This is a genomic window from Rathayibacter sp. PhB151 (assembly GCF_004366415.1).
GTDB classification, from domain to species: Bacteria; Actinomycetota; Actinomycetes; order Actinomycetales; family Microbacteriaceae; genus Rathayibacter; species Rathayibacter festucae.
This window is the reverse complement of sequence record NZ_SOEN01000010.1, coordinates 115001-228493: the sequence shown is the minus strand read 5'-3', so window position 1 is coordinate 228493 and position 113493 is coordinate 115001. Positions and strand designations below refer to the sequence as shown.

The following is a 113493-nucleotide window of genomic DNA, read 5'->3' as shown; positions in this document are numbered from 1 at the left end:
GACCGACGAGAAGGTGTTGTAGAAGCCGATCGCCGCGTCCTCGCCGAAGACGTCGACCGCCAGCCGCACGCCCTGCCGGGGCGCGGGCAGCGGCTCGACCGGCAGCCCGGCCAGCAGCGACAGCATCTGGTGGCTGAGGCAGACGGCGAGCATCGGCCGCTCCGAGGCGAGCCGCTCGGTCATCAGCGCCCGCAGCCGGGCGATCCGCGGCTCGGAGTCGTCGCGCGGGTCACCGGGGCCGGGGCCGAACACCACGAGGTCGTCGCTCAGCACGTCCTCGACGCTCGACCAGCGCTCGACCCGGGCGTCCATGCCGAGGTGGCGCAGCTGGTGCGCGAGCATCGTCGTGAACTGGTCCTCGTTGTCCACGATGAGCGCGGTGTGCCCGGCGAGCCCCTCGATGTGCTCGGGAGCCTGCGGCCGCAGCCAGAACGACGCGAGCCGCTCGTTGCGCGCCTCGAGCGCCTCCTGCACGCCGGGCTGCGCGTTGAGGTCGATCGCCGGCGGGATGTCGCGGTGCGGGAGCAGCCCCAGCGCGGAGAGCACCCCGGACGCCTTCGCGCGGGTCTCGGCGACCTCGCCCTCCGGCGTCGAGTGCCGCACGAGCGTCGCGCCGGCCGGCACGGTGAGCCGGCCGTCCTCGCGGAGGTACGCGGTGCGGATCAGGATCGGCGCGTCGACCGTGTAGCCGTGCTCCTCCGGCTCGAACAGGGCGAGGACACCGGAGTAGTAGCCGCGCGGCTCCTTCTCGTACTCCGCGATCACGGCGCAGGCGTTCTCCATCGGCGAGCCGGTGACGGTCGGCGCGAACATGGTCAGCCGCAGCACCTCGCGGACGTCGAGATCGGTGCGCCCCTCGAGCAGGTACTCCGTGTGGCTGAGCCGCGACATCTGCTTGAGGAACGGCCCGAGGATCCGCCCGCCGTTCGGGCAGACGGCGCTCATCATCTTCATCTCCTCGTCGACCACCATGAAGAGCTCCTCGCTCTCCTTGACGTCGGCGAGGAAGGCGAGCACCTCGGCGCCGGTCGGGCCGGCCGCGGGGTGGCGGAAGGTGCCGCTGATCGGGTTCATCATCGCCACGCCGTCGCGGACCGAGACGTGGCGCTCGGGCGTCGCGCCCACCGCGGTGACGGCCGGCGAGCCGTCGGCACCGGGAGTGTGGATCGCGAAGGTCCAGTAGGCGCCCGATTCGTCGGTCAGCAGCCGGCGGAACCAGGCCAGCACCGCTTCGACCGCGGGAGCGTCCGTGTGCGCGACGAAGGCGCGGTTGATGACGAAGTTCGCACCCTCGCCCCGGCCGATCTCGTCGTCGATCACCCGGCGGACGATCTCCGCGTACTCCTCGTCGGGCACGTCGAAGCCGCGCTCCTCGACCGGGATCTCGCGCTCGGGCAGCAGTCGCAGCACCTCGGCCAGCGGCACGCTCTCGCGCTCGCGCACCACGAGGTTCCGCAGCGGGGCGCCGTCGTCCTTCGCCGCGAAGCCGCGCTCGCGCACCTGGCGGTAGGGCACGAGGGTCAGCACGTCGGCGCCGTCGAGCGGGATGTCGGCGAGGCCGTCGACATCGACGACGTCGCCGGTGAAGACGTCGACGTCCGTCCGGCCCTGCCGGAGGACGACCGCGAACGGCAGCGTTCCGTCGGAGGCGAGGATGCGGGAGAGGAGCGAGGTCATCGTGGTCCTTGGGTCGGGGTGTCCCTCACCCGGGCCCCGACATGCAGAACGACCGCCCGGTCGAGGCGGTCGTGTGCGAGAGGAGTCTGCGCGTCGGCCTGCCTAGGAGGCGGGCCACCAGGGGCGGAGGGTCGACGTGAGCACGGGGGAAGTCTAGGGGAGGCGCCGCTCGGGCGGCCACCCGATCAGGCGGTCGCGGCGTCGGGCGCCGGGTCGATCCGCTCCGTCGACTCGCCGCGGAGCGTGCGCAGCAGGAGGGTCGCCCCGGCCGTCGCCGCGGGGGTCGCGAGCACAGCGCCGCCCGGGATCAGGAAGGCCAGGTAGACCGCGATGCCGAAGCCGAGCGACACCGCGCGGCGCTCGCCGAGGAGCCGGCGGCGATCGCGCAGTGCGAGTCCGCGGGCGTCGCCGGCGAACCCGGTCAACTCGAGGGCGAGCGCCCGGCCGCCGACGAGCGCGCCGGCGACCAGCCCGACCACCTGCCCGACGACCGGGATGATCCCGAGCAGCACCAGCACGACGCCGATCGCCAGCGAGGTGGCGACCAGCACCGAGGAGTCGCGCAGTGTGCGGCCGAGTCCGCGCCAGAACCCCGTCTCGTGCTCGTCGGGCACGCCGCCGAGCTCGTTCTCGACGCCGCGCCAGATCCGCTCGTAGAAGGGGTCGCCGACGAGCAGGGTGACCGCGGCGAAGAGGACGACGCCGAGTGCGACGATCGCCCCGACCGCGGCGATGGAGAGCAGGAGGCGGACGGTGCCGGCCGCGGCCTCGTCCCAGCCGTCCACGAACGGCGTCAGCGCGCGCACCACTTCGTCGATCCGGGTGAGAACGAGCACCAGCACGCCGACGAAGACGAGGCCGACGATCAGGGGCGGGATCGCGCCGAGGAGCATCGCCCGGGGCGAGCGGACCCAGGTGCCGAACCCCCTGCCGAAGAGCCGTGCGCCGAGGGCCAGGTCGCGGAGGATCGCCATGGCTCGATCCTCCCAGAAGCGCCGTTACGCGATCGATGCAGAGCGCCGCGCCGCGGGGGATGTGCGGACGCTCAGGCCGCTGATAGACATCAGCCAGGCGCCACGGGGGCAGCTTCGGCGCCGATCCCGCATCCACATTCTCGAGAAGGAATACATCCATGTCTCTCCGGGGGACCCCTCTCCGCTCGCGCTCGCGTCTCGCGTGCCTCACCCTCGCCGTCGGCCTCGCCGCCGGTCTCCTCGCGCCGGGGGCGGCCGCGAGTGCTCGTGTGGAACCGACGCCGTCGGCGAGTCCTGCGGCGGAGTCGGCAGCGGCTCAGGCCGCCGAGCCGGCGCCGACCACAGCGCCGACGTCCGCGCCGACCGCGACCGCCGTGCCCACCGCGACCGCCGCGCCGACCGCGACCGCCGCGCCGACCGCGACCGCCGCGCCGACCGCGACCGCCGTGCCCACCGCGACCGCCGTGCCGTCTCCGGCACCCGTCGCGAGCGACGACACCGACCCCTCCTGCCCGGACGGCGCGCGGGCGGTCGCGATCGACTTCGACGCGATCACCGTCGACTGGAAGGCCGCACCCGGTTTCGCGACCGTCGCGCTCCCGGAGGCGTCGTTCCCGGACTGCGCCGCGTCGGCGGACATCGTCCTCGTCGCGCAGGGCCCCGACGGCGAGTACTCCGGCGGCATCGGCGTCACGGTCCCCGTCGAGCGGGACGGCAGCGCGCCGCAGACCGCCCTGGTCCCCGCGCCGGCCGGCCCGCGCACCGTCCTGGTGACCACGAAGCTCTACGGCATGCGCGGCGGATCGTTCGTCGATCTCGCCTCCGAGCAGTGGCGCTCCGCAGCGGGAACGGCACTCGACCCGTCGACCGCCGACACCGCCGTGTCGCTCGACGGTGAGATCTCGATCGCCACCGCCCCCGGGACGCTCACGCTGTCGGTCCCGCCCCGGGCGAGCACCGGCCGCTACGACGAGGCGAACATCGGCTACTTCGTGACCCAGGACAACGGCGTCGGTGTCGCACTGGACACCGTCGAGCAGGTCCCCGCCGAGGGCCTGCCGGCCCGCACCATCGAGGTCGCTCTGCCGTACACGGCCGACTGGACCGTCTCGGTCCAGACCTCGGGGGTGAACGAGGGCGTCGAGATCTTCCGCAGCGAGATCCTGCGCGAGACCCTCCGGGTGCTGAGCGCCTTCGACTCCTGCGCTGACGGCCTCGACCGCTCCCAGGCGAACGAGCCGTTCACGGTCGACGCCGTCGGCGGAGTGGGCACCATCGCCGTCACGGTCGGCGCCTTCGCGCTGCCCGACTGCTTCGACGAGGTCACCCTGCGCGTCCTGGTCAAGAAGTTCAACAACGACGACGAGCAGGAGGGTGTCGAGCTCGGTCCGCTGCAGAGCGACGCCACCTTCGACGGCGCGACGGTGCGCGGCTCGTTCGCGCCCGGTCGCTACTTCGTCGTCGTCCTGGTCTCGGCCGCCGTGGACGGCGAGTACGGCTCCCTCTTCCAGGTCTTCGATCCGAGCGTCAACATCGCCGCCGATCAGCGGGAGCCGATCGTCGTGACCGCTGCCGCGGCGTCGACCGCGACCGCGACCGGCGGCCGGCACCTGGCCGCCACCGGTGTCGAGACGGCGGGCGCCGCCTCCGGTGCGGGCGCCCTGCTGGCCCTCGGCCTCGTGTCGCTCGTCGTGACGCGCCGTCGCCGGAGCGCTCAGCAGTCCTAGCCGCTGCAGACGAAGGGCCCGGGAGCGTCTGCTCCCGGGCCCTTCGTGCGTCCCGTCTCGTGCGCTCGCCTCAGGCCAGCGCGAACGGGGCGAGCAGCCCCGTCATCTCCTTCGGGCGCGGTGCCGCGAACTCGTCGCGGCGCGAGGTCGTGACTCCCATCGCGACGAGGCCCTCGACCAGCCGGACCGCGGCGGCGACCCCGTCGATCACCGGGACGCCGAGCTCGCGCGAGAGGTCGTGGCAGAGGTCGGCCATCCCCGCGCAGCCCAGGACGATCACGTCCGAGCCGTCCGTCGCGAGCGCGGCCGCGCACTCCTCGAGGATCACCCGGCGCGCGTCGGAGTGCGGGTCGTCGAGCTCGAGCACCGGGATGTCGCAGGCGTGCACTCCCGCGCAGGCCCGGTCGAAGCCGGCCCGGTGCGCGATGTCCCAGGCCCGCCCGCTGGTGCGCGAGAGCGTGGTGACGACGCTGAACCGCCGGCCGACCAGGGACGCCATGTGCATCGCGGCCTCGGCGATGCCGATCACCGGTCCGCGGGCGATCTCGCGGGCCGCGTCGATCCCCGGGTCGCCGAAGCACGCGACGACGTAGCCGTCACTGCCCTCGGCGTCGCCGCGGACGATCTCGTGCAGCAGCCCCGGGACGGCGAGCGCCTCGTCGTAGTGGCTCTCGATCGAGGCCGGTCCCATCGGCGGCGTGACGGCGACGATCTCGGTGCCGACGGAGGCGACGGACCGCGCGGCGCGGCCGATCGCCTCGGTCATGTGCTCGCTGGTGTTCGGGTTGACGACGGTGATGCGCACGGGCGCTCCTCGGGATGCTGCAGGGGTGGAACGGCCACCACGCCACCGGCCAGTCCTCAGAAGTTGCGGTAGTCACGCGCGACTACCGCAACTTCTGGAGGATGGAGTGGATGGCGAGGCCGGGTGGGGACGGGCGGGGGAGGGCGCGGGTCAGACCGTGCTGCCGTCGCTGACGTTCGCGAGGTCCTCCTCGAGGCGGCCGATCCGCGGGGAGCGGCGCTCCAGGACGGCCATCGCGACGAAGCCGAGGCCGCAGCCGAGGAACCAGCTGTAGTCACCGAGCCAGGTGAAGGACGGGCCACCCGCCTCCTCGATCCAGCGCGGCACGAGCACCGAGAGGACGGAGGGGAGGCCGCCGATCACGGTGGCCCAGACGGCGTTGGGGTTGAAGCCGCGGGAGAACCAGTAGCGGCCCTTCTCGCTCATCGTGTAGAGGTCGTCGACCCAGACGCGCTGACGGCTGACCAGGTAGTAGCCCGCGATCAGGACGCCGAACAGCGGGCCGATCAGGGCGCCGAGGATGCCGAGCGTGTAGTGGATCGCGGTGTCGTTGGAGTACCAGTTCCACGGGGTGAGCAGCACCGAGCCGACGGCGGCGATCATGCCGCCCATCCGCCAGCTGATCTTCTTCGGGTTGACGTTGGAGAAGTCGAACGCGGGCGAGATGAAGTTGGCGACGATGTTGATGCCGATCGTCGCGATGACGAAGGTGAGCCCGCCGAGCAGGACGGCGAACCAGGTGTCGATCCGCTCGACGGTCTCGATCGGGTCGGTGATCAGCTCGCCGAAGACGGGGACCGTCGCGGAGGCGGTGATCACGGTGAGCAGCGAGAAGAAGAGGAAGTTGATCGGCAGGCCGAGGAAATTGCCCTTCTTCACCGCTCGGTAGCTGCGGGCGTAGCGGGAGAAGTCGCCGAAGTTCAGCATCGGACCGGAGAAGTAGGAGACGACCAGTGCGACGGCCGAGATCATCACCGGGATCGAGGCGCCGAGGTCGAGGGGCTCGCCCGAGCCGAGGTTCAGCGAGATGTTCTCCCAGCCGGCCTGCGAGACGAGGTAGATCGCGAGCACGAGCATCACCACGTAGACGGCGGGGCCGGCCCAGTCGATGAAGCGGCGGATCGACTCCATGCCCCGCCAGAACAGCGCGGCCTGCGCGACCCAGAGGATCGAGTAGGAGAGGTAGCCGAGGGCGGAGAGGCCGAGGAAGGAGGCCTCGGGGGTGTTCCAGGAGGCCATCGCCGGGAAGAACTTGAGGAACACGATGTTGAGCGACTGCGCGGCGAGGTAGGTCTGCACGCCGTACCAGGCGATGGCGATCAGCCCGCGGATGATCGCGGGGATGTTCGCCCCGCGGACGCCGAAGATCGCCCGGTTGATCACCGGATAGGGCACGCCGGTCACCTGGCTGGGCTTCGCGACGAGGTTGCAGAAGACCTGCACGATCACGATGCCGACCACGAGGGCCACCAGCACCTGCCAGCCGGCGAGGCCGAGCGCGAAGAGCGAGCCGGCGGTGACGTAGCCGCCGACACTGTGCACGTCGGACATCCAGAACGCGAAGATGTTGTAGCTCGACCAGCGCTGCTTGACGAGCGGGGCGAGGTCCTCGTTGGCGAGGCGGTCGTCGTAGCCGGGCTTGACGAGCGAGGGGCCGGCGAGCCCGGCGCTCTCGGCCGGCGGCGCGGTCGACGGGTCGATGCGGGGTGCAGTGGCGCGGTCGGTCATGGTGGATCCACCTCTCGGGCGGGCGTGCGCGGGTGGGCGCACGGAGCGGATGTGTCAGGGTGGTCGAGGCGGTCGGCCGTGGCGATCGGCCGCCTCCGCGCGAGCGGTGGGCTGTCGGATCGTGTGAAGTGATGACTTCACACGGGAGAACCTAGGGCTCCGCCGGGCCGCGTTCGTTTCGCCCCCGTTACAGCTGTGTGACGATCACCGAGGAGAGGACGGCGTCCCGCATGCCCACCGACGAGACCGCCCGGGATTCCGGGGTCTCCGCGGCTCCGGACGTCGTCGCCGCGCTTCCCGGGGCGGTCGGCGAAGGCGTCGGCGCGCGCCTGCGCGAGCTGCGTCTCGCGTCAGGGATGTCGCTGCGCGCGCTCGCCCGCGAGCTCGGCATCTCGGCCAGCGCCGTCTCGCAGATCGAGCGGGGAGCGATGCAGCCGTCGGTCGGGCGCCTCATCGCGATGGTCGGCGCTCTCGGCGTCCCGCTCTCCGCCGTCTTCGACGAGACCGCCGCCGGCGGCGCGGCGGCCGGTGGGCCGGATGCGCCGAGCGGCGGAGAGGACCCGGGGGCGACGACGGCCGTGGTCCGCGCGGGCGAGGTCGCTCCCGTCCTCCTCGAGGGCGGAGTGCTCTTCCGCCGGCTGGCGCCGCAGCCCGTCGACGCGGTCGACTTCTTCGAGTCGACCTATCCTCCGGGGGCGACCTCGACCGCGCAGCGCCGGTTCCTGCGCCACGACGGGATCGAGATCGGGACCGTCACGCTCGGCGAGCTCACCGTCGAGTTCGAGGACGAGACCGTGGTCCTCGCGGCGGGGGACGCGATCACGTTCCCCTGCGAGCGCGGCCACCGGATGATCAACCGCGGCGCCACGACGGCCGTCGCGACCTGGCTGATCGTCCACCGCTGACGCGGCCCGCGGGGCCGCCATCTCGGTATGGCACAGTGACAGCATTCCTCCACAGGGGGGAGGTGCCGGGTGCCTGTCCACATCCCCGGGGGATCCGGTCGGCGGGCCCGCCGCGATGTCGGTGCCGCCTGGTGTGCTGTGCGCCTCGAACGATTGGTGCGGAACATGGACGGACGACAGAACAGGCGAGACGACGACGGATGCCCCCGCTGGTGCGCGGGGGAGCACGACGAGATCGAGTGCCCCGAGGAGCGGCTGCACCGCTCCCGGGCGCAGTCGCTCCCGCTCGTGCTCTGGTGCGGTGAGGGCGCGGCGGGCGAGCCCGTCGCCGCCGTCGTGCACGTCTCGCTGTGCCGGCCCGGCGGCCGGGGCGAGGAGCGGCTGCGCCTCGAATCCGACGGTCTCGGCGCGGTGGACCTCGATCTCAGCGCGGCGGCGCGGCTGGCGCGCGGCGTCGAGGCGACGCTGCGGCTACTCGGTCCCGGCGGCGCCGGATGAGCGGGGCGGGTTCGGCGGCAGCAGGTCGGAGAGCTCGATGTCGAGGGCCTCGCAGAGGGCGAAGAGCGTCTTCAGCTGCGGGTTCGCGGGCGAGCCCGGCTTCGACTCGCCCTTCTCGAACTTCTGGTAGGTGTAGCCCGCCAGTCCGGCGGCGTGGGCGATGCGCTCCTGGCTCTCGCCCTTGGCCATCCGGGCGCGGTGGAGGTTCGTGCCGAGCTCGCGGGCGTAGGTCATCCAGTCGCGTTCGGGGTCAGGTGTGGACATGCTCGCCAGCTTCGGAGAAGAATCGTCCGCGGTCACCCATACGCGCGTGGGTAATTGTCGATGGTCATACGTGCATGACCCCCGTCGAGGGGGAGGGGCCTCGGAGGGCGCCGGGGGCCCGAGAGGCTTCCGAGGCCAGCGCCTAAGATGGCCGGGTGCCAGTGAACCCCGACCTCACCGAGCGCGTGTTCGCGCCGACGGAGCCCTACCAGGTGGGCCGCGAGAAGGTGCGCGAGTTCGCGCGCGCCGTCTCCGCCGAGTCCCCTCTCCACCTCGACCCCGAGGCCGCGCGCCGTGCCGGCTACCGCGACGTCGTCGCCCCGCCGACCTTCGCCGTGGTGGTGCAGGAGTTCACCCTCGCCCAGCTGCTCGCCGCGCCGGACGCCGGCATCGACTTCAGCCGGGTCGTCCACGGCGACCAGCGCTTCAGCTACTCGCGCCCCATCGTCGCGGGCGACGAGCTGACCGCGACCCTCTCGGTCGCGAGCATCAAGCAGCTCGGCGCGCACTCGATGATCACCACGCAGTCGACCATGGTCGACGCCGACGGCGCCCACGTCGTCACCGCCCTGTCCACCCTCGTCGTCAGGGGAGACGAATGAGCGCCGAGCGCCCCGTCCTGTCCGAGCTCACCGTCGGCGACGTCGTCGGCGAGCGGCGCTTCCACCTCGAGCGCGGCTCGCTCGTGCGCTACGCCGGCGCCTCGGGCGACTTCAATCCGATCCACTACCGCGACGACGTCGCGGCCGAGGTCGGGCTGCCCGGCGTGCTCGCCCACGGCATGCTGACGATGGGCACCGCCGTGCAGGTCGTCGTCGACTGGGTCGGCGATCCCGGCCGTGTCGTCGACTACCAGGTCCGCTTCACGCGGCCCGTCGTCGTCGACCCCAAGGAGGGCGCCGAGCTCGACGTCGTCGCGAAGATCGGCGCGATCGACGCCGAGGCGGGCATCGCACGGGTCGACCTCGCGGTGACCTTCGGCGGCCAGGCCGTGCTCGGCAAGGCCCAGGCGCGCGTCTCCCTGGCCTGATCGCCCGATGACGACTCCCGCCCTCTCCTCTCTCACGACGCTGCGCGTCGGCGGGGCGCCCGAGCGCCTGCTCGAGCCGGCCACCGAGGCCGAGCTGGTCGCCGCCCTCCGCGAGGTGTGGGCCGACGACGAGCCCTGGCTGCTGCTCGGCGGCGGCTCCAACCTCCTCGTCGGCGACGACGGAGTCGAGGGGACCGTGGTGCGCGTGCGCACGACCGGGATCGAGCGGCTCGAGACGGACCGGCCCGGCGCGGTCCACCTCCGCGTGCAGGCGGGCGAATCCTGGGACGGCCTGGTCGCCGCCACCGTCGAGCGCGGCTGGGCGGGACTCGAGGCGCTCAGCGGCATCCCCGGGACGGTCGGCGCGTCACCGGTGCAGAACATCGGCGCCTACGGCCAGGAGCTCTCCGACACCCTCGTCGCGGTCGACTTCCTCGACGAGGGCGCGCAGGAGCCCGTGCGGCTGACGGCGGCCGAGCTCGAGCTGGGCTACCGGACCTCCGCCGTCAAGCAGGGTCGACGCGGCGCCGTCCTCGCCGTCGAGTTCGCTCTCGAGGACGTCGGCGGAGCAGGTCTCGGCGCTCCCGTCGCCTACGGTCAGCTGGCCAGTGCGCTCGGCGTCGAGCTGGGCGACCGCGTGCCACTCGCGGAAGTGCGCGCGAGCGTGCTGCGGCTGCGCGGCGCGAAGGGGATGGTGCTCGATCCGGACGATCCGGACACCGCCAGCGCCGGCTCCTTCTTCACCAACCCGATCGTCACCGTCGCGGCCGCGAGCGGCCTGCCGCCGACCGCGCCGAGATGGCCGGAGACTCCGGCGAGCGACGCCCCGCTGGTGACCGCCCTCGCCGACGTCGAGGCGGGGGCGCCGATCCGGCTGCCCGCCCCGGCCTCGCCCGACGCACGGGTCAAGCTCAGCGCCGCCTGGCTCATCGAGCACGCCGGGATCGCCCGCGGCTTCTCGCTCCCGGGCTCGCGCGCCGCGGTGTCGAGCAAGCACACCCTCGCACTCACGAACCGGGGCGGAGCGACCGCCGAGCAGATCGCCGAGCTCGCCCGCTACGTCCAGGGCCGCGTGCTCGCCGAGTTCGGGATCTTGCTGCACCCCGAGCCCGTGGTGGTCGGCACCACCGTCTGACTCCCCGCGCCACGGACTGCGCGGCGCGCGTCCCCGCCCTCCGGGGAACGGTGGGTCTCGATACGCCCCTGCGGGGCTACTCGACCAGCATCGTGGGCGTCAGGCGTCGCGGCGGATCCAGCGGAAGGTGAGGCGGCTCGCGATCAGGCCCAGGACCAGCCAGACGCCGAGGGCGATCGCGACCCCGGTCAGGTCCCAGTCGCCGTTGACCTCGGCCTGCTCGAAGTCGGCCGGCAGGAAGACCGCCCGCATGCCCTGCGCGATCCACTTGAGCGGGAAGACGCTCGCGATCGTCTGCAGCCAGTCCGGCAGGGTCGTGAAGGAGAGGTACGACCCGGAGACGAACTGCAGCACGAGCAGCGGCGGGACGATGACGGCCGTCGCGCTCTTCCCGGTGCGGGGGAGGGCGGAGACCGCGATGCCCAGGATCGCCGAGGTCGCCACTCCGGCCAGATAGATCCAGGCGAAGGTCGCCCAGCGACCGCCGTCGGTCGGCAGCGGCACCGAGAACACGGTCGCGGCGACCGCGAGCAGCAGCCCCGTCTGCGCGACGCTCGTCACGAGCACCTGGCCGAACTTGCCGAGGAAGTAGCTCAGGACGGGCAGCGGTGCTCCGGCGAGGCGCTTGAGCGTGCCGTCGCCGCGCTCGATGGCGATGTCCACGCCGAGGTTCTGCACCCCGGAGAGCAGGATGCCCGCCGCCGCGAGTCCCGGCACGTAGTACTCGGCCATGCTGATGCCCGGGTCCTGCGGGTTCGCCTGCATCACCGCGCCGTCCCCGAACGCGACCGAGAAGATCGCGAGCAGCAGCACCGGGAAGAGGAAGGTGAAGAACACCTGGTCCGGCGCGCGGAAGTACGAGCGCACCTCGTAGCGGGCGCGGGCGGCGCCGAGCCGGAGGGTGCGGCCGACACCGGTGCGCAGGGCGGGGCGGGGGGCGGCGACGGCGCTCATGCCGGCTCTCCGATCACGTCGAGGGCGGTGTCTCCGGCGCGGTCGTCGCGGATCAGGTCCAGATAGATGTCCTCGAGGCTGGGCCGGAGGACCTCGAGGGCCGTCGGCTCGCCGAGGCGGGCGCTCAGCTCGGCGACGACGCGGGCCGGCTCCGTGGTGCGGAGGCGACGCCGCGCGCCGTCCTCCTGCCACTGGACGATCGGCACGCGGGCCTCGTCGCCGCCGATCTCGTCCATCCGTCCGATCGCGAGGAGCCGGCCGCCCGCGATGACCGCGGCCCGGTCTGCGAGGTGCGCCGCCTCGTCGAGGTAGTGCGTGGTGAGCAGGATGGTCGTGCCCTCGCTCTTGAGCAGCGCGACCAGATCCCAGAACGCGTGCCGCGCCTCCGGGTCGAAGCCCGTCGTCGGCTCGTCGAGGAACACCAGCTCCGGACGGCCCACGATGCCCAGCGCCACGTCGACGCGGCGGCGCTGCCCGCCGGAGAGCTTGCCGATGCGCGAGCGCGCCTTCGCCGTGAGGCCGACCGCCTCGATCGTCTCGTCGACGTCGCGCGGGCTCGGGTAGAGGCTCGCGAAGTGGGCGATCTGCTCGCGGACCGTGGCGTTGCCCGATTCGCCGCTGGACTGCAGCACGATCCCGAGTCGCGACTTCCAGGCGAGGTCGCCGTGCCGCGGATCGACGCCGAGCACTGATGCCTCGCCGCCCGAGCGGTCGCGGTAGCCCTCGAGGATCTCGATCGTCGTCGACTTGCCCGCCCCGTTGGGCCCGAGCAGTGCGAACGTCTCGCCGCGCGCGATCTCGAACGACACCCCGGTGAGGGCGGGCGCACCCCCGTAGTCCTTCCGCAGATCACGGACACGAACGGCGTCGTCAGGCGTCATCCCCCCAGGGTGCCCTGTCCCACCCCCCGACGACAGTCATCCGCCCCACGAGCCCCCACTTGCGCCCACCCCACCCGGCGTGTCACGCCCACAACCGGCCTCTCGCGACCCCGCACCCGCCGGCCCGAACACCGCCCGGGACGGACACCGCCCGGAAGTCGCGGAAGCAGAGCCGAGCGCAACCGGCGATTCGCGTGCCAGCGAATCGTCGTGCGCGGACGCAGGACGCTCTGCGGACGCATCCACCTCACGAGGCCGACCGCGGCCGATCGACGACGAAGGAGGAGATCAGCTCAGTGACACCTCCGACCGCGGCTGATCGACGACGAAGGAGGAGATCAGCTCAACGAAACAGCGCTTGAAGGCGCTTCGCGCCTTCAAGCAGCGCGTCGTCGCCGAGCGCGTAGGAGAGGCGGAGGTAGCCGCTGGGTCCGAAGGCCTCGCCGGGGACGGTGGCGACCTCGGCCTTCTCGAGGATCAGGTCGGCGAGCTCCAGCGAGGTGGTGGGCGTGACGCCGTCCCACTCGCGGTTCAGCAGTCCACGGACGTCCGGGTACACGTAGAACGCGCCACCGGGGGTCGGGCAGTCGACGCCGTCGATGGCGTTGAGCGCGTCGACGATGGTGCCGCGGCGGCGCTCGAACGCGAGGCGCATCTCCTCCGCGGGCTCCTGCGGGCCGGTGAGGGCGGCGATCGCGGCGCGCTGCGAGATGTTCGAGACGTTGCTCGAGAGGTGGGACTGCAGGTTCGAGGCGCCCTTGATCGCGTCGGCGGGGCCGACCATCCAGCCCACGCGCCAGCCCGTCATCGCGTAGGTCTTGGCGACTCCGTTGACGAGGATCGTGCGGTCGCGCAGGGCGGGGACGGCCTCGACGATCGAGGTGGCGCGGGTGAGCGGGCTCGCGTCGTCCTGGCCCTCGGCCGCGTAGACCAGGTTCTGGTAGATCTCGTCGGCGATCACCCAGAGGCCGTGCTCCTCGGCCCACTCGCCGATCTCGCGGGTCTGCTCGGCGGAGTAGACCGCGCCGGTGGGGTTGGAGGGGGAGACGAAGAGGAGGACCTTGGTGCGCTCGGTGCGCGCCGCCTCGAGCTGCTCGACGGTGACGAGGTAGCCCTGGTCCGCGCCGGCGAAGACGTCGACCTGCACACCGCCGGCGAGCTTGATCGCCTCGGGGTAGGTGGTCCAGTACGGCGTCGGGACGAGCACCTCGTCGCCCTCGTCGAGGAGGGTCTGGAACGCCTGGTACACGGCCTGCTTGCCGCCGTTGGTGACGACGACCTGCGACGCCTCGACGGCCCAGCCGGAGTCGCGCGCGGTCTTCTCGGCGATGGCCTCGCGGAGGTCGGGCAGGCCGGCCGCCGGCGTGTACCGGTAGTTCCTCGGGTCGAGCACCGCGGCCGACGCGGCCTCGACGATGTGCTGCGGCGTGGTGAAGTCGGGCTCGCCCGCGGCGTAGGAGATCACCGGCCGCCCCTGGGCCTGGAGGGCCTTCGCCTTCGCGTCGACCTTGAGGGTCGCGGACTCGGCGATGGCGGCGATGCGGGCGGAGATACGCGTGGTGGAGGACACGACGGCCAGCGTATCGCGCGGGCGCGGGGGCCTCCAGGCGACGGGTCGCGCCCGGCTGGACACGTCCAGCGGGTCCACGTACACTCGTCTGCGGTAGTCGAACGCTGCCAGGATTCACAGCGCCCGAGGCGGTTGCTGAGGCTCCCGAAGACGTTCGACTCCTCCTCGGATGCTCGCAACGGCATCCATAGGGCGGTGGCTCAATTGGTAGAGCAGCGGTCTCCAAAACCGCAGGTTGCAGGTTCGAGCCCTGTCCGCCCTGCACATCGATGCCCGTCGCTCGCGGTCCCCGCGATGCAGCGGTCATCGGTCCAGGACCGCCCACGGGCGGTCGGCCACACCGGAGGTTCCGGTGCGGGAAAGGTGCGTGCAGGTGGCCGGGAAAGCAGTCGACGAGCCGAGCGAGGACGTCGTCGCGATCGCCAATCAGCAGCGCGAGGCGCGGCGCAGTCCGTTCGCGCGCATCGCCCTCTTCATCCGGCAGGTCATCGCCGAGCTGAAGAAGGTCGTCACGCCGACGCGCAAGGAGCTCGGCAACTACGTCGTCGTGGTCCTGATCTTCGTCGTGATCATGATGGCGCTGGTGTCGCTGCTGGACTGGGTGTTCGCGCTCGCCGTGACCTACGTGTTCGGCACACCGGCGTCCTGACCCCCGCCACCCGACCCGGGAGCGTCCCGTCCGCACGAGCGGGGGACGCCGACGGCAGCGGCACGCGATTCCCGACGGGACGCGGCCGATCGATCGAGAGAGAGTTACGAGTGTCTGACAGAAACCGCGACGACGTCGACTGGGTCACCGCCGCCGAGCAGTCGTCCGAGGTCGACGAGGTTCAGGAGGGCGACACCCAGATCCAGGCTGAGGACGCCGTCGAGCCCGCCGAGGAGGGCGCCCTGAGCGTCATCGACGAGAACGAGTCCGAGGACGACCTCGCGTCGGACCTCGAGGCCGCGCTCGACGCGATCGGCTCCGTGGACGACCCCGAGGCCGACTCGGCCGTCGACGAGGCAGCGCACATCGACACCGTCGAGGAGGCCGAAGCGGCCCTCGAGGCCGTCGAGGACGAGGCCGAGGTCGCCGCGGAGGACGCGGAGGCCGAGGGCGAGGACCTCGCCGACATCGACCCGTACGAGGCGTTCCGCGCCGAGCTGCGCGGCAAGATGGGCAAGTGGTACGTCATCCACTCCTACGCGGGCTTCGAGAAGCGCGTGAAGTCGAACATCGAGAACCGCAAGGTCTCCCTCGAGGCCGAGGACTACATCTTCGAGGTCCAGGTCCCGATGGAGGACGTGGTCGAGATCAAGAACGGCCAGCGCAAGATGGTCACCCGCGTGCGCATCCCCGGCTACGTGCTGGTGCGCATGGACCTCAACGAGGACTCGTGGTCGGTCGTCCGGCACACCCCGGGCGTCACCGGATTCGTGGGCAACGCCCACAACCCGACGCCGCTGCGCTTCGAGGAGGCCTTCACGATGCTGAAGAGCCTGGTCGAGATCAAGGAGGTCGCGCCGTCCAAGACGGCCGGCGTCAAGGGTCAGAAGCAGACGCAGCGCGTGCTGCCCGCCGAGGTCGACTTCGAGATCGGCGAGACCATCACGATCAAGGAGGGCTCGTTCGCGGGTCTTCCCGGCTCGATCAGCGAGATCAAGCCCGAGAGCGGCAAGCTCACGGTGCTCGTGTCGCTCTTCGAGCGCGAGACCCCGGTCGAGCTGTCGTTCGACCAGGTCACCAAGCTCTGACGACGGACCCCCGTCCGGCCGAGGCCCTTCCCGCACTGTCGGGGAGGGCCTCCGCCGTGTAAGCTCGTACGGGTTTTCGTGTCGGCGCCCGTCCGCGTGCGCGCCGACCGACCCTCCTCCACCGCGATCCGGCCCCGCCGGGTGCGCGGGAGAGCGGCCGGGAGCCCCCGACCACTCGAACCCTGAGAAAAGGAATCCTGAATGGCCCCCAAGAAGAAGGTCACCGGCCTGATCAAGCTCCAGATCAAGGCGGGCGCCGCTAACCCGGCCCCCCCGATCGGTCCGGCGCTCGGTCAGCACGGCGTCAACATCATGGAGTTCTGCAAGGCGTACAACGCGCAGACCGAGTCGCAGCGCGGCAACGTCATCCCCGTCGAGATCACCGTCTACGAGGACCGCTCGTTCACCTTCATCCTGAAGACCCCGCCCGCGGCGGAGCTCATCAAGAAGGCCGCCGGCGTCGCCAAGGGCTCGTCGACCCCGCACACCGTGAAGGTCGCGAAGCTCACCATGGCGCAGGTCCGCGAGATCGCCGAGGCCAAGCAGGCCGACCTGAACGCGAACGACATCGAGGCCGCCTCGAAGATCATCGCGGGCACCGCTCGGTCGATGGGCATCACGGTCGAGTAGTGCGGCGCACTGCTCGACCGTGATGCCCATCAAAGGCGGCAGCCCGGCGATCCAGTGGATCGCCGAACGCGGAAGAGCGTGTGACGTGACGGCGACCCCTCAATGGGGTCGCATGACACTCGTGCAGAGTCGGTTCCGACGCAGCACTACAGAACTCCAACATCCCGTGGGAGAGCCCGCCAGGCTCTAGAACCACATTCTCGTTTCAAGGAGAAACAACATGGCACAGAAGTCGAAGGCCTACCGGGCCGCCGCCGCCAAGCTCGAAGAGGGCAAGTTCTACACCGCCGACGAGGCCGTCGCGCTCGCGCGCGAGACCGGCTCCGCGAAGTTCAACAGCACCGTCGAGGTCGCGCTCAAGCTCGGGGTCGACCCGCGCAAGGCCGACCAGATGGTCCGCGGCACGGTCATCCTGCCGCACGGCACGGGCAAGACCGCCCGCGTCATCGTGTTCGCGACCGGTCCGGCCGCTGAGGCCGCGATCGCCGCGGGCGCCGACGAGGTCGGCGGCGCCGAGCTCATCGAGAAGGTCGCCGGCGGCTACACCTCGTTCGACTCCGCGGTCTCGACCCCGGAGCTCATGGGCCAGGTCGGCCGTCTCGGAAAGGTGCTCGGCCCCCGCGGCCTCATGCCCAACCCGAAGACCGGCACCGTGACCCCGGACGTGGCTCGCGCCGTGACCGAGATCAAGGGCGGAAAGATCGAGTTCCGCGTCGACAAGCACGCCAACGTGCACCTCGTCGTCGGCAAGGCCGCCTTCACGGAGGAGCAGCTCCAGGAGAACTTCAAGACGGCTCTCGACGAGATCGTCCGCCTGAAGCCGTCCTCCTCGAAGGGCCGCTACATCCAGAAGGCCGCCGTCTCGACGACCTTCGGCCCCGGCATCCCGCTGGACGTCAACGTCCTGGCCTGAGCCTCGGCACAGCACTGAGCTGCGCAAGCAGAGACGGGAGGGGATCCGCTTCGGCGGGTCCCCTCCTTCGTCGTTCCGGGGGAGTCGCGCGCGCCGGGCATACTGAACGGCGTGTCCGACTCCCTGCCCCCGATCGCCGACCCCGTGACCGTCCGCCGCGCCTCGGCCGCTGACGCGGAGGAGCTCGCCGCGGTCGCGGCCGCGACGTTCCCGCTCGCCTGCCCGCCGCACGTCACGGAGGAGGCGAAGGCGGACTTCATCCGCACCGTGCTGTCGGTCGAGCGCTTCCGCGGCTACCTCGCTGATCCCGGCCGCGTGCTGTTCCTGGCGGAGGACGACCCCGGGGCGCTCGGCTACACGATGCTCGTGCGGGGCGAGCCGTCCGACCCCGAGGCGGCGGTCGCGGTCGCGGTCCGGCCGACGATCGAGCTGAGCAAGTGCTACGCGCTGCCCGACCGGCACGGCTCGGGCATCGCGGCACGGCTGATGGCCGCGACCCTGGACGAGGCGCGCGCGATCGGCGCCCTCAGCGTCTGGCTCGGCGTGAACCAGGAGAACGAGCGCGCGCGTCGCTTCTACGCGAAGCACGGCTTCGTGCCCGTCGGCGTCCGGCACTTCCTCGTCGGCGGCCGCCTCGAGGAGGACTTCGTCCTCGAGCGCCCCCTGCCCTGACGTCCTGCTCCCCTTCGCGAGATGCCACTTGTGCACGCCCGACACGGCGTGTCGCGTGCACAAGTGGCATCTCGCGGGAGGGGAGGGGGGCGGGTCAGCCCTCGGCGACCGTGAGGACGAGCTTGCCGCGGGTGTGGCCGGTCTCGAGCTGCGCGTGCGCGGCGCCGGCGGCGGAGAGCGGGAAGACGCCGTCGATGAAGACGCGGACGTCGCCGGACTCCAGCAGGCGTGAGACGACGCCGAGGGTGGCGCCGTCGGGGGCGACGCGGAAGGTGGAGGCGCGGACTCCCGCGGCCGCCGCCTCCTCGAAGAACTCCGGCCAGCTGCCGGTCGGCGCGTTGACGATCAGCCCACCGGGGCGCAGCACCGACAGTGATCGGGAGCCCGTGCTGTCGTGCACGTTGCCGACGAGGTCGATCACCACGTCGACGCCGTGCAGCAGCTCGTCGAAGCGCTCCGTGGTGTGGTCGATGACCTGATCGGCGCCGAGCTCGCGCAGCCACTGCAGGTTGCGGGTCGAGCCGGTCGCGATCACCGACGCGCCGAAGTAGGCGGCGAACTGCACCGCGAAGTGCCCGACGCCGCCCGAGCCTGCGTGGATGAGGATCCGCTGGCCCTCGTGCGCCTTCGCCAGCTCGACGACCATGCCCCAGGCGGTCAGCGCAGCGAGCGGCACCCCCGCCGCCTCGACGTGCGAGAGCGTCGACGGCTTGCGGGCCAGCGAGACGCTCGGGACGCTGACGTACTCGGCGTAGGAGCCGGAGTAGCGCGGCACCATCACGAAGCCGTAGACCTCGTCGCCGGGGCGCAGCGGGTGCGCCGGATAGGGGCTCGAGACGACGATGCCGGAGAAGTCGTGGCCGAGCACCGCCGGGTAGGAGGGGATCTGCGCGGCGACTCCCTTTCCCGCGCGCGTCTTCACATCGAGCGGATTCACTCCCGCCGCGATCACCTTGACGGCGAACTCGGCGTTGATCGCGGTCGGCGTGGGCACCGTCGCCAGGTGGAGGACCGAGCAGTCGCCCGGGGCGTCGATGACCGCCGCCGTCATCGTCTCGGGGAGCACCACCTCCTCCGGGATGTCGCCGATCGCGAGGCCGTGGCCGAGCGCGCTGTTGTGCATCATCGCCCTTTCCTGATCCGGCGCCGGTGGTCCTTCGAGCAGGCGGGAGGCGGCTGTCCGCCCCGACCGACCCCGCTTCCGCGCGCCGCGTTCAGTCAAGCCCGGTAATGAGTCCGGGCTGTTTCGGCGGTGTCACCCCTCGGAGAAGAAAGCCTTCCTGTCCCCCGTACGGGAGGGGAGGGCGGCGACCCGGTCCTCGGATGGCACTCCCTGTGCTGTCTGGCACCATGAAGGGGTGCGACGACGAGCGAACGGCCCCCTTCTCGTGGTGGGGGCGCTCCTGGTCCTCGCGGGACTCGCCCTGCTGCTGGCAGCCCGCTTCAGCATCGGCACCAGCCGCTGGGTCTACGTCAGCGAGATGGGCGCGCCGGACCTGCCGACCGCCGGGACGTTCCGCATCGCCCTTCTGCTGGTCGCGGCGGGCGGCGTCGCGATCGCGATCGGGGCGCGAGCGGTGCGGACGCGGCTGCTGCCCGGCTTCCGGCCCGCGCTGGCGATCCTCCTCGCCGCGCTGTGCTTCGCGCTCGCCTCGCAGGTGACCTGCTCGGCGGGCTGCCCACTCCCGGTCGGACCGCGGTTCAGCTGGCAGGACCTGATCCACACCTCGGCCGCGGTGCTCGGCTTCTCCGCGGCCTGCCTGGCGATGCTGCAGCTCGCCACCGCGCGGGAGCGGCCCGGCGTCGCGCGGCTCTCGCTGGTCGCGGGCGTCGCGGTGGCCCTGGTCGCCGGGACCGGCGCGATCTTCTCGCTGCTGCGGCTCTGGCTGGGCGTGGGCGGCACGCTCGAGTTCGTCGCGACGGCCATCGCCGTGCTGTGGCTGGCCGTCGTCGGGCTGGTGCTGGCGGGCGAGGAGTTCAGGGGAGCACGCTCGAGCGAGCGGGGAGTCGCCCGCGAGGACCTCAGCGGCCGAGCCACTCCCGGACGTGACCGCGGATCCGCTCCTGCTGCTGCGACAGACCGGCGTCCCGCGACGGGACCCGCTCGAGGTCTGCGTCCGGAAGAGCCCTAGCCCACTGCTCGGCGACCGCCACCGGGTGCACCGGGTCGCGGTCGGCCGCGATCACGAGCGTGCGCGCGATGACCTCGCCGAGCTCGCCGGAGTCGCGGTAGGCGGCGTTCCGCGGGATCTCGGCCAGGCGGACGGCCCGCTCCTGCGCCTGCGGCGACCGGAACTGCAGGCAGAGCGCCTCCGCCGACGCGGGTGACACCTGGGCCGCGCGCTCGAAGAGGCCGGAGGCGCGGAAGAGCCGCTCGCCGCGCTTGGCGCCATGGTCGTGCAGCAGCTGCGCGATGACGGGGAAGACCGTGAGGTTGTCCGGCAGCGGCTCCGCGGTGAAGGCGGGGCGGACGAACACGGCGCGGTCGATCGGCAGGACCTTCCGGCTGGCGAGCCGCAGGGCGATCGCGGCGCCCATCGAGATGCCGAGGACGGTGAGCGGCTTGTGCGCGGCTCCGGCCCGGATCACGTGCTCGGTGACCTCGTCGGCCAGGGCGTCGAGCGAGAAGTCGGCCGCGTCGCCGATCAGCTCGGAGGCGCCGTGCGCCCGGACGTCCGGGGCGATCACCTCCGTGCCGGCTGGCAGGGCCGCGCGCAGGAGGCCGAGCGGCTGGGAGCGGTCGCCGCCCAGGCCGTGCAGGAGCAGGGCGGTCACCGCCGGCCCGCGCGCGTTCTCTCGTGCAGCTCGGCCATCAGCATGCCGGCGAGGCGGACCAGCACGTGGATCTCGTCCTCGTCGCGGTCGACCCAGCGGAACTCGGGGACGGCGTCGATCGGCACGAAGTCGCGGTGCTGCTCCCAGACGACGAGAGTGCGCTCAGCGCCGAGGACGTACTGCTGCCAGAAGACCTGGCGCAGGTAGTGGCGCGGGATGCTGCGCCACTGCTTCGAGGTCGTCTTAATCTCGCAGAGCTCGAGGCGGCCGTCCTCGCGGAGGCCGATGCCGTCGGGGGTGGCCAGGTGCCGGCGCTCCTGGCTCGCGTGGAAGAGGGTGCTGCTCGGCTCGATGGCGTGCTCGCGGAGCACCCAGGCGGCGATCTCCGGCTCGCGAGCGCGGCCGTGGTCGGTGAAGGCGTTGCCGCTGAAGCTCGACCCGTAGAGCTTGTCGAGCGCGGCGCGATCGATGGCCGCGGGGGAGGACAGGCGCGCGACGTCGGTCGCGGTGATGCCCCGCGAGCGGGCGCGCAGCCAGGCGACGCGGTCGGAGGAGTCGGCGACCACTCGGCGGAGGTGCGGCGGCTTCGCGTCCACGAAGACGGGTTGCGTCTCCCAGGGGAACGAGAGCTGCAGATCGGGCACCGATTCATTCTCTGCCTGTCGGGCCGTCCTGCCCAACCGGCACGCCGTCGGCGGGGGGAGGTGCGATTGCACGTCAGGGCGCCGCGCACTGTCCTGGAGCATCGCTACCATGCCGGATGGCTTCCTTCACCTCGGACGTGATCCTGCTCTGCCTCACCCGCGACGGCGCCTGGGCGGGCGGCGGCACCGGCCCCTCGGAGGCGGCCGGAGCGGCTGCCGTGGCCGATGCGGTGCTCTCCGGAGCGCTGCGCCTCGAGGAGGGGCGGCTCGTCACGGTCGAGGCGTCCCGGGTGCCTGCGGCGCTGGCCGCCGTGCTCGAGCGCACCACGGATCCGGGCGCCGTCGTCGGTGAGCTGGGCGAGGACGCGCTCCGGGCCGGGCTCGAGGAGCTCGAGGCGCGCGGCGATCTGACCGTGCAGCGCTCGCGGTTCCTCGGGATGCTGCCGACCGTGCGGATCACGGTGCTCGACAACGAGCGGCGCAGTGCGCTCCTCGCCGAGCTGACCGCCCTCGTCGAGGGCGAGCCGGCGGGGGAGCGCGGCGTCCTCGCCTTCGCGATCCTGGACGCCGCGCGCATCCTGCCCTTCGTCCGGGCGGTCTCGGAGGAGCGGCGCGTCGAGATCCTCCGCGGGGCGATCGACGCCGGCGGTCTCGCCGAGGGGGCGGCGCGGTCGGTCGAGCAGCTGCGGGTCGCGGTCTACACCTCCGTCTTCGCGGCCGGCCCGCTCCGCTGAGCGGCCCGCCGTCCCCGCCGCCAGCGGCGTGAGCGGACGCGGAGCGGGGCGCGAGGCGCGCGCACACCCCGAGAGGCGTCCGGTCGGGGTCGGCGCCACGAGCGAGAGGACGCGAACAGGGGTCGGCGGATCTCGCGGAGCCCGTCGACCGTCCACTCGACGACGGAGCACGCGGAGCGGTCAGGCGCTGAGGAAGGCGTCGACCTCGGTGGGGGAGAGCAGGTGGCGGCGGACCATCAGGGCGGCGCCGCGGACGCCGCCGCCGGTGTCGCCGGAGGCCTGCACGATGTCGAGGGCGCGGGTCGCCAGGGGGAGGGAGCGGCGGTAGACCACCTCGCGGACGCCGGCGAGGACCTCGTGGCTCGCCTCCGCGATGCTGCCGCCGATGACGATGACGGAGGGGTTGAGCAGGTTGACGCAGGTCGCGAGCACCTCGCCGAGGTCGCGGCCGGCGGCGCGGGTCAGCTCGACGGTGGTCGGCTCGCCGGCGGTGAGCAGGGCGACGACGTCGGAGGTCCGGGCGACCGGGAGGCCGGCGGCGGTGTGCAGGCCTGCGGCGGTGAGGCGGCGGGCGATGGCCGAGCCGCTCGCGATCGCCTCGAGGTCGGCCTCGCCGCGGTCGCCGGGCACCTGCACGTGGCCGAGATCGCCCGCCGCGCCGAGGGCGCCGCGCTGGAGGGCGCCGCCGCTGACGATGCCGGCGCCGATGCCGGTGGAGACCTTCACGTAGAGGAGGTCGTCGACGTCGGCGTAGTGCGCGGCGTGCTCGCCGAGCGCGAGCAGGTTCACGTCGTTGTCGACGAGGACGGGGACGGCGAGGCGGCGGCCGACCGCGGCGGGGATGTCGAAGCGGTCCCAGCCGGGCATGATCGGCGGCTTCACCGGGCGGCCGGTCGCGTGCTCGACCGGCCCGGGGACGCCGACGCCGACGCCCGCGAGCGGACCGGCGCCGGGGGTCTGTGCGAGCAGCGCGTCGGCGACGTCGAGGGCGTGGCCGAGGACGACCTGCGGGCCGTCGGCGATCGCGATCGCCTCGCGCCGCTCGGCCAGGACGCGGCCGTCGAGGTCCGTCAGGGCGACGGTGGCGTGCGCGGCACCGAAGTCGATGACGAGGAGGCTGCGCGCGCGGGCGTCGAAGGCGACGCGGCCGGCCGGGCGCCCGCCGGAGGAGGGGGCGTCGTCGCGGCGGGCGACGAGGCCCGTCGCGATCAGCGTGTCGAGCTGCGCGGAGACGGCGGCACGGGGCAGGCCGGTCTCGGCGACGACGTCGGCCCGGGTGCGCGGCGCCCCGTCGGCGAGCAGGAGCAGCAGCTCGCCCACCGCGCTGATCGAGGAGCGGCGGCGCGGGGACATGGCTGGAGTCAACCACAAGGGGGTCGGCTTCTGCGCGTCGGGAGCACGCTTTCCCGCGCCGCGGACCGGGGTTTTGCTTGGCGGGAAGCAAAAGTCCGCGTAGGGTCGGGGGACCAATGTTCGTCGTCGATCAGGAGCACCCCCCGGTGGCCACACCCTCAGACCTCTCCGTCCAGCTCTACTCGGTCCGCGACGCGCTCGCGGAGGACCTGCCGGCCGCGCTGGACCGGCTCGCCGGACTCGGCTTCACGAAGGTCGAGCTGTTCGACCTGGTGAACCGCGCCGACGCCTACCGCTCCGCCCTCCCGGCCGCCGGCCTCACCGCGCCGAGCGCGCACGCCCGGCTGCTCGAGACCGGGGCGCCGGTCGAGGAGATCCTCGACATCGCCGCCTCGCTCGGGGTGCAGACCGTGATCGACCCGATGGTCGACCCGGAGCGCTGGACCAGCGCCGATGGCGTGAAGGCGATCGCCGACGAGCTCAACGGGCTCGTCGACTCCGCCGCCTCGCGCGGGCTGGCGCTCGGCTACCACAATCACGCCTTCGAGTTCGAGAACCGCGTCGACGGCCGCAGCGCCTTCGAGCACCTCGCCGGCCTGCTCGACCCGCGCATCGTCCTCGAGCTGGACACCTACTGGGCCGCGGTCGGCGGTGACGACCCGGTCGAGGTGCTCGGCCGCCTCGGCGATCGCGTGCGGTTCCTGCACGTGAAGGACGGGCCGATCTCGAAGGAGACGTCCGAGCAGCTGCCCGCGGGCGAGGGGGCGATGGACGTCCCGGCGATCCTCGCCGCCGCCCCGCAGGCCCTGGCCGTCCTCGAGTTCGACGCCTACGCGGGCGACGTCTTCGAGGGCCTCGCCTCCGGCCTCCGCTACGTCTCGGAGCTCGGCGCATGAGCGGCGCGGGGCGCGTCGGCGTCGGCGTCATCGGCGCCGGCAACATCAGCACGCAGTACCTGACCAACCTCACCGTCTTCCCCGACCTCGAGGTCCTCTTCGTCGCCGACATCGACCTCGAGCGCGCGAAGGCGCAGGCCGAGGCGTTCGGCGTGCCGGCCTCCGGCACGGTGGACGAGCTGCTCGCGCACCCCGGCATCGAGATCGTGGTGAACCTCACGATCCCGGCCGCGCACGTCGAGGTCGCGCGCAAGGCCGTCGAGGCGGGCAAGCACGTCTGGACCGAGAAGCCGTTCTCGCTCGACCGCGACAGCGGAGTGGAGCTGCTCGCGCTCGCGAAGGAGAAGGGGCTGCGCGTCGCGACGGCGCCCGACACCTTCCTCGGTGCCGGCCTGCAGACCGCGCAGCGCCTCATCGAGGGCGGAGCCATCGGCACGCCGCTCTCGGCGATCACGCTCTTCCAGGGCCCCGGCCCCGAGGGCTGGCACCCGAACCCCGAGTTCTTCTTCACCACCGGCGGCGGACCGCTGCTGGACATGGGGCCGTACTACATCACGACCCTCGTGCAGAACCTCGGCCCGGTCGAGAGCGTGACCGCGGTCTCCTCGCAGGCCCGGGCGACCCGGACGGTCGGCTCGGGCCCGCGCGAGGGCACCGAGTTCCCCGTGACGATCCCGACGCACATCGGCGGGCTCCTGCGCTTCGAGTCCGGCGCCTCGGCGCAGGGCGTCTGGAGCTTCGAGTCGAGCCTGCCGCGGATGGGCTTCGTCGAGATCAACGGCTCGGAGGGCACCCTCGTGCTCCCCGACCCGAACATGCACGACGGCGAGCTGACGCTGTACCGGCGCGGGGAGTCCGAGCCGGAGGTCGTCCAGGCGACCGGCTCGACCGCCTCGCGCGGGACCGGTGTGCTCGAGCTCGCGCGGGCCATCCGCGCCGACCGTCCCGAGGCGGCCTCGGGCGACCTGGCGTACCACGTGACCGACGTGATGCTGTCGCTGCTCGAGGCCGCCGAGACCGGCGAGAAGGTGCTCGTGGAGAGCACCGTCGCGCCTCGCCCCGCTCTGCCCGAGGACTGGGACCCGAGCGAAGCGACGCTCGTCTGATGGGCGGACCCCTGCGGGTCGGCGTGCTCGGCGGCGGCTTCATGGCCGCCGTGCACAGCCGCGCGGCCCGCAGTGCGGGCGCGGTGCTCGCGGGCATCGCCTCCTCCAGCCCGGCGAAGGGCGAGCGGGCGGCCGGCGAGCTCGGCTTCGAGATCGCCTACGACGACGCTCGCGCGCTGATCGAGGACGACTCGATCGACGTCGTGCACGTCTGCACGCCGAACGGGACGCACGCCGAGCTCGCCCTGGCGGCGATCGCGGCGGGCAAGCACGTGGTCTGCGAGAAGCCGCTCGCGGCGACGACAGCGGAGGCGACCGCGCTCGTCGACGCCGCGTCGGCCGCCGGAGTGGTCGCCACGGTGCCGTTCGCCTACCGGTTCCACCCCATGGTGCGCGAGGCGCGGGCGCGGGTCGCGGCCGGTGAGACCGGGCGGCTCGTGACGGTGCGCGGGAGCTACCTGCAGGACTGGCTGCTCGGCGCCTCCGACGACAACTGGCGCGTCGACCCGGCGGCGGGCGGGCGCTCGCGCGCCTTCGCCGACATCGGCTCGCACCTGGTCGATCTGCTCGAGTTCGTGACCGGCGAGCGGATCGCGGCGCTCGCCTCGCTCACGAGCACGGTGCATGCGGAGCGCGGCGGGCGTGTCGTCGAGACGGAGGACGCGGCCGGGGTGATCGTCCGCCTCGCGGGCGGCGCCGTCGGCACGCTGCTCGTCTCGCAGGTGACCGCCGGGCACCGGAACGAGCTGGTGCTCGAGGTCTCGGGGCTCGAGGAGTCGCTGCGGTTCGAGCAGGAGCTGCCGGAGACGCTGTGGGTCGGGCGGCGCGACAGCGCGACGCTCGTTCCGCGCGACGGGTCGATCCTCCGCCCGGATGCGGCGCGGCTCTCGATCGTGCCGAGCGGGCATCCGATGGGCTACCAGGACGCGTTCACCGCGTTCGCCCGGGACACCTACGCCGCCGTCGCGGGCGCCGAGGTCGAGGGCCTGCCGACCTTCGCCGACGGCCTGCGCGCCGCCCGCATCACCGACGCCGTCCTCGACGCCTCGGCGGCGGGCGCCTGGGTGGACGTGCCGGCCTAGCCGCCTCCGCGAGATGCCACTTGTGCACGCCTTTCACGGCGTGTCGCGTGCACAGGTGGCATCTCGCGGCAGTCCGGCCTACGCGGACTCGGCGTCCTTCGCGGCTCGCTCGGACTTGAGGCGGGCCTGCTCGCGGCGGACCTCGGCGTAGGAGTTCTGCTCGACGCGGAGCCACTCGGGGACCTCGTCGAGGAGGGCCTGGATCTGCTCGGTGGTCAGAGCCTCGTCGATGCCGCCGCGGGCGAGACCCGAGATCGAGACGTTGAGGCGCGAGGCGATGACGGGGCGCGGGTGCGGGCCGGTCTCGCGGAGCTTCGTCAGCCACTCGGGCGGGTTCGCGACGAGGTCGTCGTACTGCTCGCGGGTGATCGCCGACTCCTGGAACTCCTCCGGAGTCGCGGGGAGGAAGATCTGGAGCTTCTTCGCCGCGGTCGCAGCCTTCATCGTCTGTGTCGCCTTGGCCATGCGGCAACCCTACCGGTGGGCGCGCAGCACCTACCCTGGACGGATGAGCGACGAGCCGGACCCCCGCGAGCAGCCGGCACCCCGCGAGGACGCGGTCGGCCTGGACGACGGGGCCGAAGCCGCCGAGACGGACCTCGAGACGCCGGAGATGGTCGACGTCGAGCCGGACGACATCGAGCCCGACGACGTCGAGCCCGAGGGTCCCGCGCTCCGGATCGCCCTGGTGCCCGGCGTCACGCCGAGCAAGTGGACCCGCGTCTGGTCCGAGCGCCGCCCCGACCTGCGGCTCCGCGTGCTCCCGATCGCGGAGAGCGAGCAGGAGGAGGTGCTGCGCGACGGCCGCGCGCAGATCGTCTTCGTCCGCGGGGACGTGCGCAGCGACTCCGTCAGCTCGATCCTCCTCTACGAGGAGCAGCCCGTCGCGATCCTGCCCCGCGACCACCCGTTCGCCGACGCCGAGGAGATGGACGTCGCCGATCTCGCCGACGAGCACCTGCTGCAGGAGCCGGAGGCGGTGCCGGAGTGGGCGGCGCTCGCCGCGGAGATCGCGGACGGCACCCGCCGGGCGCTGCCGCGGATGGCCGGCCTCGACGACGCCGTCGAGCAGGTCGCCGCAGGGGTCGGCGTGCTGATCGTGCCGCAGTCCGTCGCCCGCGTGCACAGCCGGAAGGACGTGCGGGTCGTCCCCGTCTCGGGCGTGGCGCCCACCAGCGTCCGGCTCGCCTGGGCGACCGAGGACAAGACCGACGACGTCGAGGACTTCATCGGCGTGGTCCGCGGCCGCAGCGCGAACACCACGCGCGGCACGGCGGCGACCCCGAAGGTCGAGTCGCGGGCGAAGGCGGCGAAGGCGAAGGCCCGCGAGGCGCGGGAGAAGGCCGAGAAGGCGGGCGGCGGGAAGAAGAAGCCGGCCCGACCCGGCGGTACCGCGCGGCCGGCGGTGCGGCGGACCCGGAAGCCCCGTGGGCGCTGAGCCCGACCGGGTTCCGCGCTGGAGCCTCCGGGCGGGGCGGCTCGACGACGCTCCGGTGATCGCCGAGCTGCGCGCCGTGGTGATGCGGCCCGATCTCGAGCGGCTCGACCGCTACGACGAGCACCGGGTGCGGCACCGGTTCCTGGACGGCTACCGGCCCGAGCACACCCGCGTGATCGAGGTGGACGGCGGGCTCGTCGGCTGCATCGCCTCGCGCCTCGAGGACGACGCGGTCTGGATCGAGCACTTCTACCTCGCGACCGCCGCGCAGGGGCGCGGTATCGGGGCGGCTGTGCTCCGGCGGGTGATGCTCGAGGACGGGCGCGCCGACCGGCCGTTCCGCCTGGACGTGCTGCGGGGGAGCGCCGCCCGGCGGCTCTACGAGCGGCACGGCTTCCGCTGGGAGCGTCCCGAGGGGGAGTGGGACGAGATCCTCGTCGCGCCGCCGCTCGCGGCTGCGGCGGGCTGACCGCGACTCCGGAGCACCTCCGGAGCACCTCCGGCTCGCGGAATCGGCTCCGGCTCGCGGGAATCGGCCGTTCCGGCGAGCCGGACGAGGTTCCGCGTGCCGGAGGTCCACCAGGGGGTGCGCTCCCGGCTCGCGGGGCTAGGGTGCGCAGATGCCCACGAGCGATGAGACCTGGACCCTGGCCGACCACGATGTACCGGTGTACGGCAGCGGAGAGGGCGGGCGCGTCCTGATCCTGATCCACGAGGTGTGGGGGGTCGACGGCCACATCCGCTCGGTCGCCGACCGGTACGCGGCCGAGGGCTTCCGGGTCGTCGCGCCCGAGCTGCTCGCCGACAGCGGGCTGCTCGAGCAGCTCGAGACCGAGCAGCGCGCGGACTACGACCACCCGGTCCGCCGGCTGCCGCGCCAGGTGGAGCTGCGGACGTTCTTCGCCCCGGTGTTCACGCCGCAGCACGCGGTGCGGACGATCGCGATCCTCCGGGCGCTGGTCGAGCGGCTCCTGCGCGAGGAGCAGACGACGAGCGTCTCCGTCACCGGCTTCTGCTACGGCGGCACCTTCAGCTGGGCCCTCGCGCTCGCGGAGCCGCGCGTGGCGGCGGCCGTGCCGTTCTACGGGCACAACACGGCCTCGGCGGAGGAGCTCGGCTCGCTGCGCGTGCCGGTCCTCGCCTTCTATGGCGATCAGGACGCTCCGCTGATGGAGCAGGTCCCCGGGATTCGGGAGGCGACCGAGGGCAAGGACGTCGAGCTCGTCGTCTACCCGGGAGCGGGGCACGCGTTCTTCAACGACGCGAACGAGGGCACGTACCGAGCGGACGCGGCGACCGACGCGTGGCCGCGTGCGCTGGCGTTCCTGCGGGAGCACGCGGGCTGAGGCGGTCGGCGGCACGTCCGCCGAGCTGTGCCCGCACACTTGCTGATCGAGTAGCCCGCGCAGCGGGCGTATCGAGATCCACCGACGTCAGGACGTGAGTCTGCAGATCCGCCCTGTCGGGGACGGCGGGTCTCGATACGCCCCTGCGGGGCTACTCGACCAGCATGGTGTGCTGGCGTCTCTTGCGAGGAGGTCCGCCGGCGGCGGAGCTGTCGGTGACGGCGGGTCTCGATACGCCCCAGCATGTGTGCTCCTCCGCCGTCAGGCGACGTCGCGGACGTGGCCGGCCTTGAGGTGCAGGCGGCGCTGGGCGCGGCGGGCGACGGCGGAGTCGTGGGTGACGATGACGAGGGTGAGGCCGAGGTCCTTCCAGAGGGTCTCGAGCAGGGTCATGATGTCGTCGCGAGTGTCCTCGTCGAGGGCGCCGGTCGGCTCGTCGGCGAGGAGCACCGTCGGGTTCTTGACTAGTGCGCGGGCGATGGCGACGCGCTGCTGCTGACCGCCGGAGAGCTCGGCGGGCAGGTGGTCGAGCCGGTCGGCGAGGCCGACGGAGGCGAGGGCCGCCTTCGCCCGCTCGGCCCGCTCCGCCCGGGAGACGCGCTGGGGAGCGAGGGCCGTCTCCACGTTCTCGAGCGCGGTGAGCGTCGGGATCAGATTGAAGCTCTGGAAGACGATCCCCACCTCCCGCGCCCGGATCGCGGCGAGGCGCGCGTCGCCCGCCGAGGAGATCTCGTGCTCGCCGAGGACGACGGTGCCCGAGGTGGGGCGGTCGAGGGCGCCGAGCATCTGCAGCAGCGTCGACTTGCCGCCGCCGGTCGGGCCCTGGATCGCGACCATCTGCCCGTCGGGGATCGTGAGGGTGACGTCCTTCAGCGCGGTGACCGTCGTCTTCGCTCCGTCGTAGCTCTTGGTGACGTTCGTCAGGGTGTACATGCGGGTGTCCTTCCGGGGACGAGGAGTCGAGGAGTCGAGGGGGTCAGCCGACCGAGCGGAGCGCGGCGGCGGGGCGCAGGCGCGAGGCGCGCCAGCCGCCGAGGGCACCGGCGAGCAGTCCGCCGAGGACGGCGAGGCCGACCGCGAGCAGGATCACCGGCACGGTGACGGGGAGCGAGAGCGCCACCTCGGTGGCCGTGGCGGTCTGCGCGGCGCCGGGGCCGCCTCCGCCGAAGCCGCCGCCGGGACCGCCGGCGCCCATCGCCGAGGTGGTGGTGGAGGTGCCCGAGAGCGTGGGCGCGATCAGATTCACGATCGTGACGCCGACGAGCCCGAGGACGATGCCCGCGGCGCCGCCGATCAGCCCCTGGACGACGGACTCGCCGGCCACCTGGCGGACGATCGCGCCGTTGCTCCAGCCGATCGCCTTGAGCGTGCCGAACTCGCGGGTGCGCCGGGTGACGCCGGAGACGGTGAACAGGATCGCGATCAGGAACGCGGCGGCGAGGACCAGCAGTGAGAGCCAGGTGCCGAGGTTCGCCACGAGGCTGCCCGCGGTGGAGAGCGAGCCGGAGACGCTCGAGGCGAGGTCGGCCTGCGTCGAGACGGTCGCGTCGGGCAGCGCGGTCTGCAGGGCGGTCTGGATCGAGGAGATGTCCTCGGAGGAGGCCGCCTGGACGTAGACCGAGGAGATCAGTCCGGCCTGGCCGGAGAGGGTCTGGGCGACGTCGAGCGGGATGTAGGTGTCGGAGGCGGTGCTCGCGTCGGTCGAGTCGGTCGTGACGATGCCGATGACGCTGAAATCGGTGCCGCCGATGTCGACGGTCGAGCCGACGGACAGCGAGGCCGTGGTCGCGTAGGAGGAGTCCACGACGACGACGTCCTGGCCCGCGTCGTCGGCGGTGAAGGTGCGGCCGTCCGTCAGGCTCACGTCGGCCAGGGGGCCGATCGCGGAGCCGGCCGGGTCGAGGCCGAGCACCGAGAAGGAGTCGACGCCGAAGGAGGAGCCCCCCGCGCCGTCCGGGCCGCCCGCGGGCGCCTCGCCGGCCGCCGGAGCGGTGCCTGCGGTGCCCTGGCCCGTCGCGCCGTCGGTGCCGCCCTGCTGGGCGGAGTCGGGCAGCTGCCCGCTGAAGGTCGTGTTGTTCAGCGCGAGGACGCCGATCGCGGCGGAGACGTCGGTCACGCCCTGCGCGGTGGCGACGGCCGAGGCGTCGAACGTGGTCGTGCCGCGGTCGGGCTCGAGGCGCGACTGGCTGACGGAGGTGGTGCCGTCGTCGGTCGTCCCGTCGGTGGAGCCGAAGTCGAAGCGCTGGCCGGGGGCCTCGCCCTCCGTCGGCGCGGCGGCGGCCTGGGTGACGGTGATGTCGGTGCCGACGCCGTAGACGGACTCGAGGACCGAGGCCTGGGCGCTGCGGACTCCGGCGGAGAACGAGGTGACGAGGATCACGAGGGCGATGGCGAGCGCCATGCCGGCGGCGATGATCATCGTCTGCCGGCGGCGGTTGGTCAGCTCTCGCCGGAGATAGGTGGCGAACATGGCGTCCTTCGGTCGGGGAGGCCGAGCGGTGGGGTCCGCTCGACGTCCCGACAGTAGGAACGCGCGCTATCCGTGCCGTTGCGGCGGGCTATCGGTCTCCGATGAGCCGCGGGGCTCCGTCTCAGTGAGCGGGTCGCCTCCGCGGTGCACCGCGGTCAGCTGGTGCTCATCGTCCCCGCCGACCTCGGCGTCTTCGCGGTCCTGCTCAGCCGCACCGGCCGGCAGGAGCTGCGCGACCGGACGGCGCGCGAGCTGGGACCGGTGCTCGCCGAGGAGGCCGCGCGCGGCGTCCCGCTGCTTCGGGCGCTGGAGCTCCAGGTGCTGCTGCGGCTGCGGCGCGCCGCGGAGGACCTCGACGACGCCTGAGCCGGCGGCAGATCCGGCGACGGAACCGTCCCTCGCCGACAGCGGTGCGCTCTTCCGCGCCACCTGACGAGAGGCCGCGGGGGTCCGGCGCGCGCGCCCGCAGCGCCCCGGCCGACGGGCGAACCCGGACGTCGGGGCGCCGACGCCCGGAACGGCGCGGAATCCCCTGCTCGGGCTCCCAGCGGACGCTCCAGCAGCTCCCTGGCCATGTCCAGTTCGAGTCATCCTCGCTCTCCTGCATCCGTGTAGTCCGGAGGAGGACATCTCCCTAGGTTTCCCCTTGTCCGGACGCGGGGGGCTCCTCCGACGCACGGCTTCCGACCCCAGCCCTCGAAAGGGGAACCGTGCCCGAGAACTCCCTCTCCCGCCGCACTCTCGCCAAGACCGCTGCGTGGAGCGTCCCGGTCGTCGCCGTGGCGATGGCCACGCCCGCCGCCGCCGCGTCGAACGCGACCGTCGACATCGTCGTCTCGCGCGCCTGCCGGACGCTCACCATCGGCGGCGTCGTGCCGCGCTTCACCGTGTCCGCGGCGACCGGCAACATCCCCGCCGGCACGACCTTCACACTGACCAGCCCCCGCCTGGCCGATGTGGGCGTCTCGGCCACGGGTGCGACCGTCGGCGTGCTCGTCAACAACACCATCACCTTCACCATCGCGACGGCGACTCCGTCGGCGATCATCGACATCACCGGCGTCCTCGGCGTCTTCGCGGTGGCCGAGTTCCGGCTCTCCCTCGCCAGCGTCCCCGCCGGCTACACGGAGACCAACACGGGGAACAACGCCGCGGCCACCAACCTCACCGGTCTCTCCGCCTTCCCGCTGACCGGCTTCGTCGGGGTCTGCCTCCCGATCTAGGTCTCGATCACCTGAGCGGGGCGACCTCGGTCGTTCCCGGTGATCGCACCACCACAGGAGCGCCAGGACCGGTTCGGGGTCCTGGCGCTTCTGCGTTCCCGGACGCCCTCCCGCCGTCGTTCCCGTCCTCGGGGCTTCCCCCTGCCTCCCGCGCGGCCCTAGGCTCGCGCCACCCGGTACGAACCGATGGAGGCGCGATCATGACGGCGACCAGCGAGAAGACGGCACCTCCCGAGCTCAAGCGGGTCCTCGGCCCCAAGCTCCTCCTCCTCTTCGTGGTGGGGGACATCCTCGGCACCGGCATCTACGCGCTGACCGGGCAGGTCGCCTCGGAGGTGGGCGGTGCCGCCTGGCTGCCGTTCGTGATCGCCTTCGTCGTCGCGACGCTCACCGCCTGCTCCTACCTCGAGCTGGTGACCAAGTTCCCGCAGGCCGCCGGCGCCGCGCTCTACGCGCACAAGGCGTTCGGGATCCACTTCGTCACCTTCCTGGTCTGCTTCACCGTGATGGCGAGCGGGATCACCTCGGCCTCGGCCGCCTCCGGCGCGTTCGCCAGCAACTTCGCGATCGGCTTCGGCCTCGGCGACGGCGCAGGCACGCGGCTGAGCATCGCGCTGATCTTCATGGTCTGCATCGCGCTGGTGAATCTGCGCGGAGTCGCGGAGAGCGTCGGCCTCAACGTCGTGCTCACCCTGATCGAGCTGTCGGGCCTGCTGCTGGTGATCTTCGTCTGCTTCTTCGCGGTCTTCGGCGGCCAGGCCGACTTCTCCCGGGTCGTCGCGTTCGAGACCCCGGAGGACAAGTCGCTCCTGCTCGCGATCAGCACCGCCACCTCGCTGGCCTTCTTCGCGATGGTCGGCTTCGAGGACTCGGTCAACATGGCCGAGGAGACCAAGGATCCGAGCCGCATCTTCCCGAAGGTGATGCTGACCGGTCTCGGCATCACCGCCGTCGTCTACGTGCTGGTCTCGACGCTCGCCGTCGCGATCGTGCCGATCGGCGAGCTGGCCGGCAAACGACACCCCGCTCGTGACGGTCGTGGAGACCGCCGCGCCGGACTTCCCGATCTCGACGCTGCTGCCCTTCATCTCCCTCTTCGCCGTCGCGAACAGCGCGCTGATCAACATGATGATGGCCAGCCGACTGCTCTACGGGATGAGCAAGCAGGGCGTGCTGCCGCCGTTCCTGAAGAACGTGCTGGCCGGCCGACGGACGCCGTGGGCGGCGATCCTGTTCACCACCGTCCTCGCGCTGCTGCTCACCGCGTACGTGTCGCGCGACCCCTCCGACCCGATCGCGGTCCTGCTCGGCGGCACCACGTCGCTGCTGCTGCTCGCGGTCTTCGCGGTGGTGAACGTCGCGGTGCTCGTGCTGCGGCGCCAGCCGGTCGACCACGAGCACTTCCGGACGCCGACGGTGCTGCCGGTGCTCGGCGCGATCGCCTGCCTCTACCTGGTGCTGCCGATCACCTCCGGCCGCGACATCGCGCAGTACGAGATCGCGGGCGTGCTGCTCGTGATCGGCGTGCTGCTCTGGTTCGCGACCTTCATCGACCGGCGCGTCCGCGGCTACGCCCGCTCGGCCGTCGTCGAGCCGGAGGAGTTCGACGCGGACCCCGCCGACGAGCCCGCGCCGAAGTCGAAGCGCTAGGGCTCGCCCGGGCCGGCGTCCGGCAGTCGCCGGCTCCTGCCCTCGACCTTTCTCGGTCGACGGGTAGAATCACGGGGAACGAAGGGGGCCCTCGATGGTGACGAAGACCGCAGAGCGCGTCGCAGCGGCACCCTCCGGAGTGCGTCGCGAACGGATCGAGACCGCTGTCCACTCGGCGGCGATGGAGGGTCTCGCGGTCACGGAGGAGTGGCGCGAGGACGCGGCCGACTACGTCGCGGGCGAGATCGACGAATCCGAGCTCGTCGAGCGCACGCGCGCTCGGTACGGCCTCGTCTGACCTCGGTACGACTCGTCCGACGTGGATCCGTACATCGATCCCGACACGGGTCTGCTGCGCAACCTCGTCGGGTGTCGAACGAAGGTCGACCTCGATTCCGCCGAGGCCGACCTTTCGTCTTCCCGCCTCGCCGAGCTGCTCGCGAGACCTCCGCAGCCGACGGGAGATCTCAATGAGCTGATGGCGATCCATCGACAGCTGTTCCAGGACGTCTACCCGTGGGCCGGTCGGCTGCGCACGATTGACATGGCGAAGAACATCGCCGGCGCCGCCCACTTCCAGGCGGCGTCCGCTGTCCCGACCGGCGTCGGGTGGGTCGCTCTGCAGCTCCGCGACGCGGACATGCTCCGCGGCCTCGAACGCGGTCCCTTCATCGAGAAGCTCTCCGAGCTCTACGACGCGCTGAACTACGCGCATCCGTTCCGCGAGGGCAACGGACGTACGCAGCGCGTCTTCTGGACGCGTATCGCCCGAGACGCCGGATGGGAGCTCGACTGGAGCAGGACGACAGGCGCCGTCAATGACGACGCGTGCCGCGCCGCGATGGAGCAGTCCGATCTGGCGCCGATGCTGGCCATGTTCGAGAGCATCACCCGGCCGGTCGATCACTCGGAGTCGCCGGGTCGATCCGGCTCGTCGCGGCGTCTGTCGTTCCCCTCCGCGCCGTCCGCAGTCGCGGCCGCACGCGCGCTCGTCGAGGGTGGACCACCCGCGCCGCTGCCGAGACGCCGCGCCAGGGGTCACCGGCCGCCGGACGCGGGTCGCTGACGGGAGCTGTGCCCGGCTGCGCACGGGTCTGCTCTCGACGATCACCCGGCACATCCGGGGAAGCCATCGAGATCCACCCGTGGCAGACGACGGGTCTGCAGACCGCTCCGCCGAGGTCGGTGTGCTCCTCCTGTCGGGCGTCACGGCCCGGTGGGCCTCGAGCGCTCGGGTCCGACGATCAGCTCGACGTCCGCGCCGACGCCCGCGAGGAGGTCCCAGAACTTGGGGCAGGTCTTGTCGACGGAGCGCGGGTGGTCGAGCGCTGCTCCCGCTCCGCCGAGAGCGACGAGGGCCGTGGACATGGCGACGCGGTGGTCGTCGCGGGTGCCGATCTCGGCGGAGCGCGGGGCGCCGGGGTGGATCAGCCAGCCGTCCGGGCGCTCCTCGACCTCGATCCCGAAGGCGGTCAACGCGGCGGTGAGGGCGTCGATCCGATCGCACTCGTGCTGCCGGATGTGCTCCACTCCGACGATCTCGGTCGGGGCGTCGGCGAAGACGGCGAGCGCGGCGGTCGTCAGCGCGACGTCGGAGCAGTCGTTGAGGTCGAGTCGCGCACCGCCGCGCAGGCGGTCGAGATCGCCGGGCCGTGTGACGGTCACGCCGCGACCGCCGTCGTTCCAGACGCTCTCGCAGCCGAACCGCTCGAGGATCTCGAGGAAGCGCGTGTCGGGCTGCCGGCTCGCGCGCTCGACGTTCGGCAGGTGGATCGACCCGCCGAGGATCGCGGGGAGCGCGGCGAAGTAGGAGGCGGTCGACGCGTCCGCCTCGATCTCCAGGTCGGTCGCAGAGGTGGGTCCCGCGTGCACGGTGATCGAGCGGCGGTCGGCGCTCCGCTCGACGGTCGCGCCGAAGCGGCGGAGCGAGTCGACGGTCATGTCGACGTAGGCGCCCTGGACGACGGCGCCCCGCGCGCGAACGGTGACGTCGCGGTCGAGCAGCGGCGCCGAGAGGAGCAGCCCGCTGAGGTACTGGCTGGAGACGCCGCCGTCGACCTCGATCGACGCGGGCGCGCGGCCGCCACCCCGGACGCGCAGTGGGTAGCGGTCGGGCTCGCCGAGGGTGGTGAGCGCGCCGGGGAACGACTCGAGCGCGGCGAACAGGCCGGCCATCGGGCGCCGCGTCATCTGCTCGCTCGCGGTCAGCGTCCACTCGCCCGGCCCGCCGAAGGCGAGGAAGCAGGGCAGGAAGCGGGCGATCGTGCCCGCCGATCCGACGTGCAGCTCTGCCCGATCGACAGGGCGGAGGGCACCGAGCCCGGTGACCGAGATCGTGTCGTCCTCGTCGACCACCGTGGCGCCCAGTGCACGAGCGACGGTCGCGCCGTGCCAGGTGTCGTCGCTGCGGAGGGGGGCCGCAGCACCGACGTGCCCTGCGCAGCGAGGGCGAGGACGATCGCCCGGTTCGTCAGGCTCTTGCTCCCGGGGAGCGTGACGGAGCCCGAGACGGCGGTGTCCAGCGGCCGCACGATCGCGCGCGAGGAATCCTGCATCGTTCTGCTCCGTCCGTCCGGGCGCGCGAGTGCGCGCCCGCTGCACGATAGCGGCGGGCGATCTGCCCGCTGTCCGTGGTGGCGCGCGGTGCGGCGGTCACCGCCGCGCTTCTTCGGCCGCGCACAGCCGGGCCATCGTCCGGGCATAGCGCGCTCATAGGAAACTCCTGATACTGGGGAGACATGAGCACCCCGGCCCCCTCGAAGCACCTCGCCTCCGCGCAGCGCACCCGCCTCAAGCGAGCGGACGGCACGCCGATCCGCGTCCTCGTCGTCGACGACGAGAGCACCCTCACCGATCTGCTGCAGATGGCGCTGCGCTACGAGGGCTGGGAGGTGCGCACCGCCGCCGAGGGCCGCTCCGCGATCACGATCACCCGCGAGTTCCGCCCCGACGTCATCGTGCTCGACGTGATGCTGCCGGACATCGACGGGCTGCAGGTGCTCCAGCGGATCCGCGCGGACGGCAGCGAGACCCCCGTCCTCTTCCTCACCGCCAAGGACGCGCTCGATGACCGGATCGCCGGGCTCACCGCCGGCGGCGACGACTACGTCACCAAGCCGTTCTCCCTCGAGGAGCTCGTCGCCCGGATGCGCGGGCTCATCCGCCGCTCCACCCTGCTCGCCAACGACGCCGACGACCCCGAGGTCGTGGTGGGCGACCTCGTCCTCAACGAGGACAGCCACGAGGTGCGCCGGGCCGGCACCGACATCGAGCTGACCGCGACCGAGTTCGAGCTGCTGCGCTTCCTGATGCGGAACCCCCGCCGCGTGCTGAGCAAGGCGCAGATCCTCGACCGCGTCTGGTCCTACGACTTCGGCGGCAAGTCGAGTGTCGTCGAGATCTACATCTCCTACCTCCGCAAGAAGATCGACGCGGGGCGCTCGCCCATGATCCACACGGTCCGCGGCGCCGGCTACCTGCTGAAGCCCGCCGAGCAGTGACGACCGGGGGCGGGCGGCTGCGGCCCACACTCGGCGACTTCGCGACCCGGTCGGCCCTGCGCCGCTCGAACGCGTCCCGACGCGCGCCCTGGACGCTGCGGCGCCGGATGGTCGTCGCCGTCGTCGCGCTGGTCGCGGTGATCGCGGGGATCGTCGGGACGGTCAGCGTGCTGTCGCTGCGCGGCATCCTCTACGACAACGCGGAGACGCAGCTCTCGGAGTCGCTGGACCGGCTGGCCGGCTTCGACGGGCCGGGCCAGTTCGCCGGCTCCAGCGCGATCGAGCGCGCGACCACCTGCCCGAGCGGCGACTTCGCGGGGCGGCCCAATCAGGACACCCAGACGATCACGGCGGTGCTCGGGGCGTCCGGCGCCTACACCGGCGCGTACATCGACAGCTCCGGGGCCTGCCAGGAGTTCGCCGACCCGGCCGACTCCGTGCTTGCCGCCGCGGTCGCCGACGCCGGTGACGCGACCACCCTCGATCTCGGCGACGCCCTCGGCCAGTACCGCGCCGAGGCGCGCGTGATCGACGGCTCGGTCGTGATCGTCGGAGTGCCCCTCGGCGAGGCCGAGGACACGCTCCGGACCCTGACCACCGTGGTGGTCGTCGTCGTCCTGCTCGCGATGCTGCTGGTCGCCCTGATCGCGACCGCGATCATCCGGGTGGCGCTGCGGCCGCTCGAGCGGGTGGAGGCGACGGCGACCCGCGTCGCCGAGCTGCCGCTCGAGCGCGGCGAGGTCGAGCTGATCGAGCGGGTGCCGGAGGAGGACGCCGACGTCCGCACCGAGGTGGGCCGGGTGGGTGCCGCCTTCAACCGCATGCTCGACCACGTCGGCGGTGCTCTGGAGTCGCGCCAGGCCAGCGAGAACAAGGTCCGGCAGTTCGTGGCCGACGCCTCGCACGAGCTGCGCACGCCGCTCGCGGCGATCCGCGGCTACGCCGAGCTGCCCCGCCGCGGCGACGTCGAGCTGTCGGAGTCGGCGAGCTACTCGCTCGACCGGATCGAGTCGGCCGCCACCCGGATGACCTCGCTGGTCGAGGACCTCCTCCTGCTCGCGCGCCTCGACGAGGGCCGCGATCTCGAGAAGGAGCCGGTCGACCTGACGATGGTGCTGATCGAGGCCGTGTCCGACGCCCACGTCGCCGGACCGGACCACGAGTGGGACCTCGACCTGCCGGAGGAGCCGATCGAGATCCGCGGCGACGGCTTCCGGCTGCACCAGGTGGTCGCGAACCTGCTGCGGAACGCCACCGTGCACACGCCGCCGGGCACGCGCGTCGTCGCGGCGCTCGCCGAGGACCGCGACGAGCGCGGCCGGCCGATCGCGGTGGTGACGGTCACCGACTCCGGTCCGGGGATCGACGAGGCGCTGGTGCCGGTGCTGTTCGAGCGCTTCGCCCGCGGCGACTCCTCGCGGGCGCGGACCACCGGGTCGACCGGGCTGGGCCTGGCGATCGTGGCGGCCGTCGTCGATGCGCACGGCGGGCGGGTGCTGGTCGAGTCGGAGCCCGGGCGTACGAGCTTCCGGGTGGAGCTGCCGGCGGGCTGACGCGGCGGGTTCGATCTGCAGGCGATGCCGTCCGGAACGCGCTCTCCTCCGCGGGGGAGTGCCGCGCGGTGGCCGGATCGCCTGCAGATCGAACCGCCGTCGTCAGACCTCGACGCCCAGGCGGCGGCGCGCCTCGTCGAGCGTGCGCACCACCTGCACCGTCTCGTCCAGCGGGTGCACCGGCGACTCGGTGCGCCCCTCCGCCACGTACTGCGCGAGGTGCACGGCCTCCCAGGCGAGCCCCTCGCCGCCCTGCAAACCGGTCTCGTCGCGCCACGAGGCGCTCTCGGAGCCGCGGGTCAGGGTGACGCCGCTCGGCGTCCAGAACGACGGGTGCACGTCGATCCGCCCTTCGCTCCCCGCGACGCTCGCCGCGTGCAGAGTGTCGGCGAGCACGGTCGACGTCGCGACCGACTGGATCCCGTGGGCGTGCCGCCCGACGATGGTGGCCATCGCGTCCACTCCGGTCGAGGTCAGCGCGCCGGCGACGACGGTGCTCTGCGGCGCCCCGGCCACCATCGAGACGAAGGACGAGGCGTAGACGCCCACGTCGAGGAGTCCGCCGCCCGCGAGCGCCGGGTCGAAGATGCGGCTGGCCGGGTCGAACGCGAACGCCGCGCCGAAGTCGGCGGAGACCAGCGCCGGGGCGCCGACCGCGCCGTCCGCGAGGAGCTGTCGCACCACGTCCATCTGCGGCAGGTAGCGCATCCACATCGCCTCCATCGCGAAGACGCCGGCGTCGCGGGCCGCGTGCACGATCATCTCGGCCTCGCCCGCCGTGGTGGCGAACGGCTTCTCGATGAGGACGTGCTTGCCCGCCGCGATCGCGCGCAGGGCCTGGCGCGCGTGCTCCGAGTTCGGCGAGGCGATGTAGACGACGTCGACCTCGGGGTCGTTCACGACCGCGTCGGAGCCGACCGAGGCCCGCTCGACGCCGAAGCGCCGGGCGAACTCGTCGGCGCGCTCCTGCGAGCGCGAGCCGACCGCGACCACGCGCTGCCGGGTGTGCTTCTGCAGTGCCGCGACGAAGGTGCCGGCGATCGAGCCGGGGGCGAGGACTCCCCAGCGCAGCACCGGGGAGTCGAGGAGCGAGGGGAGCCGGGGCTCGGGAAGCGTCAGTGCCATCCCGCCACGCTATTCCCTCCTCCTGGGCGGCGCCGAGCCCCCACCGCGCAGGCCCGGAGCTGCTGAGTCGCCCGAGAAGGCTCGTTCTCGGCGTGGAGAACGAGCCCTCCCGGGCGACTCAGCGGGCTTCAGCGGAGTGCAGCGGGCCTCAGTCGACCGCGGTCATCGCTGCTCCGAAGCCGCGCAGCCGGGCGACCGTCAGGGTGCCGATCGGCTGCGGGGCGCCCTCCGGCGAGAGGACGAACGCGTTCCGTGCGACGTAGAGAGCGCCGTTCCGCAGCTCGATCGCCGCGGGCGAGACGACCGCGAGCCCGGTGATCGGCGTCGAGGTGCGCGGCAGGATCAGCGCCGCGCGTCCCGTGCCCTCCGGGCCGCCGAACAGCTCGGTCACCACGACGGTGCCGGTGACGCGGTCGACCGCGAGGCCGGTCGCGCTCAGCAGGCCGGTGGCCACCGTGCGGATCTCCCCGGTCGCCGGATTCACCCTCACCACGGAGCCGCGAGCGCCGAGGCTGGCGTCCTCCGGCCCGCCGGGCAGCGTCGACACGTAGAGCCAGCCGCCGGGGCCGACCTCGACATCGGTCGGCACGGGCTCGAACGAGTAGCGGTAGCCGGCCGTGCAGGCCGGGAAGCCGAAGGCCGCCGCCTGCTCCGCCGTGATCGTGATCGGCGCCGTGGGCGGCAGCACCGCCAGGGTCGAGACGACGCCGCTCGGCGTCACCTTCAGGATCGCGTTGCCGGCGGCGTCGGCGACGTAGACACCGGCGCTAGTCGCTGCCGACGCGTAGGGGTGCACGTCGATCCGGCCGGTGTAGGAGGCGGGGCCGGCGACGTCCGGGTCCACCTGGGCGGCGCACTCGGCGGGCAGGCCGAGGAAGCCGTAGCTGTTGCCCGCGTCGGGGTTCGCGCTCGCCTCGTACGCGCCGAGGTCGGCGAGGGTCGTCGGCGCTCCGCCGCCGGTCGGCACGGACCGCAGCAGCGCCTCGCCCTCCTCCTGGACGCCCTCGCTGTAGTAGACGGTGGAGCCGCGGACCGAGACGGCCCCGATCTCGGTTCCGGGCGCGCTGACCAGGGTCGAGGTCGCGCCGGAGGGAGCGACCTTCGTCAGCATCCCGGCGGAGTTCTGCGCGACGTAGGCGGTGCCGCCCGCGTCGACGGCGAAGCTGAGCGGCGAGACGAGTCCGGTCGCTCGATCGGTGACGGAGACGAAGGACAGCGGGGAGGGGGAGGCCTGGGCGACGGGGGCCGAGACGAGAGTCGTGACCGCGACGGCGGCGGCCGCGGTGAGGAGGAGGCGTTTGTTCACGAGGTGCTCCTTTGCACTCGGGGTGCGGGCAGAGCAGTGCTGCGGGTCGAACGATCCGCGGCTCCGACCGCGGCGACGGGAATCGCCGATGGGCACACCGTAGGACCGCGGTGGCCAGGAGTCCATGGGGCGGACCCCGTCACGCGGCAGACCCGCGTGGCGGCGCGGGTGTTCTGCGCAGGATCCTCCGCGCCCCTAGGGTGTGAGAGCCCGCGCCGCCGCGGGCGGAGGAGGCGTCATGCCGGAGTGGTACACCCTCGGCGTCGTCGCCCTGGTCATCGTCGTGGTCGTCGTCGCGATCGTCCGCTTCCGCTTCAACCCGGTGCTCGCGCTCGCCGTGGGCGCGGCGGCCATCGGGCTGCTCACCGGGCTCGGTCCCGTCGACACCGTCTCGACGATGACCCGCGGCTTCGGCGAGGTGATGATGGAGGCGGGCCTCCTCATCGGCTGGGGCGTCCTGATCGGCGCGATGCTCAACGAGATGGGCGCCGTCGTCCGCCTCGTCGAGGGGCTGCTGCGGGTCTTCGGCAAGCGCGGCATCCCGTACGCGCTCGGGCTGTCCTTCGCCACCTATCTGCAGACGATCTTCGTCGACGCCCTGATCGTCATCGCGGCGCCGCTCGCCCGGAGGATCGCGCCGCGGCTCGGCCCCGCCGGCACGGGGATCGTCGCCGTCACCTTCGCCGTCGGCCTCGAGATGGGCATCGTGATGATGGTGCCGGGCTTCGCGGCCGTGGCGCTCGCCGGGCTGCTCGGCGTGCCGCTCGGCGTGATGCTGCTGGGCGGCTTCGTGGTGGTCGCGCCGACCGTCGTGGTCACGATCCTGCTCATGTCGCTCGCCTTCCGCCTGGGCTTCTGGGATCCGGCGCGCGACGAGCAGCTCGTCGTGCGCGACGAGACCGCCGGGCTCGCGACGGTGCCGGCGGGGGAGCGGGCCGGGAGCGAGGCGGTCGGCGGATCCGGCTCGGAGGGATCCGGGCGGTCCTCGAGGGGCGGGTCCGCTCCGTCCGCCGACGCCGGCGACACCGCCGACGCACGCGACGCCGACGCCCCGCGTGAGCGCCCGCTGTTGCTGCTGCTGTTCGCCCCGATGCTCCTCGCGCTGCTGCTCATCGCCGCGCAGGCCGTGCTCTCGGTCGCGGGCGCGGAGGTGCCGGTGCTGCAGTTCCTCGGCGACCCGGTGATCGCGCTGCTGCTCGCCGTGATCGCGACCGGCCTCGTCGGCCGCTCCGTCGTCGGGACTCCGCGGATGGAGAAGGCGGTCGCCAAGGGCTTCCAGGACGGCGGGCAGATCTTCCTGCTCACCGGCGTCGGCGGCGCGCTCGCGGCGGTGATCGCGGAGGGCGACCTCGGCGAGCTGCTCAAGGGCTACTTCTCGGCGAACGCCGCCGCGCCGCTGCTGCTGGTCTGGCTGATGGCGGCCGTGCTGCACATCGCCGTCGGCTCGGTCACCCTCTCGGCGATCACCGCCGCGGGCGTCGTGGCCCCGGTCGCCGCGACCCTCGGACTCGATCCGCTGCTGATCGCGCTCGCCGCCGGCTCCGGCGCGCTGTTCTGCATCCACGTCACCTCGAACACCTTCTGGCTGCTGCAGAGCTTCCTCGGCCAGTCGGTCCGCGGCGCCCTCAAGTCGGTGACGGTCGGCGTCTCCCTCGCCTCCGTCCTCGCCCTCGGCATGGTCCTCCTCCTCTCGCTCTTCCTCTGATCCCCGCCCGGGCTGATCCCCGCCGCGAGATGCCACTTGTGCACGCCTTTCACGGCGTGTCGCGTGCACAAGTGGCATCTCGCGGCGGGGGCCGGGCGTGACACGTGCCGGAAACACGGGTGGCCTAGGTTCCTGAGAGGGTTCACACGTTGCTCCGAGGTCGATGACGCAGGAGCGAGCGCGGAGCCTCGTCCGCGCCGACCTCCGACACGAAAGATCTCCGCTTGAGAACACGCACCGCCCTGACCTCCGGCTGCGCGGCCCTCGCGCTCGCCGCCGGCGGTCTGCTGATCGCGCCCGCCGCGACAGCGACCACCACCGCGACACCGACCGCCGCCGCACCCTCCGCCTTCGAGCGGGTGGACCTCGTCCGCCCCGCCTCCGCGCCGATCACCGAGCCCGCGAGCTACCCCTACCGGGAAGCCCTCACCGAGGTCGCGGTCGACCCGACCGACGCCTCGCTGACCCGCGGCGTCACGCCGTACGACCAGATCGCGCCGGCCCTGAACGACCTGGCCGCCCGCTCCGACCGCGTCTCGACCCAGGTGGTCGGGAAGTCGGGCCTCGGCCGCGACATCTACCTGGTCACCGTCACCGCTCCCGAGACCGCCGCCGAGACCGCGCGGCAGGCCGAGTGGCGCGACCGCCTGAAGAACGAGCCGGAGGCGGCCGCCGCCGACGCCGAGCTGATGGCCGAGTACAAGGTGCCGACCTGGTTCAACGGCAACATCCACGGCAACGAGTGGGAGGGATCCGACGCGATCCTGAACTACATCGAGAAGGTCGCCACCGCCGAGGACGCCGAGACCGAGGCGCTCCTCGAGGGCAACCGTCTCTACTTCACCGTCACCAACAACCCCGACGGCCGGGCCCTCGGCCAGCGCGCCGTCGCGGCCGGCTACGACCCCAACCGCGACATGATCACCGGCGCGACCAACGAGGCAGCCGTCATCCGCGACCTCTCCAGCGTCCTGCAGCCGACCTACTTCATCGACATCCACGGCTACACCGGCATCCTCCAGGTCGAGCCCTGCGGCCCGCCGCACGGCGAGAACTACGAGTACGACCTGTTCCTGCCGCACGCCTACGCGACCGCGCTCGAGATCGAGCGCCGCGTCGTCGAGGCGGACGTGCCCGGCAACACCTACAAGGCCGCCGACGGCAGCGTCACGACCGAGAACACCGGCCAGATCCTGATCCCCTACCGCGACATCCGCGCGGGCTGGGACGACTGGCCTCCGATCTTCGCGCCGCAGTACGTCGCCTTCCAGGGCGCGATCACCAACACGGTCGAGCTGCCGCTGGGCCGCACGGCCAACGAGACGCCCGAGGAGATCGCCGAGGGCCAGGCCAACGCGGACATCGACATCGAGGTCGCCGGGATCGTCATGGACGCCTCGGTCGACTACATCGAGGCCAATCGCGACGCGCTGCTGAGCAACCAGGTGCAGATCTTCGAGCGCGGCGTCACCGGCGCCCCCGCCGTCGAGATCCCCGCCGACGTCGCCCCGTCGGACCTGCCCGCCGGCACGCCGACCGAGTGGACCGAGATCTGGGACGAGACCGACGTTTACACGACCGAGTACCCCCGCGCCTACGTCATCCCCGCCGGTGACGCACAGCGCTCCTCGTCCGACGCCGAGACCCTCGTCGCGCAGCTGCTCGCGCACGGCGTCGAGGTCGATCGCACGACCACGGCGATGACCGCGGGCGGCACGACCTACGCCGCCGGCTCCTACGTCGTGGACATGCACCAGCCCGTCCGCGGCCTCGCGAACGTGCTGCTCGCCGACGGCACCGACATCTCCGACCGCGTGCCCGAGATGTACGACGTCTCGGCCTGGAGCCTCTCGCTGCTCTGGGGCGCCGACGTGATCCCGGTCGGCTCCACGCTCGACCCGATGCCCGCCGTCGAGCTCGAGCCCGTCACCGCCGTCGCCCCGAGCGGCAGCGTCCCCGCCGACGCCGGCTACCTCGCCTTCGAGCCGCGCGGCGTGCTCGAGTACCAGGCGGTGAACGCGCTCCTGGGCGCCGGAGTCGCACTCGAGCAGTTCGCCGACGGCACGATCGCCCTCCGCGCCGACGCCGACGGCCTCGCCGCCGCGAAGGCCGCCGCCGCCGAGTTCGGCGTCGACTTCACGGCCACCACGGCCGAGCGGATCGAGGACGAGGACGGCACCGCGCTGTCGGCCGTCCGCGTCGCCTACTCCGGCTCGCACGAGGACCGCGACGCGCTGGCCAAGCTCGGCTTCGCCGACGCGGTCGCCGTCACGGCGGACACGCTCGCCTCGGGCGAGACCGTCCTGACCGACGCCGACGTGCTGCTCCTCGGCCGCGCGCTGTCCTTCACCCCGGAGCAGGCCGCGGGCCGCACCGCCGTCGAGGAGTTCCTCGCGGCGGGCGGCGACGTGGTCGGCCGCGGCGGAGCGGGAGCGGCCTTCGCGACCGACTTCGGTCTCGCCGCACTGACCGCGCGGACCGGCACCAGCGGCTCGAACGGCATCGTCTCGGTCGAGACCCCGACCGACGGGATCCTCGGCGACTACCCGCAGGACACCGCCTTCGTCTCGCCGGCGCTCTGGTTCGAGGGCTTCGACGCGTCCGTGACGGTGGAGCAGAGCTACGCCGCCGAGGACACCTTCGTGGCCGGGCACTGGGTCGCGTCCGAGGGGCAGTCCCGGAGCGACGCGGCCGGGCAGGCCTCGGCCGTCTCGTTCGCGACGGCGTCGGGCACCGAGGGCTTCCTCTTCGGCACCTCGCCGGTCTTCCGCAACCACCCGGTCGGCGCGTTCAGCGACGTCGCCCGGGCGCTGCTCGCCGTGGCGCCCGAGGGTGCGGCCGTCGAGCTGCCGGGGACCCCGGAGCCGACGGCGACGCCGACCGCGACTCCGGAGCCGACTGCTACTCCTGAGCCGACCGCGACTCCTGAGCCGACTGCGACCCCGGAGCCGACCGCGACTCCTGAGCCGACCGCGACTCCTGAGCCGACTGCGACCCCGGAGCCGACGGTGACCCCGGAGCCCTCCGCGACTCCTGAGCCGACCGCGACCGCCACGCCGACGGCCGCGCCCACCGCGGCTCCGGAGCCGACCGCCACGGCGACCGCGGCTCCCGTCGCGAAGCCGGGCACCGGCGGCCTCGCGTCGACCGGCGTCGAGACCGGCCCCTGGCTGCTGCTCTCGGGAGGTGCGCTCGTGCTCGGTCTCGGCGCCCTGCTGATCGCCCGCGGCCGCCGCGAGGTCGAGGAGGCGTAGCCTCCGCTGCGGGAGGGCCGGCGAGCACGATCCGCCGGCCCTCCCGCCTCGCCCTCCCCGCATCACATGCACCACCGCACCGACGCACCACCGCACCCGCACCACCGAGGAGTCCCGATGCAGCCCCGTACCGCCCGCACCCTCGGGATCGTCCTCGCCGTCCTCGGTCTCGTCGCCGTGATCGTCGCGATCGTCCTCCTGGTCCGCCCGGCCGACGGCGCCGGAGCCCCGACCTCCACCCCGGTCGCCCCCTCCGCTTCGGCCGCCGCCTCTGCGTCGACCGGACCCACCGAGACCGCGGCCACCGGGCCCGCGACGCAGGCGACCACCCCCGCCACCGGCGCCTCCGCGGCCGCCTCCCCGACCGAGGGCGTCGTCGCCTCGGCCGCTCCCGGCGCCGCCACCGCCGCGGCCGCCGTCCTCTCCTTCACCGCCTCGCCCGCGACGATCGACTGCGCCGGCGACCGCACCGCCTCCGTCCCCGTCGCGCTCTCCTGGCAGACCGAGGGCGGCGTCTCCGCCCGCCTCGCCGTCGGCACCACCGACGCGCAGTCCGGCACCCCCGTTGACCTCAGCGCGACCGGCTACTCCGCCCTCTCCGTCCCCTGCCGTGACGCCGAGACCCTGATCACCCTCGCCGTCGAGTCCCCCGACGGAACCCTCACGCAACGCACCCTCGTCCTCCCCACAGACTGACCCCCGACCTCCTCCCCGCCGCGAGATGCCACTTGTGCACGCGACACGCCGAGGAAAGCGTGCACAAGTGGCATCTCGCGGAGACGGCCGGACGCGCCCGCACGGCAGAATGGAGACGATGACCTCCACCCCGCCTCCGCTCGGCCTGCTCCTCGACGTCGACGGCCCGATCGCCAGCCCGATCAGCCGCACGATCGCCATCGACTCGATCGCCGACGACCTCGTCGCGCTCGCGAACGCCGGCATCCCGCTCGTCTTCAACACCGGCCGCTCCGACGCGTTCCTGCGCGAGCGCGTGCTGCCGCCGCTCCTCGAGCGCGGCGTCTCGGCCGACGCGCGGATCGTCTGCGTCTGCGAGAAGGGCGCCGTCTGGTTCACCGTCGACTACCGCGGCACCTCCGAGCCGATCGTCGACGAGTCGCTCGCGATCCCGGAGGCGGTCGCCCGCGACCTCGAGCGGATGATCCGCGAGGACTACGACGACCTGGTCTTCTTCGACGAGACCAAGCGCGCGATGGTCTCGGCCGAGCAGCTCGTCGACCTCTCCAGCGAGGACTACCTCGAGCGCCAGCTCGTCTTCGACGCCGACGCCCTGCAGATCATGACCGCGGCCGGCCTCGGCGTCGAGCGCCGCGGCATCCGCTACCCGAACGACACCGGCGCCGTCGAGTACCGCATCGACCCGACCGTGATCTCCACCGACATCGAGTCCAACCGCCTCGGCAAGGACCTCGGCGCCCAGCGCGCCGTCGAGCTGCTCGGCGCCACCGGCCCGATCCCGCAGCGCTGGCGCACGGTCGGCGACTCCCGCAGCGACTACGCCATGGCCGACTGGCTCGCCGAGCACGCCTACGACGTCGCCCACGTGGACGTCCGCCCCGCGGAGGGCGTCCCGGACAAGCCGTACCCGATCCTCGTGGTCGACGGCGCGATCAACGACGAGGCCGGCGCCGCCGTGCTGCGCCGCTGGACCGAGCTCGTCGCCGACGAGACGACGCCCGAGGTCGGCGACGGCATCTCCCTCCACGTCTCGGACTGATCCGCCAGCCCTCGTCCGCAGGCCCGCGGCCCGTTAGCGTTCGAGGCATGAGAATCGCAGTCACCGGTGGATCCGGGAAACTCGGCCGCAGCGTCGTCACCCGTCTCCGCGAGTCCGGCCACGACGTCTTCGTCCTCGATCGCGCGGGAACGCGCGGCGAGGGCGTCATCAGCATCGACATCACCGACTACGGGCAGGTCGTCGACGCCCTGCAGGCCGTGGGCGACCGCTACGAGGGGATCGACGCGGTCGTGCACCTCGCGGCCGTCCCGGCGCCGGGCATCGTCCCGGACATCGCGACCTTCCAGAACAACATGTCGTCGACCTTCAACGTCTTCCACGCGGCGATCCGCGCGGGCATCCGCAGCATCGTCTACGCGTCCAGCGAGACCGTGCTCGGCCTGCCGTTCGACGTGCCGCCGCCCTACATCCCCGTCGACGAGAAGTACCCGGCCCGCCCGGAGTCGGTCTACTCGCTCACCAAGCACCTCGAGGAGCAGCTCGCGATCGAGCTCTGCCGCTGGCACGAGGACCTGACCATCATCGGCCTGCGCTTCTCCAACGTGATGAACGAGGAGGACTACGCCGAGTTCCCGTCCTTCGACGCCGACGCGACGCTGCGCAAGTGGAACCTCTGGGGCTACATCGACGGCCGCGACGGCGCCCAGGCGGTCGAGAAGGCCCTCGCGCACCGCGAGCCCGGCTTCGACCGCTTCATCATCGCCGCGGCCGACACCGTGATGACCCGCCCGAACGACGAGCTGGTCGCCGAGGTCTTCCCCGGCGTCGAGGTGCGCGGCGAGCTCGGCGTGAACGACACGCTGCTCTCGATCGACCACGCCCGCGAGGTCCTCGGCTACGCCCCCGAGCACTCCTGGCGCGACTCGCAGTAGCCACCACCCGCCTCCGCGCCGTTCCGGCTCGCGAAACATCCTCCGGCTCGCAGGAATCCACGGATCCCGCGAGCCGGAGCCGTTTCCGCGAGCCGAAGCTGCGCCCGGCCGAGCTCGGGCTCGCGGAAGGGTGTCCGGCTCGCTGGAGTCCGCGGTTTCTGCGTGCCGGAGGTGATCCCGCGTGCCGGAGGTGCGGTGTGGGGAGCTTGGGCTCGTGGATCGGTGTCCGGCTCGCTGGAGTCCGCGGTTTCTGCGTGCCGGAGGTGATCCCGCGTGCCGGAGGTGTGGTGTGGGGAGCTTCGGCTCGTGGATCGGTGTCCGGCTCGCTGGAACCCGCGGTTTCCGCGTGCCGAGGGTGCTTCCGCGTGCCGGAGGTGCGGTGCGGGGTGCTTTGGCTCGTGGAAGGGTGTCCGGCTCGCTGGAGTCCGCGGTTTCCGCGTGCCGAGGGCGGTCCCGCGTGCCGGAGGTCTCCCACAGGAGCTCCGGCACGTGGAGACGCCTCCGGCTCGCGGGGATCCGAGGATCCCGCGAGCCGGAGGCGTGAGGTCGAGCCGGAGGTGCCGGCTCAGCAGCCGAGGGTCAGCTGGGGATGTAGTTGAACTCGTCCGGGTTCGGGCCGGTGCGCTCGTCGCGGTTGAGCGCGGAGATCGCCGTCATCGACTCGTCGTCCAGCTCGAAGTCGAAGAGGGCGAAGTTCTCCTCCACGCGCTTGCGGGTGACCGACTTCGGGAAGACGATGTCGCCGCGCTGGATGTGCCAGCGCAGGACGACCTGCGCGGGGGAGCGGTCGACGCTGTGCGCGATGCGCACGATCGCCTCGTCGTCCAGGACCTTGCCCTGCGCGATCGGCGACCAGGCCTCGGTCGCGATGCCGTGCTCGACGCCGTAGGCGCGGAGCTCCTCCTGCGTGAGGAAGGGGTGCACCTCGATCTGGTTCACGGCCGGGACGATCGTCGCCTCGGCGCGGAGCCGGTTGAGGTGGTTGGTCTGGAAGTTGGAGACGCCGATCGCCTTCGCCTTGCCGCTGCGGTAGATCTCCTCCATCGCCTTCCAGGTCTCCAGGTAGTCGCCGACCTTCGGCAGCGGCCAGTGGATGAGGAAGAGGTCGACGTAGTCGAACTTCAGCTCGGCGAGGGTGTCGTCGATCGCCTGCAGAGCGTCCTCGCGGGCGTGGAAGCCGTTGTTGAGCTTCGAGGTGACGAAGACCTCGGAGCGGTCGAGGCCGGAGGCGCGCACGGCCTCGCCGACGCCGGCCTCGTTGCCGTACATCTCGGCGGTGTCGATGTGGCGGTAGCCGACCTCGAGGGCGGCGAGCGTGGCGTCCTTGGTCTCGGCGGGGTCGATCTGGAAGACACCGAAGCCCAGCTGCGGGATCTCGACTCCGTTGTTGAGGGTGATCGTGGGGACAGTGTTCGCGTCCGTGCTCATACTCGAGCGTCCTTTCGTCCGGGGATCGGCCGCATCGGAGAGCTTGCGGCCGGAGTACAGTCCACGCCCCGGGGCCTCCCAGGTGCAAGGCCTTGCGCCGCCGGCGAACATCGGCGGTCGTCCGGCGCCATCGGACGCTCGGGGAACGACGAAGGCCCCCGGCACGGATGCCGGGGGCCTTCGGGGGTCGCGTGACTACGCGCGGGACTTGCGGCCGGTGATCGCGCCGTAGATCAGCAGGACGATGATGGCGCCGACGACAGCGAGGATGATGCTGACGAGGTTGAAGCCCATCGGGTCGTCGCGCCCGAAGAGCGCGCCGCCGATGAATCCTCCGAGGAGGGCGCCGACGATGCCGAGGATGATGGTGATGATCCATCCGCCGCCCTGCTTGCCGGGCAGGATGAGCTTTGCGAGTGCGCCGGCGATGAGGCCGAGAACGATCCAACCGATGATGCCCATGATGTGTCTCCTTCGTAGTGTGCTCGACCGGCCGTTCCGGTGCGAGCGTCAACGCCTGTCGTGAAGGCGTCCTTGCAGATGATGTCGATCAGCGGAGTGAGCGCTGCACCTTCGCGCGTGCCTTGTCGGCGACCGCGGTGAAGTGCTTCGCCTCGCGCTTCGAGGTCTTCTTGAGCTTCTTGCGCGTCTTCTTCGTGGCCGGGTCGTTCCACACACCGAGTGCGAGATGGCGGAGCTCTTCGTAGCGTCCGCGGCCGGCGCGGGCGCCGAAGACGTACGCGGCGAGGGCGACGAGCGCCAGCAGGACGAGGCGGGGATTCATGCGGTGACCCTTCCATCGGAGAGAGCACAGGGTCGTGCTCGGCCCCCATTCCACTCTCCTGCGGATGCCGTGACAATTCAGGCCCGGACCGTTGACAACGGCCTCGCGGATCTGCTTGCGCCCGCGCGTTGTAGCAGAGGTGGCTGCGCTCGCGGGAGCGTCAGTGCACCGGAGCGTCCGCGAACCGGTCGTGCAGGTAGGGCCCGTAGCCGCCGTCCACGCGGTTGCGGCGGCGTCCCGAGGTGGTCACCTCGCCGCGGTCGGTCGCTCCCACCCGGGCGCCGGCGGCGTGCAGCCGCTCGACCAGCAGGACGTCCTCGTGCAACAGCTCACCGCCGAACCCGCCCGCCGCCAGGTAGGCGCTCGCGCGCACGCCGAGGTTCGCGCCGTGGATGCTGCCGATCGACTCCTCCCGCTCGCGGGTGCGCTGCCAGCGGCCGTACATCTCCGGCGAGAGATCGGACGGGTCGGGCCGGACCGTGCCCACCAGCGCGTCGTGATGGCGGGCGTGCTCGACGTGCTCGAGCAGCCACTCCTCCGGAACGACCGTGTCGGCGTCGGTGTTCGCGAGCCAGACCCGGTCGTCCGGGACGGAGCCGGGGACGGAGCCGAGGGCGTGCGCGATCCCGGCCGCCCGCGCCGCGCCGACTCCGCAGCGCTCGAGCTCGAGGACCTCGGCGCCCGCGGCCCGCGCACGCTCCACGGTCGCGTCCGTGCAGCCGTCGGCCACGACGATCAGCCGGACCGCGACGTCAGGGGCGGTCGTGGTGAGGTGCGCGGCGCTCCGGAGGATCGACGCGACGGTGGCGCCGATCCGCTCCTCCTCGTCGTGGGCCGGCACGACCACCAGCAGCTCCTCGATCCGGGTCACAGCAGCCCCGTCCGCCGGGCGACCGAGCGGCCGTCGCGCGAGTGGACCTCGAGCAGGAGGTCCTCCTCCTCGTGCCGGGCGATCCGGTGCAGGCCGAGACCGGCGACGGCGCTCTGGACAGCGTCGCCGTCGAGCTCGAGGCCGTCGATCGGGTGCCGCCAGTGCACGGTGACGAGCTCGCCGGAGGCGGAGAGCCGGTCGCGCACCCCGTGCAGCGTGCGCTCGAGCGTCTCGCGCCCCAGGTAGTAGCCGACCTCGGAGAGCACGATCAGGTCGAACGGACCCTCCGGAACCCCGCGGGTGATGTCGTGGTGCTCGACCCGCACGTGCGCGAGCGGCGCGAGCCGGCGGGCGGCCCGCTCCACGGCGGCCGCGGAGACGTCGATCGCCAGCAGGCGCTCGGCCCGCGCGGCGAGGGCCTCGGCCAGCACGCCGATCGAGGAGCCGATCTCGAGGACGAAGTCGTAGCGGCGCTCGGGCAGGCTCGCGAGGGTGAGGGCGCGCTTGCGCTCCTCGTACCAGCGGCTCGTGTACCCCCAGGGGTCCTCGTGACGCTCGTACAGCTCGTCGAAGTAGCTCATCCCCGTGTCCTCGTCGCCGGGGCCGCGCCCGTCCGTCCCCCCGAGCCTAGGCAGGATCGGCGCTTCTCTCCGCCACTTGTCGGTCGGATCGCCGTGCGCCGGCTCCGGTCGGGCCATCAGCACACCCGGATCAGGCGGTCGTCGCCGGCGAAGGCCCGGACGAAGCGCGGGTGGAGGACCGGGGCGATCCCGCCCGGTCCCGGCGCGGTCTGGCTCGGATAGCGCTCGCGGGCGCGGGCCTTCCGCTCCCGCAGGTCCTCGTCGGCCTCGACGCGGACGAGCGCCGGCCACGGCACTTCGGCATCCGCCGGCGCGGCCCAGTGCCAGAGCCAGATCGGCGCTGCGAGCAGCGGGTGGCCGAGGGTCTCGGCCGCCTCGGCGCAGACCTCGCCGACGACGCGGTGGTCGCGGTGGCCGTCGCCGGTCCAGGTGGAGAGCAGGAGGACCCGGCCGGGCGCGGCGGCGGCGCGGGCGAGCACCTCCGCGAGGATCCGGTCGCGGTGCTCGGGAGTGCCGGAGTCGGGGACGTCGAGGAAGGCGAGGCCGATCCCGGGGCCGAGCTCGTCGAGCGCGGCGCGGGCCTCGGCGCGGCGCTCGGCGACGAGGGCGGCGGCCGCCCCGGGGGAGGAGGCGCCGTGCGCCGCGCCGCCGTCCGTCACGATCGCGACGTCCACGGGGACGCCGAGGCGGCGGGCCAGGGCGATCGTGCCGCCGCAGCCGAGCGTCTCGTCGTCGGCGTGCGCGACCACGACGAGCACGCGGTCGACGGCGAGGAGTGCGTCCTCCGGAAGGACCGGCAGCCGGTCGAGCCGCCCGTCCTCGCGCCAGCGCTCGACCGGGGTGCCCTCGAGGTGACCGTCGAACTCGATGACGCGGCTCACCACTCCTCCGTCTCGCCGCTGGCGAGGACCGCGCGGCCCAGGGCCGCGTCGTCGCGCTCGGCGTGGTGCTGGCGGACGTAGAGGGCGAGGTCGGCGACCCGCTTCGCGTGCTCCGCGTCGAGGGCCAGCGGAGCCGGTCCGAGCGCGCGGCCGGCGCGCAGCAGGATCTCCTCCACGGCGCTCGCGACCGTGCCGCGGACCCGCTTGGCCAGCAGTGCGCCGCGGGCGCCCTCGGCCTCGCCCGCGTCGATCAGCGCCGAGGCCTCGTCGAGCGCCCGGCGTCCGGCGGACAGAGCGGTGTCCACCGCGCCGAGGTGCGCGAGCAGGTGCGGGTCCTCGCGGCGGGCGGCCGCCCGGGCCAGCGTCGCGGCGACGCCCCGGGCCCCGCCGAGCCAGCAGGCGGCCACGCCGATCCCGCCCCAGCCGAAGCCGGGTCGCGAGAGGTACCAGCCGGGAGCGCCGACCTCCTGGGCCCGCGCACCGGCGAAGCGCACCGGCCCGCTCGGGATCTCGGTCAGGCCGCGGGGGTGCCAGGCGTTCTCCTCCGGGGTCGCGGTGCCGTCGCCGAGGCGCACCGCGAAGAGCCGGCGCTCGCCGGCGCCGTCGCCGACGTGCGCCGTGATCAGCGCCGCGTCCAGGCGGCCCGCCAGCGAGCACCAGGGCTTCACGCCGTCCAGTCGCCAGGCGTCGCCCTCGGGAGTCGCGACGAGCGGCTCGTCGCCGCCCTCCGCCGCGAAGACGCCCCAGACCGCGTCGTCCTGGACACCGACGTCCGCGGCGGACAGGCCCGCCTCGCCGAGGATCGCGAGCGCGTCGAGGTGCGGCTCGATCGCGCGGGCGACGCCGAGATCGTGCCGGGCCAGGCGCTCGAGCAGGCCGTGCAGCTCGGCGGTGCGGCCGGTGCCGGGCCGCGGCGGGTCGGCGGAGAGGGTGCGGGCGAGGGTCAGAGCGCCGTCGACGTCGCCGGGAAGGGAGGGAGGAGCGAGCGGTTCCATCCCCCTGGACGCTACGCGGTCGGCGCCGCGCCCGCCCCGGATTGTCCAGCGGAGGGCTCGGTGGTAGCGCCGCGCATGTCCAGGGCGGTGATGCGGCGCAGGAGCACGGCGAAGAGCTCGACGTCGCCCGCCTCCCAGCGGCGCAGCTCCTCGTGCATCAGCGCCTGGCGGGAGCTGCGGATCGCCCGCATCCGCTCGGCGGTCTCCGGCGGCACCGAGAGGATCGTCGCGCGGCCGTCGTCGGGATCGGGGGAGCGCTGCAGCAGACCGAGGCGGTCCAGCGCCGAGATCTGCCGGCTGATCGAGGACTTGTCCGTCTCGAGCAGCTCGGCGAGGGCGCCCGAGTGCATCGGGCCGCGCCGCTCCAGGGTGGCGAGCGTCCGGTACCCGGCGGTGCTGAGGTCGGGATGCAGGCGCTCGGCGGCGGAGCGCATCGCGTCGCGCACCCGGTTGAAGAGGGTGCTCAGCTCGCCCTCGACGGCGGCGATCGCGGCGTCGGTCGTGCTTTCGGTCGCGCCCTCGGTCGCGCGGTCGCCTTCGGCGTGCCCGCCGGGCTCGGGGTCGGGAGGGGAGGACGGGCCGGTCATCCCTCCAGCATCCCGTGTCGATCCGACTTGCGCACGGCCCCGTCCACGTCGTACGCTTCCCGAAGCCAAAGACCGCCGGTTTCCGGTGTGCGCACGAGCAGGGCCCAGGCCCCGCGGATCGCCACCGGACGAAGGATTCGCGAAGCGAATGGCCCGCGCAGGTGTGCAAGAGATGTGTTCCGCGTTCATCGCGTTCCCCAGGCTCCCGCGCTCCTGCGCCGGAGCCTTTTTCTTTGCGTGCCTTCGGGCTACCGGCACGAGAATTCACAGGAGTAGCCATGGCGAACAAGGAAGCCTCGGTCGCCGAACTCACGGAGAAGTTCCAGAGTTCGACCGCCGTTCTGCTGACCGAGTACCGCGGTCTCACTGTTGCTCAGCTCAAGACGCTGCGCAAGGACATCAGTGAGCACGCGACCTATGCCGTGGTGAAGAACACGCTGACCAAGATCGCGGCGAACAACGCCGGGATCTCGTCCTTCGACGCCGAGCTCGCTGGCCCTTCGGCCATCGCGTTCGTGCACGGCGACCCCGTCGCCGTCGCGAAGTCGCTGCGTGCCTTCGCCAAGGCAAACCCTCTCCTCGTGGTCAAGGGCGGTTACTTCGACGGTAACCCGCTGACCGCGGAAGAGGTGGGAAAGCTCGCCGACCTCGAGTCCCGTGAAGTGCTGCTCGGCAAGCTCGCCGGCGCCTTCAAGGCCTCGCTCTTCGGTGCCGCTTACCTGTTCCAGGCGCCGCTGTCCAAGGCCGTTCGCACGGTCGAGGCACTGCGCGAGAAGCAGGAGTCCGCGAGCTGACGCTTCCCTCCGGGAGGCAGTGCGCACGCGGTTCGTAGACAAGAAACAACAAGGAGAAAAATCATGGCAAAGCTCACGCAGGACGAGCTCATCGAGGCCTTCAAGGAGCTCACGCTCATCGAGCTCTCTGAGTTCGTGAAGAAGTTCGAAGAGGTCTTCGAGGTCACCGCCGCCGCGCCCGTCGCCGCCGCTGGTGTCGCCGGCCCGGCCGCCCCGGCCGAAGAGGTCGAGGAGCAGACCGAGTTCGACGTCGTGCTCGAGGCCGCCGGCGAGAAGAAGATCCAGGTCATCAAGGAGGTCCGCGCGCTCACGAGCCTCGGCCTCGGCGAGGCGAAGGCTGTCGTCGACGGCGCCCCCAAGGCTGTCCTCGAGGCCGTCAACAAGGAGACCGCCGAGAAGGCCAAGGCCCAGCTCGAGGCCGCCGGCGCGACCGTCACCGTCAAGTAATCCCCTCGCACCCGTCAGGGTGCACGGGTCCTCCCTCGGGCGGGCCCACCGGCGCAGGGCGTCGTCTCCTCGGAGGCGGCGCCCTTCGTCGTTCCCGCTCGTCGTCCTTCTGTCCTCCCCGCGCTGTCGTCGCGGCCCCGGCGTCCCCGACCGGGGGTGATCGGCCTCCCCGGTGCCGCGCGACGCAGCCTCTAGAATCGGCGGGTGACTGCTATCGATCCGCTCGCAGGCCTGCCGGCCCGCGACGTGCCGCCCAGCGAGGTCTCGCTGAGCGAGCTGCTGAGCGACTTCGTCTCGGTGACGCACCGGATCACCCGCCTCGCGGCGCAGGCCACCGACAACCAGGAGTCGCAGGCGGTCTGGCGCACGCTGTCGGTGCTGCTGTCGATGGGGCCGATGCGCCTGGGCGAGCTGGCGACCCAGAGCCGCGTCTCGCAGCCCACGATGACCAAGATCGTGAAGAACCTCGTCGAGGCCGGCTGGCTCGACCGCATCGCCGACCCGGCCGACGCGCGGGCCTGGCAGATCCGCCTCGCCCCCGACGGCGCCGCCGCGCTCACCGCGTGGCGCACCCAGCTGGGCGACGCCCTCACGCCGATCTTCGCCGACCTCCGCCCCGAGGACCGCCGCGTCCTCGAGCGCGCCGTCGAGATCATGCACGAGCGCCTCGTCGTCGCCCCCCGCGACTGACCCCGGCGCGCCCTCGCGCGCACATGCTGGTCGAGTAGCCCCGCAGGGGCGTATCGAGACCCGCGGTCGTCAGCAGTGTGTGCCGGCGGTGGGCGATCTCGATACGCCCGCTGCGCGGGCTACTCGATCAGCAGGGAGGGCCGCGCCGCTCCGGGCCGGGTCGGCCGGGGGTGCAGGATGAGCGGGTGCAGATGCGACTCGAACTCGTCCCCGTGCCCGTCTCCGACGTCGATCGGGCGCTGGCGTTCTATGCGGACGTCGTCGGCTTCCACGTCGACCACGACGTCCGGCCCTCGCCGTCGATGCGGGTCGTCCAGCTGACACCGCCCGGCTCCTCCTGCTCGATCGTGATCGGCTCCGGGATGGGGCCCGGACCCGAGGCCGGCGTCGTCCGCGGGCTGCACCTCGTCGTCGACGACATCGATGCCGCCCGTGCCGAGCTGGTCGGGCGCGGTCTCGAGCTGTCGGACGTGCAGGACATGGGCGGCGTGAAGTACGCCCACTTCGCCGATCCCGACGGCAACACCTGGTCCCTCCAGGAGATCGGCTCCCGCACTCCGCCCGCCTGAGCGACGGCGCTCGCCTCCATGCTGGTCGAGTAGCCCCGGAGGGGCGTATCGAGACCCGCGGTCGTCAGTACGGCGGGTCTGCAGACTCCTGTTCTGATGCTGGGGGATCTCGATACGCCCGCTGCGCGGGCTACTCGATCAGCATGAAGCCGCAGGGCGCGGCCGCCTCGGCTCAGTCCTCGGGCCAGCGGACGCGGGCGCCCGAGTCCGGGTGCTTGCGGAGCCAGGCCGCGACGAAGGGGCAGCGGGGGACGACCGTGCCGCCCGCCTCGGTCACCGCGAGGACCGCGGCGCGGGCGAGCACGCTGCCGAGGCCGTGGCCCTCCCAGGCGTCGTCGACGACGGTGTGGGTCAGCACGACCTCGTCGCCGTGGCGGACGTAGGCCGCGAAGCCGGCCGTCTCGCCGCCGATGGAGATCTCGAAGCGGGAGCGCTCGGGCGCATCGCGGACGACGGGGGAGGGGGACTCGGAGTCGCTCATGCTCCGATTCTCGCGCCCCGCGGCGCCGACGTGCTGGTGCGGATGACGAGCGAGGCGGGGATGGTCGTGTGCCGGGCGGGCGGCGGCGCCTCGCCCCGGGCGATCGCGGCCAGCGCCTCCAGCACGAGGGCGACGGCGAGCTCGCCCTGCTGCCGCGGGTCCTGCCGGATCGAGCTCAGGCCGAACAGCTCGGCCAGCGGGTGGTCGTCGATCCCGATGATCGAGACGTCCTCCGGCACCGAGAGCCCGAGCTCGCGCGCGGCGAGGATGATCCCGATCCCGATCTCGTCGGAGGCGGCGAAGATCGCGGTCGGCCGGGTCCGCGGATCGCCCAGCACCTGACGTCCGGCCCGGTGCCCGCCGGGGATGTCGAACCGGGTCGGCACGAAGTGGCCGGCCTCGCGCTCGAGTCCCGCCGCAGCGAGGGCCTGCGAGAAGCCCTCGTGGCGCTTGGTGTGCACGTGGAAGTCCATCTCCTCCTCCGCCAGTCCGCCGATGTGGACGATGCGCTCGTGGCCGAGGGAGAGCAGGTGCTCCGTGGCGAGCCGGGCCGCGGCGACGTCGTCGATGCTGAAGGTCGGGATGCCGGGGAGCGAGCCGCCGATCCCGACGATCGGCTTGCCCAGGGCGAGCAGCGCCTCCGTCTCGTCCGGCGAGATCTCGAGGGTCACGGCGACGATCGCGTCGACGCGCTTGCGGACGAGGTAGTACTCGAAGACGCTGCGGCGCGCGTCGTGGTGCTTGTCGATGTTGTAGAGGAGCAGGTCGTAGCCGGCGGCGAGCAGGGCCCGCTCGATGCCCTCGATGATCCCGCCGAAGAACCACTGGTTGATCACCGGGATGATCACCGCGACGTTGTTGCTGCGCCCGGTGACGAGGCTCGAGGCGTTGGCCGAGACGACGTAGCCGAGGCTCGACGCGGCGTGCTCGACCCGCTGCTTCGTCCCGGCGGAGACGTAGCCGCGGCCGCTGAGGGCGCGCGAGACGGTAGCCTTCGACACTCCCGCGAGCTCGGCGACCTCTTCGATGCCTGGCACGGCGTTCCTCCCGGACCGTCCGGCGTCGGTGCTGGAAACGGTTCCAGAAAGTTATACCCCGCGCGCGGGGTGGCCGGAGCATCGAGATCGATCTCCAGCCGACCACCGGCCCGGATTCTCGCGGTTCGTCGCCGGATCGTTATCTCAGAGAGCGCTCTATCACCGTCGTTGTGCTTTCATCGATCTTGTGGAAAGGTTTCCCTCCGTGGAGGCCCGAGCCACACGAACCCGGTGTTCCGCTCGGAGAGTCTCCGCACGGAACCACCAACAGCATCCGAGTCGTCGCAGCACCTGCTTCGAGTCGCCTCAGCCCGCCGGCCCGCCGGACGGCACCGGCCCTCGGCTGAACCACCACTCAATGAGGAGGAACCATGCGGTCATCCCTGCACCGCCGTATCACCCTTCCCGTCGCCGTTCTCGCAGCGGCCGGGATCGCCCTCGCCGGCTGCTCGAGCAGCAGCGACCCGAACGACCCGAACGCGGGCGGCGGCAGCTCCGCCGGCACCGTGGGCACCGCCGACGGCGTCGTCAACATCTACGGCACCATCAACGGCGACGAGGCCACCCTTCTCGAGCAGTCCTGGGCGGACTGGGAGAAGGAGTCGGGCATCGACATCAAGTACACCGGCGACAAGGAGTTCGAGAAGCAGATCGGCATCAAGGTCCAGGGTGGCGACACCCCCGACCTCGCGATCTTCCCGCAGCCGGGTCTGCTCGCCGACACCGTCGCCTCCGGCAAGGTCCAGGAGCTGCCCGAGGGCGCCCTGACCAACGTCCAGAACAACTGGTCCGAGGACTGGCAGAAGTACGGCCAGGTCGACGGCACCCAGTACGGCGCGCCGCTGATGGCCTCCGTCAAGGGCTACATCTGGTACTCGCCGAAGAAGTTCGCCGAGTGGGGCGTCTCCGTTCCCACCACCTGGGACGAGATGGAGGCGCTGGGCAAGACCATCGCCGAGAAGACCGGCGGACCGTCCTGGTGCGCGGGCTTCAACTCCGGTGAGGCGTCCGGCTGGCCGGGCACCGACTGGATCGAGGACGCGGTCCTCCGCGAGGCCGGCCCCGACGTGTACGACTCCTGGGTCGCGGGCGACACCCCGTTCACTGACCCCGAGATCAAGGCGGCCTTCGACAAGGTCGGCTCGATCCTCCTCGACCCGACGCTGGTCAACGCCGGCTACGGCGACGTCTCCTCGATCAACTCGACCGCCTTCGGCGACGTCGCGCAGAACGTCGCCAACGGCACCTGCGCGCTGACCCACCAGGCCTCGTTCTTCGAGGGCTTCCTGATCTCGGCCGGCGCCAACGTGGCCGAGGACGGCGACGTCTGGGCCTTCCTCACCCCGCCGGCCGAGGCGGGCGACGCCCAGGCCGTCACCGGTGGTGGCGAGATGGTCGCCGCGTTCTCGAACGACGAGGACACCGCGAAGGTCCAGGAGTACCTGGCCAGCGCCGACTGGGCCAACAGCCGCGTCAAGCTCGGTGGCGTCATCTCGGCGAACACCGGCCTCGACGCCGCCAACGCCGGCAGCGACATCCTGAAGGACTCCATCGGAATCCTCCAGGACCCGGAGACCACCTTCCGCTTCGACGGCTCGGACCTCATGCCGAAGTCCGTCGGCGCCGACAGCTTCTGGAAGGGCATGGTCGACTGGATCGACGGCTCGAGCACCGATCAGGTCCTCGAGGAGATCCAGGCCGGCTACACCTCCTAGCAGTGGCGGAGAGGGCCGTCGCTCCGCGGAGCGGCGGCCCTCGACCGATGCCCGTCCGGCCGGATCGCACCCGCGGTCCGGCCGGACCGGGCCTCACCAGAGTTCAGAGTCGCACTCGAAAGGGCGTCCATGTCCGGCTTCTTCCAGTGGCTGGCGAGCATCCCCCCGCTCGCGCAGATCCCCATCATCCTTCTGGCGTTCGCGGCGGTCGTCGCGATCATCCTCTTCTTCGTCGAGATCGCCCCGCGGCGCGGCACCGGCTACACGATCCTCCGCCTCGCCGTCACGGTCCTCCTCCCGGTGGTCCTCCTCCTCGCGTTCGGCCTCTACAACTCGGTGATGTGGGTCGCGGTCGTCGCGGCGGTCATCGGCGGCATCCTCTTCCTGCTCGACTTCCGGTCCCGCAAAGGCGCGGGCTACGGACTGCAGCTGATCGCGTTCATGGCTCCGGCCGCCTTCTTCATCCTGATCGGCCTGATCTACCCGACGATCACGACCGCGCTGAACGCCTTCATGAAGAACGACGGCTCCGGATTCGCCGGTCTCGACAACTTCATCTGGGTCTTCACCAGCCCGGACGGTGTGACCGCCTTCCTCAACACCGTGGTCTGGGTGCTCCTCGCCCCCATCACCGCCACCGCGATCGGCCTGGCCTACGCGGTGTTCATCGACAAGAGCCGCGGCGAGAAGTTCTTCAAGCTGCTGGTCTTCATGCCGATGGCGATCTCGTTCGTCGGCGCGTCGATCATCTTCAAGTTCTTCTACGACACCCGCCAGGGCGAGCAGATCGGTGTCCTCAACGGCATCCTCACCGCGTTCGGCGGCTCGCCCGTCGACTGGCTGGGCCTCGAGCCGTGGAACACCCTGTTCCTCGTCGTCGTGCTGATCTGGACCCAGGCCGGCTTCGCGATGACGGTCCTCTCGGCCGCCATCAAGGGCGTCCCGTCCGAGCAGCTGGAAGCGGCGTCGCTGGACGGCACCAACGCGTGGCAGTCGTTCTGGAACGTCGTCGTCCCGGGCATCCGCTCCTCGATCGTGGTCGTGCTGACCACGATCTCGATCGCGTCGCTGAAGGTCTTCGACATCGTCTCGGCGATGACCGGCGGCCGCTCCGACACCACCGTCCTCGCCTTCGAGATGGTGCGCCAGTTCCAGCTCGGCGCCCGCAGCGGCTACAGCGCGGCCCTCGCGGTCATCCTGTTCCTGCTCGTGCTCCCGATCGTCGTCTACAACGCCCGCCAGCTCGCCAAGCAGAGGGAGATCCGATGAGCGTCACGCCCACTCCGATCCAGGTTCCGGTCGACCGCAGCACCGAGCGCGCGCTCGCCCGCGGCGAGTCGAAGATCGAGGCGGCCAGCGGCAAGGTCCGCAAGGCGACGACCTCGCGCGGAGCGACCCTCGCGGCCGCGATCATCGCCGCGATCTGGACCATCCCGACCCTCGGGCTGTTCATCTCGTCGTTCCGCCCCGCGAACGACATCAAGACGACCGGCTGGTGGACGATCTTCGCCAACCCCGGCTTCACCCTCGACAACTACGCGAACGCGCTCAACTCCGGCGACAGCCTGACGCTGGGCAAGGCGTTCGTGAACTCGCTGGTCATCACGCTGCCCGCGGCGCTGATCCCGATCACGATCGCCAGCCTCGCGGCCTACGCCTTCGCGTGGATCGACTTCAAGGGCCGCAACACGCTCTTCGTGCTCGTGTTCTCGCTCCAGATCGTGCCGATCCAGATGGCCCTCGTGCCGCTGCTGCAGCTGTTCTCGGACGGCCTGCGCATCGGCAACCTCTACATCCTCCCCGGGCTCGGGGTGAACGGGTTGGACGGCTCGTACGCGAAGGTGTGGATCGCGCACACGATCTTCGCGCTCCCGCTGGCGATCTTCATGCTGCACAACTTCATCTCGGAGATCCCCGGCGAGGTCATCGAGGCGGCGCGCGTGGACGGAGCCGGCCACGGCCAGATCTTCTTCCGCATCGTGCTGCCGCTGTCGGTCCCGGCGATCGCCTCGTTCGGCATCTTCCAGTTCCTCTGGGTCTGGAACGACCTGCTGGTCGCGACGGTCTTCACCTCCGGGCAGGGGCTGCCGATCACGAAGGCGCTGCAGGACCTCTCGGGCTCGTACGGCCAGTCGTGGGAGCTCCTCACGGCCGGCGCGTTCATCTCGATCATCGTCCCGCTGATCGTGTTCTTCGCCCTCCAGCGCTTCTTCGTCCGCGGCCTGCTGGCTGGCGCGACCAAGGGCTAGCGGTCCGCGGCACCGCCGTCTGCGGCGTTGTCGTCGTCGGCGGTAGCTCCGCTACAGCTCTCCTCCTCCGCCTTGCAGCCGACGGCGCCGCGAACCGCTAGCGAGTGCGAGGGAAGGCCCGGGTCCTGCTCACGCAGGGCCCGGGCCTTCCGTCGTTTCCGGCTCGTCGGTGCGGGGGTGCCCCCATGCTGATCGAGTAGCCCGCGAAGCGGGCCGCGCATGCTGATCGAGTAGCCCGCGAAGCGGGCGTATCGAGATCCACCACCGTCAGAACCTGAGTCTGCAGACCCGCCGTGCTGGTGACGGCGGGTCTCGATACGCCCCTGCGGGGCTACTCGACCAGCATGAGTGCGGGCGGTGGACGGATCGGCGGGATGCGGACGGTCGGCGCTCCATGCTGATCGAGTAGCCCGCGAAGCGGGCGTATCGAGATCCACCACCGTCAGAACCTGAGTCCGCAGACCCGCCGTGCTGGTGACGGCGGGTCTCGATACGCCCCTGCGGGGCTACTCGACCAGCATGAGTGCGGGCGCTGGCCCGGCGGTGGACCGATCGGCGGGATGCGAACGGTCGGCGCTCCATGCTGGTCGAGTAGCCGCGGGACGCGGCGTATCGAGACCCGGTGAGTCGAGTCCGCGGAACGCGGCCCGTCGGGGTCGGCGGGGTCGCCGCCGTGGGCCCGCCGCTGAGCACATCTTCGCCGTGGGCGGAAGCCGCGGGCGGTGTCGGCGGCCGGGGTTATGGTCGAGCGATGAGCAGGATGGGTGACGTCGCGAGCGGCGGCGGGATGCGCGCGGGCGCGGTGCGCGGGAAGATCTCCAGCAGCGACCCCGACGCCCAGCGGCGGAAGAACTCCGACGCTCCGAGGATCGACCACCTCTTCTCCCGGATCGCCTCGCTCTTCCGCGCTCACCGCACCAAGCTCACGCTCACCGTCGCCCTCGTGCTCGTCGGCGCCGCCCTCACCGTCGTGCCGCCGCTGCTCACCCAGCTCGCCTTCGACCGCGGGCTCTTCCCGCCCGGCGGCCGTCCGAACCTCCCCGTCCTGCTCGAGCTTGTCGGCGTGATGGTGCTGATCTGGGTGGTCTCCGCCGTGCTCGGCGTCTGGCAGACCTTCCTCACCGCCACGGTCGGCAACAGCGTGATGGGCGAGCTGCGCATCCGGCTGTTCCGCCACCTCCAGGCGATGGAGCTCGGCTTCTTCACCCGCACCCGCACCGGCGTCATCCAGTCGCGCCTCGCGAACGACGTCGGCGGCGTGGCCAGCGTCCTCACCAACACCGTCTCGAGCGTGCTCGGCAACACCGTCACCGTGATCGCGGCCGTCGTCGCGATGCTCCTGCTCTCCTGGCAGATGACGATCGTCGCCGTCGTGCTCACGCCGGTGCTCGTCATCGCGCAACGCCGGGTCGGCCAGGTCCGCGCCCGGATCGCCACCAAGACGCAGGAGTCGCTGTCCGAGATGACGGCGATCACGCAGGAGACGCTGAGCGTCTCCGGGATCCTGCTCGCCAAGAGCTTCGGCCGCCAGGAGTCGGAGGTGACCCGCTACGCCGACGAGAACGGCCGGCAGATCGACCTCCAGGTCCGCCAGCAGATGTCCGGGCAGTGGTTCTTCGCGACCGTGCAGATCTTCCTCTCGGTGATCCCCGTGGTCGTCTACCTCGTCGCCGCCTGGCTGATCCTCGGCGGGACGACCGTCACCGCGGGCACCGTCGTCGCCTTCACCACCGTGCAGGCCCGGCTGATGTGGCCGCTGCTCGGGCTGATGCGCGTCGCGCTCGACCTGCAGACCGCCGGCGCGCTCTTCGCCCGCATCTTCGAGTACCTCGACCTGCGGCCCGCCATCGCCGACCGCGCGAGCGCCCGCGACGTCGACGGCGAGCTCGGCCGCGTCGAGCTGGACGAGGTCGTCTTCCGCTACCCCGACCAGACCGACGACGTCCGGCCGACCCTCGACCGCGTCTCGGTCTCGATCGCGCCGGGCGAGTTCGTCGCCTTCGTCGGTCCCTCCGGCGCCGGCAAGACGACCATCTCCTACCTCGTGCCCCGGCTCTACGACGTCACCGAGGGCTCCGTCCGCTTCGCCGGAACGGACGTCAGGGAGCTGCGGCAGGAGTCGCTCGTCTCGCACATCGGCATCGTCAGCCAGGAGACCTACCTCTTCCACGCCACGATCGCCGACAACCTCCGCTACGCCCGCCCCGGCGCGACGCAGGAGGAGCTGGAGGCGGCCGCCCGGTCCGCGAACATCCACGACACGATCGCGTCCTTCCCCGACGGCTACGACACCCTCGTCGGCGAGCGCGGCTACCGGCTCTCCGGCGGTGAGAAGCAGCGCCTCGCGATCGCGCGGGTGCTGCTGAAGGACCCGGCCGTGCTCATCCTCGACGAGGCGACCAGCGCGCTGGACACCGTCTCGGAGCGGATCGTGCAGACCGCCCTCGACGACGCCGCCCGCGGCCGCACCACCATCGCGATCGCGCACCGCCTCTCGACGGTCGTCTCGGCCGACGTCATCCACGTCGTCGACGGCGGCCGCATCGTCGAGTCGGGCACCCACCTCGAGCTGCTCGAGCGCCGCGGCCTCTACGCCTCCCTCTACGCCCAGCAGGTCGAGACGGCCCTCAGCTCCTGAGCCGCGTCGGCTGCAGCGCGCGGTGTCCGCGTCAGGCGCAGTCGACGATGAAGCGCATCAGCGCGGTGGCGTCGTCCGTCTCGAACAGCTCGTCGAGGGCGCGGTTGAATTCGAGGCGGCGGCTGTAGGGGATGTTGACGGCGTCGATACCGGCGCTCATCAGCACTCCCGTCATCATCAGGCGGGCGGTGCGCTTGTTGCCGTCGAAGTAGAACTGGCTGCGTGTCGCGGCGGCGAAGTAGGCGACCGCGCGCTCGCGCGGGTCGGGGAGGGTCTCGAGGAAGCGGACGAGCGAGTCGAAGCGCTCGATCAGTGCCTCGCCGCCGGTCCCGTGCTCGACGCCGGCGACGAAGCCGCCGTTCGCGAGTCGCACGCTGCCGCCGCCGGAGACGGTTCCCTCGCCGCGGAAGTGGCCGGACTCGATCGCCTCCTTCTCCGCGACCGTGCGGTGAAGGGTGTCCGACACGTCCTTGCGGAGGGCGAAGGCGCTCCGGCCGACCAGCTGGTCCAGATCGCTGTAGGCCTGACTCAGCGCCAGGACCTGCTCCTCGTCGGCCAGCGGCTTCCCGCCGACGGTCACGCCCTCGAGGAGGGTCCGCACCTCGGGGAGGGTGAAGGTGTTGCCCTCGAGCGCTGCGGCGTTCCAGACGAGGTCGGGCAGCGAGGCGCGGAAGCGGAACCGGGCGCGCTCGGAGGTGGTCGCCACGAGGCGGTTCCACTCGATCGTCGACGCGGTCCAGGTGATGCCCGTCCGCTCGCGCAGGAGGGCGCTGTCGGCGGCGGGGAGTGAGCGGGCCGCCGGTCCGTCGGTCCGTCCGCCCTCGGGGCGACGCCGATAGCCGGGTCCGGGTCGCTGCACGTCGGTCACGACCACTCCCGTCCCAGCTCCGAGGCGATCGCCGCCAGGTCGCCGCCGAGGCCGATGCCGTCGAGCACCGCCTGCAGCGGGGACACCAGGACGACTCCCTCGACGTCGACCGCGCCCTGGAACAGCGGGGCGGGTCCGGGGACCACGAGGACGTCGGCGTGCTCGGTCGTCGTCGGCGTCAGAGTGTCCGCGAGCAGCTGGGCGACCCGACGCGGGTCCGGGGTCCAGAGCACCGAGACCCCCTGCAGGTCGTACCCCATCGCATCGAAGGAGGCCGCTCCGGAGAGCGCCCACGGCTCCTCGGAGGCGTGCCCCGCGGAGGCGAGTCGGTCGATGCTCCAGCGCGGGCCTGCGAGGGCGACGGCACCCGGCCGGTGCTGCGGTGCGGACGCTCGACCGGCCTCGCCGAGGAGGAGCGCCGTCTCCCCGCGCGAGTATCGGGTGAGCCGAGCGGTCCAGGCCGCGATCTCCTCGTCGCCAGGGGTCACCGAGAGGTCTCCGAGCATGGCGCGCGCGGCCGACGCCGCGTGCGGATCGGAGAGGGGCCGGACCGACAGATCGAGATCGAGGCCCGCCGCGAGCAGGAGCTCCCGCAGATCGTCGAGGCGCGGGTCGGTCTGTCCCGAGAGGATCCGGTAGCCGGTGGCACGCGAGAGACCAGCGCGGGAGGCGAGGAGATCGACGGAGTAGCCGAGCTCCTTCTGCGCCGTCTCCAACTCGGTGAGTCTCATGCTTGAGACCCTACTCCACTCTGTCTCAATGGTGAGACAGTCCGAGTCGGAGGTTCCAGGTCAGGCGGCCGGGCGGTCGGCGAGCATCTGCTCCATCAGCGAGATCTCGGCCTCCTGGGCCTTCACGACGGAGGAGGCGAAGTCGGTGGCGACCGTCGCGCGGCTGCGGGCGAGCAGCGCCTCGGCCATATCGATCGCGCCGCGGTGGTGGGCGATCATCAGCTCGAGGAACCTGCGGTCGAAGTCGCGGCCGGTCAGCGTGCCGAGCTCGGCGATCTGCTCGGGCGTCGCGAGGCCGGGCATGCTCTCCGGGACGACGTCCTCCTCGGTGGACATGCCCATCGAGGAGTGCTCGTCGGCGGCGCCCGCGAGGGTCGGGCGGCCCATCCAGGTCATCGACGGCTCGGGCGCCGCCTGCGGGAGGCCCCACGAGTTCAGCCAGCCGAAGAGCTGACCGGCCTGCTGCTGCTGGGTGAGCAGGATGTCCTTCGAGACGGTGAGCACCTCGTCGTCGGCGCTGCTGTCGCGGGCGATCATCGCCAGCTCGGCGCCCTGGAGGTGGTGCACCTGCATGTCGCGGGCGAAGCCGGCCTCCGCGCTGGTGCTCGACGGAGTGGCCGAGGACGAGAACGGGGCGAGGGCGCCGAAGAGGTAGCCGCCCGCCGCGCCCAGGAGCAGGGCGACGACGGCGACGGCCGCGACGAGGAGGCGGCCCCTACTGCTTGCCGGGCGCATCGATGCCTCCGGTGCACGGGGCACCGGGCTCGGGTGCGGTCGAGGACTGCCAGAAGCGCTCGATGAACGCGTCGATGCGCGGGTCCTCGGGGGAGTCGATGGCGACCTGGGCGTCCCAGGCGCTGAGCACGATCGGGGAGTCGAGACCCTCGTAGGGCGAGACGACCGCGTAGGTGTCGGGCATCGCGGCGATCAGGGCGTCGACCTCGCTCTGCGGGAGGGACGGGTCGTAGGTCGCCCAGACGGCGCCGTGCTCGAGGTCGTGCACGGCGTTCTCGTTCGGGACGGGCTCGTCGTAGACGCCGCAGTTCATCCAGACGGCGTTGTGCGGGCCGCCTGCGGGAGGGGTCTGCTCGTAGTCGACGGTGCCGGCGACGTGGGTCGCGTCGTTCTCGAAGGTCTGCAGGCCGTCGATCTGCCGGGCCTCGACGATCTGCTGGTTGCCGAAGACGGTGACCGCGACGATGCCGCCGATCGCGACGACGGCGAGGGCCGAGAGCGACCAGATCCAGATCCGGCCGCTCCGCTTGCGCTTGGCCTGCTCGCGCTTGTAGGCCTCGACCTTGTCCTGGCGGGCGCGGTTCTTGGCGGACATCGTGTCTTTGGGCACGGTGGCGTCTCTCGTTCTGATCGCGGGGTGGCGCGCCGGGGGAGGCGCAGGCGCCTGAGAGGCGCTCTCAGAGGATAACGAGCGAGGCTCCGGATCGGATCAACGCGGGGTGGGAGTGCTTCGGGCGGGTGGGTCTCGATACGCCCCTTCGGGGCTACTCGACCAGCATGTTCCGCTTTCATGCTGATCGAGTAGCCCTCGCAGAGGGCGTATCGAGATCCGCCGGGGTCAGCCGGTGAAGGTCAGCCAGAGGAGCAGGCCGTTGAGGACGATCAGGAAGAGGGCGGCGAGGATCGCGCCGAGGGTGGTGAACCAGCGGTTCGCCTGGTCGCCCATCAGGGCGCGGTTGCGGGTGAGGGCGACGAGCGGCACGAGCGCGAACGGGATGCCGAACGAGAGCACGACCTGGCTGAGCACGAGCGCGCGGGTCGGGTCGAAGCCGATCCCGAGCACGATCAGCGCCGGGATCAGTGTCACGAGGCGGCGGGCGACGAGCGGCACGCGCAGGTTCAGCAGCCCGTGCATGATCTCCGCGCCGGCGTAGGCGCCGACCGAGGTCGAGGCGAGGCCGGAGGCGAGCAGCCCGACCGCGAAGAGCGTCGCGACGGCCGGGCCGAGGGCCGCGCCGATCGCGGCGTGCGCACCCTCGAGGCTGTCGGTGCCGGCGACGCCGGACAGCGAGTGCGCGGCGAGCAGGAGGATCGCGAGGTTCACGGTGCCGGCGATCGCGAGGGCGACGGTGACGTCGATCCGGGTGGCCGTGAGGATCCTCCGGCGGGCGGTCACCCCGTCGACGCGGCCGAAGCGGTCGCGCGCGAGGGCGGAGTGCGCGTAGATCGCGTGCGGCATCACGGTGGCGCCGAGGATCGACGCGGCGAGGAGCACCGACTCCGAGCCGTCGAAGCGGGGGAGGAGCCCGGCCGCGGCCGCGCCCGCGTCCGGCGGATCGACGACCACGCCCACGGTGAAGCCGACGGCGATGACGACCATCAGCGCCGTGATCACGCGCTCGAACGGCTGCGCGCCGCCGCGGGTCTGGATCACCAGCAGCACCAGCGACACCGCCCCGGTGACGAGTCCGCCCGCGAGCAGCGGCAGCCCGAACAGCAGGTTCAGCGCGATCGCGCCGCCGATGACCTCGGCGAGGTCGGTGGCGATCGCGACGGTCTCGGCCTGCAGCCAGTACGCCCGCCGGCCCCAGCGGCCGCGGAGGCGCTCGCCGAGCAGCTCGGGCAGCGACTTGCCCGTCATCAGGCCGAGCTTGGCCGAGAGGTACTGGATCAGCCAGGCCATCAGGTTGCCGAGGACGACGACCCAGACGAGCAGATAGCCGAAGCGGGCGCCCGCCGTCATGTTGCTGGCGACATTGCCCGGATCGAGGTAGGCGACTCCGGCGACCATGGCGGGGCCGAGGAGTCTGAGCAGGCGTGCATCGGCCGGACCCCGCGTCGTGGCGGTGATCGGAGGGGTCATTGCAGGTGTTGTCCGTTCCGGTCGGCGGTGACGCGAGGACCCCCACGATAGGGCACTCGTCTGCGCCGAGTCACTCCCTCGCGGGCCGCGCGGGAGCCGCCCGCGAGCGTCTCGGCGACCCCCGTCATCCGCCGATCCGCGGTTGATACGCTGGCCGCATGACCCTCGATCGAGCCCTTCCCGCACGCCCGGACACCGGGATGGCGTACGCCGATTCGGTGCTCGACCTGATCGGCGACACCCCGCTGGTGAAGCTCGGCCCGGTCGCCTCCGGCGTGCAGGCCACCGTCCTGGTCAAGGTGGAGTACCTCAACCCCGGCGGCTCGTCCAAGGACCGCATCGCGACCCGCATCATCGACGCGGCCGAGCGCGACGGGCTCTTGAAGCCCGGCGGCACCATCGTCGAGCCGACCAGCGGCAACACCGGCATCGGCCTGGCCCTCGTCGCGCAGCAGCGCGGCTACCGCTGCGTGTTCGTCCTGCCCGACAAGGTCGGCGAGGACAAGCGGAACGTGCTCACCGCCTACGGCGCCGAGATCGTCGTCACCCCGACGGCCGTCGCTCCCGAGGACCCCGACTCCTACTACTCCGTCTCGGACCGCCTGGCGCGGGAGATCCCGGGCGCCTTCAAGCCCAACCAGTACGCGAACCTCAACGGCCCGCTCAGCCACTACGAGACCACCGGTCCCGAGATCTGGCGCGACACCGCCGGCAAGCTCACCCACTTCGTGGCCGGCGTCGGCACCGGCGGCACCATCAGCGGCGTCGGCCGCTACCTCAAGGAGGTGTCGGAGGGCCGCGTGCAGATCGTCGGCGCCGACCCCGAGGGCTCGGTCTACTCCGGCGGCGGCGGCCGCCCGTACCTCACCGAGGGCGTCGGCGAGGACTTCTGGCCGAGCGCCTACGACCCCAGCGTCGTGGACCGGATCATCGCCTCCAGCGATGCGGAGTCGTTCGCGATGACGCGCCGCCTCGCCCGCGAGGAGGGCCTGCTGGTCGGCGGCTCGAGCGGCCTCGCCGTCTCGGTCGCGCTCAAGGCCGCGGCCGAGCTCGGACCGGACGACGTGGTCGTCGTGCTGCTGCCCGACGGCGGACGCGGCTACCTCGGCAAGATCTTCAACGACCGCTGGATGCGCTCCTACGGCTTCCTCGAGCACCGCGAGGAGGGCACGGTCCGCGACGTGCTCTCGGCCCGTGCCGCCAACCCGACCACCGGCGATCTGCCCGCCCTCGTGCACGTGCACCCCAGCGACACGGTCCGCGACGCGATCGAGATCATGACGACCTACGGCGTCTCGCAGCTGCCCGTCCTCACCGCCGAGCCCCCCGTGGTGATGGGCGAGGTCGTCGGAGCGATCGACGAGCGCGAGTTGCTCGACCGCGTCTTCAGCGGCGCGACCGCGATGACCGATCCGATCGGCGCCTCCGCCGGCGACGCGCTGCGGCTGATCGGCCTCGGCGAGAGCATCTCGGCCGCCCGCGCCGCGCTGAGCGAGGCGAACGCCCTGCTCGTCACCGACGAGGGCAAGCCCGTCGCCGTGATCACCCGGCAGGACCTCCTGTCGTTCGCGACGGCCTGAGCGCCACCCCCCTCCCTTCTTCTCCACCCCCTCGACCAGGAAAGCCCCGCGATCATGCCCAAGAAGCAGCACTTCGACACCCGCGCCATCCACGCCGGTCAGGAGTTCGACCCGACCACCGGCGCCGTCGTCCCGCCCGTCTACATGACGTCGACCTTCGTCCAGGACGGGATCGGCGGCTTCCGCGGCGGCTACGAGTACGCCCGCTCGGCGAACCCGACCCGCGACTCGCTGCAGGAGCTGATCGCCTCGCTCGAGGGCGCCGACGTCGCCTACTCGTTCTCCTCCGGCCTCGCCGCCGAGGACACCCTGATCCGCGCGGCGCTCGCTCCCGGCGACCACATCGTGCTCGGCAACGACGCCTACGGCGGAAGCCACCGGCTGATCGACCGGGTGCACGCGGCCTGGGGCATCAGCAACACCGCGGTCGACATGTCGAACCTGCGCGAAGTGCAGCACGCGATCCGCCCCGGCGAGACCAAGATGCTCTGGGTCGAGACGCCGTCGAACCCGCTGATGACCATCAGCGACATCGCGGAGCTGGCCGACCTGGCGCACGCGCACGACCTGATCGTGGTCGTCGACAACACCTTCGCCTCCTCGGCGCTGCAGCAGCCGCTCGCGCTCGGCGCCGACGTGGTCGTGCACTCGACGACGAAGTACCTCGGCGGGCACTCGGACGTGGTCGGCGGGGCGCTCGCGCTGCGCTCCGGCCCGCTGGCCGAGAAGGTCGCCTTCCTGCAGTTCGCGGTCGGCGCGATCTCGAGCCCGATGGACGCCTGGCTGACCGTGCGCGGCATCAAGACGCTCGCGATCCGGATGGAGCGGCACTCCAAGAACGCGCAGGCGGTCGCCGAGTTCCTGGCCGGGCACTCCGCCGTGACCGCCGTGCACTACCCGGGCCTGCCCTCGCACCCGGGCCACGAGCTGGCGAAGCGCCAGATGTCGGGGTTCGGCGGCATGCTCTCCGTCGAGCTGGCCACTCCGCGCGCGGCGCGCAAGTTCGCGGAGTCGACCGAGCTGTTCCAGCTGGCGGAGTCGCTGGGCGGCGTGGAGTCGCTGATCGGCTACCCGAGCGAGATGACCCACGCGTCGGTCAAGGGCACGCCGCTCGAGGTGTCGGAGTCGCTGGTGCGGCTCTCGGTCGGCATCGAGGACGCGAGCGATCTGATCGCGGACCTCGCGGCGGCGCTGCCGAAGAAGTAGCGGCGGAAGCCGGGTCGGCCTCCGTTCGGCACCGCCTCGGCGTCTGCTCGCACCTCCGGCTCGTGGTTCGCGGTTCGGCTCGCCGGATCCGGTCGTTTCCGCGTGCCGGAGGTGGTTCCGCGTGCCGGAGGTGGCCGCTGGCTGGCCATCTTCCGGCGATGAGTGGCAGTTCTTCGAGGGACACGGTGATCCTGCCACTGGCACGATCGGAAGCATGACCTCCTCCGTGCGCCGCCTCATCGACCTCAGCCACACCGTCGCGGACGGGCTGGTGACCTACCCCGGGCTGCCCGCGCCGCGGATCCGGCCGCACCTCACCCGCGAGGAGTCGCGCGCCGCCTACGCCCCGGGCACCGAGTTCGCGCTGGACGTCATCGAGATGATCGGCAACACCGGCACCTACCTCGACAGCCCGTTCCACCGCTACGCGGGCGGCACCGACCTGGCCGGGCTCGACCTCGAGACGCTGGTCGATCTCCCCGCCGTCGTCCTCGACGCGCGGGCGGCCGACGGGCGCGGGATCGACCGCGACGCGTTCGACGGCCTCGACGTCTCCGGTGCCGCGGTCCTGCTCTCGACCGGCTGGGACGCGCACTTCGCCACGCCCGAGTACGCAGCCGGCGCGCCCTTCCTCACCGCTGCGGGGGCGCAGGCGCTGATCGACGCCGGCGCGGTGCTCGTCGGCATCGACTCGCTCAACATCGACGACGTCGAGGGCTCGCGCGAGCGGCCCGCGCACAGCCTCCTCCTCGCCGCGGGGGTGCCCATCGTGGAGCACCTCACGGGCCTGGACGCCCTGCCCGCGACCGGCGCCCGCTTCACCGCGGTGCCGCCGAAGGTGCGCGGCTTCGGCACCTTCCCGGTGCGGGCCTTCGCCGTCGTGGGCGGCCGCTGACGCCACCGGGTGCTCGAGCGCGCCGGGCCTGTCCGGGAGGGACGCGCACGACGCCCCGGACGTCGGCGCCCTCCGCGTCAGGCCGGGACGGCCGTGCGGGCCAGCAGCTCCGCGATGCGGCCCGTGCAGCCGCCGCAGCCGGTGCCGGCCCGGGTGGCCGCGCCGATGCAGGCGACGGTGTCGTGGCCCGCGGCGGCCGCCTCGGAGATCGCGCCCGCCGAGACGCCGTTGCACCAGCAGACGGTGGCGTCGGGAGCGAACGGGTCGCCGGTCGGGGCCGCTCCCGCGTCCGGGGCGTCGAGGCGCAGCAGGCTCGAGCGGTCGGCCGGCAGCTCGGAGCCGCGCTCGAACAGCAGCGTCAGCTCGGCGCCGACCCGCGGCAGGCCGACCGAGACGAAGCCGCGCAGCACCCCGCCGACCGTCACGAGCTTGGCGTACCCGCCCCGGGCGGGGTCGGCCCAGACGGTGACCTCGGGGTGCGGGGCGCCGTCGCAGGCGTCCCAGGGCTCGGCCGTCGGATCGCCGCCCGCCACCAGGTCGACGCCCTCGGCCTTCAGCATCACCACGGCGGGGCGCGCGGCCGGCACGCGCTCGTCGGCGAGGCGGCCCCCCGCCTCCGCCGCGATGCGGACCGCGAGGCGGTCGGCCTGCTGCCAGCCCGGGCCGATCAGGCCGCTCGGCCCGCCCGGCACACGCCCGTCCGGCAGCGCCGAGCCGCGGGCCGCGACGTGGGCGCAGTCGCCGATCGCGAAGACGCGCGGGTCCGTCCAGCTGCGCTGGTGCTCGTCGACGAGGATCCCGGTCGAGACCGCGAGGTCGGCGCTCGCCGCGAGCTCAGTGCGCGCCCCGACGCCGCAGGAGAGCACGAGCAGATCGCCCTCGATCTGCTTGCCGTCCGCGCAGACCAGCGCCTGGAAGTGCGCGCGGCCGAGATCGTCGTGGGCGAGCAGGATGCTCTCCGAGCGGGCGTGCGACACCATGTCGACGCCGGCGGCGCGGGCGGCCGCGGCGAGCATCCGCCCGCCGCCGTGATCGAGGTTCCGCCCCATCGGGATGTCGCCGTGATACACGACCACGACGTCGGCGCCCTGCTCGGCGGCGGCGAGCGCGAACTCCACCCCGAGTACCCCGGCGCCGAGCACCACGATGCGGGAGCGGGCGCGCACCGCGTCGAGCACCACGCGCGCGTCGTCGAGGTCGCGCAGCGCGACGACGCGCTCGGGCAGCGGGCTCGCGCCCTGATCGAGCGTCTCGGGCAGCGCCGAGCGCACCCGCCGGTCGCGCCGCGAGCGCTCCATCCCGGCGAGGGTCGGCACGTTCGCCCGGGCCCCGGTCGCGAAGACCAGGCGGTCATAGGGGAGGCGCTCGTCGTCGTGCAGGCGGACGACTCCGCGCGCGCGGTCGAGGCCGACGGCGGCGGCACCGAGCCGGAAGACCACGCCGGCCGCCTCGGCCGTGGCGCGGTCACCGAGGTCGAGGCGCTCACGGGTCGCGCGCCCGACGGCGTACTCGGCGAGCAGCACGCGGTTGTAGGCGTCGGCCGGCTCCGCGCCGACCACGGTCAGCGCGACCGATCCGGCGCGGACGGCCGGCAGCAGCTCCTCGACGAAGCGCGCGCCCACCGGCCCGTAGCCGAGCAGGACGACCCGCTCGGGCGCGGCGATCCCGTTCTCGGCCGTCATCGGCTCAGACATCGAGCACCCCTTCCGCGCGGATCCAGACCCGCGTCCGCTTGAACTCCGGCATCGAGGAGATCGGATCGACGACCGCCTCGGTCAGCAGGTTGGCGCACTGCTCGCCCGCGTAGTGGAACGGCAGGAAGACCGTGTCGTGCCGGATGTCGGCCGTGACGCTCGCGCGCGCCCGCACCACTCCGCGCGCGTTGCCGACCGAGACCGGCCCGCCGTCGCGCACGCCGAGCCGGGAGGCGGTGGCCGGGTGGATCTCCAGCCGCGCCTCGGGCCGTGCCGCGTCGAGCTCGGCGACCCGCCGGGTCTGCGTGCCCGACTGGTACTGCTGCAGGTAGCGGCCGGTGATCAGCGTCAGCTCCGCGCCGACGTCGACCGGCGCCGGGGGAGCGGTGCTGACGGCGACCATCCTGGCCCGCCCGTCGGGGTGGCCGAAGTTCTCGCCGAAGAGCCGCGGAGTGCCGGTGCTGCCGACGGGGTACGGCCAGTAGGCGGCGACCCCCGTGTCGAGCAGCGCGTGCGAGAGCCCGGAGTAGTCCGCGACGCCGCCGGCCGAAGCGCGGGCCAGCTCGTCGAACACCTCCGCCGGGTCGGTCGACCAGGTCGACGGCGCGGCGAGGCGGCGGGCGAGCTCGCTCAGGATCCACAGCTCGCTGCGGACGCCGGCGGGTGGGTCGATCGCGCGGCGGCGGCGCAGGACGCGGCCCTCGAGCGAGGTCATCGTCCCCTCCTCCTCCGCCCACTGCGGCACCGGCAGCACGATGTCGGCCAGTGCCGCGGTCTCGGAGAGGAAGAAGTCGCAGACGACCAGCGTGTCCAGCGCGGAGAGCCCGGCCCGCACCGCGTCGACGTCGGGCGCCGAGACGACCACGTTCGAGCCGTGCACGAGCAGGCAGTGCACCGAGCGGCGGAGCTCAGCGAGCAGCGCGACGGCCGGCAGCCCGGGCCCGGGGATCGTCGACGGATCCACGCCCCAGACGCCGGCGACGTGGCGCCGCGCCTCCGGATCGCGGATCGAGCGGTAGCCGGGCAGCTGGTCGGCCTTCTGCCCGTGCTCGCGGCCGCCCTGGCCGTTGCCCTGGCCGGTGAGGGTGCCGTAGCCGGAGCCCGGCCGCCCGACCAGCCCGAGCACGAGCGCGAGGTTGATCGCTGCGGTCGCGGTGTCGGTGCCGTCCACGTGCTGCTCGACTCCGCGGCCGGTCAGCACGAAGGCGCGACCGGCGGCGAGGCGGCGGGCGGTGCGGCGGAGCAGCTCGGCCGGCACGCCGGTGACGGAAGCGGTGCGCTCCGGCCACCAGGACGCGACGCTGCGGCGCACCGCGTCGAACCCGGTCGTGCGCGCGGCGAGGTAGTCGCGATCGGCCAGCTCCTCGGCGAGCACGAGGTGGGTGAGGCCGAGCAGCAGCGCGAGGTCGGTGCCCGGCGCCGGCTGCAGGTGCAGCCCGGCGCCGTCCTCGGTGAGCCGGGCGGTGGCGGAGCGGCGCGGATCGACGACGATCAGCCCGCCGCGCGAGCGCGCCCCGGCCAGGTGCGCCAGGAAGGGCGGCATGGTCGCCGCGACGTTCGAGCCGAGCAGGAGGATCGTGTCGGCCTCGTCGAGGTCGGTCACCGGGAACGGCAGCCCGCGGTCGACGCCGAAGGCCCGGTTGCCGGCGGCGGCGGCCGAGGACATGCAGAACCGGCCGTTGTAGTCGATCCGCGAGGTGCCGAGCGCGATGCGGGCGAACTTGCCCAACTGGTAGGCCTTCTCGTTGGTCAGCCCGCCGCCGCCGAAGACCGCGACCGCGTCCGCGCCGTGCCGCTCCTGGGCGGTCGTGACGGCCACCGCGACCGCGTCGAGCGCCTCGTCCCAGGAGACCTCGACGAAGGTGCCGTCCGATCCGCGCACCAGCGGCGCCCGCAGCCGCTGGCCGCTCGCGAGCAGCTCGGCGGCCGTCCAGCCCTTCGCGCAGAGCCCGCCCCGGTTGGTCGGGAACTCCCGCCCCGCGATGCTCACCGGCGTCGGGTCGTCGACCCTGGTCAGCGTCATCGCGCACTGCAGGGCGCAGTACGGGCAGTGCGAGTCGGTCGGGGCGGGAGCGGCGGTCATCGTCAGATCCGGGTCCCGGTCTTCGCGGCCAGGCGGAGGTAGACGCCCGCCGTGATCGCGAGCATCACCGCGTAGGCCGCGACGAACCAGCCGAGCGCCGTCGTGTAGTCGCCGAAGGTCGTCTTCGAGTAGCCGAGCAGCTGCGGGATGACGAAGCCGCCGTAGGCGCCGATCGCCGAGATCAGGCCGAGGGCCGCGGCCGCGGTGCGCTGAGCGCCGACCCCGTCGTCGCCCTTCTGCCGGGCGCGCAGGGCGAAGACGGTCGGGATCATCCGGTAGGTCGCGCCGTTGCCGATGCCCGCCGAGGCGAACAGCACGAGGAAGCCGGCGAGGAAGAGCCAGAAGCTGCCGAGCGGCAGCGTCGCGATGACGAAGAGGATGCCGGCGCCCATGGCGACGAAGGCGGCGATCGTCACGGGTGCCCCGCCGAAGCGGTCGGCGAGCCGGCCGCCGTAGGGCCGCGAGAGCGAGCCGACCAGGGCGCCGAGGAAGGCGAGCGTCAGCGTCGCGGAGCCGACGGAGAACTGCGAGAACTCGGGGAAGGTGTCGGCGATGAGCTTCGGGAAGACGCCCGCGAAGCCGATGAACGAGCCGAAGGTGCCGATGTAGAGCACCGCCAGCAGCCAGAGGTGCGGCTCGCGCAGCGCGGCGAGGGAGGCGGCGACGTCGGCCTTCGCGGTCGAGAGGTTGTCCATCCGCTTCCAGGCCCCGATCATCGCGACGACGATCAGCGGCACCCAGATCAGGCCGGCGAGCGGCAGGTTCACCGTGGCCGCGGCGCCGATCGTGACGGCGATCGGCACGATCAGCTGCGCCACCGAGGCGCCGAGGTTGCCGCCCGCGGCGTTCAGGCCGAGCGCGTAGCCCTTCTGCGCGTGCGGGTAGAAGAAGGTGATGTTGGCCATCGAGCTGGCGAAGTTGCCGCCGCCGAAGCCGGCCAGCGCCGCGACCAGGAGCATCACGCCGAAGGGCGTGTCCGGGTTCCCCACTGCGAGCGCGAGTCCGACGCTCGGGATGAGCAGCAGGCCGGCCGAGACGATCGTCCAGTTCCGCCCGCCGAAGCGGGGGACCATGAAGGTGTACGGGATCCGCAGCGTCGCGCCGACGAGGCTCGGCATCGAGATCAGCCAGAAGATCTCGCCGGTGCTGAAGTCGAAGCCGGCCGCGGGCAGCTGGACGACCACGACCGACCAGAGCTGCCAGACGACGAAGCCGAGGAACTCGGCGAAGATCGACCAGCGCAGGTTGCGGCCGGCGACCCGGCGCCCCTCCGCCTGCCACTGCGCGGGGTCCTCGGGGTTCCAGCCGTCGATCCAGCGGCCGGGGCGGCGGGTGATGCCCGACGGGGTGGTCGTCGCGGCGCTCGTGGTGGCGGGGGCGGTGGTGGGCGGTGCAGCAGTCATCGGATCCTCCGGGGAGTGGGCGCGGGCGCGCCGAAGAGAGTGCGGGGAGTGAGTGCGGGGCGAGAGAGCAGGGAGAGAGCGGGGCGAGCGGCCGGGCGCCTAGGCGCTGCGGCCGAACAGCTCGGAGACGATGTCGACCAGCTCGCGCGCGGGCGGGTCGACGGCGGTGAGCAGCGGGGCGGTGGCGAGGTCGGCTCCCGCCGAGGCGGCGAGCGAGGCGAAGTAGCCGGGGGCGAGGAGGTAGGTGGAGACGAGCACGCGGGCGCCGGGGTGGGCGGCGCGCTCGGCGGCCACCGCCTCCGGGACGCGCGGCTCGGCGGCCGAGATGAAGGAGACGGCGACCTCGCGGCCGAGCTCGGCGGCCAGGAGGCGGCCGGTGGCCCAGCAGTCGGCGACCGCGCCGGCGTCGCTCGAGCCGGCCGCGGCCAGAACGACGCGGTCGCCGTCGGCGAGTCCCGCCTCGCGCAGCCGCCGGGCCAGCACGCGGGCGAGCCGCGGATCCGGGCCCAGGGCGCCGGTCACGCGGACGGGGCGGTCCGCCTCCGCCGCGGCCTCGGCGAGGTCGACGTGCACGTGGTAGCCGGCCGAGAGCAGCAGCGGCACGACGACGGCCGGGCGGTCGGGCTCGAGGGTGCCGAGGGAGGCCGGAACGTCGGGCTGCTGCACGTCGACGAAGGAGTCGAGGACGTCCGCCGCGGGGTTCGCCTCGCGGACCGCCTGGACGAGCGCGGCGACCGCGGTGCGGCCGTCGTCGTCGGAGGTGCCGTGCGAGGCGCAGACCAGCGCGGTCCGCTGGGCGACCTCGATCACTCCGCCCGTCTCCCGCACGCTCCAGGTGGCGAGGTGCAGCCGCGGCGAGGTGTAGCAGACGCCCGTCTCGAGGTCGAAGACGTCCTTGTGCAGGGGTGAGGCGATCGTCGCCCGCTGCACGCCGTCGACCGCGCGAGAGCCGACGATGCCCCGGGAGAGCACGGCCGCGCCGGTCGCCGGGTCGAGGTTCGAGACGGCGAAGACGCGGCCGTCGGGGAGGAGGAACAGCGCGAGCTGCACCCCGCCGACGAGCGCGGCCTCGCCCCAGAGCGGCTCGAGCTCGAGCCGGTTGCAGACGGGGACCCAGGTCGCGGCCGGAGCGGTGCGGGCCGTTGCAGGGCCGGCGGTGACGTGCTGATCGAGGAGGGTCATCGTCCCGCCTTCCGAGAGGAGTGCTGCCCGCGGCCGGTCGGCGGCGGTGAGCCCCACGGTAGAGAGCGCAGGTTTCGCGGGAGCACCCCTCCGGAGTCACGGGCGTAACGAAGCCCTCACGATGCCGGTCCGCTGTCGTGAGAGGTCGGTCACACGACGTTACGCAGGGGCAACGGGGGCGAAACCGCGCCTGCCTACGGTGGAGCCCATGACATCCCGAGGAGCGATCCCCACCGGCCCCCGACGCGTGCTCGTCGTCGGCGCCGGCCCCGCCGCCCACCGCCTGGTCGACGCGCTCGTCGCCCGCGCCGGCGCCACCGCCCTCGAGATCACCGTCTTCGGCGAGGAGTCGCACCACCCCTACGACCGCGTCGCCCTCTCGAAGCGCCTCGAGGGGATGACCGACCTCACCCTCGGCGACGTCGCGCTCTGGGAGTCGGCGACGCTCGTCACCTCCTCCCGCGTCGTGGCGCTCGACCCGGAGCACTGCCGCGTGCAGCTCGCCGACGGCCGCTGGTTCGAGGGCGACGAGATCGTACTGGCCACCGGCTCCTCCGCCACCGTGCCGCCGATCGAGGGCGCCGAGCACGGCCGCGTCTACCGCACCCTCGAGGACGTCGACGGCCTCGTCGCCGACCTCGCCGCCTTCCGCGCCCGCCGCGGCCGCCCGGCGAGCGTCGTCGTCGTCGGCGGCGGACTGCTCGGCCTCGAGGCCGCGGGCGGCGCGCACCGGCTCGGCGCGCGCACCGCGCTCATCCACTCCGGCCGCTGGCTGATGAGCGCTCAGCTCGACGAGGGCGCGGGGCAGGCGCTCGGCCGCATCATCGCGGCGCAGGGCGTCACCCTGCACCTGGGCAACCGGCCCACCGCCGTCCTCACCTCGCCGCAGGGCACGGTGCTCGGCGTCACGATGACCGACGGCACCAGCATCGGCGCCGACATGGTCGTCTTCTCGATCGGCATCACGGCGCGCGACGAGCTCGCCCGCGCGGTCGGGATCGAGGTCGCGCCCCGCGGCGGCGTCGTCGTCGACGAGGCCTGCCGCACCAGCCGCCCGCACGTCTGGGCGATCGGCGAGGTCGCCGCGATCGACGGCCGCACCGTCGGCCTCGTCGCCCCGGCCAACGCGATGGCCGAGGTGGTCGCCGACCGCCTGCTCGGCGGCGACGCCACCTTCCCCGGCGTCGACGACGCGACCAAGCTCAAGCTCTCCGGGGTCGAGGTCGCCAGCTTCGGCGATGCGCTCGGCGCGGGGGAGGGGGCGCTCGAGGTCGTCTACGCCGATCCCGCCCGCGGGCTCTACCAGAAGATCGTCGTCTCGGACGACGCGCGCACCCTGCTGGGCGGCATGTTCGTCGGCGACGCGGGGCCCTACTCCTCGCTCCGCCCGCTGCTCGGCCGCGAGCTGCCCGCGGAGCCCAGCGCCTACCTCGCGGCGGCCGGCGGAGAGGCGCCCTCGGGCGACCTGCCCGACGACGCCCAGCTCTGCTCCTGCAACAACGTCTCGGTCGGCGACGTCCGCCACGCGATCGGCGAGGGCTGCACCGAGCTTGGCCCGCTGAAGGCCTGCACCCGCGCCGGCACCCAGTGCGGCTCCTGCGTGCCGCTGGTGAAGAAGCTGCTCGACACCGAGCTGACCCGCGCCGGCGTCGAGGTGTCGCGCGCGCTCTGCGAGCACGTCTCGCTCAGCCGGAGCGAGCTGTTCGAGTCGGTCCGGATCCTCGGCCTGTCCTCGGCCGAGCAGGTCATGGAGCGCTTCGGCTCGGGCCTGGGCTGCGACGTCTGCAAGCCGGTGATCGCCTCCGTGCTCGCCACCCAGACCAACGGCTACATCCTCGACGCCGGCCAGGCGCCGCTCCAGGACACCAACGACCGCGCGCTCGCCAACATGCAGAAGGACGGCACCTACTCCGTCGTCCCGCGGGTGCCCGGCGGCGAGATCACGCCGGCGAAGCTCAAGGTGATCGCCGAGGTCGCCGAGCAGTACGGCCTCTACACGAAGATCACCGGCGGCCAGCGGATCGACATGTTCGGCGCCCGCCTGGAGCAGCTCCCCGAGATCTGGCGCATCCTCGTCGACGCCGGGATGGAGTCGGGCCAGGCCTACGGCAAGTCGCTGCGCACCGTGAAGTCCTGCGTCGGCTCGACCTGGTGCCGCTACGGCGTGCAGGACGCGGTCGGCATGGCGATCTTCCTGGAGGAGCGCTACCGCGGCCTGCGCTCGCCGCACAAGTTCAAGCTCGGGGTCAGCGGCTGCGCCCGGGAGTGCGCCGAGGCGCGCGGGAAGGACATCGGCGTGATCGCGACCGACACCGGCTGGAACCTCTACGTCGGCGGCAACGGCGGCTACCAGCCCGCCCACGCCCAGCTGCTCGCGCAGGACCTCGACGACGAGACGCTCGTCCGCTACATCGACCGCTACGTCATGTACTACGTCCGCACCGCCGAGCGGCTGCAGCGGACCGCGCGCTGGCAGGAGGACCTGCCCGGCGGCCTCGACCACGTCAAGGAGGTGGTCTGCGAGGACTCGCTCGGGATCGCGGCCGAGCTGGAGGCGGCGATGGCGACCCACGTCGACACCTACGTGGACGAGTGGGCGGCGACGCTCGCGGATCCGGACCGGCTGCGCCGCTTCCGCTCGTTCGTCAACGCGCCCGACACCGCGGATCCGCGGGTGAGCACCGTGCGCGAGCGCGGGCAGAGCCGGCCGGCGGGGCGCGACGAGCGCTCGGACGGGCCGGTGCTCGTGGCCGGGACGTCGATCCCGATCGGGCCGGGCGCGGTGTCGGTCGTGGGGCCGTCGGCGTCGGTGCCGGCGCCCGCGACGCTCGCGCCGTTCGCTCCGTCCGGCTCCGCCGCGTCGTCCGGCTCCGCCGTGCCCGGATCGGAGGCGTGATGCAGCTCTCCGTCGATCTCACCGGCCGCCGCGTCCTCGTCGTCGGCAGCGTCGCCGGCACCCGCCGGGTCCTCGCGCGCTACCGCGCGGCCGGCGCCCGGGTCGAGCGCTGGGACGCGGACGACGCGCTGTGCCTGCGCCTCGCTTCCGCGTCGCTCCTGCCCGCGGCCCGTCCCGCCCTGCTCGCCTGGGTCGAGGGCGCCGCGTCGCTCCGCTCGGCCGCGGCCGCCGAGGCCGCCCGCCATGGCGTCTGGGTCGTCGACGAGGCGGCCGCCGTGCACCGCCGCATCGGGCACGTGAGCATCGTCGGCGGCGGACCCGGCGACCCCGAGCTGATGACGCTCGCCGCGCACCGGGCCCTCCGCGAGGCCGACGTCGTGCTCTTCGACCGCCTCGGCCCGCACGACGGCCTCGCCGACTGGGCGCCCGGCGCCGAGCTGATCGACGTCGGCAAGACCCCCGGCCACCACGCCGTGCCACAGCACGAGATCGAGCGGCTGATGGTCTCCCGCGCCCTCGACGGGCTCGACGTCGTCCGGCTGAAGGGCGGCGACCCGTTCGTCTTCGGCCGCGGGTCGGAGGAGGTGCGCGCCTGCCGCGTCGCCGGCGTCCCGTTCACGATCGTCCCCGGCGTCACCAGCGCGATCTCGGTCCCCGCCGCCGCCGGCATCCCGGTCACCCACCGCGAGGTCAGCCGCGCGTTCACCGTGGTCTCGGGCCACGCGCCCTTCAGCGAGGAGGAGCTCGGGCACCTGGCCGGGCTCGGCGGGACCCTGGTCGTGCTGATGGGCGTGAACACGCTCCCGCACCTCGTCGCCGGGCTGCAGCGCGCCGGGATGACCGCCGACATGCCGCTCGCGATCGTCGAGCGCGGCTGGTCGCACGCCCAGCGCACCACGATCTCCTCGGTCGGCGGGGTGCTAAGCCTGCTCGCCGAGCTGGCGCCCCGCTCGCCCGCGGTGATCGTGATCGGCGAGGTCGTGCGGCAGGCGGCGTGCGATGATGCTCAGGATCCCGAGAGCATCGCCCGCGCGGTCGATGCGCTCACCCTGTGACCGCCCGAGGGGGCCGCTGATGACCGGCACCGAGGCGAGCGGCGAGGCGAGCGGCGCTGTCGCGACCGCCGCTCCCGGCGCCGACGGGCCCGATCCCGACGCCGCGTCGCCCGGCTTCCGGGCCGACCAGCTCGTCGGCTTCCGCATCGGCGTCACCTCCGACCGCCGCTCCGAGGACCTGATCGCCGCCTTCGAGCGCCGCGGCGCCGACGTCACCCACGCGCCGACCATCCGGATGCGCGGCGTCGACACCGAGGGCGTCCTCGAGGCGGAGACCCGCGCGATCGTCGCCGCGCGCCCCGACGTGCTGCTCGCGACCACCTCCTACGGCATGCGCCGCTGGCTCGAGGCGGCCGACGCCGCCGGCCTCGGCGACGACCTGACCGACGCGCTCTCCGACGCCCGGATCCTCGTCCGCGGCCCGAAGGCGCGCGGGGCGATCCGCGCCGCCGGCCTCGACGACCACGGCATGAGCGAGCGCGAGACCACCACCTCCCTCGTCGACCTGGCCCTGCGCGAGGGCGCCGCCGGCCGCACCGTCGCGGTCCAGCTGCACGGCTTCACCGACCCGGCGCAGCTGCAGCGCCTCACCGACGCCGGCGCGACCGTGCTCACCGCCGCCCCCTACCGCTGGAGCGCCCACGAGGACTCGGCCCGCGTCCTCCGGCTCATCGAGGCGATCTGCTGCGGCGGCCTCGACGCCGTCACCTTCACCAGCGCGCCCGCCGTCGAGGCGCTGTTCACCGTCGCGGAGGCGGCCGGCCGGCTCGACGAGCTCCAGGCCGCCTTCCGCGAGACCGTCGTCGCGGCCGCCGTCGGCCCGGTCACCGCGGCGCCGCTCGTCGAGGCGCAGATCCTGCCGATCGTCCCCGACCGGTTCCGGATGGGCGCGCTCATCCGCCTCACCTGCGAGCACCTCGAGCAGTCCGCCCCCCGCCTCGACACCGACTACGGCCCCCTCGAGCTGCGCGGCCGGCACGCCCTCCTCGCCGGAACCCGCGTCGCCCTCACCCCCGTCGCCCTCGCCCTCTTCCGCACCCTCGTCGCCGCCGAGGGCGCCACCGTCGCCCGCGCCGTCCTCGCCGCCGCCGCCCCCGAGCCCCTCGACGACCACGCCGTCGACGTCGCCATCAGCCGCCTCCGCCAGGCCCTCCCGGAGCCGCGCCTCGTCGCCACGGTGATCAAGCGCGGCTTCCGCCTGTCCGTTCCCCGCTAGACCCGCCGGCGGTTCGGCTTACGTGTGGCCGTCATTCGGCACTTTCTGCTGGAATGCGGGGGGCGAAGCAGCAGAAAGTGGCGAACGGGTCAGGGGGCCGGGCGCCAGCCCGCGTCGAGGAGGCGGGCGCGGACGCGGGCGGCGCAACCTGCGGGGTCGCGCAGGAACGAGGCCGCGGCGATGCGGACGATCGAGAAGCCGGCGGCCGCGAGGCGCTCGTAGCGGATCAGGTCGCGGTCCCACTGCACGCGGTCCGTGCGGTGCTGGTCGCCCTCGTACTCGCCGCCGACCTTCCAGCGCGGGTAGAGCGTGTCCAGCCGGCCGATGAAGCCGGCCGCGTCGTGCACCGGGACCTGCAGCTCCGGCTCGGGCATGCCCGCCTCGAGGAGCGCCAGCCGGAACTCCGTCTCCTTCCGCGACTCCGCACCTGAGCGGACGAGGGTGAGCGCCCGCCTGGCAGCGGGAGCTCCCGGTCCGCGGTACGCGGCGACGCGAGCCTCGAGGGCGCCGCGGGCGACCCACGGTCGACGGTCGCCCGCGGCCTGGCGGAAGGGCTCGCGGAGGAGCGCGTCGCCGACCGCCACCAGGTCCGCGAGCCGGAGGATCGGCGCGAGGTGGCAGAACAGGCTCGCGCCGTCGGTCAGGCGGAGCCCGTGCCGGACCACGGCGCGCACCTCCGGATCGGCGATCGAGTGGCCGATCACGCCGCGGCGCCTCGGCGCTCGCCCTGGGTGGCGGACGGCCACGTGGAGCGGCTCGTCGTCCTGTTCGCGCGGGAGCTCGAGCGGCCAGAGCCTGGCGGCGGTGAGGTGACTGAAGACGACGCCGTCTCCGAGCACGGTCGAGAGCGCCCGCGCCCGCGCCGCGACGGTCGTCGCCGATCCTCGCGGCACGCGGACCCCCGAGAAGGGAGCCTCGAGGTCCGCTGCTCTCAGCCGGGCGCCCGATACCCCTTCCGTGCCGGCGCGAGCGGTCGAGAACGGCCGTCCTTCGAGCTCGCGGGGGAGAGGTGCAGGTCGACGCATCGCAGCAGAGTGCCCGGTCCCGAGCCCTCCCCGCTCGAGTTCTCCACAGGCCGACCCATGAGCGCACCGCTGCCAGACTGGAGCGCATGAGCAGCGGAGCCCAGAGAGTGATCATCGCGCCCGACTCCTTCAAGGGGTCGGCGACCGCCGTCGAGGTGGCGGAGGCGCTCGCCGAGGGCTGGCGCGGCGAGCGGCCGGACGACGAGCTGGTGCTCGCGCCGATGGCCGACGGCGGCGAGGGCACGGTCGACGCGTTCGCGGTCGCGGTGCCGGAGGCGCAGCGCCACGCGCTCACCGTGGTCGGGCCCGACGACCGCCCCGTCGAGACGGCCTGGCTGCTGCTGCCGGACGGAACCGCGGTCGTCGAGCTCGCCTCCGCGAGCGGCATCACGCTGCTCGAGCCGCTGCGCCCGCTCACCGCGCACACCCGCGGCTTCGGCCGGGCGATCGCCGCCGCGCTCGACGCCGGCGCGCAGGCGCTGCTGCTCGCGATCGGCGGCAGCTCGTCCACCGACGGCGGCGTCGGGGCGCTGCGCGAGCTCGGCGCGCGCTTCCTCACGGTGGCCGGGCACGAGCTCGGCGACGGCGGCGGCGCGCTGCACGAGCTCGCGGTCGTCGACCGGCACGCGCTGCGCCCCGTCCCCGCCGGCGGCGCGCGGATCCTCAGCGACGTCACGAACCCGCTGCTCGGCGACTCGGGGGCCGCGCACGTCTTCGGACCGCAGAAGGGCGCGAGCCTCGACGACGTCCTCCGTCTCGACGACGGCCTGCGCCACCTCGCCGCGCACCTCGACGCGGACCCGGAGGAGGCGGGCACCGGCGCGGCCGGCGGCACCGGCTTCGGCCTGCTCGCCTGGGGCGCGCGGCTGGCTCCCGGCTCGGCCGCGGTCGGCGAGGCGCTCGGGCTCCCGGCGCTTGTCGCGGGTGCGGACGTGGTCCTCACCGGTGAGGGGCGCTTCGACGCGCAGTCGATGGCGGGCAAGGTCCCCTCCTACCTGCTCGGGCTGGCGGAGGCGGCGGGCGCCCGCACGATGCTGGTCGCCGGGGCGATCCAGGCGCCGACCACCGCGTTCGCCGCGGCGGGCTCGCTCACCGAGGCGGCGGGGTCGGCGGCGGCGGCCATCGCCGATCCGCTGCCGCACCTGCGGGCCGTCGCGGCGGAGCTGGCGCGCCGCGCGTCCTGACGGCGCGTGACGGCGGTGTCGGCCCTGCCGGTGCGGCTGCCCGAGTGCTCGGGGCGGTGCGTGACGGCTGCGTGGCGACCCGCCGCGGCCACTCCGACGGCGTCCGTCCGCACCCGCGGGTGTCGGTGGTCGGCCGTAGCGTCGAGCCATGGATCTCGCAGCACCCCGACCCCTAGATGTAGTGGTCGGCGTGCGTCCCGGCACCCGCATGTCGGGCATGCCGACACGCCGGGGAGCGTTGTACCCAGGGAACGGATCGCGACTGTCCACAGCGGTGGATAACTCCAGAAGATCCGCGTCCTTCCGCGGGTCCGCGGGCCCCGGCCTGTGGATGGATCGGGGGAGGACCGGTGGATAACTACACGGATGTAACTACTACTCCTAGTGGGCTGCCGCCGGGCCGCCCACTATATGTAGTATTGCTGAGCAGGTCGGGCCGAGAGGCCCATCGGCACCGCCGCTCGGTCTCCGAGCGCCCCGCACCACTCCACATCAGAACTCCCCACGACCGCCTCCCCGCCCGCCCGGACCCCCGGCGCGGCACCGGATCCGGCCCTCGGGACACCTCCTTCCGAAAGGACGACACCCATGGCTGTGACGGTCTACACCAAGCCCTCCTGCGTGCAGTGCACCGCGACCTACCGGGCCCTCGACAGCAAGGGCATCGACTACGAGATCTTCGACCTCTCCGTCGACGAGAAGGCCCTCGACGCCGTCAAGGCCCTCGGCTACCTCCAGGCGCCGGTCGTCATCACGGACGACGATCACTGGTCCGGCTTCCGCCCCGACAAGATCTCCGCCCTCTGAGCCGTCTGAACGGCGATCTGCGGCGTTGTCGTCAGGCGCCGTAGCGCCGCTACGGCTTCCTCCTCCGCCTTGCAGCTCACCGTCCAGCCGCCTCAGAGCAGGTGCCGACGGTGATGCGGCGGCAGGAGCAGAGCACACAGCTTCGCCGGTCCGGGTGCGCAGGTTCTGCCCCGGGCCGGCGGAGGATCCGCGGGAGCGGGTCCGCAAGCGCCCGCGAGGGCGGACGACGGAAGGACGGGGGAGGCGCGCGATGAGCGGACTCGTGTACTTCTCGAGCAGCTCGGGCAACACCCACCGCTTCATGCAGAAGCTCGGGCGGCCCGCGCAGCAGATCCCCCTGCACTCCCGGCGGGACGGCGCCGCGGTCGACACGCTCCACGTCGACGAGCCGTACGTGCTCGTGCTCCCTACCTACGGCGGGGGCAACGGCGGGGGAGCGGTCCCCAAGCAGGTCATCCGCTTCCTGAACGTCCCGCGCAACCGCGCCCTGCTCCGCGGCGTCATCGGCGCCGGCAACACCAACTTCGGCGAGGCCTACTGCCTCGCCGGCGACATCATCGCCCGCAAGTGCGAGGTGCCGCATCTCTACCGTTTCGAAGTATTCGGCACACCCGACGACGTCCGCGCCGTCGACGAAGGATTGGACTCGTTTTGGACGCAGCAGTGATCGACGCCCCCCGGGACGCCGCGCAGATGGACTACCACTCGCTCAACGCGATGCTGAACCTGTACGGCCCGAACGGGGAGATCCAGTTCGACAAGGACCGCGAGGCGGCGCGCGAGTACTTCCTGCAGCACGTCAACCAGAACACCGTCTTCTTCCACTCCCTCAAGGAGCGCCTCGACTACCTGGTCGAGAAGGAGTACTACGAGAAGGCCGTCCTCGACCAGTACTCGTTCGACTTCATCCAGGAGCTGAACGACCTCGCCTACTCGAAGAAGTTCCGCTTCGCGACGTTCCTCGGCGCCTTCAAGTACTACACGTCGTACACGCTGAAGACCTTCGACGGGAAGCGCTACCTCGAGCGCTTCGAGGACCGCGTCGTCATGTCGGCCCTCGGCCTCGCCCAGGGCGACGAGAAGCTCGCGATCGCCCTCGTCGAGGAGATCGTCGCCGGCCGCTTCCAGCCCGCGACCCCCACCTTCCTCAACACGGGCAAGGCGCAGCGCGGCGAGCTCGTCTCCTGCTTCCTCCTCCGCATCGAGGACAACATGGAGTCGATCGCCCGCGGCATCAACTCCGCGCTGCAGCTCTCCAAGCGCGGCGGCGGCGTCGCCCTCTCGCTCTCCAACATCCGCGAGGCCGGCGCCCCGATCAAGCAGATCGAGAACCAGTCCTCGGGCATCATCCCCGTGATGAAGCTCCTCGAGGACAGCTTCAGCTACGCGAACCAGCTCGGCGCCCGTCAGGGTGCGGGAGCGGTCTACCTCTCGGCGCACCACCCGGACATCCTGCGCTTCCTCGACACCAAGCGCGAGAACGCCGACGAGAAGATCCGCATCAAGACGCTCTCCCTCGGCGTCGTCGTGCCCGACATCACGTTCGAACTCGCGAAGAACAACGAGGACATGTACCTCTTCTCCCCGTACGACGTCGAGCGCGTCTACGGCCTGCCCTTCGGCGACATCTCGATCTCCGAGAAGTACCGCGAGATGGTCGACGACCCGCGCATCAAGAAGACCAAGATCTCGGCGCGCGAGTTCTTCCAGACCATCGCGGAGATCCAGTTCGAGTCGGGCTACCCCTACATCGTGTTCGAGGACACGGTGAACAAGGCGAACCCGATCAAGGGCCGCATCAACATGTCCAACCTGTGCTCCGAGATCCTCCAGGTCAACACCCCGACGACCTACAACGAGGACCTCTCCTACAACAGCATCGGCAAGGACATCTCCTGCAACCTCGGCTCGCTGAACATCGCGCTGACGATGGACTCGCCCGACTTCGGCCGCACCATCGAGACCGCGATCCGCGGCCTCACCTCGGTGTCCGACCAGTCGCACATCACCTCGGTGCGCTCCATCGAGGACGGCAACGACAAGTCGCACGCCATCGGCCTCGGCCAGATGAACCTGCACGGCTACCTCGCCCGCGAGCGGATCCACTACGGATCCGAGGAGGGCATCGACTTCACCAACATCTACTTCTACTCGGTGCTCTTCCACGCCCTGCGCGCGTCGAACAGCATCTCCATCGAGCGCGGCACCACCTTCGAGGGCTTCGCCGACTCGAAGTACGCCTCGGGCGAGTTCTTCGACACCTACACCGAGAAGGAGTGGGCGCCCGCCACCGAGCGCGTCTCCCGCCTCTTCTCCGAGGCCGGCATCGCCGTCCCCACCCAGGACGACTGGCGCGCGCTCAAGGCCTCGGTCATGGAGCACGGCATCTACAACCAGAACCTGCAGGCCGTCCCGCCGACCGGCTCGATCTCGTACATCAACAACTCGACGTCCTCGATCCACCCGATCGCGTCGAAGATCGAGATCCGCAAGGAGGGCAAGCTCGGCCGCGTCTACTACCCGGCGCCATTCATGACGAACGACAACCTGGAGTACTACCAGGACGCGTACGAGATCGGCTACGAGAAGATCATCGACACATACGCCGCGGCGACGCAGCACGTCGACCAGGGCCTCTCGCTCACGCTGTTCTTCAAGGACACCGCGACCACCCGCGACATCAACCGCGCGCAGATCTACGCCTGGCGCAAGGGCATCAAGACCATCTACTACATCCGTCTCCGCCAGCTCGCGCTGGAGGGCACGGAGGTCGACGGCTGCGTCAGCTGCATGCTGTAACGTCCCCCGTCGATCCCCCGACAGTCTCGAACGACCTACCCGCACGAAGAAGAGATCATGACTCCCCCTGAGAAGCTCAAGCTGGTCAGCCACGTCGACGCCATCAACTGGAACCGCATCCAGGACGACAAGGACGTGGAGGTCTGGAACCGCCTCACGAGCAACTTCTGGCTGCCCGAGAAGGTCCCGCTGTCCAACGACATCCAGTCGTGGAACACGCTGACCCACGACGAGCAGCAGCTCACGATGCGCGTGTTCACGGGCCTGACCCTGCTCGACACCATCCAGGGCACGGTTGGCGCCGTCTCGCTGATCCCCGATGCGCTCACCCCGCACGAGGAGGCCGTCTACACGAACATCGCGTTCATGGAGTCGGTGCACGCGAAGTCGTACTCCTCGGTGTTCTCGACCCTGTCGAACACCCAGGACATCGACGAGGCGTTCCGCTGGTCGGTCGAGAACCCGAACCTGCAGAAGAAGGCGTCCATCGTCATGGACTACTACCGGGGCGATGACCCGCTGAAGCGGAAGGTCGCCTCCACGCTGCTGGAGTCGTTCCTCTTCTACTCGGGCTTCTACCTGCCGATGTACTGGTCCTCGCGGGCCAAGCTCACCAACACCGCGGACCTGGTGCGCCTGATCATCCGCGACGAGGCCGTGCACGGCTACTACATCGGCTACAAGTTCCAGAAGGGACTCGAGCTGGTCGACCAGGCCAAGCGCGACGAGATCAAGGACTACACGTTCTCGCTGCTCTACGAGCTCTACGACAACGAGGCGCAGTACACCCAGGACCTCTACGACCAGCTCGGCCTGACCGAGGACGTCAAGAAGTTCCTGCACTACAACGCCAACAAGGCCCTGATGAACCTCGGCTACGAGCCGATGTTCCCCAAGCAGGTCACCGATGTGAACCCCGCGATCCTGTCGGCCCTCTCGCCCAACGCGGACGAGAACCACGACTTCTTCTCGGGCTCCGGCTCCTCCTACGTGATCGGCAAGGCCGTGAACACCGAGGACGAGGACTGGGACTTCTAGGCGCATGCGTTGCTCGCCTAGCAAAGGCAAAAAGATGAGGGGCGACCTCGCTAGACGAATTGTCAGCGAGGCCGCCCCTCGTGCGCGAGGTCCGCCTTCGCACGACTGATCGAAGCTTGAATCTCACAACTAAGATTGGATACTTCTAAAATGACCACTGGACTTCACCGGCCTAAGGGCCCTGGAGACACATGGAAGACCGGCCAGCGCGTACCTGAACCAGGACTGTGGGCTGATCAGTACGGCGAAGTTACGCGCTTCAGTCAGGGTGCCACATTTCCGCCCTGTATTGATCGCAAGGGAGAATGCGCCTTTAGGCACATTGTTGAACCAGCCGTTGCCGCGGCTTAGATCAACTTTGTAGATTCCTGAATGATCAATTAGAAGAGGGGCGTGGGTCTATGACTCACGTCCCTCTTTTTGCGCTAGCCGGTCTACTGCTGCAAGCAGCAAATCGCCCGAATAATTTCTCGATCGTGACGACTCGTCGAGGCTAACACTGCTCGTCGGGCTCGTCCAGCCGGTGGCGAGTTTCGTGGTGCGTCACAGCGGCAGCCGCATCAGCACGCGCGGGAAGCCGTTCAGCATCGAGCTGGTGTCGGCCGCGTGGGAGAAGCCGGCCCTCTCGAAGAGGGCCCGGGTGCCGACGTACGCCATCGTCTGCTCGACCCTCGTGCCGGCGTTGTCGACGGGGTAGCCCTCGATCGCCGGGGCGTCGTGCGCGCGGGCGAAGTCGACGGCGCCGGCGAGCAGGGCGTGCGAGATCCCGCGCTTGCGGAAGCCGGGGCGGACGCGGATGCACCAGACGCTCCAGACGTCGAGGTCGTCGACGTGCGGGATCCTCCGGTTCTTCGCGTCGCTCGTGTCGGCGCGGCGGTGCACGGCGGCCCAGCCCGCCACCTCGCCGCCGTCGTAGGCGAGGACGCCGGGCGCCGGATCCTGCGCGACGAGCTCGCGCATCCGCTCGCCGCGCGCCGGGCCGCGGAGGGCGTTGTTCTCGGTGGAGGAGAGCAGCCGGTAGCTCAGGCACCAGCACACGCTCGCGTCGGGCCGCTTCGGGCCGTTCATCGCGGCCAGGTCGTCCAAGACGGTGGCCGGGCGCACCTCGATCGTCATGGCGGCAGCCTCCCACCGCGGCGTCTCCTCGGCAAGGCGCTCGATTCACCACTCCGGCGCATGAATCGCACCAGCACCCCCTGTTGGACGGCGCACAGGCGGCGCCCGTACCGTGGTCGAGGTATCCAACGAAGGAGCACTCCCTTGAAGCACGTCCCCCTCGGCGCCTCCGGCCTCGACTCCCCGAACGTCGTCCTCGGCCTCATGCGCATCCCCGACATGACCGACGACGCCATCCGCGACCTCGTCCGCACCGCCCGCGACTCCGGCATCGACTTCTTCGATCACGCCGACGTCTACGGCGGCGAGCTGCACCGCTGCGAGGAGCGCTTCGCCGAGGCGCTGGCGCTCACCTCCTCCGAGCGCGAGCAGGTCGTCCTGCAGACCAAGGCCGGCATCGTCGGCGACGGCCCGTACTTCGACTTCTCCTACGAGCACCTGATGCAGTCGGTCGAGGGCTCGCTGAAGGCGCTGCGCACCGACTACATCGACGTGCTCCTGCTGCACCGTCCCGACGCGCTGGTCGAGCCCGACGAGGTCGCCCGCGCCTTCGACGAGCTGCACGCCGCCGGCAAGGTGAAGCACTTCGGTGTCTCCAACCAGACGCCGTACCAGATCGAGCTGCTCAAGAAGTCGCTGAACCAGCCGATCGTCGCGAACCAGCTGCAGCTCTCGATCACGCACTCGCCGATGATCGCGCAGGGCGTGGCCTCGAACATGATCGCCGAGGACCAGTCGGTGATGCGCGACGCGGGCATCCTCGACTACTGCCGCCTCAACGACATCACCGTGCAGGCCTGGTCGCCGTTCCAGAGCGGCTTCTTCACCGGCGTCTTCCTCGACAACCCCGAGTACGGCGAGCTGAACGCGGTCCTCGACCGCCTCGCCGCCCAGTACGACGTCCCGCCCCTCGCCGTCGCGACCGCCTGGATCACCCGCCACCCGGCGAAGATGCAGGTCGTCCTCGGCACGACGAACGAGCAGCGCGTGCGCGATGCAGCCCTCGGCTCCGACCTGCCGCTCACCCGGCCGGAGTGGTACGAGCTGTTCCGCGCCGCGGGCCACATCGTCCCCTAGAGCTCCCACCCCGGAGGAACGCGCGTCGGCGCACAGGGAGGCACGGACCGGACAGGGCCCGTGCCTCCTCTCCGTCTGCCCCCTCTCCGCGAGATGCCACTTGCGTACGCGACACGCCGCGGAAGGCGTGCACAAGTGGCATCTCGCGGGCGGGAATAGGGGAGGGCCCCCTGCGTTGAACTTGAGTGCAAGTGACTCAACTCTTTCAGGAGGACTGGTGCCCGACAACTACAACGAGGCCGGAGCGAGCTCGTTCGACGACTTCCTCGCCCGCTACCTCGACGGTGAGCGCGCCCGCGCGGCGCGGTCCATCGACCTCAGCCGCTTCCTCAGCGCACGCACCCAGAGCATCCTGCAGTCCGCAGGACGCTTCGCCCTCGAGCGCGGCCAGACCGAGCTCGACGCCCTGCACGTGCTGCGGGTCCTCGTCGACGACGAGGCCGTGTCGCAGGCGGTCCGCCGCATCGGCGTCGACCCCGGCGCCATCGCGACCGCCACGGAGGCGCGCCTGCCGCAGGCGAGCGAGGCTCCGGCCTCACAGAACGCGGCGACCATCACCCCGAGCGCCCAGCGCGCGCTCTTCCACTCCTACCAGGTCGCCCGCTCCAGCGGCTCGACCTACATCGACCCCAAGCACCTGTTCTTCGCGCTCGTCCTCGGTCAGGACGCGCCCGCCGGGCAGGTCCTCGCCCGTGCCGGGGTGACCGCGGAGGCGCTCACCCAGGGCCTGCGCGAGACCGTCGCCGGCGAGCAGCCCGTCCCGGAGCAGGGCGCGCCCGCGTCCGAGACCCCGATGCTTGACAAGTTCGGCACCGACCTCACAGAGCTCGCCCGCGAGGGCCGGCTCGACCCGGTGATCGGCCGCTCCGACGAGATCGAGCAGGCCGTCGAGATCCTCAGCCGCCGCACCAAGAACAACCCGGTGCTCGTCGGCGAGGCCGGCGTCGGCAAGACCGCGGTCGTCGAGGGCCTGGCCCGCGCGATCGTGGCCGGCGAGGTCCCGGAGCAGCTGCGCGACAAGCGCGTCGTCTCGCTCGACCTGCCCGCCATGCTCGCGGGCACCCGCTACCGCGGCGACTTCGAGGAGCGCCTCACCTCGACGATGGACGAGATCGCGGCCCACTCGGGCGAGCTGATCGTCTTCATCGACGAGGTGCACACCGTCGTCGGCGCCGGTGGCGCGGGCGAGGGCGGCATGGACGCGGGGAACATCCTCAAGCCCCGGCTGGCCCGCGGCGAGCTGCATCTGATCGGTGCGACCACGCTCAAGGAGTACCGCACCATCGAGAAGGACCCGGCCCTCGAGCGCCGCTTCCAGCCGGTCCGCATCGGCGAGCCGAGCATCGAGGACGCCGTGGCGATCCTGCACGGCCTCCGCGGCGCCTACGAGGAGCACCACCGCGTCGCCTTCACCGACGACGCCCTGCGCGCCTCCGTCGAGCTCTCCGCCCGCTACCTGCCCGACCGGGTGCTGCCCGACAAGGCGATCGACCTGATCGACCAGGCCGGCGCGCGCCTGCGCCTGAAGCTCGGCGCGGGGGTCGACACCGACGCGCTGCTCGCGCGGCTCGCCACCCTCGAGGGCGACAAGAACGCGGCCGTCTCGGCCGAGCACTACGAGGAGGCGTCGCGCCTGCGCGACGAGATCACCGCGGTCCAGGCGTCGCTCGACGCGGCGACCGCCGGCGGAGCCGTCTCGCAGGAGGCGGTCGTCGGCGAGGCCGAGATCGCCGCGGTCGTCGCCCGTGCCACCGGCATCCCGGTGTCGCGGCTGACCGAGGGGGAGCGCGACCGGCTCGCGCAGCTCGAGACCGAGCTGCACCGGCGCGTCATCGGCCAGGACGCCGCGGTCGCCGCGGTCGCCCGCGCCGTCCGCCGCAGCCGGACCGGGATGGGCGACTCCTCGCGGCCCGTCGGCTCGTTCCTCTTCCTCGGCCCGACCGGCGTCGGCAAGACCGAGCTGGCCCGCACCCTCGCGGGCTCGCTCTTCGCCGACGAGCAGTCGGTGATCCGCTTCGACATGAGCGAGTTCGGCGAGCGGCACACCGTCTCGCGACTGGTCGGCTCCCCTCCCGGGTACGTCGGCTACGACGAGGCCGGTCAGCTGACCGAGCGCGTGCGCCGGAACCCGTACTCGGTCGTGCTCTTCGACGAGATCGAGAAGGCCCACCCGGACGTCTTCAACCTGCTGCTGCAGGTGCTCGACGACGGTCGCCTGACCGACGGTCAGGGCCGCACGGTCGACTTCCGGAACACGGTGATCATCATGACCTCGAACCTGGGGTCGGAGTTCCTCGCCTCGCGCTCCGGTGCGCTCGGCTTCGTCGCGCAGAGCGACGAGTCGGCCGAGGGCTTCGCCTCGGAGAAGGACCTGCACGACCGCGTGATGGGCCGGCTCCGCGAGGCGATGCGGCCGGAGTTCCTCAACCGGATCGACGAGATCGTGCTGTTCCGCCGGCTCGGCCGCGCGCAGCTGCGCGAGATCGTCGGGCTGGTGCTCGCGGCCAGCCGTGCGCGGCTCGCCTCGCGCGACGTCTCGCTCGAGGTCACCGAGGCCGCGGTCGACTGGCTCGCCGAGCACGGCTACGAGCCGCAGTACGGCGCCCGGCCGCTCCGCCGCCTGGTGCAGCGCTGGGTCGACGACCGCATCGCCGACCTGTTCGTCTCCGGCGACGTGACCGACGGCGGCGCCGTCCGCGTCGACGCCGTCGCCGGCGACCTCGTCGTCACCTCAAAGGCGACCCTCCCCCTGGCAGCCTGACCCCGCACCGTCTGGTGAGCGGACGCCCCCGGCGTCCCTCCCGCGAGATGCCACTTGTGCACGCTTTTCACGGCGTGTCGCGTACACAAGTGGCATCTCGCGGAGGGGGAGGCCGGGGGTTTCGTGCGTCCGGGGGGAGGAGGGGGCGGGGTGTCGAGCGGTTGCGAGGGGCGGCGTGGGCGGATAGACACGAGGGACGAGAACCGGAGGCACGATGACGAACCCGCGCTACTACGACCCGGTCGGCAAGGCGGTCCGCGCGCTCCTGGTCATCAGCTTCGTCTGCTTCGGACTCGCGGTCGGCTTCTTCGCCCTCGACATCGTGATGCCCGGCAGCATGACCGACGCACACCGCCCCTGGTCGGAGGCGAGCGGCGGACTGGCCTGCTTCGGGATCGCGGCGCTGATCGTGCACTACGCGACGGTCGCCATCGTCGGCGCGCTGCGCGGCCGCGGCTGATGCGGCGCTCTCTCTTGCTGATCGAGTAGCGCGCGGAGCGGGCGTATCGAGATCCACCGGCATCAGAAGCTGAGTCTGCAGACCCGCCCTGCTGAGGACGGTGGGTCTCGATACGCCCCTGCGGGGCTACTCGACCAGCATGCTCGCGGTGCTGCTGCAGGCTCGGCCGCACCACGTCCTTGCTGATCGAGTAGCCCGCGGAGCGGGCGTATCGAGATCCGCCAGCGTCAGAAGCTGAGTCGGCAGGCCCGCCCTGCTGGGGACGGTGGATCTCGATACGCCCCTGCGGGGCTACTCGACCAGCATGGGGCACGCGGAAACGCCTCCGGCTCGCGAGAACCCGGGGGTTCTGCGAGCCGGAGGCGGATTCACGTGCCGGAGCTGAGGGCTACGGGCACTTCTTGGCGGTGATGGCGACGCGGAGGGTGGCGTCGGGGGAGACGCCGGTGCCGCCCGCGGGGTCCTGGCCCGTCACCTGGCCGGCGTCCGGGGCGTTGCCGTTCTCGGTGCAGGACAGGGTGATCTTCGAGAAGCCGGCCGAGGCGAACGCGGCCTTGGCGGTCTCGAGGTCCTGGCCCACCACGTTCGGCACCGTCTGCTGACCGGCCGCGGGGGCGGCCGGAGCGGCGGGCTCCGCGGTCGGAGCGGGAGCGGGTGCCGGGCCCGAACTCGGGATGATCGTCACCGTGGTGCCGCGGGTCGCGGTACCGGAGGGGCTCTGGCGGACGACGGTGCCCGACGCGGCGGAGTTCGCCTCGGCGGCGCCCTCGCTCACGCTGAAGCCGGCCGACTCGAGCTTCGCCCGGGCGTCGCCGACCGAGAGACCGGTCACGTCGGGGACGTTGACGCGCGGCACGACCTGCAGCGAGCCGTCGGCCTCGGGGAAGGCGGTTCCGCCGTAGCGGGCATCGGCGGCGCGCATCACGACCGGCCAGATGCGGTGGCGAGCCGTCGCCGCGGAGCCGGAGTCGAACTTGAATCTGGGGAGGCGGAGGTTCGCGTCTCCCTTGATGTTGAAGACGCCCACCGCCGTCGCGACGCGGGTGCTGGCCCCGGTCATCCAGGTGGCCATCGCGTCATCGGTGGTACCGGTCTTGCCGATCAGCGGAACTCCGTCGCCGGTCCGCGACTGGAAGGCCGTGCCGCCGCCGGAGAACGTCGACTGCAGGGCGATCGCCGCCGTCGCGGCGACGTTGCGGTCGATCGACTGGCGGCAGTTCGCTGCAGGGACGGGCTGCTCGGCTCCGGTCGCGTCGACGATCTTGTCGATCGCGATCGAGTCGCAGGTCGATCCGCCGGACGCGATGGTGGCGAAGGCGCCGGCCATCGAGAGCGGGGACACGTAGTTGGTCCCGAGCACGGACGACGGGTTGTGCTCGAGCTCCTCGCCGTTGCCCCGCTTCACGCCCATGTCCGCCGCCGTGTTGCGGATGGCGCACAGGTCGAGCTCGCGGGCCATGCCGACGAAGCCCGTGTTGAGCGAGGTCTTGGTGAAGTCGACGGCGGTGCCGACCTGGCCGTTCCCGCCCTCGTCGTTCTTGGCGCTGGTCGTTCCGGCGTAGTTGGTGCCGCCGGGTGCGCACGAGTCCTCGAAGCTGCCCCAGATGGCCTTCCGGGTCCCGTCCACCGACTCGTTGATGCTGTGCCCCTCCTTCAGCCACTCCACCAGGGTGAAGAGCTTGTAGGTGGAGCCGGGCTGGATGCCGGAGGAGCCGCCGTAGGCTTGATCGGTGCTGAGGTTGATCGCGCTGTTGGAGGGGTCGGCCGCGAGGACGTCCGGGTCCTGCGAGTACTTCTTGTTCTGCGTCATCGCGAGGACGCGGCCGGAGCCGACCTCGACGCTGACGGAGACCGCTCCGACGTCGAAGTTCCAGGTCTGCGGGACCTGCGCGTTCACGGCTGCGACGGCCGCGTTCTGCAGGTCGACGTCGAGCGTCGTGTAGACGTCCAGGCCGCCGCGGCGGAAGTTCGTCCAGCGGGTGTCCTCGTCGTCGCCGAACGTCTTGTCGTTCTTGAGGATGTTGGTGACGTAGTCGCAGAAGTAGCCGGCGTCGCCGGCGGTGGAGCAGCCGGTGCTCGGCTCGGTGATCTGCGGCTCGATCGGCGACGCGATGGCGGCGTCGTGATCCTCCTGCGAGATCTTCCCCTCCTCCAGCATCTTGCCGATGATGTAGTCGCGGCGGTCCTTGTTGCGCTGGTAGCCGTTCGCGGCGCCGTTGTCGGGATTGTCCGGCTGGTCGAGGCGGAGCACGGCCGGGTTGTTCACGATCGCGATGAGGCTCGCGGCCTGGGCGACGGTGAGGTTCGCGGCGGTGGTGTTGTAGTAGTAGTTGGCGGCGGTCTCGATGCCGTAGGTGGTGCCGCCGAAGAACGCGATGTTCAGGTAGCCCTGGAGGATCTGGTCCTTCGAGTACTCCTTCTCGAGGCCGATCGCGAGCTTCATCTCGCGGAGCTTGCGCTCGGGGGAGGTGCGCGTCGCGGCGTCGATGGCGGCGGCGCGCTCGGCCTCGTCGGTGATGTTGCGGACGGCCTTCTCGACCAGCACGTTCTTCACGTACTGCTGCGTGATGGAGGAGCCGCCCTGGGTGTCGTTGCCGAGGACGTAGGTCTGCGCGACGGCGCGCAGAGTGCCGGGGAGGTCGACTCCGCCGTGCTCGTAGAAGCGGGGGTCCTCGCCGGAGACGGCGGCGTCCTTCGCGAACTGCGAGATCTGGTCCAGCGGGACCTCGATGCGGTTCTCGACGTAGAAGGAGGCGAGCAGCTGCGGGGAGCCGTCCGCGCGGGTCGCGTAGATGTTGCTCTTCTCGGAGAGCTTGTCGACCTCGAGGTACTCGGGGAGACCGTCGAACACTCCGATGGACTGGTTCGCGGCGACGCCGGCGATCGCCACGGCAGGAGTGACGGTGGCGGTCACGAGGACTCCTGCCACGACACTCATGCCGAGGAAGCCCACGACCGCCTTGATCACGCCACCGGTTGTCCTGCTGTCGGACGCCAAACCTTCTCCTTCGGGTAACCCCCGATCATCGCGACGGCCGCCACCGACGCCCCGGACGCCCATCTGCGCCGGGTCAACCCCGACAGACTAACCCGAGACCCGGGAATGACGAAGGGCCGGTCCGGGGCCTGAAAAGGACCTGTGCGCAGGCGAAGCACACTCCGTGCACCGCGCGAGCGTCGGCGGGCGTCCGGATCGGGCTCCTGCGGCGGGCCGTCAGCCGCTGACCGGCCAGACGTAGTCGAGCCCGGGCAGCGTGTCCGGGAAGAGCGGCGCGTAGTGCTCCGGGTCCTTCTCCACCAGCTTCGAGCGGTGCGAGAGGTGCACGTCGTCGCGGCCGAACCAGGACGGCAGCTCGATCTCGCCGGCCCGGTAGCGCGCGGCGTCCTCGGGGTCGAGCGCCAGGGCCGCCTCGGTCTTCTCGAGGCAGGTGTCGGCGAAGCCGCGGTCGGTCCAGGCGTCGCAGGTCTCGCGCTGGTACGCCATCACGGCCGGCCGGTAGCCGCGCCACATCCGCACGGCGGGGTGGTGCTGCCAGCCGTAGCCGGGCACGGTGAGCGCGCGCATGATCTGCAGCGTCTCGATCCGCTGCTTCCCGAGCCGCTTGCTGTCGAGGGCGCGGGCGCTCGCACGGAGATCGGGGACGGGGAGGAACGTCTGCACCCGCCCCATTCAAGACGACGCGGATGCTCCCCGGCTGTGTCCGCCCGGACGCCGCCCGGCCACCGGACCGTCACGCCGATGTCGCCTGCGCGGCGTACCGTGCGGCGCATGACCGGTCTCCCCCTTCTCGCCACCGACGACGTCCAGCTGCGCTGGGCGCGCCCCGAGGTGCTCGACTCCGCCCGGCACCGGATGCTCCGGCTGCTCACCCTCGCCGAGCGTCTGCGCTACGAGGCCACTGGCCGCCGCGAGGTGCGCGACGGCTTCCTCCTCGGCCGGGTGCTCGTCCGCGAGCTCGCCGCCGAGACGCTCGGGATCGATCCGCTCGACGTCCACGTCGACGCGCGCTGCGAGCAGTGCGGCGGGCCGCACGGCCGCCCGGTGCTCGGCGGCGACCACCCGGCGCTCGAGCGGATGCGGATCAGCATCGCCCACTGCGACGGCGCCGTCGTCGCCGCGCTGGCCACCGGTCGCGGGATCGGCATCGCCGCCGCCCGGACCCGTGCGGTGCGCGAGCGGATCGCGTCGGGGAGCGCGAGCGCGGAGCAGGTGCTGCAGGAGCTGCGGACCCGGGCCGTGACCAAGGTCGACGGCCGCGGATCCTCGAGCGGGGACGCGGTGCTCTTCCGCACCCGCGAGGGCGCGACGGAGGCGTGGATCGAGGGCGCGGAGGGCTACCTCGCCGTCTCGGAGCCGGTGGTGCACTCGGCGCTCGTCGTCACGGTCGCGGTCGCGCAGGACTGAGGGCCCGGCCGCGCTGCGGGGTGCCGGACGCGGCGAGCGGGACCCGCGCGGGCCTCACTCGAAGAGCGAGAGGGTGAGCGTCGAGCGGTAGGAACCGGCGGCGACGGTCGGCTCGGTGGCGAGGAGCAGGTCCGCGGTGGCGGACCAGGACCCGGAACCCGCTGGCGACTCGTCGACGGCACTGAGGAGCACCGCGTCGCGCACGCCCGAGCCGCCGTCGAGGACGCCCGAGACGCGGGGGCCCGCGGAGACCGCATCGCCGGGGCCGGTGAGCGCCGGGGTCCAGCCGAGGTGCGCCGCGCCGATCGAGGCGCCGCTCGCTCCGGTGAAGTCGCTCGCGGTGCCGAGGACGTACCAGCCGGAGGCGGCCGGGCTCTGCGCGGGGTCGCGGCTGTCGGTGACCGTGACCCTGGGCAGGGCGCCGAGGAACTGCCGGCTCAGGGGGGTGGAGCCGGACTCGACGAGCGTGGCGGCCGATCCGGCGACGGTCATCGACAGGGCTCCGGGACCGGTCGGCGGGTCGATGCTGACGCCCACGTCGACGCCACCGGCGTCCTGCCGCTCGGGGAGGCGCTCGGGGTCCTGGGGCGCGGTAGTCGCGGTCGGGGAGGTGCCGTCGGAGGAGCCCTGCGGGTCGTCGTCCTCCACGGGGGCGGCGGGGGTGGGGGTGCTCTCGGCCGACGGGACCGTGCAGCAGGCGGTCGCCGCGTCCGTCTCGGAGTCGCGGCCGCTGCGCGTGGCCGACGACGGCCAGGGCAGTGCCGTCGAGGAGGCGGTCGCCGTCGGGACGGGGAGGGGCGCGGAGGTCGGCGTGCTCTCCGGGGCGGTGACCGCCTCCGGAGCGACGGCCGCCGAGGCGAGGAGGACGCTGAGCGCGAGGGCGGCGGTGGGGACCGCGGTCGCGAGGACGGCGCGGGTGGTGCGGATCACTGAGGTTCCCGTTCTGCCGGCCGCGGCGGTGCGCCGACTCGAGATTCCTATCAGTGCGGGGACGGCGGGGGTCACCCCGCTTCCGGGTGCAGCCGGTGGGTGGGTCTCGATACGCCGCGTGCCGCGGCTACTCGACCAGCATTCAGAGAGGGGCTGCGGCTCGGCAGGCGAGGGCAGCGCTCCATGCTGATCGAGTAGCCCGCGCAGCGGGCGTATCGAGATCCACCACCGTCAGAAGGCGAGTCTGCAGACCCGCCCTGTTGAGGGCGGTGGGTCTCGATACGCCCCTGCGGGGCTACTCGACCAGCATGACAGGCGCCGCTGCGCGGCTGCTCGACCAGCATGCGCGTGGGCTGCGGCTCAGCAAGCGAGGGCGGCAGTTCATGCTGATCGAGTAGCCCGCGGAGCGGGCGTATCGAGATCCGGGCCGTCAGCAGGTGCGGGCCGGGTAGCTCACCTTCTGCTCGAGGGTGGAGGGGCCGGACGTCGCGGTCACGGTGACCTCGCCGGACGGCATCGACGCCTGGCGGGTGGTCCAGCTGTGGCTGGCGTTCGCGCCGGCCGCGACGCTCGCGAAGGCCTTCTGCCCGTACGCGGACGAGACGGTGACGCCGATCGGCGCGCTCTCGCCGTTGGTCGCCGTCACCGACAGCACCGCCTTGCCGGCGATGCAGCGCGAGGACACGACGGCCGGGACCTTCAGAGCGGGAGCGGCCGCCTCGGGCACGACGATCTCGGTGATCTTCAGGTACGAGTTCGGCGTCGAGAAGCTGAGCTTCAGCCCCGTGGCGTCGACCGCGGCGAAGGGGATCGTCGTCAGCGCGCCGTTCGCCGCCGGAGCGACGTTCTGCGCGGACGTCGGGCGCCAGACGCCGTCGGTGCCGCGGTAGGCGATGCTCACCGAGGCCAGCGTGCCCTCGGTGTTCGTGAACGACAGCCCGGCGACGCGGTGCGCCTCCGTGTTCGTCAGCGTGAAGTCCGCGCTGCCGGCGAAGGCCTGATCGGTCCAGGTCGACCACGCCGTCGCGACGTTCCCGTCGCAGGCGTTGCCGGCGGGCAGGGTCGCCCACTTGGTCTGGCTGAACGACGCCGAGACGGCGGCGCCCTTCACCCGGCAGACGTTCACCGGCGGTGCGGTGCCCCAGATCTGCACCTCGGCGATCGACTGCCAGGTGTTCGCGGCGCTCGTCAGGTGCAGGCGGAGGCCGGTGGTGTCCGGCAGCGAGGACAGGTCGAGGGCGACCGTCGGCGCGGCGTCGGTCGCGGCCTGCGAGAGGGTCGCGGCGACGCTGCTCGTGGTCCAGGCACCGTTCACCTGGTACTCGACCTCGATGCGCGAGGGCCAGGTCGCCGTCGCGCCGTCCTTGAAGGCGTGCACGGTCACCGAGTCGAGGTTCTGCGGGCTGCTCCAGGAGAAGGCGAGCCGGCTGTCGCGGGGGTAGCCGGTGCCGGTCCAGTCGTCCCAGCCCTTCGCCTTCACGTTCCCGTCGCTCAGCGTCGGCGCGAGGTCGGTGCGGCTCGAGACCGTGAGCGAGGCGCCGGGCGCGAGGTTGGCGATCCCGGGCTCCGCGACCTCGATGGTGCGGGTGAAGGTGCGGCCGCGCGCGAACTCGGAGTCGGCGGCGAGCGTGCCCGTCACCGTCAGCGTGCCGAGGAGCGCGGGGCCGGTGGGCGCCCAGGTGACGGCGACGTCGCGGGTGGCGGTGTCGGTCTTCACCGAGACCGTGGCGGGCAGGACAGCGGCGACGTCGGCGTTCCGGCGCACCGCGTCGGGGAGGCGGTCGTCGACGACCGACCAGGTGCCGGCTCCGACGCCCTTGTCGTCCCAGTAGGACTCGTTCCAGCCCGCGGCCCAGCGCGCCTGGTCCTCGACGGCGGGGTTGCGCATCTCGAGGCGGCCGTTCTCGCCGATGGTCATCGGCAGCCAGACGTAGTTCGAGTTGGACTCGCCGTCGGCCCAGCGGTCGCCCATGTAGACGTACTTCCCGGGCGCGAGCGTCAGCACGTTGGTCGACTGCGAGCCGAAGGTGGTCTTCCGGGTGTCGCCGACGGAGAGGAGTCCGTCGCCGCCCTCGGGGATCGCGTTGTAGGCGACGTTCTCGTTGACGTCGCCCTTCTCCACTCCGCGGATCCACGAACCGAGGATCGAGTCGGCCGTGTAGTAGGTCTGCGGGTTGGGCGCCCAGCCGGTCGCTCCGGACGCGATCGTGTAGTACTTCCCGCCGTTCGCGAAGATGGCGGGCGCCTCGAGGTGGCCGCACTCCTTCACGATCTGGAAGTCGGTGCCGCGGACGGGCGCTCCGGCCTTCCCGTCGGCGAAGACGTAGGGGTAGGTGCCGTCGGCCGAGTACTGGCCGGCGTCGAGGGTGTCCGTCGTGGTCGTGCGCTCGACGTTGGTGTAGTCGGCGTCGAGCTTCGCGATGTAGAGGGAGTAGTTCTCCTCGGAGGAGTAGGAGATGTACGCGGTGCCGTCCTCGTCCTGGAAGACGGTCATGTCCCGCGCCTGGCCGGGGACCGCGGAGGTGGTGCAGGCCTGGTAGTCGGAGCGGTTGTAGAGCCGGTAGACGCCCTGCATCGTGAAGGGGCCGGTCGGGCTGTCGGAGGTCGCGACGCCCGCCATCGACCGCGCGTAGGTGCTGCCGCCGGGAGTGATCCGGCCGTCGGAGTGCCACCACATCACCCACTTGCCGGTCTTCTCGTTGAAGAGCACCTTGGGCCGCTCGAAGATCGCGGTGTTCGGCGAGGCCTGCGTGGTGTCCAGGTGGTAGTCGAGCTCGGCGATGCGGTCGGCACGCGGCTGGCCGGCGTCGTCGACGGTGTCGTAGAGGGCGTCGAAGTAGGGGGACTTCAGGTCGTCGGGAGTGGCGACGCTGCGCAGCGCGACTCCCTTGTTCTCCCAGTTGTGGCCGTCGGTCGAGCGGTAGACGGCGACGCCGGGGCTGCTCCAGTAGCCCTTGGTGCGGTCCTCGCCGTACCAGTACTGCACCTCCTGGCCGTTCTCCTGCGTGGTGACGATCTGGCCGCCGTGCGCCTGGATGTGGCGCCCGTCGGTGTCGTACCAGGAGGGCTGGAAGTAGTCGGCGGCGGCGCGGCCCGGGTCCTGGATCGCGGGGTAGTCGGTGTAGACGGGCGGCGGACTCGTCCGCGGGACGCCGTCGTTCGGGTCGGTGACCACGCCGGAGGGGGCGGCCGCCGCGGGGGACGCTCCCGCTCCGAGGAGGACGGCCGCGAGGAGGGCCGCCACTCCCGCCGCCACGGATCGCTGTCGAGGACTCATGCTGTGCTCCTTTGCACGCCGGACCGATGTTCACGCAAACACCGCTTCTCGACCGTACATGGCGACGTCAACATTAAGCGAGGGGTCGGCGCTGCTCCGCTGGCGGCCGTGGGTCTCGAGACGCCCCTGCGGGGCTACTCGGCCAGCATGCGGCGTGCGTCCCGAGGTCCGCCGACCAAGCGGTGGTGACTTCATGCTGATCGAGTAGCCCGCGGAGCGGGCGTATCGAGATCCACCACCGTCAGGAGTCGGGTCTGCAGGCCGGGCCTGCTGAGGAACGCGGGTCTCGATACGCCCCTGCGGGGCTACTCGACCAGCATGCGGCGGGGAGCGTTGCGATGTGAGTTCCGCCCATCGGGGGGTAGGAGTTCATGCTGATCGAGTAGCCCGCGGAGCGGGCGTATCGAGATCCACCACCGTCAGGAGTCGGGTCTGCAGAGCCGGCCTGCTGAGCGGCGATTCTCGATACGCCCCTGGCGGGGCTACTCGACCAGCAGGGAGCGCGGGGCGCGCAGCTGCGTGAGCGGGCCGTCGTGCAGCGGCTCCGTCTCCCAGTGCGCCGTGAAGGTGCCGGCGGTGGGGTCGAGCGCGAGGTGCAGGCGGTGCGGCGTCTCGAGGAAGAGGACGTCGACGAGGAGGGTCCCGCCCTCGCCCGGGCCGGCGCTCGCCGCGAACGCGTCCGTGACGGTCCACTCGCCGGAGCCGGGGGCGAGCAGCAGCCGCTCCTCGCCCTCGATCAGCGCGAGGGACCAGCCGGCCGCGTCGCCCGCGATCTCCAGCGCGGTCAGCGAGCGGATCGCCGACCCGGCCGCGGGCGAGAAGCGCCCGGGCTCCGGCGCCGTGGGCAGCGCAGGGAGCGGCGCGAGCCCGAGCGAGCCGAGGCGCGCGAGCACTCGCGCGTCGGCCTCGACGGTCGAGCCGCGGCCGACCGCCGGCAGCAGGTGCTCCCAGACCGCGGCGAGGAGTGCGCCCGTGTCGGTGCTCTGCCCGGTGATCGCGACGACGAGGTCGTGATCGGGCAGGATCAGGCTGAACTGCCCGTAGGCGCCGTCGGCCCGGTAGCCGTGCAGCGAGCGCCAGAACTGGAAGCCGTAGCCCTGCTCCCAGTCGGGGGAGTCGGCCGGGGGAGTGGCGACGTGGGCGGTCGACGCCTCGGCGACCCACTCCGGCGAGAGGATCGTCGCGTCACCCCAGCGCCCGTCCTGGAGGTAGAGCTGACCGAGGGCGGCGGCCGCCTCCGTCGTCGTGTGCATCCCGCTGTAGCCGATCTCGCGATCCGAGGCGTCGCGGATCCAGGCGACCTCGCCGATCCCCAGGGGGTCGAGCAGGCGCGGGCGGAGGTACTCGGTCAGCGGCAGGCCGCTCACGCGCTGCACGATGGCGGCGGCGGCGAAGGTGCAGGGCTGGTTGTAGGCGAAGACGCTGCCCGGCTCCTGCTCCGGCGGCAGCAGCAGGAAGCCGCGGACCATGTCCACGGGATCGAGCTCGCGCGCCCGATCGATGGTCTCGGCGGAGTGACCGCTCGCCATCGCGAGGACGTCGCGGACGCGGATCGCCCGTGACCGCGGATCCGTGATCTCGGCGTCCAGCTCCGGGAAGAAGGAGAGGACGGTCGCATCGAGGTCGACGAGGCCCTCGCCCACCGCGAGGCCGACCGCCGCGGCCGTGAAGCTCTTGCTCAGCGAGTAGAGCAGGTGCAGCCGCTCGGCCGAGTACGGCGCCCACCACCCCTCGGCGACCACGGCCCCGGCGTGCACGACCATCAGGCCGTGCAGCTCGACGCCGGGAGCGGCCTCGATCGCGTCGAGCAGGTCGAGGACGCCACCGGCGTCGAGGGCGTGGGCGGAGGGGGTGCTTCTCGGCAGTGAGCGCGTCATGCCTCGATGCTACGCAGGCATGCTCCCGGCCGAGGCGGGGCCGCTGCCGCCGAACGGTCTCGTCGTCAGCGGCCCTCGCCTCCAGGGCTCGTGTCAGCCCGCTGCCGGTCCCGTCGGCAGGGTGAGGGTGCCGGTGAAGGGGGTGGAGTAGCGGGTGCCGAGGGGGGTGGTGCCGGAGAAGGTGCGGCTGAAGGTGATGCTCCCGGCGTCGAGGTCGGCCTGGGTGACCTCGGCTCGGACCTGGTAGTAGGGCGCGGGCTGGCCGGGGGCGAGGGCCATGCTCGTGTCGTTGACGTTGCGGAGTTCGACGTCGCCGCTGTTCACGGGGTAGGCGATCCAGGTGATCCGGGTGCCGACCTTGACGGCTTCGCCGTTCTTGAGTTCGAGGTGGCCCTCGAACTCTCCGGAGAGGCCTGGGCGCTCGGCGGGAGCGGGCAGGGTCAGAGTGCCGGTGACGGCGCCGGAGGTGTAGCGGGTGCCGGCGACGGTGGTGGCGTCGTAGGTCCTGCTGACGCTGACGGTGCCGGCGTCGAGGTCGGCCTGGGTGACCTGGCTCCTCCAGGAGAAGTGGTCGGTGGTCTCGCCGGGGGCGAGAGCCACGTCGATGCCGTCGATGGTGCTCAGCTCGATGTCGCCCGTGTTGGCGAGCTCGGCGGTCCAGGTGATCCAGGTGCCGGCGGTGACGGGTTCACCGTCCTTCGTGTCGAGGACGCCGGTGAAGTGCCCGTCGATGCCGGGGTGCTGGACCGGGAGGGTGAGGGATCCAGTGATGGTTCGGGAGTTGTAGGGGGTGCCGTCGGGGGTGGTGGCGGAGAGGGTAGCGGCGAAGGTGGCGGTGCCGGCGTCGATCTCCTCCTGGGTGAGCTTGGTCTGCCAGTAGCCGTTGGTGGCGGTCTGGCCGGGGGCGAGGTCGGTGTCGGTGCCGTTGAGGTTGTTGAGGGTGACGTCGCCGGTGTTGGTGGCCTCGATGTGCCAGGTGATCGTGGTGCTGGTGGTGGCGGGTTCGCCGTCCTTCTTGTCGAGCGTGCCGACGAGGCGTGCACTGACGCCGGGGTGCTCGACGGGGAGGGCGAGGGAGCCGTGGAGGGTGGGGGAGTTGTAGGGGGTGCCGTTGGGGGTGGTGGCGGAGAGGCGGGCGGCGTAGGTGGCGGTACCGGCGTCGATCTCCTCCTGGGTCAGACCGGTCTGCCAGTTGCTGTTGGTGGTGGTCTGGCCGGGAGCGAGGTCGGTGTCGGTGCCGTTGAAGTTGTTGAGGGTGACGTCGCCGGTGTTGGTGGCCTCGACGTGCCAGGTGATCCGGGTGCCGGGGGTGGCGGGTGCGCCGTCCTTCTTCTCGAGGGTGCCGATGAGGCGTGCGCTGACGCCGGGGTGCTCGACCGACGGGGTCACTGGCGACGAGGTCGCGGTGTGCGCGGTGACGGTCGCCGTCCCCGGCGACGCCTCGTCGGCGTGCGCGGCGGTCGCGGCGCCGCCGAGTAGGGCGAGGGACAGCGCTGCCGAGACCGTCATGTCGAGGGCTCGTGCGGTGTGAGGGCGACCGGAGGTGGGTCTGCGGGGACTGTGGCGCGGGGTCATGGCGCTCCTTGGCGTGAGGGGTGAACAGAGGATGTGAAACATTGTCACATCCACTGTCAACCCGGATCACGTCCGTCGTTCCCTGTGGCGGGAGACGCCCCTGGTCAGTCGGCCTGGGTGGGGAACGGCCCGAGGTCGAGCAGGAAGCGGAGGATCTCGCCGGCCGGGGCGCGGACGGCGGGGCCGGAGCCGAGCGACCAGGAGGCGTCCGTCGGCACGAGGGAGCTGCCGCGGGCCGCGGCGCGGATGGCCAGCGGTGCGCGGAGGGAGCGGTCGAGCGCGACGGCGCCGGACACGTTCTCGGGGAGCACGGTCTCGGGGGCGAGGGCGAGCTCGACCCGGACGGCCTCGACCAGCTCGGCGACGCCGGAGGGACCGCGGCCGGCGCGGCGGGCGGTGGCGAGGGCGGTGAGCGCCGCCGGCAGCGCTGCCGGGGCGGGGGGATCGGCGGCCTCGCGAGCGCCGAGGCGGGAGGCGAGCCGCTGCGTCGTGCTGCTGGAGAGCCGCACGACGAGGGCGCCGAGAAGAGGGGTGGAGACGGCACTGGCCGCCCCGCCCTCCGCGAAGGAGGGGGAGGCGGCCAGGACGGCGAGCCGGTCGAGCCGATCCGCGACGAGCGGGCGCCAGTCGTTGCTGACCCCCGACTCGTCGACCGAGGCTCCGGAGCTGAGCGGCAGGAACCGCGACCAGTCGGCCACGACCGGAGCGGCTAGCGTCCGCCGGAGCGGCGCTTGTTGTAGACGTCGAAGGCGACCGCGAGCAGGAGCACGAGGCCCTTGACCGCCTGCTGCCACTCGATGCCGATGCCCATGATCGACATGCCGTTGTTCAGGACGCCGATGATCAGACCACCGAGGATCGCGCCGCCGATGGTGCCGACGCCACCCTGGACGGCCGCGCCGCCGATGAACGCGGCCGAGATGGCCTCGAGCTCGAAGCCGTCGCCGGCCTTCGGGCCCGCCAGGTTGAGGCGGGCGGTGAAGACGAGGCCGGCCAGCGCCGCGAGGACGCCCATGTTGACGAACAGCCAGAAGGTGACGTTGCGCGTCTTGATGCCCGAGAGCTCCGCGGCGTGCAGGTTGCCGCCGATGGCGTAGACGTGGCGGCCGAAGACCGAGCGGTTCATCACGACGCCGTAGACGAGGACGAGGACGGCCAGGACGATCAGGGTCACCGGGATGCCCTTGAACGACGAGAGCGCGAAGGCGAACGCGGCGACGACGACGGCGATGAGGACGAGCTTGGTGACGAACCAGGCGCCGGGCTCGACGCCCTGGTTGTACTTCTGGCGGCCGCGGCGGGTGCGCACCGACTGGACGGTGAACGCGACGATCGCGAGCGCGCCGACGCCGAGCGACAGCGGGTCGAGACCGGTGGTCTCGCCGAACAGGTCGGTGAGGAAGCCGTTGCCCAGGGCGCGGTACTCGATCGGGAAGGAGCCGATGTTCGCGTTGCCGAGGACGACGAGCGCCAGGCCGCGGAAGATCAGCATGCCCGCCAGGGTCACGATGAACGCGGGTATCCCCACGAACGCGATCCAGAAGCCCTGCCAGGCGCCCACCAGAGCTCCGATGAGCAGCGAGAGCACGATCGAGACGAACCACGGCAGGCCCATGTTGACGGCGAAGACACCGGACATGGCGCCGACGAACGCGGCGATCGAGCCGACCGAGAGGTCGATGTGCCCGGCCACGATGACCATCACCATGCCGATGGCGAGGATGAGGATGTAGCCGTTCTGGACGATCAGGTTCGAGATGTTCTGCGGACGCAGGAGGATCCCGTTGGTCATGATCTGGAACAGCAGCACCACCACGATCAGGGCGATGAAGATGCCGTTCTTGCCCAGGTCGCCCAGCACGTGGCTGAGGCGCTTGGTGAACGCGTTCTCGGTGGGGTTCACCTGCGCTCCCGCCGCCGTCGGCGGGGTGTTCTGCAGATCGGTCATCGTTGCTTCTCCTGGGTCATGAGGGTGAGGACGGCCTCGGGCGTGGCCTCGGCGATGGGCAGCTCGCCCGTGATGCGGCCCTCCGACAGCGCGTAGACGCGGTCGCAGATGCCGAGCAGCTCGGGCAGCTCGGAGGAGATGACGATGATCCCCTTACCCTCCGCCGCGAGCTTGTTGATGATGGTGTAGATCTCGTACTTCGCACCCACGTCGATGCCGCGGGTGGGCTCGTCGAGGATCAGGACGTCCGGGTCGGAGTAGATCCACTTCGACAGGACGACCTTCTGCTGGTTGCCGCCGGAGAGCTTCCCGGTCTTGGCGAGCACGGTCGGCGACTTGATGTTCATGCTGCCGCGGTACTCGTTGGCGACCTCGAACTCGCGGTTGTCGTCGACGAGTCCGGCGCTGGACACCTTGGGCAGCGACGCGAGCGAGATGTTCCGCTTGATGTCGTCGATCAGGTTCAGGCCGTAGTGCTTGCGGTCCTCGGTGGCGTAGGCGAGGCCGTGGGCGATCGCCTCCGACACGTTGCGCATCTTGATCTCCTTGCCGGCCTTGAAGACCTGGCCGGAGATGCGGCTGCCGTAGGAACGGCCGAAGAGGCTCATCGCGAACTCGGTGCGGCCGGCGCCCATCAGGCCCGCGATGCCGACGATCTCGCCGCGGTGCACGGTGAGGTTCACCTTGTCGACCATGACGCGCGTCGGGTCCTGCGGGTGGTGCGCGGTCCAGTCGACGACGCGGAGGATCTCCTCGCCGATGTGCGGCGTGTGGTCCGGGTAGCGGTGGTCGAGGTCGCGGCCGACCATGTCCTTGATGATCCGGTCTTCCGTCACGTCGTCGTGCGCGATCGTCTCGATCGTCTTGCCGTCCCGGATGACCGTGACGGTGTCGGCGATCTTCTTGATCTCGTTGAGCTTGTGGCTGATGATCAGCGAGGTGATGCCCTGCT

The 113493-nt window shown here is 72.2% G+C and carries 101 protein-coding genes, 1 tRNA gene and 1 pseudogene (2 of these 103 only partly in view); 55 read left to right on the top strand and 48 right to left on the bottom strand.

What is annotated here, in order from left to right; all coding sequences use genetic code 11:
- Together EDF35_RS18025 and EDF35_RS18020 are read right to left on the bottom strand one after the other, a co-directional pair.
- A protein-coding gene (locus tag EDF35_RS18025) for a chorismate-binding protein (protein ID WP_123705314.1) crosses the window boundary here: on the bottom strand, positions 1-1677 show its 5' portion. The gene continues 198 nt to the left of window position 1, outside the view; the window shows 1677 of its 1875 coding nt (coding positions 1-1677); the start codon lies at positions 1675-1677; the stop codon falls past the left edge of the window.
- 185 nt (positions 1678-1862) lie between these two features.
- On the bottom strand, positions 1863-2651 hold the full coding sequence (locus EDF35_RS18020) for an EI24 domain-containing protein (RefSeq protein ID WP_133963324.1): 789 nt from the start codon (positions 2649-2651) through the stop codon (positions 1863-1865).
- Between the two features lie 158 nt (positions 2652-2809).
- Between EDF35_RS18020 and EDF35_RS20935 the strand changes: the two genes are divergently transcribed.
- The gene (locus EDF35_RS20935) at positions 2810-4378 is read left to right on the top strand and encodes a hypothetical protein (protein WP_166674150.1); all 1569 of its coding nucleotides are present in this window, start codon (positions 2810-2812) and stop codon (positions 4376-4378) included.
- A 70-nt stretch (positions 4379-4448) separates the two neighbouring features.
- Here the strand turns inward: EDF35_RS20935 and EDF35_RS18010 are convergent, their stop codons facing one another.
- Positions 4449-5183: an aspartate/glutamate racemase family protein gene (locus tag EDF35_RS18010; protein WP_133963323.1), complete on the bottom strand. Its 735-nt coding sequence runs from the start codon at positions 5181-5183 to the stop codon at positions 4449-4451.
- A gap of 150 nt (positions 5184-5333) precedes the next feature.
- Complete coding sequence (locus EDF35_RS18005; protein ID WP_123447833.1) at positions 5334-6911, bottom strand: NCS1 family nucleobase:cation symporter-1; 1578 nt, start codon at positions 6909-6911, stop codon at positions 5334-5336.
- A 230-nt stretch (positions 6912-7141) separates the two neighbouring features.
- On the opposite strand from EDF35_RS18005, the gene EDF35_RS18000 reads away from it, so the two are divergent.
- On the top strand, positions 7142-7816 hold the full coding sequence (locus EDF35_RS18000) for a helix-turn-helix domain-containing protein (protein WP_133963322.1): 675 nt from the start codon (positions 7142-7144) through the stop codon (positions 7814-7816).
- 165 nt (positions 7817-7981) lie between these two features.
- Positions 7982-8314, top strand: a complete 333-nt coding sequence (locus EDF35_RS17995; RefSeq protein WP_127887382.1) for a hypothetical protein — start codon at positions 7982-7984, stop codon at positions 8312-8314.
- On the opposite strand, the gene EDF35_RS17990 is transcribed toward EDF35_RS17995, so the two are convergent.
- Positions 8288-8578: a helix-turn-helix transcriptional regulator gene (locus tag EDF35_RS17990; protein ID WP_123447830.1), complete on the bottom strand. Its 291-nt coding sequence runs from the start codon at positions 8576-8578 to the stop codon at positions 8288-8290. The two genes, EDF35_RS17995 and EDF35_RS17990, sit on opposite strands and share 27 nt — an antisense overlap.
- 155 nt (positions 8579-8733) lie before the next feature.
- Between EDF35_RS17990 and EDF35_RS17985 the strand changes: the two genes are divergently transcribed.
- The 3 genes from EDF35_RS17985 to EDF35_RS17975 are packed head-to-tail and all read left to right on the top strand — an operon-like array spanning position 8734 to position 10743.
- Entirely contained in the window at positions 8734-9180 is a 447-nt protein-coding gene (locus EDF35_RS17985) for a MaoC family dehydratase N-terminal domain-containing protein (RefSeq protein WP_133963321.1), read from the top strand.
- Positions 9177-9608, top strand: coding sequence for a MaoC family dehydratase (locus EDF35_RS17980; RefSeq protein ID WP_133963320.1), 432 nt, complete (start codon positions 9177-9179; stop codon positions 9606-9608). The genes EDF35_RS17985 and EDF35_RS17980 overlap by 4 nt, the downstream gene beginning before the upstream one ends.
- Before the next feature lie 7 nt (positions 9609-9615).
- Positions 9616-10743 (top strand): UDP-N-acetylmuramate dehydrogenase, encoded by a 1128-nt coding sequence (locus EDF35_RS17975; protein ID WP_133963319.1) that lies wholly within the window; start codon positions 9616-9618, stop codon positions 10741-10743.
- A gap of 99 nt (positions 10744-10842) precedes the next feature.
- Here EDF35_RS17975 and EDF35_RS17970 read toward each other — a convergent pair whose 3' ends face one another.
- The 3 genes from EDF35_RS17970 to EDF35_RS17960 form a co-directional block, all read right to left on the bottom strand.
- Entirely contained in the window at positions 10843-11697 is an 855-nt protein-coding gene (locus EDF35_RS17970; protein WP_133963318.1) for an ABC transporter permease, read from the bottom strand.
- Positions 11694-12578 (bottom strand): ABC transporter ATP-binding protein, encoded by an 885-nt coding sequence (locus EDF35_RS17965; protein WP_123733705.1) that lies wholly within the window; start codon positions 12576-12578, stop codon positions 11694-11696. Before EDF35_RS17965 ends, EDF35_RS17970 begins: the two co-directional genes overlap by 4 nt.
- Before the next feature lie 343 nt (positions 12579-12921).
- Complete coding sequence (locus EDF35_RS17960) at positions 12922-14148, bottom strand: pyridoxal phosphate-dependent aminotransferase (RefSeq protein ID WP_133963317.1); 1227 nt, start codon at positions 14146-14148, stop codon at positions 12922-12924.
- 189 nt (positions 14149-14337) lie between these two features.
- On the opposite strand from EDF35_RS17960, the gene EDF35_RS17955 reads away from it, so the two are divergent.
- From EDF35_RS17955 to EDF35_RS17935, 6 genes are all read left to right on the top strand, one after another.
- Positions 14338-14410 (top strand) — tRNA-Trp (locus tag EDF35_RS17955).
- Between the two features lie 111 nt (positions 14411-14521).
- Positions 14522-14797, top strand: a complete 276-nt coding sequence (gene secE / locus EDF35_RS20930; protein WP_123447877.1) for a preprotein translocase subunit SecE — start codon at positions 14522-14524, stop codon at positions 14795-14797.
- Between the two features lie 110 nt (positions 14798-14907).
- Positions 14908-15885 (top strand): transcription termination/antitermination protein NusG, encoded by a 978-nt coding sequence (nusG, locus tag EDF35_RS17950; RefSeq protein ID WP_166674162.1) that lies wholly within the window; start codon positions 14908-14910, stop codon positions 15883-15885.
- Between the two features lie 201 nt (positions 15886-16086).
- Entirely contained in the window at positions 16087-16515 is a 429-nt protein-coding gene (gene rplK / locus EDF35_RS17945) for a 50S ribosomal protein L11 (RefSeq protein WP_133963315.1), read from the top strand.
- A gap of 220 nt (positions 16516-16735) precedes the next feature.
- Positions 16736-17428 (top strand): 50S ribosomal protein L1, encoded by a 693-nt coding sequence (gene rplA / locus EDF35_RS17940; protein WP_123447821.1) that lies wholly within the window; start codon positions 16736-16738, stop codon positions 17426-17428.
- A gap of 111 nt (positions 17429-17539) precedes the next feature.
- A complete protein-coding gene (locus tag EDF35_RS17935) occupies positions 17540-18100 on the top strand; it encodes a GNAT family N-acetyltransferase (RefSeq protein ID WP_243840051.1) in 561 nt (186 codons plus the stop codon).
- Positions 18101-18194: 94 nt separating this feature from the next.
- Here the strand turns inward: EDF35_RS17935 and EDF35_RS17930 are convergent, their stop codons facing one another.
- Positions 18195-19151, bottom strand: a complete 957-nt coding sequence (locus EDF35_RS17930; RefSeq protein WP_133963354.1) for an NADP-dependent oxidoreductase — start codon at positions 19149-19151, stop codon at positions 18195-18197.
- A 307-nt stretch (positions 19152-19458) separates the two neighbouring features.
- Here EDF35_RS17930 and EDF35_RS17925 point away from each other — a divergent pair, with 307 nt between their 5' ends.
- The gene (locus EDF35_RS17925) at positions 19459-20232 is read left to right on the top strand and encodes a DUF998 domain-containing protein (RefSeq protein WP_133963314.1); all 774 of its coding nucleotides are present in this window, start codon (positions 19459-19461) and stop codon (positions 20230-20232) included.
- On the opposite strand, the gene EDF35_RS17920 is transcribed toward EDF35_RS17925, so the two are convergent.
- Both EDF35_RS17920 and EDF35_RS17915 read right to left on the bottom strand, forming a co-directional pair.
- Positions 20123-20875 (bottom strand): alpha/beta fold hydrolase, encoded by a 753-nt coding sequence (locus EDF35_RS17920; protein WP_166674161.1) that lies wholly within the window; start codon positions 20873-20875, stop codon positions 20123-20125. The two genes, EDF35_RS17925 and EDF35_RS17920, sit on opposite strands and share 110 nt — an antisense overlap.
- On the bottom strand, positions 20872-21471 hold the full coding sequence (locus EDF35_RS17915) for a YqaJ viral recombinase family protein (RefSeq protein ID WP_243581359.1): 600 nt from the start codon (positions 21469-21471) through the stop codon (positions 20872-20874). The genes EDF35_RS17920 and EDF35_RS17915 overlap by 4 nt, the downstream gene beginning before the upstream one ends.
- A gap of 164 nt (positions 21472-21635) precedes the next feature.
- On the opposite strand from EDF35_RS17915, the gene EDF35_RS17910 reads away from it, so the two are divergent.
- Positions 21636-22253 carry a GPP34 family phosphoprotein gene (locus EDF35_RS17910; RefSeq protein WP_133963312.1) on the top strand — a complete coding sequence of 206 codons (618 nt, stop codon included), beginning with the start codon at positions 21636-21638 and terminating at the stop codon, positions 22251-22253.
- Between the two features lie 180 nt (positions 22254-22433).
- Here EDF35_RS17910 and EDF35_RS17905 read toward each other — a convergent pair whose 3' ends face one another.
- A complete protein-coding gene (locus EDF35_RS17905) occupies positions 22434-23606 on the bottom strand; it encodes an ROK family transcriptional regulator (protein ID WP_133963311.1) in 1173 nt (390 codons plus the stop codon).
- 146 nt (positions 23607-23752) lie between these two features.
- Here EDF35_RS17905 and EDF35_RS17900 point away from each other — a divergent pair, with 146 nt between their 5' ends.
- From EDF35_RS17900 to EDF35_RS17890, 3 genes are read left to right on the top strand one after another with little or no spacing between them, the layout of a single operon-like run.
- On the top strand, positions 23753-24502 hold the full coding sequence (locus EDF35_RS17900) for a sugar phosphate isomerase/epimerase (RefSeq protein ID WP_243840050.1): 750 nt from the start codon (positions 23753-23755) through the stop codon (positions 24500-24502).
- Positions 24499-25608, top strand: a complete 1110-nt coding sequence (locus EDF35_RS17895; RefSeq protein WP_123737381.1) for a Gfo/Idh/MocA family oxidoreductase — start codon at positions 24499-24501, stop codon at positions 25606-25608. The genes EDF35_RS17900 and EDF35_RS17895 overlap by 4 nt, the downstream gene beginning before the upstream one ends.
- Positions 25608-26690 carry a Gfo/Idh/MocA family oxidoreductase gene (locus EDF35_RS17890; RefSeq protein ID WP_133963309.1) on the top strand — a complete coding sequence of 361 codons (1083 nt, stop codon included), beginning with the start codon at positions 25608-25610 and terminating at the stop codon, positions 26688-26690. Before EDF35_RS17895 ends, EDF35_RS17890 begins: the two co-directional genes overlap by 1 nt.
- A gap of 78 nt (positions 26691-26768) precedes the next feature.
- Here EDF35_RS17890 and EDF35_RS17885 read toward each other — a convergent pair whose 3' ends face one another.
- Positions 26769-27155 carry a DUF5997 family protein gene (locus EDF35_RS17885; protein WP_123447814.1) on the bottom strand — a complete coding sequence of 129 codons (387 nt, stop codon included), beginning with the start codon at positions 27153-27155 and terminating at the stop codon, positions 26769-26771.
- A 43-nt stretch (positions 27156-27198) separates the two neighbouring features.
- Here EDF35_RS17885 and EDF35_RS17880 point away from each other — a divergent pair, with 43 nt between their 5' ends.
- The 3 genes from EDF35_RS17880 (at position 27199) to EDF35_RS17870 (ending at position 29474) form a co-directional block, all read left to right on the top strand.
- Entirely contained in the window at positions 27199-28128 is a 930-nt protein-coding gene (locus tag EDF35_RS17880) for a LysR family substrate-binding domain-containing protein (protein ID WP_166674160.1), read from the top strand.
- Positions 28118-28597: a GNAT family N-acetyltransferase gene (locus tag EDF35_RS17875; protein WP_243840049.1), complete on the top strand. Its 480-nt coding sequence runs from the start codon at positions 28118-28120 to the stop codon at positions 28595-28597. Before EDF35_RS17880 ends, EDF35_RS17875 begins: the two co-directional genes overlap by 11 nt.
- Before the next feature lie 151 nt (positions 28598-28748).
- Entirely contained in the window at positions 28749-29474 is a 726-nt protein-coding gene (locus EDF35_RS17870) for a dienelactone hydrolase family protein (protein WP_133963307.1), read from the top strand.
- A 261-nt stretch (positions 29475-29735) separates the two neighbouring features.
- Here the strand turns inward: EDF35_RS17870 and EDF35_RS17865 are convergent, their stop codons facing one another.
- A complete protein-coding gene (locus EDF35_RS17865) occupies positions 29736-30407 on the bottom strand; it encodes an ABC transporter ATP-binding protein (RefSeq protein ID WP_133963306.1) in 672 nt (223 codons plus the stop codon).
- 43 nt (positions 30408-30450) lie between these two features.
- Positions 30451-31944 carry an FtsX-like permease family protein gene (locus EDF35_RS17860; RefSeq protein ID WP_123705287.1) on the bottom strand — a complete coding sequence of 498 codons (1494 nt, stop codon included), beginning with the start codon at positions 31942-31944 and terminating at the stop codon, positions 30451-30453.
- A gap of 144 nt (positions 31945-32088) precedes the next feature.
- Here EDF35_RS17860 and EDF35_RS17855 point away from each other — a divergent pair, with 144 nt between their 5' ends.
- The 5 genes and pseudogenes from EDF35_RS17855 (at position 32089) to EDF35_RS17835 (ending at position 35883) form a co-directional block, all read left to right on the top strand.
- The gene (locus EDF35_RS17855) at positions 32089-32310 is read left to right on the top strand and encodes a hypothetical protein (RefSeq protein ID WP_133963305.1); all 222 of its coding nucleotides are present in this window, start codon (positions 32089-32091) and stop codon (positions 32308-32310) included.
- 344 nt (positions 32311-32654) lie between these two features.
- Positions 32655-33167, top strand: coding sequence for a hypothetical protein (locus EDF35_RS17850; protein WP_123705285.1), 513 nt, complete (start codon positions 32655-32657; stop codon positions 33165-33167).
- Positions 33168-33367: 200 nt separating this feature from the next.
- A pseudogene (locus tag EDF35_RS17845) lies at positions 33368-34817 on the top strand (APC family permease).
- 94 nt (positions 34818-34911) lie between these two features.
- Complete coding sequence (locus EDF35_RS17840) at positions 34912-35115, top strand: antitoxin VbhA family protein (RefSeq protein WP_123733691.1); 204 nt, start codon at positions 34912-34914, stop codon at positions 35113-35115.
- A 21-nt stretch (positions 35116-35136) separates the two neighbouring features.
- On the top strand, positions 35137-35883 hold the full coding sequence (locus EDF35_RS17835) for a Fic family protein (protein ID WP_133963304.1): 747 nt from the start codon (positions 35137-35139) through the stop codon (positions 35881-35883).
- A 140-nt stretch (positions 35884-36023) separates the two neighbouring features.
- Here EDF35_RS17835 and aroA read toward each other — a convergent pair whose 3' ends face one another.
- Complete coding sequence (aroA, locus tag EDF35_RS17830) at positions 36024-37418, bottom strand: 3-phosphoshikimate 1-carboxyvinyltransferase (protein ID WP_166674159.1); 1395 nt, start codon at positions 37416-37418, stop codon at positions 36024-36026.
- 137 nt (positions 37419-37555) lie between these two features.
- On the opposite strand from aroA, the gene EDF35_RS17825 reads away from it, so the two are divergent.
- Together EDF35_RS17825 and EDF35_RS17820 are read left to right on the top strand one after the other, a co-directional pair.
- Positions 37556-38317, top strand: coding sequence for a response regulator transcription factor (locus EDF35_RS17825; RefSeq protein ID WP_123447806.1), 762 nt, complete (start codon positions 37556-37558; stop codon positions 38315-38317).
- On the top strand, positions 38314-39870 hold the full coding sequence (locus EDF35_RS17820) for a HAMP domain-containing sensor histidine kinase (RefSeq protein WP_221181674.1): 1557 nt from the start codon (positions 38314-38316) through the stop codon (positions 39868-39870). The genes EDF35_RS17825 and EDF35_RS17820 overlap by 4 nt, the downstream gene beginning before the upstream one ends.
- Before the next feature lie 102 nt (positions 39871-39972).
- Here the strand turns inward: EDF35_RS17820 and EDF35_RS17815 are convergent, their stop codons facing one another.
- Together EDF35_RS17815 and EDF35_RS17810 are read right to left on the bottom strand one after the other, a co-directional pair.
- Positions 39973-40995 (bottom strand): Gfo/Idh/MocA family oxidoreductase, encoded by a 1023-nt coding sequence (locus EDF35_RS17815; RefSeq protein ID WP_133963302.1) that lies wholly within the window; start codon positions 40993-40995, stop codon positions 39973-39975.
- A gap of 148 nt (positions 40996-41143) precedes the next feature.
- Positions 41144-42301, bottom strand: coding sequence for a ScyD/ScyE family protein (locus EDF35_RS17810; RefSeq protein ID WP_166674158.1), 1158 nt, complete (start codon positions 42299-42301; stop codon positions 41144-41146).
- 238 nt (positions 42302-42539) lie between these two features.
- Here EDF35_RS17810 and EDF35_RS17805 point away from each other — a divergent pair, with 238 nt between their 5' ends.
- From EDF35_RS17805 to EDF35_RS17785, 5 genes are all read left to right on the top strand, one after another.
- On the top strand, positions 42540-44006 hold the full coding sequence (locus tag EDF35_RS17805) for an SLC13 family permease (RefSeq protein WP_133963300.1): 1467 nt from the start codon (positions 42540-42542) through the stop codon (positions 44004-44006).
- 224 nt (positions 44007-44230) lie between these two features.
- A complete protein-coding gene (locus EDF35_RS17800; RefSeq protein WP_133963299.1) occupies positions 44231-47260 on the top strand; it encodes a M14 family zinc carboxypeptidase in 3030 nt (1009 codons plus the stop codon).
- A 117-nt stretch (positions 47261-47377) separates the two neighbouring features.
- Positions 47378-47956 carry a hypothetical protein gene (locus tag EDF35_RS17795; protein WP_133963298.1) on the top strand — a complete coding sequence of 193 codons (579 nt, stop codon included), beginning with the start codon at positions 47378-47380 and terminating at the stop codon, positions 47954-47956.
- Positions 47957-48074: 118 nt separating this feature from the next.
- Positions 48075-48995 (top strand): hypothetical protein, encoded by a 921-nt coding sequence (locus EDF35_RS17790; protein WP_185038907.1) that lies wholly within the window; start codon positions 48075-48077, stop codon positions 48993-48995.
- A 47-nt stretch (positions 48996-49042) separates the two neighbouring features.
- A complete protein-coding gene (locus EDF35_RS17785; protein WP_133963297.1) occupies positions 49043-49888 on the top strand; it encodes an NAD(P)-dependent oxidoreductase in 846 nt (281 codons plus the stop codon).
- Positions 49889-50467: 579 nt separating this feature from the next.
- Here the strand turns inward: EDF35_RS17785 and EDF35_RS17780 are convergent.
- The 8 genes from EDF35_RS17780 to EDF35_RS17745 all read right to left on the bottom strand — a co-directional run bounded on the left by EDF35_RS17780 (position 50468) and on the right by EDF35_RS17745 (position 56015).
- A complete protein-coding gene (locus EDF35_RS17780; RefSeq protein ID WP_123447799.1) occupies positions 50468-51316 on the bottom strand; it encodes an aldo/keto reductase in 849 nt (282 codons plus the stop codon).
- 195 nt (positions 51317-51511) lie between these two features.
- Entirely contained in the window at positions 51512-51778 is a 267-nt protein-coding gene (locus EDF35_RS17775) for a GlsB/YeaQ/YmgE family stress response membrane protein (RefSeq protein WP_056041656.1), read from the bottom strand.
- An 88-nt stretch (positions 51779-51866) separates the two neighbouring features.
- The gene (locus tag EDF35_RS17770) at positions 51867-52100 is read right to left on the bottom strand and encodes a YtxH domain-containing protein (RefSeq protein WP_123447798.1); all 234 of its coding nucleotides are present in this window, start codon (positions 52098-52100) and stop codon (positions 51867-51869) included.
- Between the two features lie 160 nt (positions 52101-52260).
- Positions 52261-52971 (bottom strand): glycosyltransferase, encoded by a 711-nt coding sequence (locus tag EDF35_RS17765; protein WP_133963296.1) that lies wholly within the window; start codon positions 52969-52971, stop codon positions 52261-52263.
- The gene (locus EDF35_RS17760) at positions 52968-53552 is read right to left on the bottom strand and encodes an SAM-dependent methyltransferase (protein WP_133963295.1); all 585 of its coding nucleotides are present in this window, start codon (positions 53550-53552) and stop codon (positions 52968-52970) included. Before EDF35_RS17760 ends, EDF35_RS17765 begins: the two co-directional genes overlap by 4 nt.
- 116 nt (positions 53553-53668) lie before the next feature.
- The gene (locus EDF35_RS17755) at positions 53669-54433 is read right to left on the bottom strand and encodes a PIG-L family deacetylase (RefSeq protein ID WP_166674157.1); all 765 of its coding nucleotides are present in this window, start codon (positions 54431-54433) and stop codon (positions 53669-53671) included.
- The gene (locus tag EDF35_RS17750; RefSeq protein ID WP_133963293.1) at positions 54430-55428 is read right to left on the bottom strand and encodes an acyl-CoA/acyl-ACP dehydrogenase; all 999 of its coding nucleotides are present in this window, start codon (positions 55426-55428) and stop codon (positions 54430-54432) included. The genes EDF35_RS17755 and EDF35_RS17750 overlap by 4 nt, the downstream gene beginning before the upstream one ends.
- 11 nt (positions 55429-55439) lie before the next feature.
- Positions 55440-56015: a MarR family winged helix-turn-helix transcriptional regulator gene (locus tag EDF35_RS17745; RefSeq protein ID WP_166674156.1), complete on the bottom strand. Its 576-nt coding sequence runs from the start codon at positions 56013-56015 to the stop codon at positions 55440-55442.
- A 278-nt stretch (positions 56016-56293) separates the two neighbouring features.
- Here EDF35_RS17745 and rplJ point away from each other — a divergent pair, with 278 nt between their 5' ends.
- From rplJ to EDF35_RS17725, 4 genes are all read left to right on the top strand, one after another.
- Entirely contained in the window at positions 56294-56809 is a 516-nt protein-coding gene (gene rplJ / locus EDF35_RS17740; protein ID WP_123447792.1) for a 50S ribosomal protein L10, read from the top strand.
- Between the two features lie 63 nt (positions 56810-56872).
- Positions 56873-57256, top strand: coding sequence for a 50S ribosomal protein L7/L12 (gene rplL / locus EDF35_RS17735; protein ID WP_055791021.1), 384 nt, complete (start codon positions 56873-56875; stop codon positions 57254-57256).
- A 204-nt stretch (positions 57257-57460) separates the two neighbouring features.
- Complete coding sequence (locus EDF35_RS17730) at positions 57461-57946, top strand: MarR family winged helix-turn-helix transcriptional regulator (RefSeq protein WP_243840047.1); 486 nt, start codon at positions 57461-57463, stop codon at positions 57944-57946.
- A 185-nt stretch (positions 57947-58131) separates the two neighbouring features.
- Entirely contained in the window at positions 58132-58515 is a 384-nt protein-coding gene (locus tag EDF35_RS17725; protein ID WP_243646336.1) for a VOC family protein, read from the top strand.
- A gap of 172 nt (positions 58516-58687) precedes the next feature.
- Here the strand turns inward: EDF35_RS17725 and EDF35_RS17720 are convergent, their stop codons facing one another.
- Together EDF35_RS17720 and EDF35_RS17715 are read right to left on the bottom strand one after the other, a co-directional pair.
- The gene (locus EDF35_RS17720; RefSeq protein WP_133963291.1) at positions 58688-58996 is read right to left on the bottom strand and encodes a GNAT family N-acetyltransferase; all 309 of its coding nucleotides are present in this window, start codon (positions 58994-58996) and stop codon (positions 58688-58690) included.
- Complete coding sequence (locus EDF35_RS17715) at positions 58993-60033, bottom strand: LacI family DNA-binding transcriptional regulator (RefSeq protein ID WP_123705269.1); 1041 nt, start codon at positions 60031-60033, stop codon at positions 58993-58995. The genes EDF35_RS17720 and EDF35_RS17715 overlap by 4 nt, the downstream gene beginning before the upstream one ends.
- A 371-nt stretch (positions 60034-60404) precedes the next feature.
- Between EDF35_RS17715 and EDF35_RS17710 the strand changes: the two genes are divergently transcribed.
- From EDF35_RS17710 to EDF35_RS17695, 4 genes are all read left to right on the top strand, one after another.
- Entirely contained in the window at positions 60405-61748 is a 1344-nt protein-coding gene (locus tag EDF35_RS17710; protein WP_123447789.1) for an ABC transporter substrate-binding protein, read from the top strand.
- A gap of 129 nt (positions 61749-61877) precedes the next feature.
- Positions 61878-63017 carry a sugar ABC transporter permease gene (locus tag EDF35_RS17705; protein WP_123705268.1) on the top strand — a complete coding sequence of 380 codons (1140 nt, stop codon included), beginning with the start codon at positions 61878-61880 and terminating at the stop codon, positions 63015-63017.
- Entirely contained in the window at positions 63014-63997 is a 984-nt protein-coding gene (locus EDF35_RS17700; RefSeq protein WP_123447787.1) for a carbohydrate ABC transporter permease, read from the top strand. Before EDF35_RS17705 ends, EDF35_RS17700 begins: the two co-directional genes overlap by 4 nt.
- A 760-nt stretch (positions 63998-64757) precedes the next feature.
- Positions 64758-66635 (top strand): ABC transporter ATP-binding protein, encoded by a 1878-nt coding sequence (locus EDF35_RS17695; RefSeq protein ID WP_133963351.1) that lies wholly within the window; start codon positions 64758-64760, stop codon positions 66633-66635.
- 31 nt (positions 66636-66666) lie between these two features.
- On the opposite strand, the gene EDF35_RS17690 is transcribed toward EDF35_RS17695, so the two are convergent.
- The 5 genes from EDF35_RS17690 to EDF35_RS17670 form a co-directional block, all read right to left on the bottom strand.
- The gene (locus tag EDF35_RS17690; protein WP_208323098.1) at positions 66667-67503 is read right to left on the bottom strand and encodes a hypothetical protein; all 837 of its coding nucleotides are present in this window, start codon (positions 67501-67503) and stop codon (positions 66667-66669) included.
- Positions 67500-68234, bottom strand: coding sequence for a hypothetical protein (locus EDF35_RS17685; protein ID WP_133963290.1), 735 nt, complete (start codon positions 68232-68234; stop codon positions 67500-67502). The genes EDF35_RS17690 and EDF35_RS17685 overlap by 4 nt, the downstream gene beginning before the upstream one ends.
- A gap of 60 nt (positions 68235-68294) precedes the next feature.
- Complete coding sequence (locus EDF35_RS17680) at positions 68295-68969, bottom strand: DUF305 domain-containing protein (RefSeq protein WP_133963289.1); 675 nt, start codon at positions 68967-68969, stop codon at positions 68295-68297.
- Complete coding sequence (locus EDF35_RS17675) at positions 68950-69579, bottom strand: DUF3105 domain-containing protein (protein WP_243840046.1); 630 nt, start codon at positions 69577-69579, stop codon at positions 68950-68952. The genes EDF35_RS17680 and EDF35_RS17675 overlap by 20 nt, the downstream gene beginning before the upstream one ends.
- A gap of 228 nt (positions 69580-69807) precedes the next feature.
- On the bottom strand, positions 69808-71052 hold the full coding sequence (locus EDF35_RS17670; protein WP_133963288.1) for an Nramp family divalent metal transporter: 1245 nt from the start codon (positions 71050-71052) through the stop codon (positions 69808-69810).
- Between the two features lie 200 nt (positions 71053-71252).
- Here EDF35_RS17670 and EDF35_RS17665 point away from each other — a divergent pair, with 200 nt between their 5' ends.
- The 3 genes from EDF35_RS17665 to EDF35_RS17655 all read left to right on the top strand — a co-directional run bounded on the left by EDF35_RS17665 (position 71253) and on the right by EDF35_RS17655 (position 74733).
- Positions 71253-72632, top strand: coding sequence for a cystathionine beta-synthase (locus EDF35_RS17665; protein ID WP_133963348.1), 1380 nt, complete (start codon positions 71253-71255; stop codon positions 72630-72632).
- A gap of 54 nt (positions 72633-72686) precedes the next feature.
- Positions 72687-73838, top strand: a complete 1152-nt coding sequence (locus EDF35_RS17660) for a cystathionine gamma-synthase (RefSeq protein WP_123447781.1) — start codon at positions 72687-72689, stop codon at positions 73836-73838.
- 214 nt (positions 73839-74052) lie between these two features.
- On the top strand, positions 74053-74733 hold the full coding sequence (locus EDF35_RS17655; RefSeq protein ID WP_133963287.1) for a cyclase family protein: 681 nt from the start codon (positions 74053-74055) through the stop codon (positions 74731-74733).
- 77 nt (positions 74734-74810) lie between these two features.
- Here EDF35_RS17655 and EDF35_RS17650 read toward each other — a convergent pair whose 3' ends face one another.
- The 4 genes from EDF35_RS17650 to nirD all read right to left on the bottom strand — a co-directional run bounded on the left by EDF35_RS17650 (position 74811) and on the right by nirD (position 81095).
- Positions 74811-76427, bottom strand: a complete 1617-nt coding sequence (locus EDF35_RS17650) for an FAD-dependent oxidoreductase (protein ID WP_243840045.1) — start codon at positions 76425-76427, stop codon at positions 74811-74813.
- Positions 76420-78510: a molybdopterin oxidoreductase family protein gene (locus EDF35_RS17645; protein WP_133963286.1), complete on the bottom strand. Its 2091-nt coding sequence runs from the start codon at positions 78508-78510 to the stop codon at positions 76420-76422. Before EDF35_RS17645 ends, EDF35_RS17650 begins: the two co-directional genes overlap by 8 nt.
- A gap of 2 nt (positions 78511-78512) precedes the next feature.
- On the bottom strand, positions 78513-79913 hold the full coding sequence (locus tag EDF35_RS17640) for an MFS transporter (RefSeq protein ID WP_133963285.1): 1401 nt from the start codon (positions 79911-79913) through the stop codon (positions 78513-78515).
- Positions 79914-80012: 99 nt separating this feature from the next.
- Entirely contained in the window at positions 80013-81095 is a 1083-nt protein-coding gene (nirD, locus tag EDF35_RS17635; RefSeq protein WP_133963284.1) for a nitrite reductase small subunit NirD, read from the bottom strand.
- Positions 81096-81303: 208 nt separating this feature from the next.
- Between nirD and nirB the strand changes: the two genes are divergently transcribed.
- Genes nirB through EDF35_RS17620 form a run of 3 tightly spaced genes read left to right on the top strand, consistent with a single transcriptional unit; the run spans position 81304 to position 86262 of the window.
- On the top strand, positions 81304-83991 hold the full coding sequence (gene nirB, locus EDF35_RS17630; RefSeq protein WP_133963283.1) for a nitrite reductase large subunit NirB: 2688 nt from the start codon (positions 81304-81306) through the stop codon (positions 83989-83991).
- Positions 83991-85046 (top strand): uroporphyrinogen-III C-methyltransferase, encoded by a 1056-nt coding sequence (gene cobA, locus EDF35_RS17625; protein ID WP_133963282.1) that lies wholly within the window; start codon positions 83991-83993, stop codon positions 85044-85046. The genes nirB and cobA overlap by 1 nt, the downstream gene beginning before the upstream one ends.
- A 19-nt stretch (positions 85047-85065) precedes the next feature.
- On the top strand, positions 85066-86262 hold the full coding sequence (locus tag EDF35_RS17620; RefSeq protein ID WP_133963281.1) for a uroporphyrinogen-III synthase: 1197 nt from the start codon (positions 85066-85068) through the stop codon (positions 86260-86262).
- Positions 86263-86351: 89 nt separating this feature from the next.
- On the opposite strand, the gene EDF35_RS17615 is transcribed toward EDF35_RS17620, so the two are convergent.
- Entirely contained in the window at positions 86352-87155 is an 804-nt protein-coding gene (locus tag EDF35_RS17615; RefSeq protein ID WP_208323097.1) for a hypothetical protein, read from the bottom strand.
- Positions 87156-87373: 218 nt separating this feature from the next.
- On the opposite strand from EDF35_RS17615, the gene EDF35_RS17610 reads away from it, so the two are divergent.
- The 5 genes from EDF35_RS17610 (at position 87374) to nrdF (ending at position 93115) form a co-directional block, all read left to right on the top strand.
- On the top strand, positions 87374-88471 hold the full coding sequence (locus EDF35_RS17610) for a glycerate kinase (RefSeq protein ID WP_133963280.1): 1098 nt from the start codon (positions 87374-87376) through the stop codon (positions 88469-88471).
- A gap of 588 nt (positions 88472-89059) precedes the next feature.
- The gene (nrdH, locus tag EDF35_RS17605) at positions 89060-89278 is read left to right on the top strand and encodes a glutaredoxin-like protein NrdH (RefSeq protein WP_123447771.1); all 219 of its coding nucleotides are present in this window, start codon (positions 89060-89062) and stop codon (positions 89276-89278) included.
- Positions 89279-89528: 250 nt separating this feature from the next.
- Positions 89529-89945 (top strand): class Ib ribonucleoside-diphosphate reductase assembly flavoprotein NrdI, encoded by a 417-nt coding sequence (nrdI, locus tag EDF35_RS17600; protein ID WP_123447770.1) that lies wholly within the window; start codon positions 89529-89531, stop codon positions 89943-89945.
- A gap of 26 nt (positions 89946-89971) precedes the next feature.
- Positions 89972-92077, top strand: coding sequence for a class 1b ribonucleoside-diphosphate reductase subunit alpha (nrdE, locus tag EDF35_RS17595; protein WP_123447869.1), 2106 nt, complete (start codon positions 89972-89974; stop codon positions 92075-92077).
- Between the two features lie 57 nt (positions 92078-92134).
- The gene (gene nrdF / locus EDF35_RS17590) at positions 92135-93115 is read left to right on the top strand and encodes a class 1b ribonucleoside-diphosphate reductase subunit beta (protein WP_123447769.1); all 981 of its coding nucleotides are present in this window, start codon (positions 92135-92137) and stop codon (positions 93113-93115) included.
- Positions 93116-93658: 543 nt separating this feature from the next.
- Here nrdF and EDF35_RS17585 read toward each other — a convergent pair.
- Complete coding sequence (locus tag EDF35_RS17585) at positions 93659-94231, bottom strand: GNAT family N-acetyltransferase (protein WP_133963279.1); 573 nt, start codon at positions 94229-94231, stop codon at positions 93659-93661.
- Positions 94232-94375: 144 nt separating this feature from the next.
- Between EDF35_RS17585 and EDF35_RS17580 the strand changes: the two genes are divergently transcribed.
- The 3 genes from EDF35_RS17580 (at position 94376) to EDF35_RS17570 (ending at position 98529) form a co-directional block, all read left to right on the top strand.
- Positions 94376-95308: an aldo/keto reductase gene (locus EDF35_RS17580; protein WP_260303443.1), complete on the top strand. Its 933-nt coding sequence runs from the start codon at positions 94376-94378 to the stop codon at positions 95306-95308.
- Between the two features lie 217 nt (positions 95309-95525).
- Positions 95526-98069 carry an ATP-dependent Clp protease ATP-binding subunit gene (locus tag EDF35_RS17575; protein ID WP_133963278.1) on the top strand — a complete coding sequence of 848 codons (2544 nt, stop codon included), beginning with the start codon at positions 95526-95528 and terminating at the stop codon, positions 98067-98069.
- Positions 98070-98283: 214 nt separating this feature from the next.
- Positions 98284-98529 (top strand): hypothetical protein, encoded by a 246-nt coding sequence (locus EDF35_RS17570; RefSeq protein WP_123447765.1) that lies wholly within the window; start codon positions 98284-98286, stop codon positions 98527-98529.
- A 388-nt stretch (positions 98530-98917) separates the two neighbouring features.
- Here EDF35_RS17570 and EDF35_RS17565 read toward each other — a convergent pair whose 3' ends face one another.
- The gene (locus EDF35_RS17565; protein ID WP_166674155.1) at positions 98918-101527 is read right to left on the bottom strand and encodes a transglycosylase domain-containing protein; all 2610 of its coding nucleotides are present in this window, start codon (positions 101525-101527) and stop codon (positions 98918-98920) included.
- Between the two features lie 216 nt (positions 101528-101743).
- On the bottom strand, positions 101744-102199 hold the full coding sequence (locus EDF35_RS17560) for an MSMEG_6728 family protein (protein ID WP_243840044.1): 456 nt from the start codon (positions 102197-102199) through the stop codon (positions 101744-101746).
- 99 nt (positions 102200-102298) lie between these two features.
- On the opposite strand from EDF35_RS17560, the gene EDF35_RS17555 reads away from it, so the two are divergent.
- Positions 102299-102934 carry a 4-phosphopantetheinyl transferase gene (locus tag EDF35_RS17555; protein WP_133963275.1) on the top strand — a complete coding sequence of 212 codons (636 nt, stop codon included), beginning with the start codon at positions 102299-102301 and terminating at the stop codon, positions 102932-102934.
- A gap of 54 nt (positions 102935-102988) precedes the next feature.
- On the opposite strand, the gene EDF35_RS17550 is transcribed toward EDF35_RS17555, so the two are convergent.
- The 7 genes from EDF35_RS17550 to mmsA all read right to left on the bottom strand — a co-directional run.
- Entirely contained in the window at positions 102989-103864 is an 876-nt protein-coding gene (locus EDF35_RS17550; RefSeq protein WP_133963274.1) for a hypothetical protein, read from the bottom strand.
- Positions 103865-104294: 430 nt separating this feature from the next.
- On the bottom strand, positions 104295-107141 hold the full coding sequence (locus tag EDF35_RS17545) for a glycoside hydrolase family 43 protein (protein WP_133963273.1): 2847 nt from the start codon (positions 107139-107141) through the stop codon (positions 104295-104297).
- 482 nt (positions 107142-107623) lie between these two features.
- Positions 107624-109018 carry a serine hydrolase domain-containing protein gene (locus tag EDF35_RS17540; protein WP_133963272.1) on the bottom strand — a complete coding sequence of 465 codons (1395 nt, stop codon included), beginning with the start codon at positions 109016-109018 and terminating at the stop codon, positions 107624-107626.
- Between the two features lie 93 nt (positions 109019-109111).
- Positions 109112-110527 carry a hypothetical protein gene (locus EDF35_RS21450; protein WP_133963271.1) on the bottom strand — a complete coding sequence of 472 codons (1416 nt, stop codon included), beginning with the start codon at positions 110525-110527 and terminating at the stop codon, positions 109112-109114.
- Positions 110528-110697: 170 nt separating this feature from the next.
- Positions 110698-111291 carry a hypothetical protein gene (locus EDF35_RS17530; RefSeq protein ID WP_133963270.1) on the bottom strand — a complete coding sequence of 198 codons (594 nt, stop codon included), beginning with the start codon at positions 111289-111291 and terminating at the stop codon, positions 110698-110700.
- A gap of 11 nt (positions 111292-111302) precedes the next feature.
- Complete coding sequence (mmsB, locus tag EDF35_RS17525; protein ID WP_123447756.1) at positions 111303-112541, bottom strand: multiple monosaccharide ABC transporter permease; 1239 nt, start codon at positions 112539-112541, stop codon at positions 111303-111305.
- Positions 112538-113493: the 3' portion of a multiple monosaccharide ABC transporter ATP-binding protein gene (mmsA, locus tag EDF35_RS17520; protein ID WP_123705243.1), read on the bottom strand. The gene runs 574 nt beyond the window's last position; only the last 956 of its 1530 coding nucleotides appear in the window; its start codon lies beyond the right edge, outside the window; its stop codon occupies positions 112538-112540. The genes mmsB and mmsA overlap by 4 nt, the downstream gene beginning before the upstream one ends.

Coding starts and splice junctions, on each gene's coding strand:
- EDF35_RS18020 (WP_133963324.1), bottom strand. CDS start 2,651: ATGGCGATCCTCCGCGACCTGGCCCTCGGCGCACGGCTCTTCGGCAGG.
- EDF35_RS20935 (WP_166674150.1), top strand. CDS start 2,810: ATGTCTCTCCGGGGGACCCCTCTCCGCTCGCGCTCGCGTCTCGCGTGC.
- EDF35_RS18005 (WP_123447833.1), bottom strand. CDS start 6,911: ATGACCGACCGCGCCACTGCACCCCGCATCGACCCGTCGACCGCGCCG.
- EDF35_RS18000 (WP_133963322.1), top strand. CDS start 7,142: ATGCCCACCGACGAGACCGCCCGGGATTCCGGGGTCTCCGCGGCTCCG.
- EDF35_RS17995 (WP_127887382.1), top strand. CDS start 7,982: ATGGACGGACGACAGAACAGGCGAGACGACGACGGATGCCCCCGCTGG.
- EDF35_RS17990 (WP_123447830.1), bottom strand. CDS start 8,578: ATGTCCACACCTGACCCCGAACGCGACTGGATGACCTACGCCCGCGAG.
- EDF35_RS17980 (WP_133963320.1), top strand. CDS start 9,177: ATGAGCGCCGAGCGCCCCGTCCTGTCCGAGCTCACCGTCGGCGACGTC.
- EDF35_RS17975 (WP_133963319.1), top strand. CDS start 9,616: ATGACGACTCCCGCCCTCTCCTCTCTCACGACGCTGCGCGTCGGCGGG.
- EDF35_RS17970 (WP_133963318.1), bottom strand. CDS start 11,697: ATGAGCGCCGTCGCCGCCCCCCGCCCCGCCCTGCGCACCGGTGTCGGC.
- EDF35_RS17965 (WP_123733705.1), bottom strand. CDS start 12,578: ATGACGCCTGACGACGCCGTTCGTGTCCGTGATCTGCGGAAGGACTAC.
- rplK (WP_133963315.1), top strand. CDS start 16,087: ATGGCCCCCAAGAAGAAGGTCACCGGCCTGATCAAGCTCCAGATCAAG.
- rplA (WP_123447821.1), top strand. CDS start 16,736: ATGGCACAGAAGTCGAAGGCCTACCGGGCCGCCGCCGCCAAGCTCGAA.
- EDF35_RS17930 (WP_133963354.1), bottom strand. CDS start 19,151: ATGACGGCGGCGGTCATCGACGCCCCGGGCGACTGCTCGGTCCTCCAC.
- EDF35_RS17910 (WP_133963312.1), top strand. CDS start 21,636: ATGGCTTCCTTCACCTCGGACGTGATCCTGCTCTGCCTCACCCGCGAC.
- EDF35_RS17905 (WP_133963311.1), bottom strand. CDS start 23,606: ATGTCCCCGCGCCGCCGCTCCTCGATCAGCGCGGTGGGCGAGCTGCTG.
- EDF35_RS17895 (WP_123737381.1), top strand. CDS start 24,499: ATGAGCGGCGCGGGGCGCGTCGGCGTCGGCGTCATCGGCGCCGGCAAC.
- EDF35_RS17890 (WP_133963309.1), top strand. CDS start 25,608: ATGGGCGGACCCCTGCGGGTCGGCGTGCTCGGCGGCGGCTTCATGGCC.
- EDF35_RS17885 (WP_123447814.1), bottom strand. CDS start 27,155: ATGGCCAAGGCGACACAGACGATGAAGGCTGCGACCGCGGCGAAGAAG.
- EDF35_RS17880 (WP_166674160.1), top strand. CDS start 27,199: ATGAGCGACGAGCCGGACCCCCGCGAGCAGCCGGCACCCCGCGAGGAC.
- EDF35_RS17870 (WP_133963307.1), top strand. CDS start 28,749: ATGCCCACGAGCGATGAGACCTGGACCCTGGCCGACCACGATGTACCG.
- EDF35_RS17865 (WP_133963306.1), bottom strand. CDS start 30,407: ATGTACACCCTGACGAACGTCACCAAGAGCTACGACGGAGCGAAGACG.
- EDF35_RS17860 (WP_123705287.1), bottom strand. CDS start 31,944: ATGTTCGCCACCTATCTCCGGCGAGAGCTGACCAACCGCCGCCGGCAG.
- EDF35_RS17840 (WP_123733691.1), top strand. CDS start 34,912: ATGGTGACGAAGACCGCAGAGCGCGTCGCAGCGGCACCCTCCGGAGTG.
- EDF35_RS17825 (WP_123447806.1), top strand. CDS start 37,556: ATGAGCACCCCGGCCCCCTCGAAGCACCTCGCCTCCGCGCAGCGCACC.
- EDF35_RS17815 (WP_133963302.1), bottom strand. CDS start 40,995: ATGGCACTGACGCTTCCCGAGCCCCGGCTCCCCTCGCTCCTCGACTCC.
- EDF35_RS17805 (WP_133963300.1), top strand. CDS start 42,540: ATGCCGGAGTGGTACACCCTCGGCGTCGTCGCCCTGGTCATCGTCGTG.
- EDF35_RS17795 (WP_133963298.1), top strand. CDS start 47,378: ATGCAGCCCCGTACCGCCCGCACCCTCGGGATCGTCCTCGCCGTCCTC.
- EDF35_RS17790 (WP_185038907.1), top strand. CDS start 48,075: ATGACCTCCACCCCGCCTCCGCTCGGCCTGCTCCTCGACGTCGACGGC.
- EDF35_RS17785 (WP_133963297.1), top strand. CDS start 49,043: ATGAGAATCGCAGTCACCGGTGGATCCGGGAAACTCGGCCGCAGCGTC.
- EDF35_RS17780 (WP_123447799.1), bottom strand. CDS start 51,316: ATGAGCACGGACGCGAACACTGTCCCCACGATCACCCTCAACAACGGA.
- EDF35_RS17775 (WP_056041656.1), bottom strand. CDS start 51,778: ATGGGCATCATCGGTTGGATCGTTCTCGGCCTCATCGCCGGCGCACTC.
- EDF35_RS17770 (WP_123447798.1), bottom strand. CDS start 52,100: ATGAATCCCCGCCTCGTCCTGCTGGCGCTCGTCGCCCTCGCCGCGTAC.
- EDF35_RS17760 (WP_133963295.1), bottom strand. CDS start 53,552: ATGAGCTACTTCGACGAGCTGTACGAGCGTCACGAGGACCCCTGGGGG.
- EDF35_RS17750 (WP_133963293.1), bottom strand. CDS start 55,428: ATGGAACCGCTCGCTCCTCCCTCCCTTCCCGGCGACGTCGACGGCGCT.
- EDF35_RS17745 (WP_166674156.1), bottom strand. CDS start 56,015: ATGACCGGCCCGTCCTCCCCTCCCGACCCCGAGCCCGGCGGGCACGCC.
- rplJ (WP_123447792.1), top strand. CDS start 56,294: ATGGCGAACAAGGAAGCCTCGGTCGCCGAACTCACGGAGAAGTTCCAG.
- rplL (WP_055791021.1), top strand. CDS start 56,873: ATGGCAAAGCTCACGCAGGACGAGCTCATCGAGGCCTTCAAGGAGCTC.
- EDF35_RS17720 (WP_133963291.1), bottom strand. CDS start 58,996: ATGAGCGACTCCGAGTCCCCCTCCCCCGTCGTCCGCGATGCGCCCGAG.
- EDF35_RS17710 (WP_123447789.1), top strand. CDS start 60,405: ATGCGGTCATCCCTGCACCGCCGTATCACCCTTCCCGTCGCCGTTCTC.
- EDF35_RS17705 (WP_123705268.1), top strand. CDS start 61,878: ATGTCCGGCTTCTTCCAGTGGCTGGCGAGCATCCCCCCGCTCGCGCAG.
- EDF35_RS17700 (WP_123447787.1), top strand. CDS start 63,014: ATGAGCGTCACGCCCACTCCGATCCAGGTTCCGGTCGACCGCAGCACC.
- EDF35_RS17695 (WP_133963351.1), top strand. CDS start 64,758: ATGGGTGACGTCGCGAGCGGCGGCGGGATGCGCGCGGGCGCGGTGCGC.
- EDF35_RS17685 (WP_133963290.1), bottom strand. CDS start 68,234: ATGAGACTCACCGAGTTGGAGACGGCGCAGAAGGAGCTCGGCTACTCC.
- EDF35_RS17680 (WP_133963289.1), bottom strand. CDS start 68,969: ATGCGCCCGGCAAGCAGTAGGGGCCGCCTCCTCGTCGCGGCCGTCGCC.
- EDF35_RS17670 (WP_133963288.1), bottom strand. CDS start 71,052: ATGACCCCTCCGATCACCGCCACGACGCGGGGTCCGGCCGATGCACGC.
- EDF35_RS17665 (WP_133963348.1), top strand. CDS start 71,253: ATGGCGTACGCCGATTCGGTGCTCGACCTGATCGGCGACACCCCGCTG.
- EDF35_RS17660 (WP_123447781.1), top strand. CDS start 72,687: ATGCCCAAGAAGCAGCACTTCGACACCCGCGCCATCCACGCCGGTCAG.
- EDF35_RS17655 (WP_133963287.1), top strand. CDS start 74,053: ATGACCTCCTCCGTGCGCCGCCTCATCGACCTCAGCCACACCGTCGCG.
- EDF35_RS17650 (WP_243840045.1), bottom strand. CDS start 76,427: ATGTCTGAGCCGATGACGGCCGAGAACGGGATCGCCGCGCCCGAGCGG.
- EDF35_RS17645 (WP_133963286.1), bottom strand. CDS start 78,510: ATGACCGCCGCTCCCGCCCCGACCGACTCGCACTGCCCGTACTGCGCC.
- EDF35_RS17640 (WP_133963285.1), bottom strand. CDS start 79,913: ATGACTGCTGCACCGCCCACCACCGCCCCCGCCACCACGAGCGCCGCG.
- nirD (WP_133963284.1), bottom strand. CDS start 81,095: ATGACCCTCCTCGATCAGCACGTCACCGCCGGCCCTGCAACGGCCCGC.
- nirB (WP_133963283.1), top strand. CDS start 81,304: ATGACATCCCGAGGAGCGATCCCCACCGGCCCCCGACGCGTGCTCGTC.
- cobA (WP_133963282.1), top strand. CDS start 83,991: ATGCAGCTCTCCGTCGATCTCACCGGCCGCCGCGTCCTCGTCGTCGGC.
- EDF35_RS17620 (WP_133963281.1), top strand. CDS start 85,066: ATGACCGGCACCGAGGCGAGCGGCGAGGCGAGCGGCGCTGTCGCGACC.
- EDF35_RS17610 (WP_133963280.1), top strand. CDS start 87,374: ATGAGCAGCGGAGCCCAGAGAGTGATCATCGCGCCCGACTCCTTCAAG.
- nrdH (WP_123447771.1), top strand. CDS start 89,060: ATGGCTGTGACGGTCTACACCAAGCCCTCCTGCGTGCAGTGCACCGCG.
- nrdI (WP_123447770.1), top strand. CDS start 89,529: ATGAGCGGACTCGTGTACTTCTCGAGCAGCTCGGGCAACACCCACCGC.
- nrdE (WP_123447869.1), top strand. CDS start 89,972: ATGGACTACCACTCGCTCAACGCGATGCTGAACCTGTACGGCCCGAAC.
- nrdF (WP_123447769.1), top strand. CDS start 92,135: ATGACTCCCCCTGAGAAGCTCAAGCTGGTCAGCCACGTCGACGCCATC.
- EDF35_RS17585 (WP_133963279.1), bottom strand. CDS start 94,231: ATGACGATCGAGGTGCGCCCGGCCACCGTCTTGGACGACCTGGCCGCG.
- EDF35_RS17570 (WP_123447765.1), top strand. CDS start 98,284: ATGACGAACCCGCGCTACTACGACCCGGTCGGCAAGGCGGTCCGCGCG.
- EDF35_RS17560 (WP_243840044.1), bottom strand. CDS start 102,199: ATGGGGCGGGTGCAGACGTTCCTCCCCGTCCCCGATCTCCGTGCGAGC.
- EDF35_RS17555 (WP_133963275.1), top strand. CDS start 102,299: ATGACCGGTCTCCCCCTTCTCGCCACCGACGACGTCCAGCTGCGCTGG.
- EDF35_RS17545 (WP_133963273.1), bottom strand. CDS start 107,141: ATGAGTCCTCGACAGCGATCCGTGGCGGCGGGAGTGGCGGCCCTCCTC.
- EDF35_RS17540 (WP_133963272.1), bottom strand. CDS start 109,018: ATGACGCGCTCACTGCCGAGAAGCACCCCCTCCGCCCACGCCCTCGAC.
- EDF35_RS21450 (WP_133963271.1), bottom strand. CDS start 110,527: ATGACGGTCTCGGCAGCGCTGTCCCTCGCCCTACTCGGCGGCGCCGCG.
- mmsB (WP_123447756.1), bottom strand. CDS start 112,541: ATGACCGATCTGCAGAACACCCCGCCGACGGCGGCGGGAGCGCAGGTG.